The organism is Burkholderia sp. AU6039 (genome assembly GCF_002223365.1).
Classification (GTDB): Bacteria; Pseudomonadota; Gammaproteobacteria; order Burkholderiales; family Burkholderiaceae; genus Burkholderia.
Map to the genome: position 1 here is coordinate 394,500 of NZ_NKFK01000007.1, position 113,376 is coordinate 507,875.

The window sequence follows — 113,376 nt, forward strand, 5'->3', positions numbered from 1 at the left end:
GCGATCACGTCGAGGTCATGCTCGATCACGACGACGCTGTGCCCCGCATCGACGAGCCGGTGCAGCACGCGAATCAGCTTCGCGACGTCGGCCATGTGCAGGCCGACCGTCGGTTCGTCGAGCACGTACAGCGTGTGCGGCGCCTTCTGGCCGCGCCGCGTGATGTCGTCGCGCACCTTCGTCAGCTCGGTGACGAGCTTGATGCGCTGCGCCTCGCCGCCCGACAGCGTCGGCGACGGCTGGCCGAGCGTCAGGTACCCGAGCCCGACATCCTTCATCAGCTGCAGCGGATGCGCGATGTTCGAGATCGGCGCGAAGAATTCCACCGCCTCGTCGATCTCCATCGTCAGCACGTCGCCGATGTTCCGGCCGCGCCACGTGACGGCGAGCGTCTCCGGGTTGAAGCGCTGCCCGTGGCACACGTCGCACGGCACCTTCACGTCGGGCAGGAAGCTCATCCCGATCGTGCGCACGCCTTGCCCTTCGCATGCGGGGCAACGCCCGTCGCCGGTATTGAACGAGAAGCGCGATGCCGTGTAGCCGCGCGCCCGCGCTTCGAGCGTATCGGCGAACAGCTTGCGGATCGTGTCCCACACGCCGATATAGGTGGCCGGGCACGAGCGCGGCGTCTTGCCGATCGGCGTCTGATCGACTTCCAGCACGCGGTCGATCTGCTCCCAGCCGCTCAGCGACTCGCAGCCCTGCCACGCATGCGTGACGTTCAGCGACGGCCGCGGCGCGCTGCGCGCGAGCACGCTCGAACGGCGGTTGGTGGCCGGCGCATCCTGCTGCGCGGCCTTGCGTGCGCGGCGCGTGGCCGGCGACGACAGCACCGAGCGGCCGACCGCGTCGAGCAGGTTCGTCATCAGCACGTCGCGCGCGAGCGTCGACTTGCCCGAGCCGCTCACGCCCGTCACCGCGACGAGCCGCGCGAGCGGAATGCCGACCGTGACGTCACGCAGGTTGTGCAGCCGTGCGCCGTGCACGGTCAGCCAGGCCGCCGGCACCGCGGCGCCGCCCTGCTTGCCCGGCAGGCTCACGCTGCGGCGCGGCTGCAGCGGGTGCGTCATCGGCTGCGCGAGCAACCGGCCCGTGACCGAATCGGACTGCGCGGCCAGATCGGCGACCGCGCCCTGCGCGACCAGCGTGCCGCCGCGCTTGCCGGCGCCCGGGCCGACGTCGATGATGTGATCGGCGCGGCGGATCGTGTCCTCGTCATGCTCGACGACGACGAGCGTATTGCCCTTGTCGCCGAGCTTGCGCAGCGCGTCCAGCAGGATCTGGTTGTCGCGCGGATGCAGGCCGATCGTCGGTTCGTCGAGCACGTAGCAGACGCCCTGCAGGTTGCTGCCGAGCTGCGCCGCGAGCCGGATGCGCTGCGCTTCGCCGCCCGACAGGCTCGGCGCCGCGCGATCGAGGCTCAGGTAACCAAGCCCGACTTCCTCGAGAAACGCGAGGCGGCTGCCGATCTCGCTGACGATGTCGCGTGCGATCTGCGCGTCGCGCCCCGTCAGTTCCAGCCCGTCGATCCAGCGCCGCGTGTCGGACACCGTCCATTGCGCGACCTCGACGATCGGATGCGCGTCGAACGTGACCGCGCGCGCGGACGGGTTCAGCCGCGTGCCGTGGCAATCCGGGCACGGCTCGTTGCCCACGCCTTCCGGCTCCTGCTCGTCGGACGGCAGCGTCTGCTCGCGGCCACGATCATCGCCGGCGAGCACCGTGTCGTCATACGCGGCGCGCTGTTCGCGCGTGAGCGTGACGCCGGTGCCGACGCAGGTCGTGCACCAGCCATGCTTGCTGTTGTACGAGAACATCCGCGGGTCCAGCTCCGGGTAGCTCGTGCCGCACACCGGGCACGCGCGCTTGACCGACAGCACCTTGACCGTGCCGACCCGCGCGGTCGAATGATCGTTCTGCATCGCGTGGTGCAGCCCGTCGAGCGGTGCGAGCAGATGCATCACGCCCTTGCCGAGCTCGAGCGTCTCGTCGAGCACGCGCCGCAGTTCGGCCTCGTTGTCCGGCGACACGACGATATCGGCCACCGGCAACTCGATCGTGTGCTCGCGGAAACGGTCGAGCTTCGGCCACGGATCGACCGGCACGAACTCGCCATCGACGCGCAGATGCGTGCTGCCGCGCGCCTTCGCCCACTTCGCGAGATCCGTATACACGCCCTTGCGGTTGACGACGAGCGGCGCGAGCAGCCCGACGTGCTCGCCGCGATGATCGCGCAGCAACTGCGCGGCGATCGATTCGACGGACTGCGACGTGACGGGCGTGCCGTCGTGGATGCAATGCTGCAGGCCGAGCTTCACGTACAGCAGCCGCAGGAAGTGCCAGACCTCGGACGTGGTCGCGACCGTGCTCTTGCGCCCGCCGCGCGACAGCCGCTGCTCGATCGCGACGGTCGGCGGAATGCCGTACACCGCATCGACTTCGGGGCGGCCGGCCGGCTGCACGATCGAGCGTGCATACGCATTCAGCGACTCGAGGTAGCGGCGCTGGCCTTCGTGGAACAGGATGTCGAACGCGAGCGTCGACTTGCCGGAACCCGATACCCCGGTGATCACGTTGAACTTGCCGTGCGGGATGTCGACGTCGAGCGCCTTCAGGTTGTGTTCGCGCGCATTGACGATCCGCACGACGTCTTCGCCCTCGATCGCACGCCGCTCGCGCGCCGCGTTCAGCACGGCCTGCAGCGGCTTGCCTTCGTCGGCGAGCGCCAGCTCGGCATCCATTGCGCGGTCGTACTGCAGCAGCGCCACGCCGGTATGCGATTCGGCGCAGGCCTTCACGTCGTCGGGCGTACCCGCGCACAGCACGAGGCCACCGCCGTCACCGCCTTCCGGGCCGAGATCGATCAGCCAGTCGGCCGCGCGGATCACGTCGAGGTTGTGCTCGATCACGATCAGCGAATGGCCGGCCGCGAGCAGCTTGCCGAACGCCTGCATCAGCTTCGCGATGTCGTCGAAGTGCAGCCCGGTGGTCGGCTCGTCGAACATGAACAGCTTCGCCCGCGCGATGCGCGCTTCTTCCGTGACGACCCGGCGCCCATTGACGGCCGCCGCCGATTCGGCGAGGAAGCCGGCCAGCTTCAGCCGCTGCGCTTCGCCGCCCGACAGCGTCGGCACCGGCTGGCCGAGCTTCACGTATTCGAGGCCGACGTCGACGATCGGCTGCAGCACGCGCAGCACCTCGGCGTCGGTCGCGAAGAACGCGGCCGCTTCGCTGACGGTAAGGTCGAGCACGTCGGCGATGCTCAGCGCGCGGCCGTCGCGCTCGATGCGCACTTCGAGAATCTCGGCACGGTAGCGGCTGCCGTCGCAATCCGGGCAGCGCAGGTAGACGTCGCTCAGGAACTGCATCTCGATATGCTCGAAGCCCGAGCCACCGCAGGTCGGGCACCGGCCGTCGCCCGAGTTGAAGCTGAACGTGCCGGCGCCGTAGCCGCGTTGCAGCGCGAGCGGCGCCTTCGCGAACAGCTTGCGGATCTCGTCGAACGCGCCGACGTAGCTCGCCGGGTTCGACCGCGTGGTCTTGCCGATCGGCGACTGGTCGACGAACACGACGTCGCCGACCTGGTCGGCGCCCGTGAGGCTGCGGTACGCGCCCGGCGACTCGGTCGCCTTGCCGTGGTGCCGCGCCATCGCCGGATAGAGCACGTCCTGCAGCAACGTGGATTTGCCGGACCCCGACACGCCCGTCACGCAGACGAGCCGCTGCAGCGGAATCTCGACCGTCACGTCGCGCAGGTTGTGTTCGCTCGCGCCTTCGAGCACGATGCGCGGCGTGTTCGCGTCGACCACCCGGCGCGCCCAGTTCGACGCATGCGCGACATGCTTGCGGCCGCCAAGGTACTCGCCCGTCAGCGTATGCGCGGAGCGGATGTCGGCAGGCGTACCGTCATAGACGATCGTGCCGCCGCGCTCGCCCGGGCCGGGCCCCATGTCGATCAGCCGGTCGGCCGCGAGCATCACCGACGGATCGTGTTCGACGACGACCAGCGTATTGCCCGCATCGCGCAGCCGCTGCATCGCCTCGACGATCCGCGTGAGGTCGCGCGGATGCAGCCCGATGCTCGGTTCGTCGAGCACGAACAGGGTTTTCGTGAGCGACGTGCCGAGCGCCGTCGTCAGGTTGATCCGCTGCACCTCGCCGCCCGACAGCGTGCGGCTCTGCCGGTCGAGCGTCAGGTAGCCGAGCCCCACGTCGCACAGGTATTTCAGGCGCGTGCGCACCTCGGCGAGCAGCAGCTTCAGCGCATCGTCAAGCAGCGCGCTCGGCAAGGTGATGTCGTCGAAGAAACGGCGAATGCGCTCGATCGGCAGCAGCATCAGGTCGTGCACGGTCAGGCCCGGCAGCGCTTCGAGCTGCGCGCGGCTCCAGTCGACGCCGCGCGGCATGAAGCGGCCGGCCGGCGCGAGCACGCCGTCGGCGTTTTCCTTCGAGCCGAGCCGCCATTGCAGCGATTCCGTCTTCAGGCGCGCGCCGCCGCACACGTCGCACGGCGTGTAGCTGCGGTATTTCGACAGCAGCACGCGGATATGCATCTTGTACGCTTTCGACTCGAGATAGCCGAAGAAGCGCTTCACGCCGTACCACTGGCTCTGCCACTTGCCGTTCCAGTCCGGCGACCCGTTGACGACCCAGTCGCGCTCGGCGTCCGACAGCTCGGACCACGGCGTGTCGCGCGGGATGCCGGCTTTCGCCGCGTAGCGCATCAGGTCGTCCTGGCACTCCTTCCAGGCGGGGGTCTGCATCGGCTTGATCGCGCCGCCGCGCAGCGTCTTGCGCGCGTCGGGGATCACGAGGCCGAGATCGACGCCGATCACGCGGCCGAAGCCGCGGCAGGTTTCGCACGCGCCGTATGCCGAATTGAACGAGAACAGCGCCGCCTGCGGCTCCGCGTAGCGCAGGTCGCTGTCGGGATCGTGGAGCCCGGTGGAGAAGCGCCATACCTGCGGCTCGGCAACCGCGTTCCCGGCGTCGGCCGGCAGCACATAGACGTTCACGCGCCCGCCGCCGCGCTTCAGCGACGCCTCGATCGCCTCGACGACGCGCACCTTGTCGGTGTTCTGCACGCGGAAGCGGTCGGCCACCACGTCGAGCACCTTGCGCGGCCCGGTGGGCGACGCGACCTCGCGCTGCGCCTGCACGCGCGTATAGCCGCTCGCCGACAGCCACTGCGCGATTTCTTCATCGGACACCGCTTCCGGCAGTTCGACCGGGAACGTAACGACGACGCGCGGATCGTCCGCCTGCGTGCGCGCGACGAGCTCCGCGTAGATCGTCTCCGGCGTGTCGTGCCGCACCTGCCGCGCGGTCTTGCGGTCGAACAGCTCGGCCGCGCGCGCGTACAGCAGCTTCAGGTGATCGTTCAGCTCGGTCATCGTGCCGACGGTCGAGCGCGAGCTGCGCACCGGGTTGGTCTGGTCGATCGCGATGGCCGGCGGCACGCCGTCGACACGCTCGACCTGCGGGCGGTCCATCCGGTCGAGGAACTGCCGCGCGTACGCGCTGAACGTCTCGACGTAGCGCCGCTGGCCTTCCGCGTACAGCGTGTCGAACACGAGGCTGGACTTGCCGGAGCCCGACGGGCCGGTGACGACCGTCATCTCGCCGGTACGCAGGTCGAGATCGAGATTCTTGAGGTTGTGCTGACGTGCTCCGCGAATGCGGATCAGATTGCTGGATGACAATTTGCCTGCCCGTCTGAATGAGTTAGCCAGAGTGCTCGGTGCCGGAACGCTGCGGCGGATGCCCGCAGGCGCGGCGCACGGGCCGCAACGGTTACACGTGTGCGGCTCGATTGCGACGGACACTATACTGTATATTCATACAGTTTTCCATGACGACCCTGGCGCCGTCATGGGCAGGCGGCTGGCGAGGGGACGAGACGCCTGCCGGAGCGGCATGGCGCGATGACGGGCACCCTGAAATCACGGATCGCCCGGATTCCGCCGTCGGTCGCCGCTGTCCGTCCAATGCAGGCGGACCCCAGGAATAAACGCCTCGCAGCGCACGTTTACCGCACGTACCGCCCCACGAAAGCGTTCATGCCGTCGCACTGGCAGGGGTGTCTGCGTGCGCGGCATATCGCATACGGCCATCGCCGGACGCTTGGCGGGTGCGGTGTTTCGTTGCACCGGGAGCCATCATGAACGCCACTTGCCGAATCGCCATCCTCGCCAGCGTGACTGCGCTCGGCATGACCTCGCCTGCCAGCCGGGCAGAGCAAACCGTCAACGCGACGTTGCTGTCGAACGCGATCCAGCTCGAGACACACAGCGTGAAAGCGGGTCGCGTCACGCTTGATGTCAGGAATGCCGCGGACAACAACATGGAACACGAGCTCGTCCTGCTCAAGACCGATCTCGCGGATGACGCACTCCCTGTCCGCAAAGGCCTGGTGCTGGAGCACAAGTTGAAAAAGATCGGCGAAGTCGAAGACATCGCACCGGGCAAGCGCAAACGCGCGTCATTCACGCTCGTGCCCGGACGCTACGCGCTGATCTGCAACAAGCCGGGACACTATGCGGCCGGCATGCATACCGTGCTTGTCGTCACGCCGTGAATCGCCTGGCCGAACCGAACGCGCCGGGTACCGGCGCCCTGCGACCGGTATAGAAGACTTCGCCACGTCGCGCGGCGTGTGCGTCGTCGACCCGGACACTGCTTCACGCCATCCATCGGCGCGTCCGCTGCGTCACGCCGATCGATACCCCAGTCCTGATTGCCCCTTCCCCACGTCTCGCTTGCGCGACAGAGACTGCCGAGCAGGCGACCCGTTGCCTGCCGGTTCGCTGCGGTAATGGGCGTGCCGTGCCGACCATCCGAATCCCGCCGATGACGGTTGCCGGTCGCCGGCTGATGACTGGCGCAGCCCCCTGCTTGTACCGTTCGAAAAGTTAACTTGTAGAGTCAATGACGAGTTAGTAGCATTGTCTACATGAACACTTTATCGATCTGGTCACTCCTCGTTCTGACCCTTCCGACAGAAAACGCGACGGCCCGCATGCGGTTCTGGCGTGCACTGAAGGCGAAGGGTTGCGCGGTGCTGCGCGACGGCATCTACCTGCTGCCGTACACCGGAGAGCATGAAGCGACCCTGCGCGAGCTCGCGGACGCGATCGCCGAAAGCGGCGGCACGGCCTACCTGCTGCGCGCGCCCAGTCTCGACGCGTCACAGGAACAGGAATTCCGCGCGCTGTTCGATCGCGACGACGACTACGCGGCCTTCACGCGAACCCTCATCGACGCGCGCAAGACACTGGCCGGACAGTCCCCCACCGAACTCACCCGCCTGCTGCGTCGCCTGCGCAAGGATTTCGACGCCATCCGGGTGATCGACTATTTCCCGGGCGATTCGGCCACCCGCGCCGAAGTCGCGCTGCAGGATTTCGTCGCGCTGGTCGACACCGTGCTGTCACCGGGCGAGCCGCACGCCGCGGACCGCGCCATTCGCCCGCTGGCGATTGGCGAGTACCAAGGTCGCACGTGGGCGACGCGGCAGCGGATGTGGGTCGATCGCGTCGCGAGTGCATGGTTGATCCACCGATTCATCGACACGCGCGCCCGCTTCATCTGGCTTGCAGCGCCGGCGGATTGCCCGGTCGACGCGCTCGGTTTCGATTTCGACGGTGCAACGTTCACGCACGTCGGCGAGCGCGTGACATTCGAGGTGCTACTCGCCAGTTTCGGGCTCGAAAACGACGCCGCGCTGATGCGGCTCGGCGAGATCGTGCACGCGCTCGACGTAGGCGGCCCCGCCGCGCCCGAAGCGGTGGGCTTCGAGGCCGTGATGGCCGGCATGCGCCAGCGCACGGAAAACGACGATCAGTTGCTCGAACAGATGAGCGCCGTGCTCGACGCCCTGTATGCGCACTTCACGTCGAATGGCAAAAACCAGACCACGGCCAGATCATGACCACTACCGTCGCCACCACCGAACCGACCTACTCGCTGGGCGAGCTGGTCGCCTACATGCTGCGTCTCGGCACCTTGGGTTTCGGCGGGCCGGTCGCGCTCGCGGGCTACATGCGTCGCGACCTGGTCGAGCGTCGCGGCTGGATCACGGAGGCCGACTACAAGGAAGGCCTTACGCTGGCCCAGCTCGCACCGGGGCCGATGGCGGCCCAGTTGGCGATCTATCTCGGCTTCGTCCACTACCGCCTCCTCGGCGCGACGCTGGTCGGTTTCGCGTTCGTGCTGCCGTCGTTCCTGATGGTGGTCGCGCTCGGGTTCGCGTACGCGCATTTCGGCGGGCTGTCGTGGATGCAGGCCGTCTTCTACGGCGTCGGCGCCGCGGTGGTCGGCATCATCGCGATGAGCGCGTACAAGCTCACGACCAAGACCGTCGGCAACGACAAGCTCCTTTGGGCGATCTTCCTGACGCTGGCTGCGGTGACCTTCATCACGGAATCGGAAATCGCGTGGCTGTTCGTCGCCGCCGGCCTGATCGGCTGGCTGTGGCATGCACCACCGAAGTGGCTGCACAAGGGCGGCCTGAATGCCGTTGCCGCTGCCCATCTTCCCGCGGCCAGCGGGTTGCTGAGCGGCATCGATTTACCGCAGCTCGTTCAGATCGGCGCTTTCTTCATGAAGGCGGGTGCGTTCGTGTTCGGCTCCGGACTCGCGATCGTGCCGTTCCTCTATGGCGGCGTCGTCACCGAACATCACTGGCTGAACGACAAGCAGTTCGTGGATGCCGTCGCGGTCGCGATGATCACGCCCGGCCCGGTCGTGATCACCGTCGGCTTCATCGGGTATCTGGTCGCGGGATTCCCGGGCGCACTCGTCGCTTCTCTCGGCACGTTCCTGCCTTGCTATCTGTTCACGGTCATTCCCGCGCCTTACGTAAAGAAATACGGGCACCGGCCCGGCGTCAAGGCGTTCGTGAACGGCATCACCGCCGCAGCCGTCGGCGCGATCACGGGCTCCGTTCTCGTTATCGCGAAGCGATCGATCGTCGATATCCCGACCGCGCTGCTCGCCGTCGCAACCGTGTTGCTGCTGTGGCGCTTCAAGAAATTGCAGGAACCGGTGATCGTGACCGCTGCCGCCGTCATTGGACTCGTGGCGTTCCCGCTGCTTCATCATTGACTCGAGTTTCCGGGAAACAGACGTGACGTGCCCGTTGAAAGCGTTGGCATGCGATCGTCATTCACCTATCGGAGAAAGCCGTTCGAGCGACTCGACAAGGCGCGCGTAATGTGACGGTTTGCGGGGTTACGCATTTCATCACGGTACTTGCCCCGACCATTGTCCTGCCCGCTAGCAACAAGCGCGAGCCCGGTCAGGGTGCCGGCGAGACCAGGATTCTTCAGGTTGTTCCCACGTGCTCCGCGAATGCCGGGGAACGCGCCAGATCACCCCAGCTTCGCCTTGGCGGGACTGGTCTTGCGTCCGCGCCCCGGCAGCTTGACCGGCACGGTGCGCCCATACTCGTTCCACCACGCCGTCAGCGCCTCTATCGTCGGCCCGAGGCCGCGCGCCTTTTCGGTGATGTCGTATTCGACGCGCGGCGGCACTTCCGCGAACACCGTGCGGGTAATCAAGCCGTCCGCTTCCAGCTCGCGCAACTGCGCAGTCAGCATGTGCTGCGTGATGCCGGGAATCGATTTTCATAGTTTACCGAATCGATAAACGCGCTGGTTGAGCAGCCACATGATCTCCAGCTTCCACTTTCCGGAAAGCAGCGAGAATGCGCGCCGCATTTCGTCGTGCATGTTCACTTCGTCGGCGTCATTAGTCATCTTTTCCATACCTGCAGACAGAAAATCATCCTACTTGCGGGCTTTCATCTTAGACGACATTCTTGTGCCAAGTCGACATCGATGAAACTCAGGAACCCGCAACAAATGGCTGAAAATTTCGCATACTGGACCAGCACCGCTTTGCTGTCGCTGCTCTATCTCACGTCCGCGACGCTCTATATCGTCAAGCGCGATCGCGTCCGAAAAATCCTCGTCGGATTCGGCTATCCCGCGTATCTCGTGCCGCTCCTGACCGTCGCCAAGATCGGCGCCGTCGCGGCCATCCTGGCCCGTGTCAGCGTGCCGCTCAGCGATCTCGCGTACGCGGGCGTCTTCTATCACTTGCTGCTTTCCGGACTGGCGCACGTCGGTGTTCGCAAGCCGCGCGGCGCGCTGCCGGCAGCGGTCGCCCTCATCTGTCTCGTCGTTTCATTCACCACGCAGAACGAAGCACGCGACATCCCGTCACCGGATGGCGTCGCCGCGACAACGGGTCACGCGATCATCACCTAAAGGAGAACACCATGGCCCGACTCAGCGGGAAAATCGCCATCGTCACGGGCGCCGGCCGGGGAATCGGACGCGCCACCGCGAAACGGTTCGCTGCCGAAGGCGCAACGGTAGCAGTCGTGTCGCTCACGCCGGCCAACGTCGATTCGGTCGTGGCCGACATCGAGGCCGCTGGCGGCCGTGCGCTCGGCATCCCTTGCGATCTCGGCAGTGCCGACCAGATCAACGCGGCCGTCGACAAAGTTGCCACGACCTGCGGCGGCATCGACATCCTCGTGAACAATGCGTTCGATCCATCCGCGCCGTTTTCGTCGATCACCGATTTGTCGGTGGAGAAACTGCAACGCAATTTCGATCTCGGACCCATCGCGTACCTCCGGACGATGCAAGCGGCCTACCCGCATCTGAAAGCGAGCGGCGCCGGCCGCGTGATCAACTTCGGATCGATGGCCGGCGTCATGGGCCTCGCGGGGTACGGTCCGTACAACATGGCGAAGGAAGCGGTGCGCGCACTGACGAGAACCGCCGCACGCGAATGGGCCGCCGACCGGATCACGGTCAATAACGTGCTGCCGTTGGCGCAAACGTGGGGCGAGCGTGCCGACGTACCGCCGCCGACCAACCCGCTGGGGCGTTTCGGCACACCCGACGATGACATCGCGCCGGTTGTCCTGTTCCTCGCCAGCGAGGACGCGCAGTTCCTGACGGGCTACAGCCTCACGCCGGACGGCGGCTCGATCATCGACAGCGCACGCTGAACGCCGCTCGGCATATACGTTGCTACGGCATACGGCTCACGCATCCCGGCCGTATGCCGCACACGCATCACGCGATGCCGACACGGCATCGCGCGTGTCACGTCATCCCTTATGATCGGCGTCCGCACATCCTGTCGCGCCGCGTCGCAATCGACGCTTCCCCGTCGATCCATCCGCTCGACACCCGATCAGCCCTATCCCTCAAGGCTCACATTTCCATGCAGGTTATTTGGCATACGACCCGACGATTCCGCTCCCTCCGCTTACCCCTGTTGCTGGCTTGCATCACCGCATGTTCGACGGCGCTTGCCGAAGCCGCGCCCGCGCCCGCGCCCGTACCACCGACCATTCAAGCCGCATCGTGGCTCGTCGTCGACGGCGAATCCGGACAGATCCTGGCCGAGCACGATGCGGACGCGGAGCGTCAGCCCGCGTCGCTCACCAAGCTCATGACCGCGTATATCGTCCTGCGTGCATTGCGCGACGGAACCCTGGACCAGGACGAGAAAGTGACGGTCGGTGTGTCCGATGTGGCGGAAGTCGGCAGCGACGAAGCCCGTATGTATCTGGTCCCAGGACAGCGCGTCACCGTCAGGAACCTGGTGCAGGGCCTGATCGTCGCGTCGGCGAACGACGCGGCGCTGGTGCTGGCGAAACGAGTCGGCGGCTCGCTTGCCGCCTTCGAGCAGTTGATGAACGATACGGCACGACAAATCGGCATGCAGCACACGCGTTTCACCACGCCATCCGGCATCACGACGCCGGGCAACCATTCGACCGCTCGCGATCTGTCCACGCTGGCACGCCGTCTCACGGTGGACTTCCCGGAATACTACGGCTACTCGTCGAAGCAACACTTCGCGTACGGAAAATTCGAAAAGCGCAACAAGAACTGGCTGCTGGGCAGGGATCCGTCTGTGGACGGCCTGAAGACGGGGCACACCGCGGCCGCCGGGTATTGCATCGTCGCGACCGCGAGCCGGCCGCAACAAGCGCCGGCGATGACGCGCCGCGTGTTCGCGGTAGTCCTCGGCGCGCCCACTGCGGCCGCAAGAATATCGGGTGCGGAGCAGTTGCTGAACTACGCCTTTTCGTCGTTCAAGGATTACGCCTCGGCGCCCGCCTCGGGACACCCGTTCATCACGCGCGCGGCCGGGCCGAGTGCCGTCGACGCTGGCAGAACATGACTTCGCGCCGAGGTGCACAAACAACGCCTCGGCCACGTCATCGACGCCCGATCCGGACAGAAGCCGAATCAGCCCCCTCCCGCTGTCGCATGGGCTATACACGCGCGCGCCAGCACGTCGGTCGGGTCGACCAGCGTCGCCCGCCCACCGTTGCGCGCGACGTATTCGCCCCCCGGCAGCAGGATCGGCAGCTCGGTACATCCGAGCACGATCACGTTCACGCCGTCGGCAATCAACGCGTCGACGGCAGCGTCGATATCTTCCTTGCACTGTCCGGCCGTGAAGCCCGCCTTGACACCCGCCTTTCCGTAGATCGCTTCCATCACGCGCGCCTGCAACGCCGGTGCGGGCGCGACTTGCCGGAGTCCTTGCTGCGCCAGCGCCTTTTCATACACACCGCTTTCGATCGTGCCGGACGTCGCCAGTACACCGACCTCGCGTAGCGCCGGGTAGGTGTCGCGCAAGTGAGCGACCGTGACGGTCAGCATGTTGACGATCGGAATGTCGAGATACGGCTGAATCCGCTCGACGAATGCATGCGCGGTATTGCACGGAATCGCGATGACGTCCGCATCGCCGTCCTCGAGCTTCTTGCAGGTCGCGTACAAGGCGATCGTCGGGTCCACGCCGGCACCCACGAGATTCTCGGTTCGATCGGGGATTTGCGGATTCTGTTCAACCAGCAGCTTGATATGGTCCTGGTCGCGCGCCGCCGGCGTGTTGCGCACGATCTTGTCCAGGAAATCGACCGTCGCGGCCGGACCCACGCCGCCGACCACGCCGATCTTGAACGTCGATGCACGGGAGCCGAGCGGCGCCGATACCGCGTACTGCGCGTAGGCGAGATTCGAATCGATCAACGGCACCGGCAACGGACCGATTTCATCCGCGACCAGCGCAATCTCGGTCAGCCCCGGGACGATGACTTGCACACCCTGATCAACCAAGTCCTCGCAAGCGCGGCGCAACAGCTCGACCGGACGGCCCCCGAGATTGCCTCGCTTGATGCCGTCGACACCGTAGACGGCTTCCGTCACGAGATCGACGCCATCGTACGAACGCGGATAGACGATGTCGAATGGCGGCGACGGGAAATACGCATCGAAGAGCCGTTTTTCCCGCACATAGTCGGAAGCCAGCACGCCAATGCGTGTCGCGTCGGGATACTTGCGTTGCACATGGCTGCGAACGGCTTCGACGATATCCACGATTGGCAACCTCGTATTCGCCTTCAACTCGTCGATGAACGTGTGGCTCAGGAAACACGGGAGCACGACCGTCGTCACGCCACGCGCCTCGAACGCCCGGATCATGTCGAACACGTACAGCTTGCGTTCGATGGTCGCGGCACTGCCCGACCCCGCGCCATTGAACGGGTATTGCTCGAAAATCGCTTCGACATGCTCATCGTCGGAAGACGCCGGCGTCGCCTTCACCATCTTGAAGAACACGTCGGCGCTGCCCAGCGGCCCGAGGCCGCCGACCACGCCGAATTTTCTTCGAGTGTTCACGCTGTCCGTGCCCATCATGCATTCAGCTCCGGCTCGTCGAATACGGCGCCGCTCGACTTCACGGCTCGCCGGCCCTCCCACTTCGCGATCACGGCCGTCGCCACGCTGTTGCCGATCACGTTCGTCATCGTGCGCCCCATGTCGAGGATCTGGTCGATCGCGAGGACCATCGCGACGCCGGCCACCGGCAGATGGAACATCGGCGCGACCGCCGCGACCACGACCACCGAGCCGCGCGGCACGCTCGCCATGCCCTTGCTGCTCAACATCAGCACCAGCAGCATGAACACCTGCTCCGACAGCGGCATGTGCACGCCGAACGCCTGGGCGATGAAGAGGGCGGCAAATGCCTGATACATCATCGAGCCGTCGAGATTGAATGCGTAACCCAGCGGCAACGTGAAGCCCACCACCTTCTTGTCGACGCCGAACTTCTCGAGCTGCTCGGTCAGCCGCGGATAGGCGGCCTCGCTGCTCGCGGTCGAGAAGGCGATCAGCGCGGGTTCGCGCACGGCCTTCAGCAGGCTCACGACGCGTCGCCCGAGAAACGCATGGCCGACGCCGATCAGGATCATCCAGAGGACGAGCAAGCCGAGATAGAACGCGCCGATCAGCTTTCCATACGTGTAGATCACGTCGAGCCCGCGCAGCGTGACCGACGACGCGATCGCACCGAATACGCCGAGCGGCGCCGCGCGCATCACGTAGTTCGTCAGGCGCAGCATCACCGGCACCATCCCGTCGATCGACTGGATCACGACGCCGACGCGCTTGTCGTGCTTCAGCGCACTCAGCGCGACGCCGAGAAAGACCGAGAACACCAGGATCTGCAGGATGTCGTTGCGCGCCATCGCGTCGAGCAGGCTGGTCGGGAACGCATGCGTGATCACGTCCCGGGCGTTCAGCGCGGCCGTATTCAAGCCGGTATTGACCTCGCCGGCGGTTGCCGTGAGGTTCAGGCCGGCGCCCGGCTGCAGCGCATTGGCCATAACGAGGCCCAGACTCAGCGAAATCAGCGACGCGCAGATGAACCACCCGATCGAGCGCAGGCCGATGCGCCCGACGTCCTCGCCGCTGTCCATGCCGGCCAGGCCGGACACGAGCGTCACGAACACCAGCGGCGCGATGATCATCTTGATCAGGCGCAGGAAGATGTCGGTGACGATCGAGAAATAGCCGGCGATCGTCTTGAGCGCGCCCGGGTCCGCGATGTGGGTGTGGCAGAGATAGCCGGCGACGACACCGAGAATCATGCCGACTGCGATGCTGAAGGTAAGGCGATTTTTCATGTCCATCCGTCCGTGGTGGCACCCGGCCGCCGGAAGGCAGGCCGCCGCTGCGATGCAGGCAGCGCGACGCGGGTCACGCATCACATCTGCCGTTGGAACGAATGGTAGGGACCGTCGATAAAACCGTGATGCCGGTGCGACATGGCGGTATGCGAGCGCCGCATAAGGCGGGAAAACCCTGACTCAGCCGAGCTGGGAAGGCGCCGCGCGCAGGTGCTGCCAGAGCGTGTCCAGGAATTCACTCCGATTGGACACGTCGCGATATACGCGCAGTTCGACGTCGAGGTTCCACGCCGCCGGCCCGGCCGGCACGAGTTCGCCGGCGGCCAGTTCCGCCGCGATCGCGCTCCGGGGCAGCCACGCGACACCCTCGCCTTCCATCACGAGTTTCTTCAGCACCTCGGCCATGTCGGATTCGTAGTGCAGTTGCAAGGCCGGCGCATCCGGTGCGCGACCGAGCAGCAGCGCGAGGCATCGCCCGAAGTAGCTGGTTTCCGTATAGGAAATCAGCGGCAGCGGATGCTGCTTCGTCCCGGGAAGACGAAAGGCCGGCGCCGATCGACGGTTGGGCCTGCATGCCGGCATCAACGTATCGAGGCCCACGGTCAGGTGCTCATACTTCGCCGGGTCGAGATGGAGCGGCAGTTCCGGATGGTGATACGCAAACATGAGCTCGCAATTGCCGTTGACGAGCATCAGGATCGAATCATGGACATTGGTCGGAATCACGCGCGCCCGCACTTCGCCGAAATGCGGCGCGAGCGCCTTGAGCCAGACCGGCAGGAAACTCAGCGCGATCGTGTGGCCCGCGGCGATCTGCAGGCTCTTGCCGGCGATCCGCTGCTCGGTGCGGATGATGGCGCGCGTGTCGAACAGGCGGCTGAGCACATCCTCGGCCGTCTCGCGGAACAGGCGGCCCGCCGGCGTCAGCACCGGCGGAAAGCTGCTGCGATCGATCAGTTCGGCCCCGATCCACTGTTCGAGCGACTGGATGCGGCGGCTGAAACCCGACTGCGTGACGTTGCGGAACTCCGCTGCCCGGGAAAAGCTTTGATACTGAGCGAGGGCGAGGAAATCCTCGATCCATTTGATTTCCATGGTGGCCTTGGAGGATCGCGGTGGGATCGGCCTGCGCGTCACCGAAGTCAGGGTGACGCGCAGGCCGGCGGACGCTCACATTGTATGTGCTCGATCCGGCGCATCGCGTCGGCGTTCGCCATGGCGCCCGTGGCCGATCCGGACGTCGTCGTTCTGCATGCTCGCTGACGGGACGATATTCGCGGGCGACAACCCCGGCGACAACGGCGTTTCGGTTGCACGGCCGCCAGCCCATCCCTGCCTGGCTACGCCTTCTTCGTATAACTGTTGCACCAGCCTTTCGCATTGACCTGCTTGCCGCCGAAAATCGCGCACGCCCCCGTCGTGGCGCCGGCCTTGCCCTGGAAGAACTGGCAATTCGCACAGGCGTCACCCGCGTGGAATTTCGGGTACTTCGCATGATCGACGCGGCCGGCATCCGCCTTGTAGCCGAGCGCCTGGGCATTGGCATCGGTTTCCTGCACAACACCGGCACCGGCATCCGCCGCCGTCGCGCGGCGTCCAACGGCGAGCGCCGAGGCCAGCACGGTGCTGACTGCAATGAAACGCCGACGTGAAAATTTCATGGAATCCTCCCTTCAGGTTTGCGTGAACGGATGTCCGGAATGCGCCGTTCCCGGATGACGCGACGCCGTCCGCTCCGAAACAGCGCCCGTCGATCGCGTGCGCATCGCGCCCATCACGCCGACGCACGCTCGACGACGGAATCAGCGAAAGAACAGCTCACGCATCCCGAACGTGTGATGCGCTTCCGCCGCCATCAGCACCATGAGCACGAGCAGGCACAGCGGCGGGATCAGGATCGCGTACACGAGCGCCAGCCGCTCCCACATCATGTGCATGAAGATCGACACGATCAGCCCGGCCTTCGCGATCATCAGCACGACGATCAGCACCCAGCGCATCAGGCCCTGCACGTTGAAGTAGTCGACCAGGTACGACAACGTGCTCAGCACGAACAGCAGGCCCCAGATCTTCAGGTAGAGGCCGATCGGATGCTGCTGGCCGTGCGCGGCGTCGGGTCGATCGGCGGGATCGGTGTGCTCCATGGCTGCCTCACCACAAATAGAACAGCGCGAAGATGAACACCCACACCAGATCGACGAAGTGCCAGTACAGCCCGGCGATCTCGACGATCTGGAAGTTGCCGTGTTCGGCGAATCCCGGCTGCAGGATCTTGCGCGCGATCAGCAGCAGGTAGATCACGCCGCAGGTCACGTGAAAGCCGTGGAACCCGGTGATCGTGAAGAAGCACGCGCCGAACTGCGCCGCGCCGAGCGGATTGCCCCACGGGCGGATGCCTTCACGAAAGATCAGGTTGCTCCATTCGAACGCCTGCAGCGACACGAAGATCGCGCCCAGCAGCGCGGTCGTCAGCAACAACGCGGCAGCCGGCCGTGCGTTGCGCCGGTAGCCGAAGTTGACGGCCATCGCCATCGTGCCGCTGCTGCTGATCAGCGTGAACGTCATGATCGCAATCAGCAGCAACGGCACTTCCACGCCGCCCACGCTGAGCCCGAACACTTTCGCGGTGTCGGGCCACGGTGCGGTGGTCGACATGCGCACCGTCATGTAGCCGATCAGGAAGCTGCTGAAGACGAAGGTGTCCGACAGCAGGAAGATCCACATCATCGCCTTGCCCCACGGCACCCTGAAGGCTTCGCGGTCGGACGACCAGTCGGTGACGATGCCGCGCCAGCCGTCGGGCCGCGCGTCGGCGGGCGGCATCGCGGACGATTCGGCAGCGGATTCGCTGTGGGCCGTCGGCGCGGTCATGGCGCGGCTCCGTATAGCGGCCCGCAGACGGCGGCGACGATCCCGGGGGTCAGCCACTGCATTGCCGCCAGCAGCACGAGCCAGACCGCGAGCAGGAAATGCCAGTAGCGCGCGCATAGCGCGACGGCCCGTTGGGCCCGGAACGGGTCCGCGCGCCGGAGTTGCGCGATCGTCACGCCCCACGCCGCCAGCCCGCCCAGCACATGCAATCCGTGCAGGCCGGTGAGCAGGTAGAGGAAGCTGTTGGACGGATTGACGGTGACGGTCTCCCCGGCTGCCGACAGCATCTGCCACGCAACCAGTTGCCCGATCACGAACACGGCCGCCAGCACGCCGCCGGCTACCAGCCACATCGTGCGGTACGGGCCTATCCGCCGGGCGCGTTGCATCGCGATGCTGGCCAGCGCCAGCGCGCCGGTATTCCACCACAGCAGCGCTGGATGCGGGATCGGCTGCCAGTCGGGTTCGCGCATGCGCATCGCATAGGCGAACAGCAGCAGTGAGAACAGCGTCGTCGCCACCGCCATGAACACGGTCAGGCCGGTGCGGCCCGCATTCGGCAGGCCGGGTGGCGCATCGGGAACGAAGGGGCGCGGCAGCGTGGTCATTCGTGTGCCTCGCCCGGGTGCAGCGTCGGATGGGCCGCCTTGGGTTCAGACGCCGTCGCCGGCGGCTGATTCTGCGGCACGAAGTCTTCCTCCTGCCCCGGCGGACTGTATTCGTATGCCCAGCGGTAGACGACGGGAAGCGTCGGCCCCCAGTTGCCGTGCACGGGCGGCGTTTGCGGCGTCTGCCATTCGAGCGTGGTGGCCCGCCACGGGTTGCCGTCCGCACGCCGGCCGTGGCGGAGGCTCCACGCGAGGTTGAACAGGAACAGCAGCTGCGCCGCCGCGACGATCAGCGCGACGATCGTGATGAACGTGTTGAGCGTCTGCGCCGAATGCGGAATGAAGCTGTAGCCCTGATACGCGTAATACCGCCGCGGCATCCCCAGGATGCCGAGATAGTGCATCGGGAAATAGATCGCATAGGTGCCGACGAAGGTGATCCAGAAGTGCGCGCGTCCGAGCGTGTCGTCGAGCAGGCGGCCCGTCACCTTCGGGTACCAGTGATACAGGCCGCCGAACACCACGAGGATCGGCGACACGGCCATCACCATATGGAAGTGCGCGACCACGAAGTACGTGTTCGACAGCGGGATGTCCACGCTCACGTTGCCGAGGTACAGCCCGGTCAGCCCGCCCAGCACGAAGGTGCTGACGAAGGCGATCGCGAACAGCATCGGCACGGTCAGGTGGATATCGCCGCGCCACAGCGTCAGCACCCAGTTGTAGACCTTGAGGGCGGTCGGGACGGCGATGATGAGCGTCGTGGTGGCGAAGAAGAAGCCGAAGTACGGATTCATGCCGGCGATGAACATGTGGTGCGCCCAGACCACGAAGCTCAGCGCGCCGATGATCACGATCGCCCACACCATCATCCGGTAGCCGAAGATGCTCTTGCGCGCGTGCGTGCTGATGAGATCCGACGCGATGCCGAAGGCCGGCAGCGCGACGATGTAGACCTCCGGGTGCCCGAAGAACCAGAACAGGTGCTGGAACAGCAGCGGGCTGCCGCCGGCGTGCTTGAGCGTCTGCCCCATCGACACCACGGCCGGGATGAAGAAACTGGTGCCGAGCGTCCGGTCGAACAGCATCATCACCGCCGACACGAACAGCGCCGGAAACGCCAGCAGCGCCATGATGGTCGCGATGAAGATGCCCCACACCGTGAGCGGCATGCGCATCAGCGTCATGCCGCGCGTGCGTGCCTGCAGCGTGGTGGTCACGTAGTTCAGGCCACCCATCGTGGCCGCGACGATGAAGATCGCCAGCGACACGAGCATCAGCACGATGCCCCATTCCACGCCCGGCGTGCCTGGCAGGATCGCCTGCGGCGGATACAGCGTCCAGCCCGCGCCGGTCGGCCCGCCCGGCACGAAGAAGCTCGCCACCAGCACCAGCACGGCCAGCAGGTAGACCCAGTAGCTCAGCATGTTGAGAAACGGGAACACCATGTCGCGCGCGCCGAGCATCAGCGGGATCAGGTAGTTGCCGAAGCCGCCCAGGAAGAGCGCCGTCAGCAGGTAGATCACCATGATCATCCCGTGCATCGTGACGAACTGGTAGTAGTGGTTCGCGTCGATGAACGCGAACTTGCCCGGATAGCCGAGCTGCAGCCGCATCAGGTCCGACAGGACGAGGCCGACCAGGCCGATCGCGATGGCCGTCAGCGCGTACTGCACGGCGATGACCTTGTGGTCCTGGCTCCACACATAGCGGGTCCAGAAGCTGTGCGGGACGTGGTCGGTGTGCGCGTAGGTCATGGCGTGTGCTCCGTCTGCTTCGTCCGTTCCGCTAGGGCTGGGCCGCGGTGCTGGCGGCCGTCCCGCCTTGCGCCTTGATGTAGGCCACCAGCGCGCTCAGTTCCTGCTCGCTCAGGTCGAAGTGCGGCATGATCGGCGAGAAGCCCTTCACGACGCGGGCCGTCGGGTTGCGGATGAACGCGCGCAGATAGGCTTCGTCCACCTTCGCGGTGCTGCCGTCGGCCATCGTTTCGGTCTTGCCGTACAGGCCCTTCCAGGTCGGGCCCACGAGCGGGCTGCCGTCCACGGTATGGCAGGCGACGCAGCCCTTGGCCGCCGCGAGCGTCTTGCCCAGGTTGGCCAGCGCCTGCGCGCTGCCGCCCGCGGTGGCGGGTGCGGCCTGCACGTGGGCCATCTGCTGCTGCGCGAACGTGGTCTGCTGCGCCAGCCAGCGCGAGAACGCGGCTTCGTCTTCCACCACCACCACGCCGCGCATGCCGGAATGCCCGATTCCGCAGAGCTGCGCGCACAGGATGTCGTAGCGCCCTGCCTGGGTCGGCGTGAACCAGAAGGTGGTCACCATGCCCGGCACCATGTTCATGCGTGCCCGGAACGGCGGAACGTAGAAGTCGTGCAGCACGTCGCGCGACCGGGTCAGGACCTGGACCGGCCGGTTGAGCGGCAAGTGCACCTCGGGACTGTCGATCAGGTAGTTGTCACGGCCGTTCGGGTCGGCGGGGTTCAGGCCGAACGGGTTGTCGTTGCTGATGTAGCGCACGTCGGTCGTGCCCAGCTTGCCGCCGGGCCCGGCGAAGCGGAAACGCCATTGCCATTGCTGGCCGAGCACCTCCATCTGCAGCGCGTTGCGCGGCGGCCGGATGTAGTCCGCGTAGACGAACAGGCCCGGCGCCAGCAGCGCCGCCACGCCGACGATGGTCAGGCCGATCAGCCACCATTCCAGTTTCCGGTTGTGCGGTTCGTAGGCCGCACGGTGCCCGCTACGGTGGCGATAGCGCACCAGGGCGACCACGATGAACAGGTTGATGGCGATGAAGAATGCGCCGGTGATGACGAGCGTGATCGTCAGCATGTCGTCCATGCGCACCCAGTTCGACGCGATCGGCGTGATCCACCACGGACTGGCAAAGTGAAACCCCACCGCCAACAGGATGATCAGGACCAGGGCAATCGCAAGGGCCATAGGCCGCCTCGCTGCATCTCACTCACCGGCACCGCCGACACCGGGTTCCGTGTCTCCCGCGGGCGCCGCGTGTTCAAGCGCGGCGCGGCGGGAAACGCGATGGGTCAGTCGTCCACGTTCTGCTTGCGCAATCGCTCCAGCCTGCCGTAGGTGATGGCCGCCACCACGCCGAACAACAGGTTGGCCAGCAAGGGCCCGGAACCGCGCTCGGAGACGAACCACGGGAACACGGCCGTCATCACGTAGAAGTTCCACCCATACGCGACGATCCCGAACGCCAGCCCGATCGCGGCTTCCATGCCCACGCTCGAATCGAGGCGGAAAGGCGCCATGATCGCGGCGAGCATCATCCCCATGATCGCGCCGAGCACGTAGTGCAGCAGCAGCGCCATCGCCACGATTTCGAGGTTGAATTGCGTCATCTGGCCGAGCGCGCTGCGGCCCATCACCATCGCCGCGATCTTGTGGGTCGGTTGCCACGGGCTCGAGCCGAGCACCAGGGTCGACCAGACGAATTCCAGCGCGATCACCAGCGCGCCGCCCGCGAGACCGGCCACGGCAGCGGCGACCCAGTCGGGCGTACGCCGCTCCCAATGGTGCGATTGAATGTGCAGTTCCATACGACCTCCTTGCCGACCGTTCGACGTCGGCACTTCGGTTCCGAAGGCGTCACGCGCGTCGGACCCGCGTCTCCTGCGCGATTCGGGATGGCGGACAGGGGTGCCTGCGCAACGTGCGAACGACCCGCTCCACGCGCGGCCCGCGGTCGCGGTCGTGCACTCGACGCAACGCGTCGATGCCCCCGGATGTCGGGCAGGCCGGCTTGCTGTCGCGCGTCAGGGGAAGATCGGTGACGTCGGTTCGGCGCCTTCCAGGTCCGCCTTTGGAAAATGCTGGGCGACCATTTCTTCGATTTCCTGCTCTCGCAATGCCGGCACGTCGGCCATGATCAGGATCTGGCCTGCCTGGATCGCCTCGCGAAATCGCTGGAGTCGCGCGTTCGGCTCGGCGATGCCGATCATCGCGGCGGTCCACGCCCCGAATCCCGCGCCGGCCAGCGTCAAGCCGACGACGGCGCCGCCCGCGATCACGAGCTCCGCCGGAGGAAAGACGAGCGCGACGAGGCCGATCAGCGCACCGGCCGCGCCGCCGAGCGCGACGCCGCGCTCGAGCGCATGCACGACATCGCTGCTTTGCAGCAACGATGCTTCGGGCAACTGATCGAGTGTGACGCTGTGGTCGGCGAGAACGTGGATATGGCGCCAGACGATGCGTGCGCGCAATAGATCGTCGACGATGGCCTTCGCCATCTGGGTATCGGGTACGAGGAAATAAAGGCGTCTCATGTTGGCACCCCTTTTCTTGCCATCAACGCGTCCACAAGGGACTGTTTTCTATTCTATGTCAGCATCGGCGACACGCCAGGTGCATGCGGGCCACGGACGGGGTCGCATGCGAGCATTCGCCCCGCGTGGCAGGTGGGGTTGAAACACGGTGGTAGTTGTCGATCACGGACGACCGATGCGGGGGCCCGGGACATTCGCCCCCGATTGGCGCTATCCGCGTTTGCGCAACGGCGCCAGCAAGTCCCGCAGGCCGTTGTGGTCGATCTCGTGCATCAGCGCGAGCTGTCGCCCGATTTCTCCACGCGGAAACCCTTCGCGCGCCAGCCAATTGAGGTAAGGCCCGGGCAGGTCGGCAATCAGCCGGCCCTTGTATTTCCCGAAGGGCATGGTGACGGTGACGAGGTGTTCGAGGTCTGGATTTTGCATGCGGGTATTGTGCCCGGCTTTTCGGTCCTTTCGCAGATCTCGCGAAAAGGACTCAGCGAACCACCTGCACCCCTTTTCTCGCCTGCTAGACTGGAATTCCCCCTGCACACGATGGAGGGAATCATGTTGTCCGTCTACGTCGTGAAGACCGGCGAGCAGTTCCTCTGCACCGCCGAGGATGGCGATATCGGCATGGCACCGGCGGTTGAGGATGCCACGTCGTTTGGTTCGTATGAGGAAGCAGAAAAGGCCGCGCACGTGCATGCCGACCCCGGATACGAAATCGTGGCCGTCTGTGTGATCAGACACTGACTAGGCGCCCGCTGTCGGGCGCCGCGCGACGAGATGCGGCTCGCCATTCCGCCGGCACCATGCGACATGGGGTGGCGCGCTGGGCCGTGCCCGGAATTGCCTGGCAACGGATGGATGGCGTGTCGGGGGTCTCACGCTGGGATCGCCGCGCGCGTCCGCAACTCCACCGTGTACGCTCCGACGCAGCGCGCGTTTCCTGAAACGCCCGGCATCCGGCGCACACTCCTCGTATACGGCGCTGCGGGAATTCGGAGCGTCGCTGCTCCGCTGTTATCGTCTGGGCCCTTTCATGCCCTCCGACTCCATGGCCGCATGCCACTCCTCATTCGCCTCGATGGGGTCCATCTCGTCGTCGACGGAGGCCGTCGCGCGCTCGGCGGCCGCTCTGGCCTCGTCTGCCGGGGACGCAAAATCACCGTCGCCATCACGATCGCCATCGCCGTCACCGTCGCCCGGGGGCTGCAGCATGTCCTTGAGCATCGCGCTCAGCTCCGGCGTGTCCCATGGCAGCCCACGCCGAGTCCGATCCTTGATGTAGTGCCTCACCTCCGCGTCCTGCTCCACGGTCAGCGGCAGCCCTCGGAAGGTGCTTTGGGGGCCAGCGTCGATCATCGCATTCTCCTGCTTCTAGGGCATTTTCAGTGTACTCGCCATTGCGAGCCCGTGAGCAATGATTACGGCGCGCTTGCGGCGGATCAAACGTGTGGGGGCGACGGGCGCGCGGCCGCCCATTTCAGGCACCCGCCTGCAATGGGTCGATACCGATGAAAGTTTCGCGAGATTTCGCGACCCGCTTATCCGGTAGTTCAGGGGGAAGAAGTGACAACCTCCACTGCCACAAGCAGCGTATTCGCTGCTATCCGCCGAACGCAACGACGATCTCTTCGATCGTCACGCGGATGCGCGCCGTATGCCGCAGATCCTGATGCGTGACGAGCCAAACCTCATACGACGCGTCGTTTGTACGGTCCGGCCAGATCCGCACAAGGCCGTCTCGTTCGCCCATCGGCACGGGTATCTCGCTGATGCCGAGCCCTGCCTTGAGTGCCGCGCGCAACGTCAGGTTCGTGTTCAGCCGTGCGACGATGCGGCCGTCCGTCAGCGGTTCCCCGACGAACGCCGGCACCCGCGCCTTGGCGAAATACGGCTGGTAGACGACGAGATCATGCCCGGCGAACCGCTCGCCCGGCACCGGTTCGCCATGGCGCCGCACATAGTCGGGCGACGCGAACAATCCCACTTCCCAGCGCGCCAGACGGCGGGCGAGCAGATCCGGATTTCGGGGCTTGACGGTCCGGATCGCGATGTCGGCTTCGCGCTTCGCGAGATTGAGGAGCAGGCTCGTCGTGTCGAGCATCACCGATACGTCCGGATGCTTCGCATGCAGGCGCTCGAGGGCCGGCATCACGAACTCGTGGGCCAGCGCATCCGTCGTCGATAGCTTCACCTCGCCGGCGAGCCGCTTGTCCACGCCTTGCGTGTGGCGCACGAGATCGTGTGCGGATTGCTCCATCGCCTCGGCTGCACGGATCGCGATCCTGCCGACCGGCGTGAGGTCATAGCCGTTCGACGTACGCAGGAACAGCGTCGCGCCGAGCGCGTGCTCGAGCGCCGCAAGCCTGCGGCCCACCGTGGCCTGATCGATGTCGAGCGCGCGGGCGGCGGCCCGCAAGGTCCTTTCCCGATGGAGCGCGACGAAGATGCGCGCGTCGTCCCAGTTCATGTCGCCCCCGGCGTGATGCAAATTTGCATCATACGTCCAGCAATTCTCTGCACGTCAAACACAGGCCGCGCGATTACACTTTTTTCAACCGATGCGGCGGGTCGCTCGAATCCGCGGCGCATCCGGCATTTTAAAAGGATGAAGTCGTGTCACACGAAACGAAAGGCATTCCCGCGGCGATGACCGCGATCGACATTACGCGGCCGGGCGGCCCGGATGTGCTGGCACCCGTGCAGCGTCCTGTTCCCGCACCGGCCGACGACGAAGTGCTGATCCGCATTCATGCGGCCGGCGTGAACGGTCCTGACGTGCTGCAGCGCAAAGGGTTGTACGATCCGCCACCGGGCGCGTCGGACATTCCCGGGCCCGAAGTCGCGGGCAAAATCGTGTCGGTCGGGCGCGACGTGACCCGGTTCGCGGTCGGCGATCTCGTCTGCGCGCTGGTGCCGGGGGGCGGCTATGCGGAGTACGCCGTCGCGCACGAGAGCAACACGCTCGCGGTTCCCGATGGTCTCACGATGGTCGAGGCGGCCGCGATCCCCGAAACCTTTCTGACGGTATGGCTGAACCTGTTCCAGCGCGGCAAGTTCAAGGCTGGCGAAAGCGTGCTGATCCATGGCGGCGCATCGGGGATCGGCACCACGGCGACGATGCTCGCGAAGGCGTTCGGCGCCTCGAAGATCATCACGACGGTCGGCTCCGACGCGCACCGCACCGCAAGCATCGCGCTCGGTGCCGATGTCGCGGTTGACTACCGCAACGAGGATTTCGTCGAGGAAGTCATGCGCGCGACGGATGGGCGCGGCGTCGACGTGGTCGTCGATATCGTCGCCGGTGATTACGTCGCGCGGAATTACGCGGCGGCCGCGATGAACGGCCGCATCGTGCAGATCGGCGTGATCAAGGGGCCCGCGCCAGCACTCGACCTGTTCCCGATGCTGGCGAAGCGCCTCATGCACATCGGCTCGACGCTGCGCTCGCGCACGCACGAGGAAAAGGCGGAGCTGATCGAGGATCTCAAGCGATCGGTGTGGCCGCACATCCGGCGTGGCGCGGTGAAGCCCGTGATCCATCGGACCTTCGATCTCGACGATGCGCGCGGCGCGCATACTCTGATGGACTCGGGCACGCATATCGGCAAGATCGTGCTGACGACCCGGGCGGCAGGCATAGACTGACGCGCAGCTCCGGCCACCTGACATGACTCACTCTCCGATCAAAACCATGACTGATGCACGCTACCACTACTACGAACCGTCACAAGGCCATGGATTGCCGCACGATCCATTTAATTCGATTGTCGGTCCAAGGCCCGTCGGATGGATTTCCACGCGCGGCAGCAACGGCATGCTGAATCTCGCGCCATACAGCTTTTTCAACGCCTTCAACTATCATCCGCCGATCATCGGCTTCTCGAGCATCGACGCGAAGGACAGTCTACGCAACGTGCAAGAAACGGGGGAATTCGTGTGGAACCTCACCACACGCGATCTCGCCGAAAAGATGAATGCAACGTGCGCAATGGTGCCTTACGAAGTTGACGAGTTTGAAGTGGCCGGGCTGACCCCCGCTCCGTCTCGGCAAGTCGCCGTTCCACGCGTGGCAGAGAGCGGTGTCAACTTCGAATGCAAGCTCACCGATGTGATCCAGCTGCGCGATCACAAAGGCACGCCTGTCACCACATGGCTCGTGCTGGGAGAAGTCGTGGCGGTTCACATTCGCCAGGACTTGCTTAAAGACGGCACCTTCGACACCTTCGGCGCAGGCATCATTCTTCGGGCAGGCGGCCCATCGGCCTATGCGCTCGTCGCACCCGAGAGTCGATTCGATATTGGGCGCCCGCCCGGGGCGAATCCCCCCGTCGCACGATGACGGAGGGTGGCGCAGTCGGCTCGTGAAAGGCCGTTGGACCGCGGAAGCGGCCGCTGACTTGTTCCCGGGCAAAGCGGCTATCGACGGTCGAAAGTGCTTGTTCGCCGAGCCTGACAGCAGACGTTCGGTGCAGATCCTCAGCCGAACGTCCGCAAGGCAGCGTCAAGTCGACCGGCCGCGACCAACACGTGAACGCCCGCAAAGGCCGAGCACATGCCGCTCGGCGCAGGCACGGGGCCACCGATATCCGGTTGAACAGCCGTTGAGGCTGCGCGGGCTCCAACGGCGGCAGTGGATCGATTGATCGCCATGTCGTCCACGAAACAATCGACAACTTGGAACTATACTGGGCAACCAGGAGGCTTCCATGACCGATCACGACAGACTGCATCCACTCCGTCCGCTCCTGAAAAACTGGGTTTGGGAGCATGGTCGAATCGGGACTCGCTATCTCGACTGCGTAGATGGCGAAATCAGGTTTGACGAGGGCAAGAAGTCGCATTTCGCGGCCGAGAAATATATCTATGTGCCCCTTGGCAAGGGCGCTGAAGACGATGCATCCGCGGAGGGGCCTGCGATCCACGAGGCTGGACTTGCCCGGTTTTTGCGGGCCGCGCAGCTGGGTACGCCGGAGGACGCCGGTTCTGTGGCGGATGTCCAGCGCGCAGTACAGGACTGCGTGGAGATTGGCCTGTTCAGCGCATATCAATGGGAGGCACGAGAGGCGTTTGCCCGATACGCGCAGGAACCCATGTTCGATGACGAGATCCGCGCGGCGGTTGTCGACGACATCCGGCGTGTTTACGCCGGCATGCGGGAGCAACTGGCACTGTACGATTTCAGTGTGCTCCACGGCTTGCCCACGCCGCTGCTTATCGGCGACACGCCCTTCATCGACTGGCGCGTGCGTGCCAGTCCGGCACTACCGTTTGTATCGCTCCCGCTGGGTCCTTACTGCCTGCTGGTAGGCGCGCCGTCAGGCAGGAAAAGCCGAATCGCCCCGGTCGTCTGGAAGGCCGCTGCCGCGATGGGCCCGTTGAAGGATCACAACCGCCAAATCGAGGAGCAGGCACGTCTGTGGCTGGTGGCGACCACGGACGACCAACTCGTCGCTGCGCAAAGTCGCATTGCCGCGGCCGTCGGCTCCAGGCAAGGGAATGTGAAGCCCTGACCGACGTTCACCTTAAGCAGATCGTCGGCGGTGGCTAAGTGAAAGACCGGCACGTGAAGCCGACCGGTTCGCCATCGACGTGTGACGCAATCACCGTGATACCGGATGCATAGTGGCCGAGCGCTTCGCGAAAGCGCACAGGCTCGATGGCCGTGCTGGAAAGTGACATGGTAGATACCTAACACTGGGTGCGGCTCGGAAAGGTCAAGGCGGTGCATTCCGACAGATTCAGGGAGCCGTTTCAATGCACTCCCTGACATCCACACGGCCTTCAATTCCCGCTCACTACGTCCGACGTCAGTTCGGACCTAGTTCGAGAGTTCCTTGCGGACGATTTCCGCACCCGCGCTCAACGCACTCAGCTTGCCTCTCGCGACTGCACGCGACAACGGCGCCATGCCGCAGTTGGTGCAGGGATAGAGCTTGTCGGCATCCACGAACTGAAGTGCTTTTCGCAACGTACCGGCGACTTCCTCGGGGGTTTCAATGGTATTGGTCGCCACATCGATGGCCCCCACCATCACCTTCTTGCCCCGAATGAGTTCGATCAGATCCATGGGAACGCGCGAGTTGTGACATTCCAGCGAGACCATGTCGATACTGGATTTTTGCAGCTTGGGGAAGGCTTCCTCGTACTGCCGCCACTCCGACCCCAGCGTCTTCTTCCAGTCCGTGTTGGCCTTGATGCCATAGCCATAGCAAATATGCACGGCGGTTTCACACTTGAGACCTTCGATCGCTCTTTCCAGGGTCGCGACGCCCCAATCATTCACCTCGTCGAAGAAGACATTGAATGCGGGCTCATCGAATTGAATGATATCGACGCCGGCAGCCTCCAGTTCCCTGGCTTCCTCGTTCAGGATCTTTGCGAACTCCCAGGCCAGTTTTTCGCGACTCTTGTAATGATCGTCGTACAGCGTATCGATCATCGTCATCGGCCCCGGCAATGCCCATTTGATGGGTTGGCTCGTTTGCCGGCGCAGGAACTTGGCATCGTCAACGAAAACCGGCTTCTGTCTCGCCACCGCATCGACGACCGTCGGCACGCTGGCGTCATAGCGATCGCGAATTCGAACGGTCTTGCGGTTCTCGAAATCAACGCCGCTGAGGTGCTCGATGAACGTGGTCACGAAATGCTGGCGCGTTTGCTCGCCGTCGCTGACGATATCGATGCCCGCGTGTTGCTGCTCTTGCAACGACAGGCGCAAAGCATCCTGTTTGCCCTCGATCAACCCGTCGTCCTGCAATTTCCACGGTGACCAAAGTGTCTCGGGTTGTGCGAGCCACGAAGGTTTAGGCAAACTGCCGGCGGTTGAAGTGGGTAGAAATTTTTTCACGGTAGACGACCTTGTGTTTTTGTTGGTCAAAGCGCGTAGTCCGCAGACCACTGCTCAAGAATGGCCTGGTATGGCTTGATAAATTTCTCTTCGACAAACCTGCCCTGTTCGATAGCCAGCCGACTACGCTCTTCCCGATCGTAAACAATCCGGGTGAGCGAAAAATCCTGATGCTTCAGACTCGGTTGGTAGGATTTTCCTGCCGGAGAATTCGCATTGTAAATTTCGGGCCGGTAAATTTTCTGGAAGGTATCCATCGTGCTGATGGTGCTGATGAGTTCCAGATTGGTGTAATCGCCCAGCAAATCACCGGTAAAATAAAAAGCCAGCGGTGCGACACTATTCGGCGGCATGAAATAGCGCACCTTCATTCCCATTTTTTCGAAATACTCGTCAGTCAAGGAATACTCGTCCTGCCGGTATTCGATACCCAACACGGGATGCCGATTTGCCGTCTGATGATAGGTCTTGCTACTCGAAACGCTCAGGCATATAACGGGCGGTTTCGCGAAATTATCCTTGTAGGCGCTCGACTTCACGAAGGACTTGAACAGATTCCCGTGCAAGTCGCCAAAGTTATCCGGCGTACTGAAGCCGGGCCGATTCTTGTTGTGCTCCAGCAAGACCACACTGAAATCGTAATCCCGCACATAAGAGGAAAAATTATTTCCCGCAATGCCGTCAATGTGTTTGTTGTTTTTCCGATCGAAAATATTCGTCTTCAGTATTTCGATCAAGGGCAGCGCGGCACTGCCCCGCTCTCCGCCGATATTCATTTCGACTGAAATGATTTCAAGCTTGACGGCATAACGATCGCCTTTGGGATTGTCCCAATGCGCCATCGCATTGAAGCGATTGTCAATCATCCTGAAGGTATTGCGCAAATTCTCCTGACGACTCTTTCCTCTGGCGAGGTTCGCAAAATTGGTCGTGATGCGCGTATGGTCGGAAGGCTGATAGTCCTCATCGAAACAGACGCTTTTAATAGCAAATGTAAACTCTTGACTCGTCATGATCTTGCGCCCCGATTTCCGAAATGAAAACTGCATCTGCTCCATGCCTTTCGATGCGGCTCGCTTTTCTTTTCCGACGGACGAATGTGACGTTGGGCCATGGCCGACTGGATATGAATCGATTTCAACCAACCATGAGCGATGCTCACGGTGCGGTGTGTCTGGTTCACATCGGAAGAAAAGTAACTGGCAGCGATGATATAGTTTCCATTGCATGAATAAAAATGGATTTATTTCATGCAAACATTAAATTTGTTCATGGAGTGGTCGATGCTGGATCGCAATCATCTGATGGTCGTGCGGGAAGTGGAGCGGCAGGGCTCGCTCACGGCCGCGGCCGATACGCTCAACCTCACGCAGTCGGCGCTCAGCCATGCGGTGAAGAAGCTGGAGCAGCAGCTCGGTACGCCCGTGTGGACGCGTGAAGGACGTACCATGCGGCTCACGCAGGCCGGACAGTACCTGCTGAGCCTCGCGAACCGGTTGCTGCCGCAATTCGAACTCGCCGAGGAGCGCATGAGGCAGTACGCGCAGGGCGAGCGCGGCACGTTGCGGATCGGCATGGAATGCGCGCCGTGCTATCAATGGCTGCTGAAGGTGGTGTCGCCGTATCTCGCACACTGGCCGGATGTCGATGTCGACGTGAAGCAGCGCTTCCAGTTCGGCGGCATCGGTGCGTTGATCGGCTATGAAATCGACGTGCTCGTCACGCCCGACCCGCTCAAGAAGCCCGAACTGCATTTTGAGCCGGTGTTCGATTACGAGCAGGTGCTGGTGGTTGCCGATGATCACCCGCTGGCCGGAGAAGCGTATGTCACGCCGGAACAGCTGACGCACGAGGTGCTGATCACGTATCCCGTCGAAACGGACCGGCTCGATATCTACACGCAGTTCCTCACGCCCGCGAACAGGGTGCCGAAGCGCCACAAGGTGATCGAGACGACCGACATCATGCTGCAGATGGTGGCGAGCGGCCGTGGCGTGGCGGCGTTGCCTCGCTGGCTCGCGGAAGAATACGCGGGCTGGATGCCGCTTACACCCGTGCAACTTGGAAAGAAGGGGATTGCGAAGCAGATTTTCCTCGGCACGCGCAAGACGGATGACGACGTCGATTATCTTGCGGCGTTTGTAAAGGCTGCGCGGGAGTGGAAATGGGCGGACGCGAAGATGCGAGACTAGTTTTGCAATCGGGACATGAACAAAACTGATTGCTCCCGCAACGGGTCGCTTTCCGCGCCTTCGTGCTTGTCGACCCGCGCTGCAGTCGAACCCGTTTCAGCCGCGCGACCATTGCCGCTCCGCACCTCGGCCGAAGTCTCTCTCATCCCTTTTCACGCAGCGGCACCGGGCATCGCTTGCGCCCCGCGCAGCAACACGTTGGCCGGCGCCGATGAACCCGCGACATCGGCACCGGCAACCGGCCCGCGGGCCGTCGTGCCGCGTCGTCGTCCGCGCGATGGCGGCATCGCGCACGCCCATCGCGACGCGTTGCCTGACTCGACCGCCAGCGTCTCCGAACGGCGCCACAGCCGCAAGCGAGAGCCGTCCGTTCGCGACGGCCACGCCTGCGGCAACCCAGTGGCGACGCCCTACTTCCGCAGCGAGATTTCCACCCGGCGATTGCGCGCCCGCCCTTCGGCGGTCTCGTTCGATGCGGCCGGGTTGGTTTCTCCATGCCCCGTCGCCGCGACCGAATCCGCCTTCAGCCCGTGTTCGCGCAGATACCCCGCGACGGCATCGGCGCGGCGCTTCGACAGGGCCTGGTTGTGTGCATCCGAGCCGGTCGCGTCGGTATAACCGTCCACTTCCACACGCGAGAAGTGCCTGTCGCCCTGCTGGCTCAGCAAACTGTCGAGCGCGGCGGTGGCGGCGGACGTCAGCACGGCGGAGTCGGTCGCGAAGTACGCATCGCCGGTCAGGCTCACCTTCTCGACCGCGGCGGGCGCCGGCGTAGCCGCCGCGGCGACCGGCGCGGGCGCCGCACCGCACTGGAACACCATCGAGTGCGGATCGGCGCCGTCGCGGTACGGCGTCGTGGAATCGACCGTGCGCACGGCCTCGTTGCCGCACATGCGCGTCGCGACCTTCATGCAGGTATGGGCGCTCGACAGGATGCCGTGACAGTCGACACGGAACGTCCGGATGCCGTCGCGGGGCTGAAGTTCGTATGCGTTGTACGTCGGTCCCGATGCGCTCGAACAGGCCGCGAGGGAAACGACGGACGCCAGCAGTGCAAGATGAATGTTTTTCACGTGAGGACTCCGAAAATGCGAGGGGCGCAGCGCGATGGCGCAGCCGCACCCGCGTGCGTTTGCGTTCGACGCGGTCCGCCCCGGCAGTGCGTGCCGGCGCGAACCGCGGCGCGCGATTACTTCCACTGATACAGCATGCCCGCGCCGACGACGCGCTGGCTGCCGGCGAAGCCGCCGTTCAGCGTCGCCTTCAGGTTTTCCGTGACGCGCGCCTGCACGCCGACCGCCATCGCCTTCTGCCCCTGGAACGTCGCCGTACCGACCCCCATCGCGAAGTTCGAGTCGCGGTCCATGTGCGGGATCGACGCCATCGCGGCGGTGGCCGCGATCCCCTCGCGTGCCATCGAATCGGTCTGCTGGATCTGCTGCTGCATCTGCGTGAGCTGGTTGTTGACCGTGTTCAGCGACTGCGTGAACTGGTTCGACACCGCGTTCAGCTGGTTCACGTTCACCGCATCCGTGCCCTGCGTACCGGCCGCGACGTTGACCACCTGGCGCGCCGATTCCGCCGACCCGACCGCGACGACGTTCGAGCGGCCACCGTCGTTGCTGCCCGTGCCGATCGCGGTCGAATTGCTGCCCGACGCCGTCGAGCCCACGCCGAAGGCGGTGGAACCGTTGCCCGATGCGAGCGCATTGTTACCGACCGCCGTGCTGTTCGAGCCCGATGCCACCGCCCCCGACCCACCCGCCGACGAATTCGGGCCGGTCGAGCCCGGCGGCACGTTCGCGCCGTTCGGGTTCGTCGTGTACTGGCCGCCGAGGTTGGTCGTGCGCTGGTCGATCAACGTCGTCAGCTGGTTCGCGACCGAGTCGAGCTGCGATACGTTCACCGCGTCCGTGCCGTTCTTGCCGGCCGCGAGGCCCGTGATCTGCCGGTTGCCGATGTTCACTTCGCCGGCCGACGATTGCGGGCTGCTCAGGCCGTACGCGACGTAGTTCGTCAGCGCGCCGACCGTCGTCAGCGAACCGGCGCCCAATGCGACGCTGTTCGCGAACGTCGCGGACGCACCGGCGCCCAGCGCGAGCGCATCGGTTGCGTTGCCGAGCGCGCCGGAGCCCAGCGCGACGCTGCCCACGCTGACCGCCTTCGCATTCGCGCCTTGCGCGACCGACTGCGCGCCCAGTGCCGTCGCGCCGCTGCCGAGCGCGAGCGCGTCGGCCTGCGCGGCACTCGCCGCCTGCCCGATCGCGACGCCGCCAGGCGCAGTCTGGTCGACGATCGCGCCGTTGCCGATGCCCACGCCGTGGTCGCCGTTGACGACCGTCGTCGGCCCCACCGCGACCGATTCCGCGCCGACGGCGAGCGAGTCGACCGCCGTCGAATTCGCGTGGAAATACTTCTGGCCCGTGACCGCGAACGACTGCAACGCACCGGCCAGCTGCCGCACGGTCACCGCATCCTGCTGCCCGGTGCCGTCCGCGACGTTGGTGATCTGGCGATACGTCTTGCTGGTCGCGTCGCCGACCGATACCGCGCCGAGCAACGTCTGGTCCGTCGTGTTGAACGGGATCGATGCGGTGCCGTTGCGGAGGATGCCCGACGCCGGCGTCGTCGCGCGGTCGGATACCGACCCCGCGCCGAGCGCGATGCTGCCGTCCACCTTCGAGATCGCATTCGGGCCGATCGCGACACTGTCGAGCCCGATCGCCTGGCTGTCCGGCGCGGTCGAGTTCGCGTGGAAATACTTGATGCCGTGCGCGTTGATGTTGTCGATCGCCGAGCCGACGTTGTTGTTGATCGTCGTCGAACCGTCGCTGTTGTACGTCACGTACGACGGGGCCGAAATCGTGCCGGTCGTCGGATCGTAGGTGGCCCCGCCGCCGATCGCGCCCGCCGTGCTGTTGCCGAGGTTGGTGTTGTTGTTGGCGATCGAGCTGAGGCCGGTGGACAGCGAGCCGAGGCCCGTCGACGTCGCGGTGGACAGCGACGTCAGGTTGCTGTTCGTGCTCGACAGCCCGGTGGACAGCGAGCCGACGGTCGTCGAGGTCGACGTCGACAGCGACGCGATCGAGCTCGTCGTCGAGCTGAGGCCGGTGGACAGCGAACCGATGCTCGTCGAGGTCGCGGTCGACAGCGACGTGACGGTGCTGTTCGTCGTGCTCAGGCCGGTGGACAGTGAACCGATGCCCGTCGACGTCGAAGTCGACAGCGACGTGACCGAACTGTTCGTGCTCGACAGGCCGGTGGACAACGAGCTGATGCCCGTCGAGGTCGACGTGGACAGCGACGTCACCGTGCTGTTCGTCGAACTCAGGCCGGTAGACAGCGAGCTGATGCCCGTCGACGTCGAAGTCGACAACGATGTCACCGTGCTGTTCGTCGAACTCAAGCCGGTGGACAGCGAGCTGATGCCCGTCGACGTGGACGTCGACAGCGACGTCACCGAGCTGTTCATCGAACTCAGGCCGGTGGACAGCGAACTGATGCCCGTCGACGTCGAAGTCGACAGCGACGTCACCGTGCTATTGGTCGAACTCAGGCCGGTCGAAGTCGACGTGGACAGTGACGTAATCGCGCTATTGGCCGACGACAACCCGGTCGACGTGGACGTCGACAACGACGTCACGGTGCTGTTGGTCGAACTCAGGCCCGTGGACAGCGACGTGATGCCCGTCGACGTCGACGTGGACAGCGACGTGATCGCGCTATTGGCCGACGACAATCCGGTCGACGTGGAAGTCGACAACGACGTCACCGAGCTGTTGGTCGAACTCAGGCCCGTCGACAGCGAGTTGATGCCAGTCGAGGTCGAAGTCGACAACGAAGTGATCGCGCTATTGGCCGACGACAATCCGGTCGACGTGGAAGTCGACAACGACGTCACCGAGCTGTTGGTCGAACTCAACCCCGTCGACAGCGAGCTGATGCCCGTCGAAGTCGACGTGGAAAGCGACGTGATCGCGCTATTGGCCGACGACAGACCGGTCGACGTGGAGGTCGACAGCGACGTCACCGAGCTGTTGGTCGAACTCAACCCCGTCGAGAGCGAGCCGATGCCCGTCGAAGTCGATGTGGAAAGCGACGTGATCGCGCTATTGGCCGACGACAGGCCGGTCGACGTGGAGGTCGACAGCGACGTCACTGCGCTGTCGGTCGAACTCAAACCTGTGGAAAGCGAGCTGATGCCCGTCGAAGCCGACGTCGAAAGCGACGTGATCGAGCTGTTGGCCGACGACAACCCGGTCGACAGCGACGACACCCCCGTCGACAACGAACTGACGCTCGACGCCGTCGACGTCGACAGCGAATTCACCGCCTGATTCGTCGCATCGAGCTGCGACCCGTTGATCGCATCCGTGCTCGCCGAACTGATGCGCCCGGCCGCGACGTTGGTGATCTGGCGCTCGGTACCCGCTGCACCGACACTGACGACGCTGGTCGGATTCGTGCCCTTGAACGTGTATGTCACACCGCCGATCGTCGCGCTTGCGGTCGGGTTCGGCGCGGCCGTCGTCGAGCCCGACCCGAGCGCGACGTCGCCTGCATTGTTCGCCACGGCCGACGCACCGAACGCCAGCGCACCGGCGGCCGCGGCCGTCGACGTGTTGCCGAGCGCGAGCGAGCCGGTGCCCTGCGCGATGTTCGAATTGCCGATGGCGACCGCACCGTCGCCGTTCGCCGTGTTGTTCGACCCGGCCGTGACCGCACCGGTGCCGATCGCGGTGCTCGGGTCGCCGATCGCCACCGCACCGTTGCCGCTGACCGTCTGGCTCGCGCCGAGCGCCACGGCGCCGGTACCGCCCAGCACCTTCGAGTTGAAGCCGCCGGCGATCGAGCCCAGCCCGGCCGCGGCCGCGACCGAGTTCGAATCGCCGATCGCCACGGTCGACCCCGCCGCCGCGACGCTGTTGATGCCGATGGCCGTCGCATTCGTGGCCGATGCCGTCGCACCGGGCCCCAGGGCGGTCGCCGAGATGCCGGTCGCCAGCGCGCTATTACCGAGCGCGGTCGCGAACTGCTGCGTCGCGCTCGACTGGACGCCCATCGCGATCGAACTGACGCCCGTCGCCTTCGCGCTCGTGCCGAGCGCCATCGAGGTATCGGCGCCGGCCGTCGTGGCCGAACCCAGCGCGATCGAACTGGTGCCGAGCGACTGCGTGCCCGAGCCCGGTACGCCGGCCGTCCCGCCCCAGCCGATCGCGATCGACGACGTGCCCTTCGCACCGCTGTTCACCCCCATCGCCACGCCCGAATTGCCGGAAGCCAGCGCGCCGCTGCCCACGGCAACGGCGGCTGCGCCCGAGCTGGTCGATTGGTTGCCGAGGGACACCGAGCCCGTCAGGTCCGCATGCGATGCATAGCCCAGCGCGACGCTTTGCGCGCCGGCGGCGCTCGCCCCGAGGCCGAGCGCCGCCGCGTACTGGCCGGAAGCCAGCGCATTGTTGCCGAGCCCGATGGCCGACACGCCGGTCGCGGCCGCCCCGCTGCCCATCGCCACCGACCCGCTTTGCGTCGCGCTCGACAGATTGCCGATGGCAACCGAGTAGTCACCCGAACCGATCGCCTGCACGCCCATCGACGCGCTGTTGACGCCGGTCGCCTGTGCATTGATGCCGACGGCCGTCGAACCGTCGGCCATCGCATGTGCGCCGGGGCCAAGCGCCGTGGCCGATACGCCCTGCGCCGTCGACAGGTTGCCCAACGCGGTGGAGTTCGTCTGCGCGGCGCTCGAGCCGACGCCGATCGCGATCGACGAGACGCCGCCGGTGGCCGTGCCGCCATCCGGGTTGTACTGCGCATGCGCACCGGCATGGAACAGCGCGAGATACGCGGACGCCATCAACATGGCGAGCCGCCTGAGCGACGGGGCCGAGGTCGCGCCTGCGCGAACCGCGGCCGCTCCTGCGACGTCACGCTCCGGCGTGCCACGCGACGACGCGACGCGCTTGCCGCGCGCCCGATCAAGCTCCGAAGCCGCAACCCAGGCTCCCAATGCTTCGTTCCAGATCGACTTGAACGTCTTGTTCATCTTGTCTTCCCTCGGTTCTCATGTGCTGGATGACGCAACGGCGAACACGGCGACCAGCGAGAACGTCTTCTACACATTCCCGTCCGTCTCGCGACGCCCCGCCACTCACTTTGGATCACTAACTAAACAGCCGGGTAACGCTGCACGCCACGCGCGATGGGTATCGCGATCACGCAATCGCGCGCCGCGCGTGCCGGTCGGCACGAGGCGACGCGACGATCGCCGGTTATCGAATCATGGAAGCCGACACGGCAAGCCCGGCGGCCCGACGCCGGGCGTGCAGACCAGCCGCGCACGCGCGCGCCATCGCGCCGAACCCGCGACGACCTCGAATCTCATGGGAAAGCGTCATTCAGACGCCGGATGGGCGGAAGCCGGCCCGCACCCGTGGGCGGCCCGCCCTGTTTCATTCAGGAGGAGGATGACGCCGTGCGATCCCCGGGGCTGAAGCATGCGCCACCGGTTCGTGCGAACCGGTGCGTTGGCCTGTCATGCCTGTTGTGCTCATCGTTTTCGTACCCGCCTGATTCGAAAGCGCGCCGCGCGCGACCGTCCCCCGATGGATCGAACCCTCGGACGGCCCACGCGCAGCCACGCACCCCTTCCGTCCGGCCTTCAAACGCATTTCCGGAATCCCGGAACAGCATCGACGACTTGCCGGACGACCCCTGCACCGAATTAATCGATCGAATTTCCTTGATGATTTCGTCTCGACCGGTGCGTCAGGCCCAACCGCATTCCAGAACTCACCGATTTCTCTTATATAGCAACGTATTCGGTGAATAATGAAACCTGCATTACCCTCGTGCCAGTTATTCATTTGCCGACGCGATCCCATATCATGGGATATAACATCGATCAATGTCTCATTGGTATCGCATGCATCGGAATAGAACTTCGGCATGCGATCCACGCGATCCCGACCGTTTGAAAGAACCGATTCCAGCCGCGCCGGGGCTAGTTTGCTGGCATCCGCCGGAACGAACCTTTTCCCGAGCGGAAAAACCCTTTTCCCGAGCAGACGGCATTTACATTCATACATTCCGACGCAAAACATGCTTTCTCGACTAACACGATTCCGACCAAACATCAGAAAAAAATTAATCGCGCAACCCACAATTTCTTCATTCTTTTCACATAGAAGGCATCGACTTCGGAACGCATGTCAAACTGATTCACCCGCGCCATCCCATTCCAATTATTCCAAATTTACCCGGCAATAAAGACCGATTATTAAAAGCCGATTCGGCATGTTTTTCCACTTCCGTTTCTTCCGGCCGGACGCGGTGGCGGCAAACACGCAACACCCGCCGCACAAGCCCCCACGGACCACACGGAATCCTCACAATGTGACCTGTTGTCGGCATATAATTTTTCGCAACAATCGCGCAGAACGCGATGCACTTCATCTGACCGGCCACCCTTCCACCGCCTCCGCAACCATGTCATCCCGCTCGTCCAGTTCGGCGTCGCCTCGTCCCACGCCGGATCTTGCTGACGCACATATTCTTGTCGTCGACGATCGCCCGAACGACCTGCGGCTCCTGACCGAGATCCTGCGTGCCGCACGGTGCCGGATCAGCGTCGCGTTCGACGGGCTGCAGGCGTATCACCGTGCCCAGGCGATCGCGCCCGACCTGATCCTGATGGATGTCCGCATGCCGCGCATGGACGGCTTCGCCGCGTGCCGGCTGCTGGCGTCGACGCCGTCGACGCAATCGATCCCGGTCATCATCCTGACGGCCGCGGGCGATCTCGAGGATCGCATCGCGGGGCTCGAAACCGGCGCGATCGACTACATCATCAAGCCGTTCGAGCCGACCGAAGTGCTGGCCCGGATCCGCAATCACCTGAAACGCGCGCGGCGCAGCCAGCCGTTCGCGCATCTGCCCGAGCTGCCCGACAACCCGGATGCCGCCCTCGTGCGCGCGGCGTCCGAGGTCCTGCTGCGCGACCTGCGTCATCCGCCGGCGCTCGAGGATCTCGCCAGACAGGTCGGCACGCACGAGAAGCGTTTGTCCCGCGTGTTCCGCGACCATCTCGGCCAGACCGTGTTCGAATATCTGCGCGACACGCGCCTGCGCGCCGCGATGCACTTTCTCGCGGAGACGTCGATGGGGATCGGCGACATCGCCGAGGAAATCGGCTTTTCCACGCCCGGCAACTTCGCCACCGCCTTCCGCGAACGCTTCGGCATCACGCCGTCCGACTGGCGGCGCCAGCGCCATGCGGTCAATGCCCCGCCCGCCGCACCCGGGGCGCACCATCACGATGGGTAGGCGCCACGCGGCATGGGCCGCCGGCTGTCGCGCGGTGCTGCTGCTCCTGCTCGCGATGGCCGTCACCTGCGCGACGGCGCGCGCCGCGTCGACGCCGAACCCCGCGCAACTGGACGCCGTGTCGGTCTTCGAGGACGCGAGCACGACGATGTCCGCCGCTCAGGTCGCCGCACGGCTCGCCGATCCGGCGCATGGCACGCCGGTGGCCGGCGCGTCGTCGTTCAACGTCGAGTTCTCGCGATCGGCGTGGTGGATCCGCGCCACGCTGACCAACCGCGACAGCGCCGCGCGCCCGCTGGTGCTGGTGATTCGCGACGCCCGCGTCGACCAGGCGGACTTCTATCTCGGCCGGAACGGCGGGTGGATGCTCGACAACCGCTTCCCGGCCGCCGGCGCCGGTAGTGACGCCCGACCGTCATCGCGCTACCCGGCACTCGACGTCACGTTGCGCGCCGGCGAAAGCGTCCCCGTCCTGATCCGCGTCACGTCGCGCAAGGAAATGCGGCTCGCGCCGGCCGCGTTCACGCGCGCGGCGTGGGATGCGCTGGAACGGCGCGCGACGATGTGGGACTTCGGCTTCTTCGGCGGGTTGCTCGCGCTGATGTGGTGCGCGCTGCTGATCGGGTTCTTTTCGCGCAGCGGCGTGTTTCACGTGCTGGCCGCGGTGGCGCTGGGCACGACACTGTTCGAAGCGGCTTACCGCGGCTATCTGGCGCTGGCGTTGCCGCCTGCGCTGCGTGAATGGTCGGCGCGCGGCGAAGTGATCTTCGCGTACCTGGCGGTGTCGTGCTTCGTCGTCTTCATCCTGATGGTCGCCCGGCGCGAGCAGGCGAAGCTGCCGATGCGCGCGATCTACATGGCCTTCCTCGCGCTCGAAGGGGTCGGCATGATCGGCGCCGCGTGCGGCGACCTGCTGACGTTCACGTGGTTCTGCCTGCGGCTGAACGCGGTGCTCGGCATCGTCAACATCAGCCTCGCGCTGCTGCTCGCGATCCGCCGGACGCCGACCGGCCGCGTGATGCTGATCGCCATCGCGATCGCCACCTTCAACATGCTGATCCGCGTGCTCGACGGCATGAACACGCTGCCGCCGGCGCTCGCCTGGCTGAAATCCGACATCTTCCCGAACCCCGTCATCGCGGTCATCGGGCTCGCCACGCACCTGCTGGTGCTGGCCGCATGGATCCACCACGTCGGCCGCCAGCGTACCGAGGCGAGGAAGCGGCTCGAACACTGGCAGCTCACCGAACAGGATCGGCTGCGCGACGAAGTCGCACGCCGCACGCTCGCGCTCAACGACGCGCTGCAACAGGTGACGACCCACATGCAGCAGAAGATCGAGACGCTCGGCTACGTCAGCCACGACCTGCGCGCACCGCTGTCCACGATCAACGGCTATGCGAAGCTGCTGCTGCAAGGCGCGACGCGCGGCCAGGCGCGGCTGATCCGGTCGATCGACCGCAGCATCCGCTACCAGCTCACGCTGATCGACGAGCTGCTCGCGTTCACGAAGGCCGAGCTGCAGCCGCTCGGCGTGACGCCGGATGCGACCGACCTGCCCGGCCTGCTCGACGACATCGGCCACTATGCGCTCGCGCTGTGCGCGCAGCAGGACAACCGGTTCGTCTACCGGCCGGCCACGCCGCTGCCGCGCACGGTGTCGATCGACGGCATGCGGCTGCAGCAGGTGCTGCTCAACCTGCTGTCCAACGCATCGAAGTTCACGCGCGACGGCACGGTCACGCTGTCGATTCATGCCGCGCGCGAAGGCGACGCATGGCGCCTGCTGTTCGAAGTGGCCGACACGGGCATCGGGATCGACATCAGCGGCAACCGCGACATCTTCCGCGCGTACCAGCAGGTGCAGGCCGTGAACGGCGGCACCGGGCTCGGCCTGTTCATCGCGCAGCGCATCGTCGGCGCGATGGCGGGCGAGCTGGCCGTCGCCAGCCAGCCGGGCGTCGGCACGGCATTCTCGTTCGCGATCGTCGCGCCGGCCGTCGGGCACGCGCTCGTGCCGGTGTCGGAGCTCGTCCGGCGGTTTCATCCGGACGGCGAGGCCGAGCCGGAGGTCGCCACGCCCACGATGCCGTGCCCGCCCGACGATGCGCTCGACCAGCTGATCCTGCTGGCCGACAACGGGCAGCTGACCGATATCGAGGCATGGCTCGGCCCGTATGCGGACGAGCCGGATTACGCGGCCTTCGTGCGGGACGTGCGCGAACACCTCGATGCACTGGATCTGGACGCGATCGGGAAACTCGCCGGCTCGCTGAAACAGGCGCGCCGCGCCGCGACGGCGTTCGACGCCGAAGCCGACGCGGCCGGGCCGGCCTGACGGCACGGGCCACCGCGTCGCGCACGCGCCGATCGGGCACCGGCCGGCCGCCGGATGCGACCGCCCGCGAATCGACACCGGCCACCGTCGCGCCAGGTTGCTTCGTGCCGCTGCCGCCCCCCGCCGGCCGATGCGTGAGCTACAGCCGCCGCATCGTCGAAACCAGCGCGGCATCCTCGTCGGGCGATGCTGGCCGCGCCGGTGCGGGGCTGCGTTTCGGCCTCGGCGCACCAAGCCCCGTGCCGCCCGTGCGCCGCCGCGCGGCGTGCCGCTCGATCACCCGTTGCAGCACGCAGAACACGCACAGCAGCGCGCCGATCACGATCCGCGTCCACCACGAACTCAACGTGCCGTCGAACGTGATCAGCACCTGGATCGTGCCGAGGATGCCGACGCCGAACACCGAGCCGATCACATAGCCCACGCCGCCGGTGAGCAGCGTGCCGCCGATCACGGTCGCGGCGATCGCGTCGAGTTCCATGCCCTGGGCCTGCAACCCGTAGCCCGACAGCACGTACAGCGTGAACACGACGCCGCCGAGCGCCGAACAGAAGCCGCTCAGCGCGTACACGCCGACCTTCGTGCGCGCGACCGGCAGCCCCATCAGCAGCGCCGAACGCTCGTTGCCGCCGATCGCGTAGACGTTGCGGCCGAAGCGCGTGAAATGCGCGACGTAGATCGCGCCGGCCAGCGTCGCGAGCGCGATCAACGCGCCCGCGCTCAGCGTGCCGCCGCCCACCGGCACGCTGAAGCCCGCGATCGCATGAAACACCGGCTCGTTGATCGTGATCGACTGCGTCGTGATCAGGAAGCACGCGCCGCGCGCGAGAAACATCCCGGCCAGCGTGACGATGAACGGCTGCAGCCGGAAATAATGGATCAGCGCCCCCATCGCCGCGCCGTACAGCGCGCCGAACGCGAGCACCAGCGGCACGATCACCCACACGGGCCAGTGCAGCCGCTCGGCGCCGACCGCGCAGAAGATCGTCGTCAGCGCGACGACCGAGCCGACCGACAGGTCGATCCCGCCCGACACGATCACGAACGTCATCCCGATCGCGACGATCAACAGGAACGCGTTGTCGACGAGCAGCCCGGTCAGCACCTGCATCGAGAAGAAGCCCGTGTAGGTCACGGACCCGAAGCCGAACAGCGCGGCGAACAGCACGATCGTCACGACGATCGGCAGCGTGCGCGGGTCGGCGAGCCGGCCAAGGAATCGGTTCATCGCGGCGTCGCTCCGGAAGTGGCGCGCGAACGCGCGGAAGACAGCAGCCGCGACGCGTGCCGGACGACCCACGCACGTGCGGCCTCCGACTGGATCAGCGTCACGACGATCACGACGACCGCCTTGACGACGAGCGTCGCCTCCGGCGGCACGCCAATCGAATAGGTCGTGTAGGTGAGCGTCTGGATGATCAGCGCGCCGAGCACCGAGCCGGCGAGGCTGAAACGGCCGCCGAGCAGCGACGTGCCGCCGAGCGTCACCGCGAGGATCGCGTCGAGTTCGAGCAGCAGCCCCGCGTTGTTGCCGTCGGCGCTGCGCACGTTCGAGCTGGCCAGGATGCCCGCGAGCGCCGACATCACGCCTGAAAACAGATACACGCCGAACACGATCGCGCCCGAGCGCAGCCCGACGAGCCGTGTCGCGACCGGGTTCACGCCGATCGCGCGGATGAACAGCCCGAGCGCGGTGCGGTTCACCAGCAGCGCGGTCGCGGCGATCGTCGCCAGCGCGATCCACACCGCGCACGGCACGGCAGCGACATAGCCGCCGCCGAGCGCGAGGTAGCCGGGCGCGCCGATCGGGATGATCTGGCCGCCCGTCAGCAGTTGCGCGACGCCGCGGCCGGCCACCATCAGGATCAGCGTCGCGATGATCGGCTGCATCCCGACGAACGCCACCAGCAGCCCGTTCCATGCGCCGGCCAGCAGCCCGACGCCGAGCGCGGCGGCCAGCGCCACGCCGATTCGCGACGGGTCCGCTTCGAGCACGATCGCCGCGGCCGCCCCGGCGATCGCGACGATCGCGCCGACCGAGATGTCGATCCCGCGGGTCGCGATCACGAGCGTCATCCCGAGCGACACGATCACGAGCGGCGCCGCGCGGTTCAGGATGTCGACCGGCGCGCCGAACAGGTGAGCGTCGAGCAGCGTGATCGACAGGAAGCCCGGGCGATACGCGACGTCGAGCGCGAACAGCAGCGCGAGCGTCAGCACCGGCCAAACGAGCGAATGACGGAACAACGTGCGCAGCCGCGTCATGACTGGCCTCCCGCGATCAGCCGGTACACCTGCTCCTCGGACGCGTCGGCGCCGGTGAGTTCGGCGACCTTGCGCCGGTCGCGCAGCACCGCGATCCGGTGGCTCACGCGCACGACTTCGCTGATCTCCGACGAAATGAACAGGATCGCGAGCCCTTGCGCGCACAGCGCGAGCACGCGCTCCATGATGTCGAATTTCGCGGCGACGTCGATGCCGCGCGTCGGCTCGTCGAGAATCAGCAGCTTCGGTTCCGTCGCGAGCCAGCGCGCGAGCAGCACCTTCTGCTGGTTGCCGCCCGACAGCAACCCGATCGGCTGCTCCGCGTCGCGCGCCTTGATGCCGAGCCGCGCGATGTACGTATCGGCGAGCTCGCGCTGGCGCGCGCGCCCGATCAGCCGCCACCAGCCGCGCCGCGCCTGCAGCGCGAGAATGATGTTCTCGCGGATCGACAGCGCGGCGACGATGCCCTCCTTCTTGCGATCCTCCGGGCAATACGCGATGCCGTTGCGGACCGCGTCGTGCGGCGACGCGAGCCGCGTGCGCGCGCCGTCGATCTCGATCGCGCCGGTGTCGGCGCGCTCCGCGGCGAACGCCAGCTGCGCGGTTTCGGTGCGCCCCGAGCCGAGCAGCCCGGCCAGTCCGACGATCTCGCCGGGCCGCACGTCGAGGTCGAGCGGGCTCATCATCCCGCGCCGGCCGACCTGCTGCATCGACAGGAACGGGTCGGCCTCGCCGGCGGTGCGTTCGACCGCCGCCGCACCCGCCTGCAGCGTGTCGGACATCCGCTCGCGGCCGGTCATCTTCGCGACCAGCACGTCGACCGGCAGGTCGCGCGCGAGATACTCGCCTTCGCGCTCGCCGTTGCGCATCACGGTGATCCGGTCGGACACCGCATAGGTCTGCTCGAGAAAGTGCGTGACGAACAGGATCGCGATGCCCGATGCCTTCAGCCGGCGCAGCACGTCGAACAGCCGCGCGACCTCGCCGTCGTCGAGGCTCGACGTCGGCTCGTCGAGAATCAGCACGCGCGCGTCGACCGACACCGCCCGTGCGATCGCGACCATCTGCTGCACGGCGATCGGATACGCGTCGAGCGAGCGCGTGACGTCGAGCGCCAGGTCGAGTTCGGCCAGCGCCGCGCGCGAGCGTGCATGAATCGTGTTCCAGTCGATCGCGCCGCGCCGCATCGGCTGCCGGCCCGCGAAGATGTTCTCCGCGACCGACAGGTTCGCGCACAGGTTCACTTCCTGGTAGAGCGTCTGGATGCCGGCCGCCTCGGCTTCGCGCGGCGCGGCGAAATTCACCGGCGCGCCGCCGACGCGAATCTCGCCCGCGTCGTGCGCATGCACGCCGGTGAGCACGTTGATCAGCGTCGACTTGCCCGCGCCGTTCTGGCCCATCAGCGCGTGGATTTCACCCGGAAACAACCGGAAGTTCACGCGCTGCAGCGCGTTCACGCCCGGAAACGACTTGTCGATGCCGATCATCTCGACCACCGGCGGACTCTCCATGCATCCTCCCTCGAAACGGTTGGCGCCCGGGCGGCCGCGACACCGCCGCCCGCGCCGGATCGTCGGTACGTGGCTCAGTACTTGCGGGTCGGCAGCACCTGGGCCGCGACGTTCATCGGGAACACGGTCTCGTTCGTCACGATGCGCTTGGGCAGTTGCTTGCCGGCGACGACGTCCTTCACCGCGCTCATCAACTGCGGGCCGAGCAGCGGGCTGCATTCGACGTCGACGTTGATCTTGCCGGCCACCATCGCCTGGAAGCCGCCCTTGGTCGCGTCGAACGACACGACGCTCACGTCCTTGCCGGGCTTGATCCCCGCCTCTTCCATCGCCTGGATCGCGCCGAGCGCCATGTCGTCGTTGTGCGCGTAGACGACGTTGATCTGCTTGCCGTAGGTCTTCGCGAACGCCTCCATCACCTGCTTGCCGCCGGCGAGCGTGAAGTCACCGCTCTGCGATGCGATCACCTTGAACTTAGGATTGCTCTTGATCACTTCGAGCAGGCCGGCCCGCCGGTCGTTGGCCGGTGCCGAGCCGACCGTGCCCTGCAACTCGACGATGTTGATCGGACCCGGGTCGTTCTTGTAGCGCTCTTCCATCCAGTGGCCGGCGCGCCGCCCTTCCTCGAGGAAGTCCGAGCCGATCATCGTCACGTACAGCGACGGGTCCTTCACGTCGACCCCGCGGTCGGTCAGGATCACCGGGATATGCGCGGCCTTCGCTTCGGTCAGCACGGGCTCCCAGCCCGATTCGACGACCGGCGAGAACGCGATCACGTCGACCTTCTGCGCGATGAACGAGCGGATCGCGCGAATCTGGTTCTCCTGCTTCTGCTGCGCGTCGGAGAATTTCAGGTTGATGCCGGCGTCCTTCGCCGCGCCCTTCACCGACACGGTGTTCGCGGTGCGCCACGCGCTTTCCGCGCCGACCTGCGAGAAACCGAGCGTGATCGGCTTCTGCTGCGCGTGCGCGCCGCCGGCCAGCACCGTCGCCGCGGCAACGATCGCGCCGGCCGCCAGCTTCCTGATGAATGTCATGGTTCGTCTCCGATGATGTCGTTGTCTGCCGTTGCGCTGTTCTGTTTCTGCGTGGCGCAGGCACGGGTCGGGGCTGTGCGCCGGCCGGGGGCGTCGCGCCGGCCCGGTCTGCATGCCCCGCATCAGTCTAGAAACAAGTCCGATAACCTTCTAATGAAATATTGGATTGGGACGATATCGGATTCGGCATACGTATAAACACCTAAACGAACGACCCGGCCCGTTCCAGGCGGCCTTTGCCCGAGCCAGCGCACCACCGGCGCGTTGCCTCGCGGCATCGTAAAACGCTCGCTCCAGCCGACATCGACGATCTCCGCGGCAGCTTCGATGTTCGTTGAACGCGACACGGCGTCGACGCAATCCGCTCGATGCCGACATCGGGCCGCAGTCAGCTTGCCCGGGCGAAGCCGTTGCGTTGTTTCGTCGATGCAGCGGTAACAAACACCCGGACGCCCGTCCGGCGCGCGCTTGCGCTGGGCCTTCTCGCGCATGCCGGGAGTGGCGCACGGTTCTTGCTGCGCAGCGCCGGAACGTACGCATAAACAGGAGAAAACCGTGCGCGCAGGATGTCCGCCCGGAACGCAGCCCGACGATACGCGGATCGGCTCTGCCGTCGATCGACGCGCTGCAGCATGAAGAAGCGCGCCCCGTTGCAGCCGAATGCACGCATGCCCGCCGGGCCGCTGCGTCATGTCGACGACCGTCGCCCCGGCTATACGCGCCGGCCGCTCCGCAACGGCTTCGCGTATTACGGGCCGGACGGTGTGCGTGTGCGCGATGCCGACGAAATTGCCCGTATCAACGCGCTCGCGATTCCACCCGCGTACACCGACGTGTGGATCTGCATGGACCCGCGCGGTCATCTTCAGGCAACCGGCCGCGATGCACGCGGGCGCAAGCAGTATCGCTATCACCCGCTGTGGCGCGAGACGCGAGACGCGAACAAGTACGCGCGGATGACCGCGTTCGCGCGTGCGCTGCCGCGCATTCGCGCGCGCGTCACGCGCGATCTGGCGTTGCCGGGCATGCCGCGCGACAAGGTCGTGGCGACGATCGTCCGCTTGCTCGACACGACGCTCGCGAGGATCGGCAACGCGGAATACGCACGCGAAAACGGCTCGTTCGGGCTGACGACGTTGCGCAAGCGTCATTTGAAAATTCAGCCCGGCCAGGTGCGGCTGCGCTTCGCCGGCAAGAGCGGGATCGAACACGACGTGACGGTTGACGACGCGCGGGTCGCGCGCATCGTGCGGCGCTGCGCCGAACTGCCCGGGCACGAGCTGTTCCAGTATGTGGACGACGACGGCGTACGCCATCCGGTCGGGTCGTCCGACGTGAACGACTACCTGCGCGAGGCCGGCGGCGCGGATTTCACCGCGAAGGACTACCGGACCTGGGCCGGCAGCGTGCACGCGCTAGGGTTGTTGCGGCGCACCGAGCATCGCGGCGTCACGCACGCGCGCAAGCAGATCGTCGAGACCGTGCGCGCGGTGGCCGAGCTACTGCGCAACACACCGGCCGTGTGCCGGCGCTGCTACATCCATCCGGCCGTGCTCGACGCGTTCGAGGCGGGCACGCTCGCCGCGCTCGCGGTCCGGCGTACGCCGCGCGGCTTGCGCGTGGACGAAGCGGCGTTCGTGGCGTTGCTCGGCGGCGCACGCCGGCGCATGGGGACATGACTGCGCACATCGCCCGGACACCCGCTTCGACGCAGCCGGCCCCACACGAACCCGATGTCGTTTACCACCGGGTTCCGGGCGCATGACCGATAGCCGCCCGCGCCCGTTTCCCTAAACTGGTTCGCACAACACACCTGCCCGGTGTCGTCCGCTACGCGCGTCACGCCACCGGCATCGACGCATCCCCGAGACATCCGCCTTCGCTGTCCGTCGGCCCGCACGCCCCCGCTGCATTCCCGCCGGCCGCGCCGCCGAGGCATTCCAGGAGAGATCATTGAACCCGTCGCACGCGCGCCCCGCGAAAACCCGATCTTCGCGCCAGTCCGTCAAGCTGGATGACATCACGATCGTCGACCCCGCCGTCCTCAAGCGCGCGGTCGGCGCCATGGCGTTCGGCAACGCGATGGAATGGTTCGACTTCGGCGTCTACAGCTATATCGCCGTCACGCTCGGCAAGGTGTTCTTTCCGTCCAGCAGCCCGTCCGCGCAGCTGCTCGCGACCTTCGGCACGTTCGCCGCAGCATTCCTCGTGCGCCCGCTCGGCGGCATGGTGTTCGGCCCGCTCGGCGACCGCATCGGCCGCCAGCGCGTGCTCGCCGCCACGATGATCATGATGGCCGTCGGCACCTTCGCGATCGGCCTGATCCCCAGCTACGCGTCGATCGGCATCATGGCGCCCGTGCTGCTGCTCGTCGCCCGCCTCGTGCAGGGCTTCTCGACCGGCGGCGAGTACGGCGGCGCCGCCACCTTCATCGCCGAATTCTCGACCGACAGGCGCCGCGGCTTCATGGGCAGCTTCCTCGAGTTCGGCACGCTGATCGGCTATACGCTCGGCGCGGCGACGGTCGCGCTGCTCACCGCGTCGCTGTCGCAGGAAGCGCTGCTGTCGTGGGGCTGGCGCGTACCGTTCTTCATCGCGGGCCCGCTCGGCCTCGTGGGGCTCTATGTCCGGCTGAAACTCGAGGAGACGCCCGCGTTCAAGAAGGAGGCCGAAGCACGCGAAGCGGACGAACGCACGCGGCCGAAGCAGCGCTTCGCGACGCTGCTCGTCGAACAGTGGAGGCCGCTACTGCAATGCGTCGGCCTCGTGCTGATCTTCAACGTGACCGACTACATGGCGCTGTCGTACCTGCCGAGCTACCTGTCGGCGACGCTGCACTTCCGCGAATCGCACGGCCTGTTCCTGGTGCTGCTCGTGATGGTGCTGATGATGCCGATGACGCTCTACGCCGGGCACCTGTCGGACAAGGTCGGCCGCAAGCCGGTGATGATGGCCGGCTGCGTGGGCCTGCTCGTGCTGGCCGTGCCGGCGTTGATGCTGATCCGCACCGGCGGCATGCTGCCCGTGTTCGGCGGGATGCTGATCTATGGCGTGCTGCTGTCGTGCTTCACCGGCGTGATGCCGTCGGCGCTGCCCGCGCTGTTCCCCACGCGCATCCGCTACGGCGCGCTCGCGATCGGCTTCAACGTGTCGGTGTCGTTGTTCGGCGGCACGACGCCGCTCGTCACCGCGTGGCTCGTCGATCGCACCGGCGACCTGATGATGCCCGCGTACTACCTGATGGGCGCATCGTTCATCGGCATCGTGTCGGTGCTCGCGCTGCGCGAAACGGCACGCCAGCCGCTGCCCGGCTCCGCGCCGTGCGTCGCGAGCCGCGCGGAGGCGCTGAGCCTCGTTCGCGGCCCGGCCGACGAAGCGCGCGGGCGGAACAGGAAGCTCACGCCGGTCAGCGAACGCGCGTGATGCGGGTGCGGGTCGCGCGGGCGCTCATGACGTGACGCGACGCCGCGCGACATGCGGCGGCGTCGCGCGCAGCGGCATCAGCCTGCCGACAGCTGCTGCGCGTCGAACCATTCAAGCAGCATGCGCGTGACGAACGCGGGATTTTCCAGATTCGAGATGTGGCCGGCGTCCGGCACCAGCGCATGGGTGCAGCCGATCACGCTCGCCATCTTCACCGTTTCCGACGGCGGGCGCGCCATGTCGCCCGCGCCGCACATCAGCAGCGTGCGTTCGGCGTCCAGTTCGGCGAGTGCCGGCAGCGTGTCGGGCCGGCCGAAGATCAGCCGGCCGAGCGGGACGATCGATTGCCGCAACCGGTCGGCCGGCAGGTTCGCGAGCGCGTCGCGAAACGCGGACGGCACCGGGCCCGCCAGATTGACATCCGGCCGGAAGAACAGCGGCACGATCGCATCGAGCAGCGGCGGCGCGATACGGCCCGCGGCGGCGATGGCGTCAAGCATTCCGAAGTAGCGCAGCCGCGTCGCCTCGGGCTCGGCCTCGAGCGACGCATCCATCAGCACGAGCGAGCGCACGCGCTGCGGTTCGCGCAACGCGAGCCGCGCGCCCCACATGCCGCCGACACTGAGCCCGACGAGCGCGCACTGTTCGATCGCCAGCGCGTCGAGCAGCGCACTCGCCTGCGCCGCGAGATCGTCGAGCGTCTGCGTGCCTTCCGGCAGTGCACCCGATGCGCCGTGCCCCCACAGATCCGGCACGATGACACGATACTGACGCGACAGCGCGTCGATCTGCGGCGCCCACATCGCTGAATCCCACAGATAGCTGTGCCCGAGCAGCACCGGGAACCCGGTGCCGTGATCCTGGTAATGCAGGGTGCTGCCATGAATGTTCACTGCGGGCATGTCGTCTCCGGTGTGGGCGCGATCGGCAGCGGCCCGGAACCGGGCGCCGCGCTCGGCGGCGTGCTGCAACGAAGGCGAAGCGGCGCATCATCGCACAGGTTGCAGGCGCGGCGCATGACGGTTCGCACCTGAGTGCGCGTCGAACCTGCCGCATGCCCCTTCGACACGCACGCGCGACGGCATGACGGCGTGACGCGACCGTCCTATCCGACGCGATACATCGGCACCACGTTGCTGCCGGCCGTTTCCTGGTCCGACGCGAGCGGATGACTCGCCTGCTCGAGCAGCCAGTTGGTCAGCACCGCGATATCGAACTCGTTGCATGCATCCGGGTTCTGCACCAGCACGTAGCTGCCCGATGCGACCGTGCAGTGCGGGAACAGCTCGACGAGCCGGCCCTGCTTCAGCAGCCCGTCGACCAGCGGCCGCCGCCCGATCGCGATGCCGTGCCCGTCGACCGCGGCCTGCACCAGCTGGTCGTACTGGCTGAAATGCAGCGCGCCGGCGGGCCGCAGGCGCGGCACGCCGAGCTCCTTCAGCAGATGGCTCCATCCGTGCCACGGCCACTCGCCGCGCGGATCGTCGAGATGCAGCAGCACGTGCTTGTCGAGATCCTCCGGCTTCATCGACGCGACGTCGCCCGGTGCCGGCATCAGGCTCGGGCTGCAGACCGCCACGACATGCTCGCGAAACAGCACGTCCGTCTCGTCCGTCGACGTATACGGCCCGGCATATCGCACGGCCAGGTGCAAACGTTTGCGTTTAAGATCTTCAATTTCGCTCGTGGCGGATACGCGTACGTCGATGTCGGGGTAGCTGGCGCGGAACGAACCGAGGCGCGGAATCAGCCACAGCGCCGCGAACGAAACGGTGGTCGACAACGAGATCGCGCGCTGGCCCACGCTCGACGACAGCTTGCCGATCACCGATTCCAGGTCGGACAACGCGAACGAGATCGCGTCGTACAGCTCGCGCCCCTTGTCGGTCAGCGTCAGGGAACGTATGTGCCGGTGAAAGAGCTCGATCCGGAGCTGCTCCTCGAGCGCCTTGACCTGCCGACTCACGGCGGATTGCGTGACGTTCAGTTCCTGCCCGGCACGCGTAAAGCTCAAATGACGCGCCGCGCATTCGAAGCCTCTCAGGAAATCCAGCGAAGGCATACTTCTCAATCGCTTTGCCAATCTCACATTAGCCATACCGCCGCCTCAAAGTTGCACCCACCGACAGGCAAGTCGCCGTTCGTCTCCCTGACTCGTTTCTCCTTTTTGGATTCGGAAACGATTTTATATTGAAGCATGGATGCGGATCATTCTTATTTTCAATCGTGACACTCGTATTTATCTATCGATTTTCATCGGCCAGATATTCTTACATTACCATTATCAAGTAGTGATTTTGTAAATCAATAAGCGGCCAGAATGACGCGAAGAACGACCGACGAAATCGCGTAAAAACAGCATATTACAGGCGCAAATCGACATCATGACGGCGATACAGATGCCACAGCAGACGCACGTCCGCGCACCTACAATTCAATTTCAATCACCAAACGATTTTATTCATTTACCGTATTACGAAAAGAAACCACACCTCAACCTACACGCGGAATACCATTTAAATCCGTTATTTCATGTTTATAAAAACATACTAAACGCATGAAATTGAATTGCACCATTCAATTGCCGTAAATTGATGAACCTATTATGTCCGGCAATGAATATTCCGCCGCCCGGAAACGGCAACCCGCGTGCATGACGCCACCTATTCGTCCGGAATCGGTTCCGCCCTTTACCGGACGGGATGCGCGCCGCTATACCGCGTCCACCACGCCGTCCGTCACACGGGGCGTTCGCGCAGTCACTTCGCGGCGATAGCGGTTCAGCTCCTGCGCGGTCGCGAACGGGCGCTCGAACAGGATCGACAGGTTGTGCAGGATCCGCTCGACCACCTTCTTTTCCCATTCGCCATCGAAGCGGATCTGCTCGTCGAGCCAGCGCTCGAGCCATTCCGGATCGGGCAGGCGCGACTGCACGGTGTCGCGCGGGAACAGCGCCTGGTTCACGTGCAGGTTGGTCGGGTGCAGCGGCTTTTCAGTGCGGCGCGCCGACGCCATCAGCACGCCGATCTTCGCGAACGCGGCACGCGCGACGTCCCCACAGTCGTTCAGCGCCTTCTTCATATAGCGCAGGTACGCGCCGCCGTGGCGTGCTTCATCGCGCGAGATCGTTTCGTAGATCTGCTTGATGACCGGCTCGGTGTGCCAGTCGGCCGCGCAGCGGTACCAGTGGTTCAGGCGGATCTCGCCGCAGAAGTGCAGCATCAGCGTCTCGAGCGGCGGCGCCGGGTCGAATTCGAAGCGCACCGCGTGCAGTTCCGCTTCGGTCGGCACCCTTTCCGGCTTGAAGCGGCGCAGGTATTCCATCAGCACGAGCGAATGCTTCTGCTCTTCGAAGAACCACACGCTCATGAACGCGGAAAAGTCGCTGTCGTGCCGGTTGTCGCGCAGGAACATTTCCGTCGCGGGCAGCGCCGACCATTCGGTGATCGCGTTCATCCTGATCGTCTCGGCCTGCTCGTCGGTGAGCAGCGCCGCGTCGAAGCGGTCCCACGGAATGTCCGTCTCCATGTCCCAGCGCACCGCTTCCAGCGACCTGAAAAGTTCCGGATAGAGCATCGTCGTCACCGTCGTTGAAAGGCATTCGGGCCCGGCACCGGCCCGGTCATGCCGATTGCGTGGACGCCGGCGCCGCCGCTTCGGCGTCGGGTGCGCGGTCGTCCGCGTCGTCGTCCACCGTGCGCGGCGACAGCCTGCCGCGCAGCAGCGCGTAATAAAACTGCCGGTAGGTGCGGTGGTAATAGCGGATGCGCGGCCCGATCGCGCCATGCAGATCGTGCAGCCGCTCGATCGGCAGGTTCGGCATCATGTGGTGCTCGACGTGATAGTTGTTGCCGTTCGTGAACCACGTCATGAATGCATTGCTCTCGATCGTCCGCGTGTTGCGGAACGGATCGGTGCTCGTCAGGTCGCAGCGGTAATGCTCGGGCATCTCGACCAGCGCATGCACGGGCGCGGCCACGAACACGAGCGGCACGACCCACACCCACACGACGAACCACGTGTGCAGCGCGATCGACACGCCGGCCAGCAGCGCGATCGTCGCGACCATCAGCAGGTGATCGCGGCGGATCGCGCGCGACACGAGCGGGTTGTCGCCGAAGCGTGCGCCCGGCACGACGAGCTTCGCGACGTTCTTCGCGAACTGGATATAGTGCGCGGCCATCGACAGCCGCCACGCCCACAGGCCGAGATTCACGACGGGGCGCGCGCCATACTGGTCGCCGTAGTCGAAGAACTCCTTGTTCTCGGGCGTGCCGAGCAGCCGGTGATGGCGCAGGTGGCTGTCCTGGTACGCATGAAACGACACGAGCATCGGCATGCCGAGCAGCACGCCGAACACCATGTTGAGCCGCTTGCTCCTGAATCCCTGGTAATGCAGCGCCTGGTGCTGCAGCTCGACCCCGTGCGCGTACATCGCGCCGATCAGCAGGATGCCGACGATCTTCAGGACCACGACCGTCGACAGCGCGAACAGCATGCCATGCGCGATGAGTGCGACGTAGACCGCGAGCTTCAGCGAGAAGACGACGCCGCTCGGGCGGCTCTTCATGTCTGCAACCGGTTTCTGACGGGCGAGAAGCGATGAGGTGACGGACAAAATGCTCTCCTTGGCCGGACCCTGCCCGGCACGATGACGCGGCGACACTGGCGCGCTGCCGGGTTGCAATTCTTCTGTGAGTCGATGCTTCGGACAAGCGAATTTTCCGAACGCATTGCATGACGCCCGCGCATGAGCGCACCACATCGTGAACTAGACGACCGGTCGAATGCGTACCGACCATTCACCTCGCACGGGCTCGCGCGTATACACATGGCAGCGCCGAGTGGATGCGTGCTGCTCATGCATAGCCTGCAAATATTCCGTTTGTCGCGTCATGTCGATCCGGCAAGAATCCCCCTCACTCGACGAACGGCGCCGCCGGCACCGTGGCGCGAGCGGCCGTGTTCCTCAAGGGGAGAATCCTCGTGACGAAGTGCGCATCCACCATTCATCGCCTCATCGAATCGCTCGAGGACGTCGCGGGCGCCATGCATCGCATGACGTTCGTCGACGACGCCGGCAACGAGGCGAGCATCACGTACCGGCGCTTCGCGGAAGAAGTGTTTCGCCAGGCCGGCGCGCTGCGCGAACTCGACGTGCGCGAGAACGACATGGTGATGCTGGCCTTGCCCGCGTCGGTCGAGCACGCGGTCGCGATGATGGCCTGCGTGATGACGGGCGCACTGCCCTGCACCGTGCCTGTTCCCGCGCGCCGCGCCACCACCGGGCGGCAGGTGATCGACGTGGCATGCGAGCTGTACCGGCCGCGCCTCGTCATCGCTGCCGATGCGCAGTCGTCCGCCTGGCGCGACGACGCATTTCCCGCTTCGTCCACGCGCGTCGTCGATCTCGACACGCTGTCGATCGTCGCCGATGCCGGCGCCCGCGCGCTGATCAGCGCGAAGCACGGCCGCGATCCGCATCATGTCCAGCTCACGTCCGGCTCGACGTCGCACCCGAAGGCCGCGGTGCTCAGCCACGAGAACGTGATCGCGAACGTGCTCGGCATCGGCGGGTCGGTGCGTTTCGACATTGCGGCCGGCGACGGCACCGCGTCGTGGCTGCCGCTCTATCACGACATGGGGCTGCTCACGCTGCTGTCGAACCTGCATTACCGTGCGCCGCTGCTGATGATGCAGCCGAACAGCTTCATTCGTAATCCGCTCGGCTGGTTGAAGCGCATCGCGTCGGTGCGCGCGACGACGACGTCGGTGCCGACCTTCGCGCTGCGCTACTGCGTGCGCCGTTTCAATGCCGCCGCGATGGAAGGCGTGGATCTTTCCGCGTGCCGCAACATCTTCATCGGCGGCGAACGCGTGGACGACGCGACGCTGCGCGACTTCGCCGCGACGTTCGCGCCGTACGGTCTAGCGGCATCGGCGCTGCAGCCGTGCTACGGGATGGCCGAGTCGACGCTCGCGGTATCGATGCATCGTGCGTGGCACGACGGCACCGTTGACGGCGCGCCGTACGTGATCGCCGACACGCTCGACCGTCGCGCGCTGATCGAGCGCCGCGACGCGCAACCGGCCGCCGCGAACGACGGCGCCGATACCGACACCGAAACCGTGCTCGCGATGGGCACGCCGATCGAGGGCATGGCGTTCCGGATCCTCGACGACGGCGACCACGCGCTGGCGAATCGCGCGGTCGGCGAAGTCGCGATCCGCGGCACGTCGGTGATGCTCGGCTACCTGAATCCCGACGACGGTTCGATCGCCGCGCCGCTGACGGCCGACGGCTGGTTCCGCACCGGCGACATCGGCTATATCGCCGACGGCCAGCTGCATATCCTCGGGCGCAAGAAGGAAGTCATCATCATTCGCGGCAGCAACTACTTCCCGCATGAAATCGAGGAAGCGCTGGCCTCTCATCGCACGCTGCGCAAGAGCACCTGCATCGCGTTCGGGTTGCCCGATCCCGAGACGGGCACCGAGCGGCTGGTCGTCGCGATCGAGGCGCGGCCCGTCGATGCGACGCCGCAGACGCGCGCCGAGTGCCAGCAACTGCTCGCGTCACGGATCGGCTTCGCCGCGCAGGATCTGTGCTTCGTCGAACCCGGCTCGCTGCCGCGCACGACCAGCGGCAAGCTGCAGCGCCTGAAGTGCCGCGACCTCTATGCGAGCGGCGCGCTGTCCGTGATCCACGCGACGGCCGCCGCCGAAGCCGGCCAGGGAGCGTACGCATGACGACCGCCACGCTCACGCCGGTGCTCGAACTGCGCGACGTCTCGCGCGTGTACGAGGGCGCGGGCCGCGTCGTCGCGGTGCGCGGCGCGACGATCTCGATCGGCCGGCGCGACGTCGTCGCGCTCGTCGGCCCGTCGGGCAGCGGCAAGAGCACGCTGCTCAACCTGGCCGGCTTTCTCGACGTGCCGAGCACCGGCGAACGCTGGCTCGAAGGCCGCCGGATCGACGATGCGCCGGACACGCTCGAACGGATTCGCCGCGAGCGCATCGGCTTCGTGTTCCAGCAGTTCAACCTGATTCCGGTGATGTCCGCGCTCGAGAACGTCGAGCTCGGCTGCTTCGCATGGGGCACGCCGCGCACGCGGCGCGAGCGCGCCCGCGCGATGCTCGACGCGGTGGGGCTCGCCGCGCGCGAACGCCATCGCCCGGGCGAGCTGTCCGGCGGCGAGCAGCAGCGGGTCGCGCTGGCCCGCGCGCTCGCCAAGGAGCCGGCGATCGTGATCGCGGACGAGCCGACCGCCAGCCTCGACAGCACCAACGCACGGGCGGTGGCCGAGCTGATCCTCGACACCAACCGCACGCTGGGCACCGCCTTTCTGATTGCGTCGCATGACGATCGTCTGTGCGCGCACCTGCCGCGCCGCATCGAGATGCGCGACGGCGTACCGGGAGTGAATCGTGAACTGGTCGACGTTTGCGTGGCGTAACCTCTGGCGCAACAAGCGCCGCACCGTGCTGACGATGGCGATGATCGGCGTCGCCGCGTTCGCGTCGAGCCTCGCGCTCGGCTACGTGATCGCGACTTTCGACGCGGTGCGCGAAGGGTCGATCGACAGCGGCGTCGGCCACGTGCAGGTGCTGCACCACGGCTATCTCGACCTGATCGGCGAGCGGCCGCTGCAGTACGGGCTCACCGCCGACGAGCAGGCCACCGCGACGCACGCGATCGCGGCACTGCCCGGCGTCGCGACCACCGCGCGCGGCATCGACTTCGACGGGCTGATCTCGAACGGCGATCTCAGTTACGGCTTCGTCGGCGAAGGCCTCGAGCCGAACCGCGAGCCGCCCGGCTTCTTCGACTATCACACGGTGATGTCGGGCCGCTACCTGTCGCCGACGAATGCCGGCACCGAAGTCGTCGTCGGCGCGGAACTCGCGCGCAAGCTCGGCGTGCACGTCGGCTCGGTCGTGCAGTTGATGGCGTCGACCGCGCACGGCGGCATCAACGCGACCGACGCGCAGATCGTCGGCGTGATGAGCACCGGCAACAAGGACGTCGACGAGCGGATCGTCAACGTGACGTTCACGGCCGCCCAGGCGCTGCTGCGCACCGACCGCGCGTCGCGCCTCGCGGTGTTCCTGTCGGACACCGCGCACACACCGGCCGCCGCCGCGACGCTGCGCGCCGCGCTGCCGACGCTCGACGTGAAGACCTGGGACCAGCTCGTGTCGCTCTATCACCAGGTCGTCGCGCTGTACAAGAACCAGTTCTCGGTGTTCGGCGCGATTCTCTGCCTGACCATCCTGCTGTCGATGAGCAACTGGATCCTGATGAGCATCGTCGAGCGCCGTCGCGAGATCTCGACGCTGCGCGCGCTCGGCGTGCCGGCCGCGACGGTGCGCGGCGTGCTGATCCAGGAAACCGCCTTCCTCGGCCTGCTCGGCGCGGCCGCCGGCATCGCGGTGGCGCTGCTGACGATGGTCGCGCTCAATCACGCGCAGATCCACCTGCCGCCGCCGCCGGGCCGCGTGAAGTCGATCCTGCTCGCATTCACGGTCTCGCCGGCCGCCGTGGCCGCCGTCGAAGGCGCGTTCGTCGTGCTCGGGGTGGCCGCCGCGCTGCTCGCGACGCTCGGCCTCGCCAAACGCAACATCCTCGAAGGACTCGCCCCATGATTCGCATTCGCCACCTGGCCGCCGCGCTCGTCGCGTGCGCGCCGCTCGTGCATGCCGCCGACGCCCCGACGGCCCAGACCATGCTCGCCCGTGCCGACGCATACCGCAGCACAGCCGCCGATACGCAGACGAACATCCAGATCACGAACGAAGTCGGCGGGCAGTCCGGCGACGCGACGCGCTACCTCGTCTATACGCGCGGCAACGGCGACACGCTCGCGCTGACGCGCAGCGGCGAGAACGACGGCCAGAAATACCTCGCGACGACGCGCGGCCACTGGTTCTACGTGCCGAACACGCGCAGCGCGGTGCGCATCAACGGGATGCAGCGGCTGCAGGGCGAGGTCGTGATCAGCGACATCACGCGCACGCACTGGGCGGACAGCTATCGCGCATCGGCCGCGCCGGGCGCGACGACGATCGCCGGCAAGCCGGCCACCGAGCTCGACCTGACCGCGACCGATCCCGACAACGTCTACCCGACGATCAAGCTGTGGGTCACGCCCGATACCGACGTGCCGGTGCGCGCGCAGTTCTTCCTCGCGAGCGGCCTGCTGTTCCGCAGCGCCGATTTCTCCGCGCCGGTCGATGCGAACGGGCGCAAGGTGATCCGCAAGATCACGTATCGCAACGAGATCGAAAAGCAGCGCGCGAGCGTCGTCGACATCCTCGACGGCCAGCCGCGCAAGATTCCGTCGGGCTGGTTCAACCCCGACACGCTTGCCGATGGTCAGTGACCACGCCGCCCATGTCGACGCTCATCGTGACCGCCTCCGTCCATCATCCGGCCGACTCTGGCCCGCCGCCGCGCTCGCCGTCCCGCTTGCGCTCGGCTGCACGCTCGCGCACGGAGAATCGCTGATGGAACAGTTGAGCACGCTGAACGGCATCGCTTACGCACGCACCGTCGACAGCATGGACGGGCACGCGCTGCTAGGCAACCTGATCGGCGACCAGCCGCGCAACCTGCAGGAAGCGGGCCTGCTCGCGCGCATCGACGGCGAGAACCTGTTCATGAACGCCCGTGCCGTGGCCAGCAACCACTCGCTCGGCGCGCAGGCCACCCGCTTCAACGAGGCCGGCGTGCGCTACGCGTTCGACAACGGCATCACGCTCACGGCCGGCAAGCGGATCGACCCGCTCGATACGTCGCAAGCGTTCTTCCCGCTCGGCTTCTTCCAGAAGCGGGCCGCGACGGCCGACATCTACGACCGCTACGGCGATGTCGAAGGCACGCCGCTCGTCGAAGCGAAATGGGCCGGCGAACAGACCACGCTGCAGTTCATCGCCGGCGAGAACCACACGCTGCGCAGCGACGTCGACAACCGCGACGTGCAGGGCGCGACGCAGCTCGTGCGCGGCGCGTACAACTGGTCGGGCGGCTCGGCCGCGTTGCTCGCGGGCCGGCATGCGGGCCACGGCGGCGCGGGCGCGACGCTGTCGTTCGACGTCGCGCGCTCGAACACCGTCTATGCGAGCGCGTGGCTCGAACGCGGCACGACACGGCCATTGCCGGCCTTCATCGCGAACGGCACGCCGCTCGATTCCGCGGCCGCGTACGACGCGGTCGATCGCCGCAACGATCGCCAGATCATGTGGCGCAGCGCGGTCGGCATGCAGAGCGCACTGCCCGGCAACTTCTCGCTGATCGTCGAGTGGTCGCACGACGAGGCGCGCTACGACGCGAACCAGTGGCGCCAGATGGTCAGCGCGGTCCGCGTGAACAACGCGCTGCTGCCCGTCGCGCCCGGCGCGGCGCTGGGCGGCCTCGGCGGCACGGCCGATTTCGTGAGCGTCGACGGCAACCTGCGCGACTACCTGTTCGCGCGGCTCGGCAAGAAAATCGGCCGCGTCGAATATTCGCTGCGCGGCGTCTATTCGCCGCAGGACAAGGGCCTGCTCGCGATCGCGCAGGTCGTCGCCGATGTGAACAAGCGCGTGAGCGTCGACGTCGCGGTCACCCGCGCGTTCTCCGACAGCAATTCCGAGTACCGGATGGTCGGTCTCGGCACCCGTATCGACGCCGCCGTGCGCGTGCGCTTCTGACAGGAACCCTGCCCCATGTCCACGCTTTCCGCTCCCGCTTCGTCCGCCGACCCGCTCGCGCCCGCGCCGCTGCTGCTGCGCGTGGCCGACCAGGCCGCGTATCCGGTGCTGCGCCACTTCGATATGATCGCGTCGCTCGGCACGCCGCCGCGCGCGGCGGCCCGGCTCGTCGAAGCCGCTGCCGTGCGGCTGCTCGACAGCGAGATGGTGATCGCGCTGCAGGCCGCCACGCCGGACGTGCTGCCCGATTCGTCCGCGTCGACGCCGCTGCGGCACGACGAAGCGCCGCTCACCGAAGCGCTGCTCGAACAGATCAGCCGCGAAGGATTCCATCACCTGTTCAAGCCGTTCATGCGCGCGTTCATCCGCATCATGTTCGGGCTGTTCTTCTCCGACGACCAGAACCGTCGCGCATGCGACTGCATCGACAGCGGCCACAACTTTGCATTCCTGATGAGCGACGGCGGCGGCCCGACGCTCGCCGCGTGGCGCACGGTCGTGCGCAGCGACGACAACGGCCTCGCGCTCACCGTCGACAAGGTGTGGGGCATCGAGGCGCATCGCGACTGCATGGCGGTAGTCGCCGCGCGGTTGCCGGGCGTGATGTTCCCGGCCGCCTACCTCGTGTGGCCCGACGAGTACCGCAAGCTGAAGCGCACGACCTGCGGCGCGCCGTTCCTCGCCGGCAACCTGCAGCTCGCGAACGTCAGCGGCCAGGTGCGCGCCCATGCCGAGGATCGCCTGCGCATCGGCGGCCCGACCGTGTTCAACAAGTACCTGACCGTCGTGCGCCCCTACTTCGTCCGCGCGCTGATGGCGCACGTCGGCTGGCTCGCGCAAACGGGCCGCATCGAACTCGACGCCGACGCGCGCGCCGTCCACCAGTTCATCGCCCACGCCGCACGCAGCCAGACCGACGACGCGCACTACAGCTTCGGCAAGGTGCAGCGCGTGCTCGCGATCAAGCTGCTGTCGAACGAATTCCTGACCGCGCTCGTGCGCGACGGCAGGGTGGCGACTTTCGACGACCAGCGCGACCTGCTGGCGTTTTCGAAGATGGAAGGCAGTTCGTACCGTTGTTATCACGAGCTTCGCAAGAGCCTGCGCTGCGAAGCCGGCAGTTGACCCACGCGACAGGCCGATCGATCCCGATCAACCCACTTCATTATCAGGAGCTCCTCTCATGACGACCCAGAACGTTCCGGCCGACGCGCTCGACATCCTGTCCCGCGAAGTCGCGAAGATCCTCAACGTCGAGACCGTCGACACCGACGCCGGCATCGGCGAACTCGGCATCGATTCGCTGAACATCGTCGAGCTGATCGTGTTCTGCGAACAGCTCTACGGTTCGATCGACCCGGAAGCGCTGAACATCACGCAGTACACGACGCTGCAGCAGCTCGACGCGCAACTGCGCCGCCAGCAGCACGCCGCCTGACACGACGATGCTCGCGCCCCTTGCGACCGCGGCGGCCCCCGCCGCCCAGCCGGCCCCGGCGACCGCGCTGACCGTGCAGGCGCTCGCGTACCGGCGCGTCGCGCCGTCGCGCGACGGCGCGGCCGGGCCGCTCGACGACACGGCCCGCGCGATCGGCACGCTCGCGTGCGCCGAACGCGAGCGGCTGTGCGGCGCGGTCGGCGCGGACGACTACGTGGTCAGCTCGACGATCCTGTCGATGCTGCTGATGAACGATTCGCCGCAGCATCGCGTGTTCGCGCAGGCACTGGCCGGCGCGAACGACTACACGCCGGACTGGATGACCTGCTCGTACGAATGCGCGGGCTGGGGCTACGTATTGCGCCGCTCGCTCGCCACCGCGGCCGAGACCGGGCCGCGCACGCTGCTGCTGCAGATCGTCGACATCGACGTGCACGGCTACACGTACTGGCACGGCAACCCCGCCTGGGGCCGCTCGGGCTTCGGCGTGTGCACGCTGCTCGTCGACGTCGGCCGCGAAGCGTCGCCGTCCATGACGTCGGTGCTGGCCGAGGCCGCGCCGCCGGCCAGCGCGGTCGTGCGGCTGGGCCGCGACATCCGCACCTTCTGCGCGGCCCGCCCCGGCTTGCACGCGGCGCTGCCGTTCTTTCCGGCGACGTCGCGCCGTGCGCTGCTCGCGTCGGTCGGCAAGACGCCGCTGCTGCCGGACGGTCACGGGCAGTTCGGTCATGCGTTCGGCAGCGATCCGTGGCTATCGGTGCTGCTCGCGCATCGCGACGGCGACACGCCGCGCCGCGCGGCCGTCTGCTCGCTCGCGCTGAACGGCTATTACGCGGTCGCCGACGTCGCGTTCGCGCCGGACGCGACGTTCTCGCTCGACGACGAGGCGTGACATGGTGCGACCCGTTCACTTCACCTACCGGATCGAGCGCGACGCGCGGCAGCCGGTCGCGGTTGCCGCGAGCGCGTACCGGATGCCGCTCGACACGCCCGCCGACTATGCGCGCGCCGCGCTCGCGGAAAGCGCCGGCGACGTGTACGACGCCGGCGCCGTGCATACGGGCGATGCACTCGGCGGCGAGCGCCGCGTGTTGCTCGACCACGTCCAGTACTTCGCATTCCTCGCCGAAATCACGGCACGCATCCGCGACGCCGTGCATCCGGACGCACGCGTATTCATCGAAGTCTGCGCGCCGTACTTCGGCGCGCTGCCGGCCGAACTGCTCGCACCGCACGTGCTGCTCGGCGTGCACCTGTACGACGAAGCGTTGCGCGATGCCGCGCGCGGCGCACCCGTCGTGTGGATCGGCGACCGGATCCTGCGCGACGCGGAGTTCGCCGGCGACAACCGCGTGTGCTGCGCGATCTGGCCGGCGCGGCTCGCCGACGCCTTCGACGCGCAATTGCGCGGCGCATGGCCGGCGTATGCGATCCGCCTCGACCCGCACCCGGCCGCGCCGCGCGCCGCCGCCACGACGCTTACCGATTCCGCCCATCATTCCGGCGCCGCCGCGCGGCCGGGGAGACCTTGAAATGACTGACACGCTCACCGTAATGCAGGACACGGCCGACATCCGCTGGTCGATGCCCGTCGACGCCCTGATGTCGAACGACTACGCCCTGCGCGAAGAGGCGCTGAACCGCTTGTACGAAAAGGCGAAGGCCGCGCAGTGGGACGTCGCGACCGATGTCGACTGGAGCCACGATCTCGATCCGGCGAACCCGCTCGGCATGCCCGACCCGACGCTGCTGATCTACGGCACCGAGCTGTGGGGCAAGCTCTCGGACACCGACAAGCGCGAGGTGCGCCATCACGCGCAGGGCTGGCTGCTGTCGCAGATCCTGCACGGCGAGCAGGCCGCGCTGATCTGCGCATCGAAGCTCGCGTCGGCCGAGAACGGCCTGAGCGCGCGGCTGTGCGCGGCCGCGCAGATGATGGACGAAGCGCGCCACGTCGAAGCCTACGCGAAGCTCGTGAACGAGAAGCTCGACGTCAGCTACCCGATGAGCCGCTCGCTGAAGGGGCTGCTGCACGACACGATCACGAGCAGCGCGCTCGACATGACGAACCTCGGGATGCAGGTGCTCGTCGAGGGCATCGCGCTGTCGATCTTCCAGAGCGTCGTCGCGTACAGCACCGATCCGTTCATCAAGGACTTGTTCGTGCGGATCCAGCGCGATGAATCGCGTCACTTCGCGGTCGGCCGGATCACGCTGTGCCGCGTGTATGCGGAGATGAGCGCGGTCGAGCTGCGCGAGCGCGAGGAGTTCGTCTGCGAAGGCGCGGCCGTGCTGTACGAGCACCTGTGCGCGGACGACATCTGGGAACCGATGGGCCTGTCGAAGCGCGAATGCAGCGCGATGGTGCGCGAGTCGCCGGTCTCCAGCTCGATCCGTCGCTCGATCTTCCGGCGCCTGGTGCCGACGATCCGCGAGATGGGCCTGCTCACGCCGACCGTGCAGGCGACCTTCGAAAAACTCGACGTCCTCGACTACGCGGCGATGCCGCTCAACTGAACCATGACGACGACCTCCTCCCAAGCGTCACGCGATTTCTGGATCGGCATCGACGCGGTGGCCTACGAGCTGCCGGGTCTGCCCGTCGATATCGAGGCCTGGGCCGCCGAGCGCGACTACCCGGCGCAGCGGGCCGCGGCGATCGCGCACTCGGGCAGCCGCTATTTCCACATGGCGCTCGACACGAGCGAGACCGATCTCGCGATCGCGGCGGCCGGCCGCCTGCTCGACACCGCGCGCGTGCATCCGTCCGACATCGGCGCGATCGTGCACGTGCACACGCAGCAGTTCAGCGTGCCGCCCGCGCCGCGCAGCCTGCCGCACGAGCTGGCCGCGCAGCTCGGCATCGAACCGTTGTGGCTCGGCTCGGTCGCCCAGCTGAACTGCGTGTCGGTCGCGGCCGGCATCGAGACGGTGCGCGCGCTGATGCGCCGCTATCCGCAGCTCGACGCGGCGCTCGTCGTGTCGTCCGACCGCGTGTACGGCGAGGATTACCGGATGCGGCAGATGACGGGCGTGCAGTGCGACGGCGCGGCCGCGATGCTGATCGCGCGCAACAGCACGAAGAACCGGCTCGGCGGCATCGCGATCGAGACGCATGCGAAATGGCATCGCGGCTCGGACACCGTCGCCGCGAACGAGGCCGACCTGATCATGATGGAGTGGCCGTACACCCGCAAGGCGATCGACGCGGCGGTCGCGCTCGAGCCGTACGCGCTCGACGCGTACGAACTCGTGCTGCCGCACAACGCCGACCTGCCCGGCTGGAACGCGCTGTGCCGCGCGATGCGCGTGCCGGCCGAGCGGCTCTATGCGGAAAACATCCATGCGCGCGGCCATGCGTGCTGCTCGGACTTCCCGATCAACCTGGCCGACGTCGGGCTCGACGCGGTCGCGCGCGGCCAGCGCGTGCTCGGCGTGATGCAGTCGAACTGCGGCGCGTACGCGGCCGCCACGCTCCATCCGGTGGGCCGCCATGACGCTTGAGCGCCCGCTTCCGCCCGCCGGCGACCACGCGTGGATCGCCGACCTGCGCACGCCCTGCTACGTGTACGAGCCGGAGGTCGCGATCGCGCGCTACCGGTCGCTGAAGGCGCGGCTCGGCACGCGGCTGATCGTGTCGTTGAAGGCGAACCCGAACCAGGACATGCTCGCCCGCTGCGCGCATGCGTACGAGGACGGCGTCGAACTCGCGAGCCGCGGCGAACTCGACGCGGTGATCGGCCGGATCAAGACGCCGCGCTACCTGAACAACCCGTCGATGGACGAGATGTTCATGCGCGCCGGGCTCGCGTCGCGCTGCCATTTCGTGCTCGACAACCCGGACGCGGTCGCGCGCTTCGTGCCGCTGGCGCGCGAGGCGGCGGCCGGCGGCAGCACGCCGGGCGCCGTGCTGCTGCGCGTGAATGCCGGCGCGCTGGCCGGCGATGATGCGCGCGCGCTGTGGCACGACCACTTCGGGATGACGCCGAACGAGGCGCACGACGCGGTGCGCACGCTCGTCGCCGCCGGTTTGCCGGTGGCCGGGCTGCACGTGTTCTCCGGCCCGCATTCGTTCATCCGCCAGGACGCGACGCAGCCCGACACGCTCGTGCTGCCCGAGCGGCTCGCGGCGCTCGCCCGCGATCTCGCGCCCGCCAACGGCGCGCCGCTCGCGTCGCTGAGCCTCGGCGGCGGTTTTGCCGACGATCATCCGGGCGATGCCGCGTTCGAGCGCTATGCAACTGCGCTCGCGCCGCTCGCCGGCCAGTACTCGCTCGCACATGAATCGGGCCGCGCGATCTTCGCCGATGCGGGCGTGTTCGCGACGCGCGTCGTCGCGGTCAAGACGTGGCAGGACCGCACGATCGCCGTCTGCGACGGCGGGCTGTCGCATGCGTTCCTGCTGGCGCAGACCGAATCGGTGATGCGCCGGCTGGCCGCGCCGTCGCTCGTGCGCCACAAGCCCGCCCCGCCGGAGCGCGGCGTGCCGACGATCTATGTCGGCAGCACCTGCAGCCGCGCGGACGTGATCGGCCGCGACGACACGGGCGCGCCGCCGCAGGTCGGCGACATCGCCGTATTCGCGCGCTGCGGCGCGTATCACCGCACGTACTCGATGGCGCATTTCCTGTCCCACGAAGCCGCGCACGTCTACGTGCGGCCTGCCTAGACCCACCTGAGAGAGAAGCCGATCATGAACGCCCTGATCAGCGTCGCCGACCTGCTCGAACACGGCGCCGCACGCTGGCCGCAGCATCCCGCGTATGCCGACGGCGGCGGCACGATGACCTACGAACAGCTCGCACGCGCGGTCCGCCGCGCGGCCGCCGCGCTCGCGTCGCGCGGTGTGCAGCCCGGCGAGCGCGTCGCCATCTACGCGCCGAAGCGCATCGAAACCGTGGTCGCGATGCTCGCGGCCAACGCGCTCGGCGCGATCTTCGTGCCGGTCAATCCGCAGTTGAAGGAAGCGCAGATCGAACACATCGTCGCCGACAGCGGCGCGGCGCTGTTCATGACCGGCGCGCAGCGGTTGAAACGCCTGCCGGCGCTCGCCGCGCTCGTCGGCGAACGCGCGATGCTGATCGAGGAACTGGCCGACGCGATCCACGCGCCCGGCACCGACACACCGGCTCCGCTTCCCGCCGGCCGGCCGGTGGACGACGATCCGGCCGCGCTGCTCTACACGTCCGGCTCGACCGGCAAGCCGAAAGGCGTGGTCGTGTCGCATCGCAACCTCGTGTCGGGCGCATTCAGCGTCGCCGCGTACCAGGGGCTGGCCGACGACGACGTCGTGCTCGGCGTGCTGCCGCTCAGCTTCGACGCGGGCCTGAGCCAGCTCACGACCGCGCTGGCCGCCGGCGCGTGCTACGCACCGCTCGACTTCCTGCAGCCGGCCGAAGTGCCGCGCCATTGCGACGCGTTCGGCGTGACGTCGATCACCGGCGTGCCGCCGTTGTGGATGCAGCTCGCGTCCGCCGGCTGGAGCGACACGGCGCGCACGCGGATCCGCCGCTTCGCGAACACCGGCGGCCATCTCGCGACGCCGCTGCTGCACCGCCTGCAGGCGGTGTTCACGAACGCCGCGCCGTACCTGATGTACGGGCTGACCGAAGCATTCCGCTCGACCTACCTGCCCCCGGCCGACGCGGCACTGCGCCCGACGTCGATCGGCAAGGCGGTGCCGAACGCCGAGATCCTCGTGCTGCGCGCGGACGGCAGCGAATGCGCGGCCGACGAACCCGGCGAACTCGTGCATCGCGGCGCGTTCGTCACGCTCGGCTACTGGAACCGGCCCGAGCTGACCGCGCAGCGCTTTCGCCCGCTGCCGCGCCGGCACGGCGAGATCCCGCGCGCCGACGTCGCCGTGTGGTCCGGCGACATCGTGCGGCGCGATGTGGACGGCTACCTGTATTTCGTCGCGCGCGGCGACGACATGATCAAGACGTCCGGCTATCGCGTGAGCCCGACCGAAGTCGAGGACGTGCTGTTCGCGCTGCCCCACATCCGCGAGGCGGCGGTATTCGGCGTGCCGCACGCATCGCTCGGCGAGGCGATCGCCGCGTGTGTCGTGTCGACGCTCGACGCCGAAGCATGCCGCGCCGACATCGCACGCGCCTGCCGCGACGCGTTGCCGACCTACATGAGCCCGCTCGTCGTCGAGCCGCTGCCGGCGTTGCCGCGCAACCCGAACGGCAAGATCGACCGCCCCGCGCTGAAAAACCAGTATCGCGACGCGTTCGCGCCCACGAACGAGGAGACCGCCGCATGACCCTGTCGACGCTCGATGAAACCTGCCTCGGCGCGCGCCGCATCGCCGAGCCCGGCACGCTGGCCCTGTCGGGAGGCGTCGTGGTGCTGCCGCCCTCTGTCGTATTCAGCGCGATCCAGGCGCAGGAACGCCATCCCGGCTACCGGCACCTGCTGCTGCCGCAGGCGCGCTTTGCCCGGCCGCGCGGAATGGGCGCGTTGACGCCCGACGAAGGCACGCGCCTCGCGCCGGGCGGCCGGCCCACGCTGCGGGTTGCGCCGCCCGGGCGCAGCCTCGCCGATCTCGCCGCCGACGCGGCCCTCGACCTGCGCGACCAGCTCGGCTCCGGGCAGCTGGCCCGCACGACCCACGTGATCGTCGCGAGCTGCGCGCTCAACGAAGGGATCGGCGACTCGGTCGTCGGCCGCATGCAGTACGAGCTGGGCCTGCAACGCGTGACGCCGTTCGCGCTCGGCCAGAACGGCACGCTCGGCTGGTATTCGGCGCTGATGCTGCTCGACGGGCTGCTTGACGAAGGCGACCAGGCGCTCGTGATCCTCAGCGACAAGTGGCTCTACCCGTTCTTCCGCCAGTTCGGCGACCTGGTCGGCTACGGCGACGCGGCCGCCGCGCTGCTCGTGTCGCGCGCGGGCCCGGCGCCCGAGCCGGCCGACTGGGGCGGCGTGCGGTCCGTCGCGATGGAATTCGGGCCGTCGATCGCCGATCCGTGGGCCGACGCGCCCGGCACGTTGCGCGACACGCTCGCGCCGGTCGCCGCGCGTGCGATCCGCCGCGCGCTCGACCTGGCCGGGCTGCGCGCCAGTGAGATCGACTGGTGCGTGCCGCCCGGCTTCGATCCCGGCTTCGCGGCGCGCGTGGCCGACGCCGCGTCGATCCCGGTCGCCGCCCGCATCCAGCATGAAGCCGCCGGCCACCTGTCGTCGGCCGAATCGGCGGCCGCGCTGATCCGGCTCGCCGGCGCGCTCGACGAAGGCGAACGCCGCACGGTGCTCGTGTGGGATGCGGCACTGCATGGCGCGGCGGCGGCGGCCGTCGTCGACCTCGCCGGCGGCCTCGATGCCGCGCTCGATATCGAAGGAGACGCGTGATGAGCGCCTACAAGGTGAGCCTGCGCGAACTGCGCTTCTTTCTGTGGGAACTGTTCGAAGCCGACAAGCGGTTTCTGGCGGAACACGGCCTGTACGGCACGCATGACCGCGCATCGATCGACGCGCTGCTCGAACGCGCGCGCGATTTCGCGCTCGATCTCGGGCGCAGCTACCAGCAGGCGGACGTCGAGGGCTGCACGCTGCTCGACGACGGTCAGGTGCGCATTCCGTCGCATTTCCACGCGCTGTGGGCGCGCTTTCGCGACGAATGGTCGAACACGCTGTTCGGCACCGCGCACGGGCTGCCGCCGATCGTCACGCAGATGATCTACGAGATGTTCATGGGCGCGAACCCGTCGTTCATGACGTACGGCGGCTTCACGCGCCCCGCGATCAAGCTGCTGCAGATGCACGGCACGCCGCACCAGAAAGCGCTGATCGCACCGCTCGAGGCGTACCGCTGGGATGCCTGCTTCTGCGCGACCGAACCGCAGGCCGGCACCGACCTCACCGCGGTCGCGCTGCGCGCGACACCGCTCGAACGCGACATCTACGCGATCGACGGCGAGAAGGTCTACATCTCGGCCGGCATGCACGAGCTGACCGAGAACACGCTGTATTTCGTGCTCGGCCGCATCGACACCGCGTCGCCGGACTCGTTCTCGCTGTCGTGCCTCGTCGTGCCGCGCTTCTGGCCGGACGAGGAAACGGGCGAGCTGCAGTCGAACCATGTCGACTGCATCGGCCTGCCGCGCAAGATGGGGCTCAAGGGCTGCGCGAACACGCATCTGGTGTTCGGTTCGAACGGCACGACCAAAGGCTGGCTGCTCGGCGGCCGGCGCAACATCGGCCTGCTGCAGCTGATGCCGCTGATGAACCAGGCGCGGATGAGCACCGGGATGTTCGGCGTCGGCGTCGCGTCGAGCGCGTACCTGCATGCGGTCGAGTATGCGGGCCGCCGGCTGCAGGGCCGGCCGATCGAACGCGCGTCGAACACCAATGCCGCCCGCGTCGCGATCGTCGAGCACGCGGACGTGCAGCGCATGCTGGTCGACATGAAGAGCCGCGTCGACGGCTGCCGCGGCCTGCTCGGCAAGCTCGCCGCGACCGCCACGCGCGCGGCGATGCTCGAAGCGACGCCCGACGCCGACCCGGCCGAGATCGAGCGCCACCGCAAGCTGCAGTTGCTGCTGACGCCGATCTGCAAGGCGTTCATCTCCGACCAGGCATGGCGGATCTGCGAAACCGCGATCCAGGTGCACGGCGGGCTCGGCTATACCGATGCAAGCCCCGTCGAGCAGAACGCGCGCGACGTGAAGATCCTGTCGATCTGGGAAGGCACGAACTACATCCAGGCGCAGGACCTCGTGCGCGACAAGCTCGGCTTCGGCCGCCATTCGCGGCTGATCCAGTACTACCGCGACGAACTCGACGTGTTCCTCGCGCGCCAGCATCACACCGGCACGCATGCGGAGCTGCGCCCGCTGTTCGATGCGCTGCGCACCGGCGCCGACCGGATCGCCACCGCGCTCGACGACATCGCGCGCGACGTGCAGGACGGTCACACGCACCGCAGCAGCCAGTTCTACACGCGCTTTCTCGAGATGTTCGGCGTCGTCACGTCGGCGTGGGTGCTGCTCGAATCGGCGACGATCGCCGCGCGCCGGCTCGACGCGCCGGACACCGCCGATACGCCGGCCGAACTCGCGTTCTATCGCGGCAAGCTGAAAAGCGCGCGCTACTACTTCGCGAACGTGCTGCCCGTGGTCGACCAGCACGCGGCCGTGATCGCCGCGATGGCGCATGCGGCGATCAGCGTCAGCAGCGACGAACTCGCGCAGGTGGAATGACATGGAGACGACGCTCGATTCCGGTACGTCCACCACGACGGCCCCGCCCGCGTCAGCCGGCGACGCGCCGCGCAACCTGCTCGGCCGCCCGGCGACGCGCCATCGCGGCACCGACATCGACGGCGCGACGCTCGAACCCGAAGCGCTGCGCGTGCGCGATCTCGACCTGAACGCGCTGATTGGCTCAACGACGTTCGAAGGCGCGCTCGCGCACCTGTGGTTCGACGTCGCGCCCGGCAGCGCCGCGCATCGCGCACACGAAGCGGCCATCGGCGCGCGGCTCGCGGCGTTCGCCGATGCACTGGCACCCGGGAGTGCCGCGCAATCCGTCGCCGCGGATCTCGGCGCGGCCGGTGTCGCGCCGGTGTTCGCGGCAGCGTCCGGCCTGCTGCGCGGCTTCGACGACGTGACGGCCCGCACGCATGGCGAAGCACCGGGCGACGCCGATCTCGACACGATGCTGCTGTGCGCGGCCGCGGCACCGTTCCTGCTGCACGCGGCGATCGAAGGCCGCCCGTTCGCCGCACGCCACGACTCGATCGGCGCCTCGCTCGCCGGCACGTCGAACCAGGCGCAACGCATGCTCGTGCTGACCGGCGCGACGCGCAACGACGCAGCGGCCCAAGCCGCGATGGACATGCTGCTCGTCGCGTGGCACGCCGGCTTCGGCTACATCACGCCGACCGTGCTCGCACCGCGGGTCGCCATCGGCACCGGTGTCACGCTCACGCAGGCGATCGCGTCCGGTTTCCTCGCGAGCGGGCCGTCGCACGTCGGTGCGGCGCTCGAAGCGATGCAGTGGCTCGCCGCGCTCGCGCAGTCGGTGCCGGGCGGCACCGGCGCACCGCCTGCCGCGCTCGACGCAGCCGGGCGCGCGGCGATCGACGCCACGCTCGATGCGAAACGCACGCTGTACGGCTTCGGCCATCCGCTGTTCGTCGCCGACCCGCGTCCGCCGCACATGCGCGCGCGGTTCGCGGCGCAAGGCTTCGACGGCGCGTACGTGACGCTGTTCGACGCGTGCTGCGCGCAAGCCGACGCCCGTCGCGCGTTGCGCCCGAACATCGATTTCCTGACGGCCGCGACGCTGCTCGAACTCGGTGTCGCCGCGCCGTCGTGGGGCGTCGGCGTCGGGCTCGGCGCACGCATCGCGGCGATGGCCGCGCATGCGGTCGAGCGGCGCCGCCGCCCGGCTTTCGGCGTCAACAGCGCGACCGCGCGACGGCTGCTGGCCGCCGTGCCGGTCGGCTGGCTGTGAACCCTCATCTCTCCGCACTCCGCAAAAGGACCGTCATGCTGCTCAAGAACCTGCGCCCGGCGAACGACTACGATCGCTTCGCCACCGAAACGCTCGAACCGTGGGACCTGCTGTTCATCAGCCGCATCCGCCAGCTCGCACGCGGGATGACGCCCGGCGTGATCGCCGACATCGGCACGGCCACCGGCGTCGTGCCGGTGCGGCTCGCGACCGACCCGGCGATGCGCGGCTGGCGCTACGTCGGCATCGACCTCGATCCGGCGATGCTCGACGAAGGCCGCCCGCGCATCCACGCACTCGACCTCGACGACACGATCGAGATGCGCGTCGGCGATGCGCTCGCGCTGCCGTTCGACGACGGCACGCTGACGATGGCCGTCGGCCGCGCGACGCTGCACCACCTGCCGGACAAGGCATTGAGCCTCACCGAGATGTATCGCGTGCTGGAGCCGGGCGGCATCGCGCTCGTGCACGACATGCGCCGCGACGCGCCGCAGCACCTGCTCGACCGCTTCACCGAGATGCGCGCCGCCGCCGACTATCCGCCGACCCACGTCGAGGAGAAGATCACGCTCGACGAAGCGCATGCACTCGTCGCCGAAGCCGGTCTCGCGGAAGTCGCGTCGATCTACAGCCCGAGCGCCGGGCTCGGCGCGCTCGGCTTCGAGATCCTGCTGAAGAAACCGGCGCTGGCCTGAGTGATGACCGACCTCGCCTTCCTTGCCGCGCACGCCGCCGCGCGGCTCGGCGCCGACGACGTGCACTGCGCGGCGGTCGCGCCCGGCGCGACGCTGCCGCTGTGCGTGACGCCGCGCAGCGCCGAACTCGCGACCTCGCCGGAGATGTTCGTCGCGTGGTACCGCTCGCGGCTCGACACGATCGACACGCTGCTCGACGCATGCGGCGCGCTACTGTGGCGCGGCTTCGCGGTGCCCGACACCGCCGCGTTCGGCCAGCTCGGCGCGCTGTATCCGCCGCACGCGAACGGCTATACGGCCGGCGCCGCGCCGCGCAAGCAGATCGACGGCCAGGTGTACGAGTCGACCCGCATGCCGCCGCCGTTCAAGATCGGGCTGCACCAGGAGATGGCCTACATGCCCGCGTTCCCGCGCCTCGTCGCGTTCTATTGCCGGCAGCCGGCCGACGCGGGCGGCGAGACGCCGATCTGCGACATGCGGCGCGTGACGGCGCGCGTGCCGGCCGCGCTGCGCGAACGGTTCGCCGAACGCGGCGTGATGTACCTGCGCAATTTCGCGGCGCCCGGCGCGCGCGCGGACGGCCTCGCCGCCCATCCGGGCATGCCGTTCGCCGAATACCACCGGCCGTGGGACGACGCGTTCGGCACGACCGAGCGCGACGAGGTCGAGCGGCTGTGCGCGGAGCGCGGCGTCGGCTGCCGCTGGCTCGACGACGGCAGCGTGACGGTGTCGCACGTCGGCAGCGCGCTGCGCACGCATCCGCGCACCGGCGAAACCGTGTGGTTCAACCAGGCGAGCGCGCAGCACCCGAATCCGCGTTCGATGGGCGAGCTCAGCTACCGCTACCTGCAGCGCATGTACGCCGGGCGCGCGGCGTTCCCGTACGAGATCCGCTATGGCGACGGGTCGCCGATGCCGTTCGACGATCTCGTCGCGATCTACGACGCGTTCGACGACGAGGAGCGCGCGTTCCCGTGGCAGGCCGGCGACGTGCTCGTCGTCGACAACATGCTGGTCGCGCACGGCCGCAACCCGTACCGGGGCGCGCGCGACACGCAGGTCATGCTGTTCGACTGACAGGAAGCCGACGATGAGCGATTCGTTCCTCGCCTCCGTGCGCGCGCTGTTCGGCCCGCACACCGCGTTCGACCGGCCGCTGCGCACGGCCACGCAGCCGCTGCCCGATGCGCACTCGCCCGGTGCTGCGCTCGGCGCGCGCGCGATCGACGTCGCGGCCGGCGATTTCCGTTTTTCCGCGCGGCACGTGCGATTCCGGCTCGGTGCAATCACCGCGATCGTCGGGCCGAACGGCTCCGGCAAGACCACGCTGCTCGAAACGCTGCTCGGCTTCCGGCGCGGCGGCACCGATGTGCGCGTGCTCGACGTGCCGGCCGCGCGCTTCATGCGCGATACGCCGTCGTTGCGGCGCATCGGCGCGCAGTTGCAGAAGGTCGAGTATCCCGACCATCTCCGCGTGTCGGAGATCGTCGCGCTGCACCGCGCGATGTATGTACGTGCTGACGCCGCGGTCACGGATGCGCTCGGCATCGCCGAACTGCTCGACAAGCCTTGCCGCGCGCTGTCGAAGGGGCAGCGCCAGCGCATCGATCTCTACGTGGCGCTCGCGCACCGGCCGGAACTCGCCGTGCTCGACGAACCGTTCACCGGCCTCGACCGTCGTTACGCGGGCGTCGTGATCGACCTGCTGCGCGACCGTGCACGCGGCACGAGCGTCGCGATGATCTGCCACGCCGAGGAAGAGCTGGCCGTCGTCGACGATCTCGTGTGGGTGCGCGACGGCGGCGTGCGCTATCAAGGCGACAAGGACGCGCTGCGCGCCGAGCTCGTCGGCGAAGCGCGCGCGGTCCTGCATTGCCGCGACGAAGCCGATGCGCGCGCGCTGCGCAAGCGGCTCGCGGCGCTGCCCGGCGTGACCGGCGTGCGCGTATCGGCCGCGCATGTCGTCGAGGTGTTCGGCGACGCGACGCTGCATCCGAACGTGCACCGCATCGTCGGCGAACAGGGCATCCAGCACCTCGCGCTCGCGCCGAGCACGCCGGGCGACCTGCTGCGCCTCTGTACCGAGGGCCCCACCCATGACTAAGGTGTTCCTGATTCTCGTGCGCAACGAGCTGCTCGGCTATCTGCGCAGCCGCTCGTCGCTGTTCTGGACGCTGGTGTTCCCGGTGTTCCTGCTGAGCGTGATGCTGTTCGCGTTCGGCGGATCGGGTTCGCTCGGCACCGCGGACATCGCGTTCGTCGTCCCCGGCGGCGCGACCCCGTTCAGCCGCGCCTGCGAAGCGCAGATCGTCGACAGCCTCACGCACAGCGACACGGTGAAGGCGACCTTCGACGGCCGCGGCGCGGCGGCCGACCGCGTGACCGTCGTGCTCGGCCACGACGAGCGCACGCCGGCGACGATCCGCTACGACTTCAACGGCTCGCTCGCGGTCAAGGCCGCGTCGCGCGTCGTCGAGATCGCGCTCGCACGCTGCGCCGCGCAGCGGCTCGGGCTGCCCGCCGCGCAGGCGCGCTTCGAGAACGCCGCACCCGCGCGCCGCCCGTTCGACTACGGCGCGTTCTTCGCGACCGGCATTCTCGTGATGGCGTTCATGGCGATCGGCCTCAACTCGACGACGACCGCGATCGCGTCGCTGCGCGAGCGCAATACGTTCAAGCTGTACGTGTGCTTCCCGGTCTCGCGCGGCGTGTTCCTCGCCGCGCTGATCGTCGCGCGGATGATCATGATGGCGCTGTCGGCGCTCGTGCTGCTGACCGTCGCGCGCGTCGCGTTCGGCATCGCGCTGCCGATCGCCACGCCCGACGGGCTGCGCGCATTGCCGATCGTGCTGCTCGGCGCGGCGATGGTGCTCAGCATCGGCGTGCTGCTCGCGAGCCGCGCCAAATCGCTCGCCGCCGCCGAACTCGCGTGCAACGTCACCTACTACCCGCTGCTGTTCTTCAGCGACCTGACGATCCCGATGCACGACGCGCCGGCCTGGCTGAAGGCGGTGCTCGCGTTCCTGCCGACCAACCAGTTCGCGGTCGCGCTGCGCGGCGCGCTGGTCGACGGCGCCCCGTATGCGCAACTCGCGCCGCAACTGCTCGGCATGACCGCGAGCACCGCGCTGTTCCTGTTCGCCGCCGCGCGGCTGTTCCGCTGGCACGACGCTTGATGCGTCGCCCGCTGTTTCACTGTTTCGATGTTTCGATGTTTCGACGAAGGAGAATCCCCCGATGAAATCGAGCAATCCCATCACCGACTACCTGCTGCACGCGAGCAACTTCCTGCCGGCGATCGTGTTCCTGTTCTACGGCCGGCTCGGCCCCGAGCAGCCGGACGTGCGCTGGACGCACGCGTTCCTGATCGGCGGCGTGCTCGCGCTCGTGCACGGTGCGTGGCTGATCCGCCGCGCGGACCGCAACAGCATCGCGATCGGCGTCGACCTGTTTCTCGTGATCGGCGCGGTGCTGGCGCTCGTGTCGCCGACAGGTAGCCGTTTGTGGGGCGAGGAACTCGGGCCGGCCGCGATGCTCGTCTGCGTGCTGGTGGTCGGCATCGTGCATACCGCGTGGTCGGACGGCGGCTTCGTCGACGGCACGTTCGTCGACCACGCGCGCGCACGTTCGCTGTCGATCGTGCTGCTCGCCGTCACCGTCGTCGCGCTCGCGGTGTCGATCGCGATGCGCCACAGCCCGCTGTGGGGCGGCGTCGTGCCGCTGATCGCGCTGGTCGTCGTGCGCGGCCGGCTGCGCAAGCAGCTCGTGCGGGCCGGCTGACGATGAGCGCGCTGCCCGACCGCGCCGCGCAGCGGCACGCGCTCGCCGCGACGCTCGGTGACGGCTGGCACGACGGGGCATCTTCCGACGAGTGTTCATCGTATGTAACGGATGTGACGCTCCACGGCGGCATCGCGCTCGGCGTCGCACGGCCACGCTCGACCGCCGACACGAGCGCGCTCGCCCGAGTCGCCGTCGCGCACCGCATCGCGTTAGTCGCGCAGGGTGCGCGCACCGGGCTCGTCGGCGCCGCCGTGCCCGATCGCAGCGGTACGCAATGCGTGGTGTCGTTCGACCGGATGCGCGCGGTGCGTGCGTTCGACGCCGCGAATCGCAGCATCACGGTCGAGGCCGGCGTGCGGCTGTCCGACATCAACCGCGTGGCGGCCGAAGCCGGACTCTGCCTGCCGATCGACCTCGGCAGCGATCCCACGGCCGGCGGCCTCGTCGGCGCGAACGCGGGCGGCAGCCGCCTGATCAAGTACGGCGACGTGCGCCGCAACGTGCTCGGCGTCGAAGTCGTGCTCGCCGACGCGGCGGGCACCGTGATCGACGCGCTCGCGCCGCTGCGCAAGCGCAACGCGGGCTTCGACGTCACGCAGTGCTTCATCGGCGCGAACGGTGCCAACGGGCTCGTGACGGCCGTGTCGTTCGCGCTCGCGCCTGTAGAACGATCGTCGTGCGCCGCGTTCGTCGCGTTCGCGTCGTACGACGCGGCGCTCGCCGCCCTGCTCGCGTTCGAGCGCGCGTTCGGCGAGATGCTGTCGGCATTCGAATTCATGTCGGCTGCCGCCGTCGGCTGTGTCGCGAACGCGTATCCGGCGTCGCGTATTCCTTTCGAAGCCGACGCTGCCGCGTGCTATGCACTCGTCGAGATCGCGACCGGCATGCCGGGGCTCGATGCGCTGCTCGAGGAGCGCACGATCGCGACACTCGACGCGCTCGCGGGCGAACACGTGGTGCTCGACGCGGCCTGCGCGCCGGCCGAACGGTTCTGGCGAATCCGCGATGCGCTGCCGGCCGCGGTGGCGCAGGACGGCATGCCGCTGTCGTTCGACGTGTCGTTTCCGCGCGGCGCGCTGGCCGCGTTCGTCGCCGACGCCGAGCAGTGGATCGCGGCCGCGCATCCGTCGCTGCGCTGTCACACGTTCGGGCATTTCGGCGACGGCGGCTGCCATCTCGTCGTGTCGATCCCGCACGCCTGTGCGGACCGCTACGGGCCGCTGCAGCAGATGACGCTGCGCGGCGCGCTGTACGAGCGCGTCGTGCGGGCCGGCGGCTGCTTCAGCGCCGAGCATGGCGTCGGGCCGGTCAACGTCGCGTACTACCGCAAGCATGTGCCGGCCGCACAACGGCAGGTCGCCGCCGCCATCCAGCACGCCGTCGACCCGCTGGGTCTGATCGGGCGTGTCCGCTATTGATGCGCCGTCAAGCGGCGCCACGGAGAATTCGCATGATCCTTCGACACCCACCCGGCCTGGGTACCGTTTCCGAACCGGATGACGAACCGACGTTCGCCGGCATTCCGGCCACGCTGCCCGACTCGGGGGTCGTGGTCAACGTGCGAGGCGTGGCGTACGTCATCCAGCTGCCGCCGCGCGATCATGCGCGCCCGGCGCTGTGGCGCGAGCTTGAGGATTGGCGTGACGACCGGTCGGCAGGCGGCAACGGCGAGCTGGATGCTCGGCAGGATTGAGCGTCGATGTGGGCTCCGGTGCCTTGAAAGGCCGTCGCAAAAACGACCACGGCGCCGGACAACCTCGGTCGTCCGGCGCCGCGTCGAGAGCAGCACGCGTTTGGAGAATCAGAACACCGCGTGCCCGCTGATCAGGCTCGGCAGCCACGTCGAGAAGAACGGCAGGTACGTGACGATGTTGATCGCACTGAAGATCGCGAGGTAATACGGCCACGCCATCTTCGTGGTCTCGCCGATCGACACGTTGCCGATCGCGCAGCCGACGAACTGCACCGAGCCGATCGGCGGATGCACGAGGCCGAGCGAGCAGTTCAGCAGCAGCATGATCCCGAACTGCACCGGCCCGACGCCGCACGCCATCGCGATCGGCAGGAACAGCGGCGTCGTGATCAGGATGTGCGCGGCCATGTCGACGAACGTGCCGAGGAACACCTGGATGATGTTGATGTACAGCAGCATCAGCCACGGCGCGGCGGTCGACTGCTTCAGCAGCCCTTCGATCGCATCCGGGATCTCCAGGTACGACATCTGGAAGCGCAGCATGTTCGACACCGCGATCAGCAGCAGCACGACGCCCGTCGTGCGCGCCGCATGCGACAGCGCACGGCGCAGCTTCTCGGCCGTCAGCGTCCGGTAGACCACCGCGGTCAGCACGAGCGAGTACACGACGGCGATCGCGGCCGCTTCGGTCGCGGTCGCAATCCCCTTCGCGACGCACACGAGGATGATCGCGATCACCATCAGCCCGGGCACCGCGCCGACGAAGCTGCGCAGCACCGCATACCAGCCGGGGAACGCGGGCAGCGCGGACGAGCCGTCTTCACGGCGCGGATAGCCGTGACGCACGGCCTGCCAGTACGCGGCGGCCAGCACGAAGCCCATCACCCACAACACCGGCAGCAGCCCCGAGAACAGCAGGTCGCCGATCGACACGCCGCTCACCGGCTGGCCGTGCAGCATCCCGGTGATGCCCTGCGCGGCGAACGCGTAGATGATCATGTTGGTCGACGTCGGCATCAGCGCGCCGGCGAGCGACGCATGCGTCGTCACGTTGACCGCGTACGCGGCGCTGTAGCCTTCGCGCTTCATCAGCGGAATCACCACGCCGCCCATCGCCGACGTATCGGCGGTCGGCGAGCCCGACACGCCGCCGAACAGCGTACAGGCGACGACGTTCGCCATCCCGAGGCCGCCGCGGAAGTGGCCGACGGTCGCCTGCGCGAAGCGCAGGATCCGGTCCGCGATGCCGCCGTGCAGCATCAGTTCGCCGGAGAAGATGAAGAACGGCACCGCGAGAAACGAGAATGCATTCATTCCCGAGATCATCGCCTGCATCGCGGTCGCGATCGGCAAGCCTTCGACCAGATAGGTCAGCACGCAGGCGATGCCGAGCGCGAACGACACGGGCACGCCCAGCACGAGGAAAATCAGAAAACTGACGGACAGGATCGCGAGTTCCATGGCGTTATTGTCCCGGCGAAGAACGACGAAGCGCGAGCAGGTGCTCGAGCGAGAAGAGGATGATGGCGATCGCCGCGGGCATCGCGATCAGGTAGCGCACGCCTTCGGGCAACCCGATGATCGGGATGCGGTCGCCCATCGTCTCGGCGGCCATGCTGCCGCAGCCGATCATGATCATGATCGCGAACGCGATCAGGCTCAGGTGCTGGATCGCGATGACGACCGTGCGCGCCTTCGGCGACAGCCGGCGCACGAGCGAATCGAGGCCGATATGGCCGCCGTCGCGCACCTTCATCGCCGCCCCGAACATCGCGATCACGATCACGAGCAGCAGCGCGATCGGCTCCACGAAATCCGGCGCGTTCTCGAACACGTAGCGCATCACGACCGCATAGAACACCAGCACCGTCAGCACCGCGAGGCACGCCGACGCGATCACGGCCAGCACGCGGAACAGCACGTCGTTCACGCAGCGCAACAGCGGCGCGGCATGCGGGCGTGGCGCTGTTGCGCCGTCCGGGGCGGCGGCCCCGCCGCCCGCGGTGGTTGCGCCGTTCAGGGAAGTGCGACGTGTCACTTGGTGGCCTCGATCTCGTCGACGATCTGCTTCATCTGCGGCGTCTTCTCATACTTCGTCCACAGCGGCTGCATCGCCTTCACGAACGCCGCGCGGTCGATCTGCGCGGCCGGCAGGATCTTCGCGCCGCCCTTCGTCACCAGCTGCTGCGCGGACGCTTCGCGTGCCGTCCAAAGCTTCTGGTAGTACGGCACCGAATCGGCCGCCGCCTTCCTGATCGCCGCCTGCTCCTGCGGCGACAGCGTGTCCCAGACCTTCTTCGAGAACACCAGCACTTCCGGCGTCATCGCGTGCTGCGTCTCCGAGTAGTCGGGCGCCACTTCGTAGTGCTTGGTTTCCTCGTACGACGGCAGGTTGTTTTCGGCTGCATCGACGAGGCCCGTCTTCAGGCCCGTGTAGACCTCGGCGAACGGCATCGGCGTCGGCGTGCCGCCCATCGCCTTGATCTCGTCGACCATCAGGTCCGACGGTTGCACGCGCACCTTCAGCCCCTTCATGTCCGCCGGCGAGCGCACCGGGCGCTTCGCGTAGATCGAGCGCGCGCCGCTCTCGTAGAACGTCAGCGCGATCATCCCCTTCGCGGTGAACGCATCGAGGATCTTCTGGCCGGCCGGGCCGTACATCGCCTTGCGGAAATGATCGACGTCGCGGAACAGGAACGGGAACGACGGAATCAGCGATTCCGGCACGATCTCGTTGAACGACGCGCCGTTCACGCGTGCCATGTCGATCGCGCCGATCCGCACCTGGTCGACCGTGTCCTTCTCCGAGCCGAGCGCGCTGTTGCCGAACACCTTGATCGAATCCTTGCCGCCCGTCTGCTTCGACAGCTCGTCGCCCATGAACTTCACGGCCATGTTGGTCGGGAAGTTGTCGCCGTGCACGTCCGCCGAGCGGAACACGCGCGCCTGGGCGGACATCGCGAAGCCGGCCATCAGCGCGACGGCCAGGGCGATATGGGCGCGGTTGAATCGGTGCTTCATCGTCAGTCTCCTTGATGGTTGTGCTCTTTGTGGCGCGGCGATCCGCCGGCATGCGCATTCTTTGGCGCCGTGCTCGCTGACCGCTGAGTCATACGTCGTATGACGTGTTGACGCGAATGTACGTCGGTTAATCGTTTAACTCACTTGGTGCATACCCGTAGAGCGGCTGTCATGGCGGGTTTTGGGTATGTTTCAGGGAATCGTTTTCTCTGTTTAGATGAGTTTGGGCGAAACGTTTTCTGGGAAGGGGGGCGTGTTCGATCTGGGTGGTCGGCTGGCCGTTTCCACCGGCACTGGAAACCAAACTTTCGCTTCGTTTTCAGTTGTTATAGGATGACTGATCACAAAATTGGCAGGTCGACGCGATGTGAGGAGCGCACGCCGGCCATGCACCGCCGCGAGCGGCACGACCGGAAGAAACGAAAGGGAATCCGGGCAGCGGCGTGCGCCCTCGTCTACCCCGCCGTAGGGCGCCGGAGTACGCGTGACTTGCGCCACGGGTTCGCGACTCTGCGTGCCCAAGTTACTGCGACTGCCCTACGCATTGCCGACAACACCTCGCGATGTCGACGTCCCGAGTCGTACCTAATAGGTAGCATGTTCGCGTAGGGCGCACGGCCGGGAAGCGACATTCACTGCGCGATCCAGAATGGCCGTTAGTCGGCGCTGAGGAGCCGATCGCACTCCGCTGAAAGCGATAACGAAATTGCACCGCAAGGAGAGAACGGACAACCCAGTGTGCGCTCCGATCTCACACTTGACTGCAACGGCCCAGTTGACAACTGCATTACCGAAATCCAATACTTCCCTTTCCTCAGACGTTGTCGACGCGATATTGCCGGGTAATCAATGTGCAGCAGGCGTACGCGAGTCGTCTTCGCAGCGAGCGTCCGCGTCGAGCGATCTCCAATCACCAATACAGCGCGAGGAATTGCCATGCGCCGCCTCATTTGCGTCGTTCTGACCTGTCTCGCAGCAGCATCGACGCTCCTTGTCGATCCGGCCGAATCGCTAGCCTGCACACGCGTCGTCTATCTCGGCAACAACGACGACGTCATCACCGCTCGATCGATGGACTGGAAACTCGACGTCGCCACCAATCTTTACATCCTGCCGCGTGGCATCGCTCGCACCGGTGAATCCGGTCCTAACTCCATTAAATGGACCGCCAAATACGGTAGCGTCGTGGCGACGGGTTATGACGTCTCCACCACCGATGGCATGAACGAAAAGGGGCTAGCCGCTGAACTGCTCTGGCTCGTCGAGTCGCAATATCCCCCCTTCGACAAAAACTCGAAACCGGGACTCACCATCGCCGCATGGGCGCAGTACGTGCTGGACAATTTTGCGACCGTCGCGGAAGCCGTCGCTGCGCTCGAGAAAGAGCCGTTCACAATCGTGACCGACAACGTCCCCGGAGAACAGCGCCTCACCACATTGCATCTCGCCATGTCGGACGCGACGGGCGACAGCGCCATCGTCGAGTACATCGGCGGAAAACAGATCATCCATCATGGTCGTCAGTATCAGGTCATGACCAACTCGCCGACCTTCGACGAGCAGCTTGCACTGAACGAATATTGGAAGCGGATAGGCGGCACCGTCTGGCTGCCCGGCACCAATCGCTCTGCCGACCGGTTCGCGCGCGCCTCGTTCTACGTCAACGCTATCCCCAAGAGTGAAGACCCCGCCATTGCACTTGCCAGCGTTTTCAGCGTGATCCGTAACGTGTCGGTGCCGTTCGGGATCACCACCCCGGGCGAGCCGAATATATCGTCCACACGCTGGCGCACTGTTGCCGATCACAAGCGCATGCTTTACTTCTTCGAATCGGCCGTCACGCCGAGTACTTTCTGGGTTGATCTCAACAAGGTCGACTTCTCCGCCGGCGCACCCGTCAAACGTCTCGACCTCGGCAAGGATCAGCGCAATTCATTCGGCGGCGAAGTCTCGAAGGATTTTCAACGCGCACCCGCGTTCCCCTTCCTCGGCCCCGGCGCGAGCAAGTCCCTCTGAGGTGGGGCGTCACGGCTTCATCGTGAACGCATTCTGTAGGCGCGATGACTCGCTCCGGCCGGATGCCTGCCCCGGCACGTTACATCTCGCGGAGATATCGCCGGCGTTGAGTCGGCGACTTGGCCCTGTGGCGCCCTTTGGGTTCCGTTGGCGGGTTGCCTCTGGAAACGGACATCGAGAGTGGAGGCAACCAACGGCTGCTCTGGGTCGACTGCTGTCGACCCATACTGGGGAAGTGGCAATTCATGCACAATGTCGAACCATCGCCCTTTTGGTGGGAGTCGGCGTTCAAACCGCGTGAGGTTCCGCAGACCATGTCTGTTCGTTCATACTTTCGCACGAACGGACTGCCCCAATTGAGCTGCGACCCAGCGATAGTGCCACCACTTTTGCTACACGCGCCTCACGTGCGCGGGAACCGCGTACAAGCCCTTCAACTCATGCGAACGTTCTTGTCATGCCAGAAGATTTCGAAGTTCACGGCCCGCACGATCATGCAGTAGAGCACCCTGCGGCGCATGAAGAAAGCCACGGAGCGGCGCGCATCGCCGTGATGACTGCTGTCCTCGCCTGCATCGGCGCGATTTCCGCATATCAGAGCGGGGCGGAAGAGAATTTAGCGTTGCTGCACAAGAACGAGGCCGCGATCCAGAAAACCGAGGCAGCTAACCTGTGGGGCTATTACCAGGCAAAGGGCGAGAAGCAGAATCTAGCCGAGCTCGGAGCGGCGTTGAGCCAGGAAGGATCGCCGCAAAGAAAGCGTTTCGAAGCAGACGCGGCGCGGTATCGCGAAGAGAAGGAGCCGATCCGCAAGCGCGCCGAAGCGCTCGAGCAAGAAGTCGTGAAGAGCAACGCTGCAAGCGAGGAACGGCTACACCGGCATCATCGTTGGGCGCAGGCCACTACCATCATCCAGATCTCGATCGCGCTTGCTGCGATTACGATTCTCACGCGGCGGAAATGGATGCAACACCTGTCGATGGGTGCTGCCGCGATCGGCGTCGTACTGACAGGGCTGGCGCTCTTTGGTGTGTAGCGGCACGACGAATGGGCGCTTGTCGGCCAGCATCGGACCTTCGATATCATGGTCAGAATGGGCGACAATCGCCTGCCACCAACGAATGGGAACTATGCATTTTCGCTCGCTATTTCGATCGACCGGCTCGAAACAAGCTGCGCAGCAGCGGATCGATTCTATTCATAGAACCGTCGATTGCAAGCGGTTTGCCCATCCGGAATTTGAGATTCGGGTCACCAACGGTGCAATCCCCGATCAGGACATCAGTTGGCTGCTACGCTTCCTTGAGCAGCGTGTCGCCGACGGCGAGCGATTCCGCGCGTGCGAGACCCTGCAGATCGGTTGGATGCTAACGATGCTCGATGGAGGGGCGACAGACACACTTCGCATCACCGAACCCGATATGAAGGAGATTCCGATCAGGTTCATCGATTCCGTCAACAGCACGCTGATGCACCTGCGCAATCAGAAGGACGTGGTCGGAAGCGTCGCCATGGATCTGCAACCTGACTTTCCTTCGCTACGGCAAAGTGCAGTTGTGCACGCCGAATACAAGAGCGCATATCGTGTACTGCTGACTCGTGATTTCGCTCATGAAACAGACTCTGGTTGGTCGCTCACAGACTTGAATGATGAATTTGGTTTGCAGAATCCCGGGCAATTCATCAGAATTTCGCTCTATCAATTGGGCGTAGATAGACCCGATTTGATCAAATTCTTTGCCTTGCCGCCGGGGCTGCAAGTTGCCGTCAATGATCCGCAGATTCGTGTGATAGGACCTGAAGGCGAGATGCAACCAATACCCGGCTCATTTCTTGAGGCGTTGAATAGTCGCCGCCTACAACGTCACAGTGAGTGACTGCTTCGGGGAAAGTGTGCTGTCCGCTTCGGGTCGATTTATGCCAAACGCATCGGACAGACCCCGGCCGACCGGAATCGCTTTGTGCGGGCTTTCACCAGCATGATCGTCCTGATCGTTCGTTCGCCCGTCAGTCATACTCTGCGGCGGCAGGAATGACCGTCGCCAGTTCATCCTCAACGTCTAGACCGTGCTTGGTGGCGAGCACCGCAATGTGGACGCCGAAAACACCGCGTAGCTCGCCAACCGCGCCGTTAAATATCCAACTGGCGTAGTGGCCACGTTGCGCGCCGTAGATGATGGGCGCGCGATCGTTGGCATCAACTGTCGTTAGGAACTTCCGGCAAGCGGCGCGCATCGCCCGGAGACTAGCTGCAATGTCTGAGGCGGCGTCGAGCTTTCCCAGTTCGGAAGTCAGAAACTCTCGAATACGTAGCACCGATTCCACACAGTGCGGCGGCACTTCCATTTGCGACGGCGAGTACAGCACGCGCCGATCTTCCAGGAATGTCAGGACGCGGCGAGCTACTGCTCGCTCGGCCTCGCTGGGATTCCACTGGATGCCGAACACCGGCACGCTGAACCCAGTAACGCGCGAAATGATTTCCATGAACCGCATGGTCGTCCCCAAAGTCGTCGCCTACCGCGTTATTTGCAAATCGTACGTACTTCCGTCGTCGGTTAGGCACACGCCCGTACCCTGTTGTGTCCACCCGCTGAAGTTGAATACGCATCGTAGATTATGCTGGCCGTCAGTGGACTGCGCGAGGACGTTGCCGTTACCAACAGCGCTCACGCCGATGGCGCTACCGGTCGCCACTTGTCCGCCACCAAAGGCCGTCCCGAGGGAAAATCCGCCGCCCCGCACATAGACATAGTGGCCGAAATAGGTTGCGCCGTCCAAGGTAACGGAAACTGACTTGTCTATCTGCTTAGCCGTGCCATGTGCCATCGGTCCCGCTCCGCGCGGCATCAACGAAAGGTCGTAGGTGGCACACCCCTGCAAGGCCAGCACTGCCGCGCAACATACAACTCGCTTTCTCATGTTGGTCTCCATGCTCTTTCTTGATAGTCGACAACACTGTAGAGCGTCGAGACCCATACGGCGACATAGGCCGAGTTGTTACGCGCGAATGGCTGTGGCGAGCGACAGTTCAACTCCGATACCAGCCGATGCACCCGTGGCGATTCAATCGGAATTAACGGGTCGGCTACAGTCACCCGGGTACAACAAAATTCGACTACGTTGACGCCGCAGCAAACCAATCGCACAAACTCCGACACACCACCCGAGCATCGGTGGCACGACTAGCCGCAAGTTACTTATTTTCTGCGTACGCAGTTGCCGATACCCTGCCCCCTACGACCCCGCCCCCTCACGTCTGCATAACCAGCGACGTCAACTGCGCCGCCCGCCCCACCGCCGTCTTCGCATAGATCGACTTGATCTGCGTGCGGATCGTGCCGATCGACACGCCGCGCAACCCGGCGCATTCCTGCGGCGACAGCCCGTCGCAACACAGCAGCACGGCAAGATCAGCCTCGGCCGACGACAGCCCGTAGAACACGCGCAACCGCTGCGCGCGGGCCGACGGCGAACGCAGGTCGGCGGCCGTCATCAGCGTCGCGACGCCCGGCCGCTCGCGCACCAGGCGCGACTGCTCGGGCACCGGCATCAGCGCCAGCGGCAACGGTTCGCCCGTTGTGCGCCGTAACAACAGCCCGCCGCGCGCGTGCGCTTTCCGCCATTGCGCATCGTCGACACAGCCTTCCGGCGCGAATCGTCCGTTCACGACCCGCAGCGCCGGTTCCGCCGCGATCAGTTGATCGGCCGCGCGATTCGTGTAGCGCAGCTCACGCTGCGCGCCGAGCAGGAAGACGGGCACCGGAAGCGCATCGAGCGCCGATTCGGCGGCGGCCACGCGCGCCTCGAGCTCGCCGATCCGCGCCTGGATCTGCAGCGCACGGCTGATGTGCATCCCCATGTTTTCGATCGCGTGGCGCTGATCGTCGGACAGCCCCTGCGATTCGAGGCCGCCCTGGACGCTGAGGAATGCGCCCGAGCCCTCGCTGCGATGGATGTACAGGCCCGAAATGCTGCCGAGCCCGAAAGGGTGAAGGAATTCCTGATAGAACGCGCTGTGCGCGCGCTGGTGCGCGGACAGGTGCTTGACGTCCTCGAACCAGCGGCCCGCCGGCCAGTCGGCGGCGACCGGCACGACCGGGTCGTACCGATAGAACTCGGTGTTGTAGGTGTGATAACACGCGGCGACCCATGACGCGTCGTCGCCCGCCGCCTGCTCGATCGCCGGCACCCGCGCCGCGTCGTCGAAAGACAGCAGCGTGACCATGCGCACGCCGACGCACGATCGCAGCCCGTCCAGCACCGTTTCCCATCGCTGATCGCCCAGCGCCGCAGCGTAGACGTCATCGATCCATGCGGATGGAATCAACCCGTTCATTTGCATCTGGCCACCCCGCGCCGTGCGTTTTTGTCGAACGTCTTCTGCGCATCTTAGTCAATCGGCGCCCACGTTTAAATCACTCGTTCGCGTTTGATCGAAATACCACGTTTGTTACCGCTTATCGTCTGACGTAATGTCCGTTATTCCGGCCCGCACGGTGTCGCCGCCTTTTCATCCGGATCACGGTATGCCATGATGCAGCGCATGACGATTCGAAACACCACGCTCTCGCTGCACCATCACCACGGACGCCCGCTGTTGCGCCGTGGCTCGTTTCGCATCTAGCAATTGCATCGGGTGAATGCCCGATCAAGACGACAACCAAGGCGCCTCCGGCGCCTTTTTTGTTTTTTACGGCCTTGAAAGCGGACTGCGCCGATCAATCGAACCCGTATGGAGTGTTTTCAATGCAACAGCCCTGGAAAGACATCGCCTTGTCGGATTTACCGCTCCGCGAGGATCTCAAGTTGCGGCACGCGTACGGGGCGCCGCAACTCGATGTGCCGGTTTGCCTGAACGTCAACGAGAACCCCTATCCGCCGTCGCCCGCGCTCGTCGAGCGCATCGCGACCGCGGTGGCCGACGCCGCGCGCGCGGCGAACCGCTATCCCGACCGCGACTTTGCCGAGCTGCGCGCGCATCTGGCGGCGTATCTGATGCACGACACCGGCGTGGCGGTCGACGCATCGAGCGTCTGGGCGGCCAACGGCTCGAATGAAGTGATCCAGCAGATCCTGCAGGCATTCGGCGGCCCCGGGCGATCGGCGCTGGCCTTTACGCCCGCGTATCCCATGTATGACGAATACTGCCGCACGACTTTCACGCGCCTGCACACATTGCCGCGCACCCGGGATTTCGCGCTGGATCTGGACCAGGCCCTCGACAGCATCCGCGAGCACCAGCCGAGCGTCGTCCTGCTGACGTCGCCGAACAACCCGACCGGCACCGCGCTGCCAGTCGACGATATCCGCGCGATACTCGACGTCGCGCCGGGCGTGGTGGTCGTCGACGAAGCCTATGCGGAATTCCGGCGTCACGGCGTCCCCAGCGCGGTGACGCTGCTGCCGGAGCATCCCCGGCTCATCGTCACCCGCACGCTGAGCAAGGCGTTCAAGTTCGCGGGCGGCCGCGTCGGGTATTGCGCGTGTGCGCCTGCGATCGTCGAAGGGCTGAAGCGGGTTCGATTGCCCTACCACCTGTCCGCGTTCACCCAGGCGGCGGCCTGTGCGGCGCTGGTCGCGCGTGACGAGATGCTGTCGCAAGTCGAGGCGATCAAGGCCGAGCGCGATTCGACCGTCGACTGGCTGCGTGGCCTGGGCCTCACGGTCGCCGATTCCGATGCCAACTTCGTGATGTTCGGCGAGTTTGCTGATCGGCACCGGATCTGGAGCGGCCTCCTGCGTCACGGGGTCCTGATTCGGGAGTCCGGCCCGCCGGCGTATCTTCGCGTGTCGATCGGCACCGGCGCGGAGATGGCCGCGTTTCGTGCGGCGCTGCTTGACGTGATGTCGCCCGAATAAGCGACCGGCCATCCGGTCGACAACGCGATGAGGCGCATGCGTGGGCCGTATCCGACGATGTACTTACTTCATCGTCGCGAACCGCATTTCCATCGTGTGGATCTTCGCGAGCACCGCTTCGCTGAGCTTTCTGACGTGGCGCGGCACATCGGGCGCCGACAGCAGCTCCTCGATTCGCCCGCGCCAGTAGCTTGGATGCCGCACGCGCCCCGCACCCGACATCGACACATCGTCAGCGTTCGTCTCGCTGTCCAGGAGAGCCACCATTCGCTGAATGTGTGAGAGCTCTCGTTCTGCAAAGTCTCGTGCCAGCATATTGATTGAAATTCCCCGAAATACGACAGCAGGCCTTCCGTCATCAACGCGCCATCGTGTTGCGGTGTAAGGCATTCACCGCACACGTCAGTCGCCATCGTACGCAGAAGCTGTGTCAGTAAACCGCGTGGGCATTTGCTGATTTCGATACGGAATGGGGAGCCTGTCCGATTGTTCCGACGACTTCCGGCCCCGATGCCCTGGGGTCAATCGTAGGCTGACTGTCGGGCGATGGCATCTCCCAAAGTGGGGATGCGGGGCGATATTGGCGGGGCGGTGTTTCCGGAATTTTCAGGTCGTCGGGCGGTGCGCGGAAGGCATGCGGTTGTCGGCCGAAGACAAAACCGCGATCAGTTGACTATCTCGACGACGCGCGTCGGGCGGATGGCTGACCGGCAGGCACGAGGCGAGCATGTGCAGTGTGCATGCGGGTAGTGCACAGGCACGCACAGCGTGCGGACGCGAACATGCAGCGCTGCGCCGTGGACTGCGGGCGACCTGCGCGCCCTGCTCAACAAATCGGCGCGCGAGATTGCCTGGACACGGGGCGAGCGACAACACAGCCCATTCGCCCAATTCGCCGCGCACCTTCAAATCGCAGATATCGAACGCCGCCTGAAGCTTCGCAAGATCCTCATCGGCGAGCAGGCTGTCGAAGTCCTTTGGCGGTAATTGCGTGCTTTGCTTTCCGTATTGCTGGCGCGTGCTTTCACCAGAAGGCGCGTCGTGCATCGGCTATAGGAATGTTTCGCGCAACTACACACTCGCAAGACAGGGTCCGCTGAAGTCAGATACCGACATCACCCTGCTTCAGCCCGAAAATGAAATCGACTTCCACCGACGCCCCTTTGGGCAATTGCAGCACGCCGACCGACGTGCGCGTATGAACGCCTGCATCGCCAAGCACCGCATGCAGCATGTCGGATGCGCCGTCAGCGACTTCGCTTTGCATCGTGAAGCCGGGTGCGCTTCGCACATACACGGTGATGCGCGGCACTGTCGCGATCGCGTCGAGCGTGCCGCGGTGCTTCCTGATCAGCGACAGCGCACGCAGCACCGATACGCCGGCGGCCCGGCGACCTTCGTCGAGCGAAACGGATTCCCCCACTACGCCCACGAAATGCACCACGTCGCCGATCCGCGGAATCTGGCCGGCGATGTAGGCCGTGTTCCCGTCCACCAGAATGGGCGTGTACTTTCCGCCGATCCTGATTTCCTCGTCCGGATTGAAGCCGAATTCGGCCGCGACCTGCGTCAGCTTATCGTCTCTGTTCATTAGTGAATCCCCCGATACTTCAGAAAAATGTAAAGAATAATTAAGTCTCGCGCGGATGTCTCGACGAAAAAATCCCGCCGCGACCGATCAAAGCGACGTGCCGCCGCCGTTAAAAGTTTCCGGGTAATCCTCTACGCTTTCTCATACATGACACACTTTTCAGGTGTTCGAAGCAGTCCTGCATTGCTTTATCGATGACAAATCTCGTAGTCGAAGAGAATTTCCTCAAAACTTTCCGCTGAAACCGCTATCATATGTGTACTCAACCTGAAGAGTGATACATGGCAACGTACAAGGAACTGAAAGCCCAAATGGAAGCTTTGGCCGAGAAAGCCGAAGCTGCACGTGCCGCGGAATTCCAGGCGATCGTCGACGACATCCGCACCAAAGTTGCGGAATTCGGCATTACCGAGAAAGACATTTTCGGTACGCGTCGTGGTCGACCGGCCAAGCAAGCGGCCGCCCCCGTGCAGGCAAAGTATCGCGACCCGAAGACCGGGGCAACCTGGTCGGGCCGCGGTCGCGCGCCCGCATGGATCAAGGACGCGAAGAATCGCAATCGATTCCTGATCCAGGAATAAGATTCTCGACGCGCACCGGCGCGCGCTAGCGCGCCGCCCTGCTATTTGGGCATCGATACCGGCGGTATTTAAAGGCCGCTCCGGTGTGGTGACGATTTGCGCCATCCGGCGCGTGGTTGCATGCTACGCGCCGGATTTCATGCTGCCCAATATTTCCTGATTCAACGTTCGTAATAAATCGCAAGCCAGACGGATTGCGTTGCTTCGTGCGTCCACGCGACGCGATGACGGCAATGCGGCTCGATCAGCACGTAGTCGCCGGGATGCATTTCATGGCGCGTCGGGCCTTCTTCGAATTCGAGTACGGCGGCGCCCGAAAGCAGCACGACCCATTCAGCGCGCGAGTCGTCATACCAAAAGCCATCGGGGCTCGTGTGCCCCATCGACACGATTCGCTCTACGTCCAGACGCTGCCCGGTGACGAGGCGGTCGATTTGTTCATCTTTACCGCGCTGGTCATCGGCGGTGAAAAGATTGCCGGTTTGAAGTTGCATGGGGTGGCCTCGTCGATGATCGTCGGGGGAAAGAATCGCGCGTCGAGTGACGCGGACTTTCACCGCAGTCTAACGATCGCCATTGACGCTGACTCGTTTCATCGGAAACAGCATCATAGCGTTCCACATGCCTGAAATCGGCCGCGGATTCAACCCGTCGACACATCGAATTGATGAACGCGCTCAGCGGATGTATCGAAGTCCCGTATCGCTCGCGGACGTTCACACTCGATCCAGCGGAACGGTAAGCAGGTCGATCACCGCTTGCGTCTCGGGGCGCACGCCGCGCCACCACGCAAAGGCTTCCGCCGCCTGCTCCACCAGCATGCCGACACCATCCGCTACACCGGCTACCCCTGCATTGCGCGCCAGTCGCAAGAACGGCGTGAGGTGCTTGCCATAGGCCAGTTCATAGGCTGTGCCATGCGGGCTGAACACGCCGGGCGGCACGGGCGGCAAATCGCCTGTCAGACTCGCGGACGTCGCGTTGACCACCAGATCGAAGCGCCCCATGCGCTCGAGTTCCCCGTAAGCGCATGCCGTTATCGGGCCATACGAAGCCAATTGCGCTGCCAGCGCTTGCGCTTTCTCGACGTGACGATTCGCCACCACCAGATGTGCGGGACGCGCGCCCAGGAAGGGAAGCAACGCGCCGCGGGCCGCGCCGCCGGCACCCAGCAGCAACACACGCTTGCCCGCGAACGGCGTGTGAAGATTCACCTCGATATCACGCAGCAGGCCGATGCCGTCGAAGTTGTCTGCGAGAATCCGGCCGCCGTCGAACTTGAACGCGTTCGCCGCGCCTGCGAGCGTCGCGCGCTCGCTGCGCTCATCGGCCATGTCGAATGCCGCAAGCTTGAACGGCGCCGTGATGTTCATGCCCTTGCCGCCGGCCGCGATAAATTTCCGCACCGTTGCCGCGAACGCGTCATCCGGTTCGCACGGCCCCTCGATGGTCGTGTAGTGCATCGCCTGTTGCGTCGCTTCGGCGAAAAGCCCATGAATCAGCGGGGATTTCGTATGGCCGATCGGATTGCCGATCACCGCATAGGTATCGCTCATCGTCGCCTCACTTGTCGAACAGCACGCCATCGGTTTGCATCGCATCGATCTCGGCGGGCGTGAAACCCAGCGATTGCGCGACTTCGGCATTGTGCTGCCCCAGATCGGGGGCAACCTCGCGGATCGTGGTATCGCACTCGGAAAACCGGAACGGCAGATTCGGCAGGCGCAGCGTGCCGTAACGCGGATGCTCCTGTTCGACGATCATGCCGCGTGCCTGAATTTGCGGATCGGCGATCACTTCGTCGATACGTTGCACCTTCGCGCAAGGCACATCGATGCCGTCGAGCAGTTCGAGAATCTGCGTCACCGTGCGCGCGGCGACCCACGGCTCGACCACGCCGAGAATGTCCAGCCGATGCGTATTGCGACCCACGCTATGGTGAAACCGCTCGTCGGTGCCAAAGCCGCGCGGGCCGCCGCTCGCTTCGATCAGCGACGCGAAGCGCTTCCACGCATCGTCCACCTGCGCGGCGATCACCAGATCGCCATCGATCGCGCGAAACACACCATAAAGCGTCGAGCCGGGCATGTCGTGCCCGGTCTGTTCGGGCAGCACATCTGCAAGCGTGTAGCACTGGACCGCATATTCGTGCATCGAGACGAGCGTGTCGTAAAGCGCCATGTCGATGTGCTGCCCTCGCCCGCTTTTCACGCGGCCGAGCAGTGCCGCATTGATGGCCGCGACCGCATGAATGCCCGTGTACATGTCCCCGAGCGAAATACGCAGCAGCGGCGGGCGGTCGCCGGGCGTGCCGACCATCTGCATGATGCCGCTCTTGGCCTCGGCGATCAGTCCGAAACCCGCGCGATGGGCGTCCGGCCCCGTGTGGCCATACGCGGAAATGGAACAGTAGACCAGCCCCGGGTTGCGCGCGGAAAGCGCTTCGTAGCCGAGCCCAAGCTTGTCGAGCGCGCCGGGCCGATAATTCTCCACGAATACGTCCGCCGAATCGCAGAGCCGTTCCATGAAAGCCTTTCCGCGCGGATCCTTCATGTTCACGCTGACGCCGCGCTTGCCCATATTGAGCTGCAGAAAATAGCCGCTCGAGCGATCGTCAAGCACGGTCGCATGCTGGCGTCCCGCGTCGCCGCCGCCGGGTCGCTCGACCTTGATCACTTCCGCACCCAGCGCCGCGAGGCAGCGCCCCACGTACGGACCCGCGAGAAAGTGGCTGTAGTCGACGACACGAATCCCTTCGAGTGGACGCGCCTGTTTCATCGTTCAGCTCCCGGCCGGCGCGGCACCATCAGGCGATGCTCACCTCGCTGCACGACTTCGCCGTGCTGATTGATCAGCTCTGAAGGAAGCGTCACGATGCCCCAATCCGGGCGGCTCTTGCTCGGGCGCATCGCGCCGATGCGAAACTTCACATGCAGCACGTCATCGACCTTGATCGGCAGAACGAAGTCCCAGCTCCAGCCCAGCGACATGCCCGGCACAAAGCGATAATCGCTGCGAGTCTTCAGGCCATCGGCAATCGAAAGACCAAACAATCCATGCGCAACGAGGCAGCCAAAGTGGCTCGCGTTCGCATACGCTTCATCGACGTGCACAGGGGTGTGATCGCCGGTGAGATCGGCGTACGCGAGAATGCGTTCCTTCGTGACGGTGTAGCTCGGGCTCACGCATTCGTCGCCTTCGCGTGCGTCGTCCCAGTATTTTTCGACGATGGTCATGTCATGCCTCCGCGCGCGGATTGATGGCGAGCGCCTGGCCCACGCAGCGCGCGGGTTTCGCCTGAATGAATTCGATGGCGAGACCATCGGGCAAACGCAGCCAGTTCGCACCTTGCGGCATGGGCTGCACGTCGTAGCGGCGGGCGGCGGCGAGCGAGGCTTCCACGTCCTCGCACATGATGCCGAGGTGGCCAAGCCTTCCTTCGGGGCCCGAAAAATCCGGCTGGTGGATGAACTGCATGCCGCCGAGCGTCCAGTACTGGCGCGGCGCTTCGGTCGTGCCGTCGACCTCGCGCATCGTCATGCCGAACACGTCCTCGAAAAAGCGGATGTGCCAGTGGATGTCGCGCACGAAGACGGCGACGTGTTCGAGATAGGCTTTCGGTTGGCTCATGCTTGCGCCTCCGCTTTCCGGCGGTCGACCATCGCGCGCTCGATGCCCTTGATGCACGCAACCAGCGTGGCGTTGACGGGCGTCGGTACACCGTAACGCGCGCCCCAACGCACGACCGAGCCGTTGATGAAGTCGATTTCGGTCATGGAACCTTTTTCGAGGCTTTGCAGCATCGACGTCTTGAACGCAGCGGGCAAGCCCTCGGCGGCAAGCGACCACGCCTGCTCCGGATCGTTCATCGACAGTGTGACGCCTGCCGCCTTCGCGGCCGCGATCGCTTCCGCGACGGCCGCCAGCGAAGTGGCCTTGAGCAGCGGCTCGTCATAAAGCTGGCCGTAAGTCAGCGACGTGATGCCGGTCAGCGCGCCCGTCGCGACGTTCACGAGCAGCTTGTCCCACATGGTGCCGACGATGTTGTCGCTCACCTGCGTGTGGAGGCCCGCGTGGCTGAATGCGTCGGCAATACGTCGAACGCGATCCGTCACGTGTCCGTCCAATTCGCCGATGATGGTGTGCTTGCCCACGACGCCCGACTCGATGTGCCCCATGCCGCGCAGTACGCCCCCCACATAGGTCTTGCCCGCGAGCACGCGTTCGCGGCCCACGGCGTCGGCAAGAATGTCTTCGTGACCGAGGCCGTTTTGCAGTGACAGCACCAGCGTTTCAGGCCCCACCAGCGCTTGCGCGCCGCGAATCGCCGCATCGGTGTGAAACGATTTGACGAGCACGATCACGACTTCGGCCACCCCCGCTTCGTCCGGCCGGGTGGTCGCGCGGACTTGCACCTGGCGCGTGCCGCTTGCGTCGTCGACGCGCAGGCCGTGGGCGCGCATCGCATTGACATGATCGGGCGAGCGGTCGATCAGCCAGGTCTCATGACCGCCTTCAGTGAGCGTCGCGCCAATCGCGCAGCCCAGCGCGCCGGCACCCAGAATGGCAATTTTCAAGAGCGTCTCCTTAACGTGTGACGTCACGATAGGAGCCGCCGCATCATGTCGCAATACAATGGATACAATGACATCATTGCCACACGCAATATAATTGACCTGCGATGATTCCGACCGATCTGCCCGACCTCAAGCTGCTGCAATTGTTCGACCTGCTCTACGACACGCGCAGCGTTACGCGCGTGGCCGAACAACTCGGCCAGAGCCAGCCGACCGTCAGCATCTGGCTCGCGCGGTTGCGCGAGCATTTGCACGATCCCCTTTTTATCCGGACGCCCGGCGGCATGGCGCCCACACCGCAAGCGGATGCGCTGATCGGCCCATGTCGGGAGATTCTCGAATCGTTGCGGCGCTTCTCGGCGTGGGAAATCGCCTTCGATCCAGCGACCGCGCAGAGACGCTTTCGCATCTGCATGACCGATGCGAGTCACGTGACGCTGCTGCCGCGTCTGCTCGCCTACGTGCGCGCGCAAGCGCCTCGCGTGCGCCTGGAAGCTGCGCGGATCGACGGCAACACGGAACGCGCGCTCGAATCGGGCGAGGCCGATCTTGCGATCGGATACGTGCCGTGGCTGAGCGGCGGCATCTATCAGCAACAGCTATACGAGCAGGATTGGGTGTGCCTGGCGAATCGCCATCATCCGCGTATTCACAAGCGGCTCGGCGTCAAGGCGTATCGCACCGAAGGCCATGTGGCGATCACGGCAGGAACGGGCACGGCGCTGCTCGAGCAGGCGCTCGTGCGGGAGCGCATTGAACGGCAGGTGGTGCTTGAATTGCCCGGTTTTCTGGGGCTCGGCGCCATTGTGCAGACCACCGATCTGATCACGACCTTGCCGCGCCATATCGGCGAGACGCTGGCTCAGGCCAGCGATCTTTCGGTACATCCCTGCCCCATTCCCGTCGAGGGCTTCGCCGTTCGGCAACACTGGCACGCGCGCTACCACCAGGAGGCCGGCAATCGCTGGCTGCGTTCGGTCGTTGCCCGGCTGTTCGGCATGTCTGGAGCGGACGTTACCGGCTGACGATTTGCCGTTACGGCATCGATGTCTGCGGGTCCGTCGCAACGATCGCGCACACGCTCGCGGCAGGATGGGCGCCGTGACGGAAAGCGACCGTTGGCATGCCGTCGAACATCAGCGATGGTCGCGCCGGCACAAGCCGCACCTCAGACGTCGCAAGTATTGCGGCCGGTGCAATGCCGCCAAGGGCACTCGATTCCTTTCAACACATATCGATTGCCTTCCACATGAAAGGAATGGCGACCGATCCGTGCCGCGGGAATAAAACCATGCCGGCTCCGGTATATCGGGGCGTCAGGCCGCTCACCACGCCGAGCGAGCCGGTGCACGACGCCCAACCGAACCGGAGAGACCGCAATGTCACACCCCAACCACGTCGCCTACACACGCTTCGCGATCGCCATGCACTGGTCGATCGCCATCTTGATCCTGTTGAACCTGATGATCGGGATCTACATGGATACCTTTCCGCACAACTCGTCTCAGTTCAACGGCATCCTGTTCTATCACGCGTCGATCGGCAGCCTGATCTTCATGCTGACCGTGCCACGCCTCGCGTGGCGTGCGACACATACGCCGCCGCCGCTGCCGGCCAGTGTTCCGGCATGGCAGGCGCGGATCGCCGGTGCACTGCACGGCGTGCTGTACCTGCTGCTGTGTCTCGTGCCGCTGACCGGCTACGTGCACCGCCTCGCTGGCGCCCATCCGGTCAGTTTCTTCGGCATCACGGAATTGCCGGTGCTGGTTGGTCGCGACGAACCGCTGCGACTCCTGACCGATTCGCTGCATCGCGCGCTGGTGCTGACGCTGGGCTTGCTGCTGGTCATGCACGTCGCGGCCGGACTGAAACACAAGTTCGTCGATCGGGACGGTGTCGCGGAGCGGATGGGAATCTGAGCGCGACCTGGCGGTTGATGTTCACCCGACACGGCCGCTCGAACATCGGGATCCCCAGCAGCCGACATTCGTCGCTGTACGCAATGTGGATGCGGGATGATCGTCTCGCCATGCAGCAACTTCGTCACTGTCTGCAAAACGAACGATCGATGAGGGGAATTTTCAGCTCACGACACCCGCTCGGGGTGGGGTACTGACAGAAGAGTGCTGCTTTGCCGGAGTAGTGCAGCCACTACTCCGGACTTCCACGCCGGCGATCAGAAGCCGTGGTACATGCCGATGTTGACTTGAACCTGGTTGCCGCCCGATGCGGTGTTGCCAAAGTCCGCAACGGATGCCTGAGCGCCCTTGGCATGAACGTACCCGCCCATCGCGTACAGCGCGGTGCTCTTCGACAGCGAGTACGTCGCACCCAGCGACACCTGGTTGATCGACGCCATCGTGCGGCCCTCGGCAGCCAGCGCGGGCGTGGCCGCGGAGCCGTAGACATATGTGTACCCGGTCGCCAGCGACAGCGCCGGCGTTACCTGGTACTGCAGGAGCGCACCCAGCACGTTGAAGTGAATCGACGGCTGGCCAGCGTTGCCCTGGTACTGCGCGTTCGAGTAGCGCAAGCCGGCCGTGTACGGACCAATCTGATATTGCGTGGCGACTTGCGCGATGCCCGCGCTCTTGAATGCATTGCCGCCGTTGTAACCCGAACTCGGATAGCCCAGCGCACCACCGAAACTCGGCTGCGCCGTTGCGTTCATCCACCCGTTCTCACCCTGGTTTGCCGCATGGAAATAGCCGCCGGCGACCGTCAGACCGCCCTGAGCGTAGTTCGCCGCCACCGACCACGATTGGCCCGAACCCATCGAACCGGCCACGCCGCCGAACGAGTACGCGCCTTCGGCCTGGAAGCCGTGGATGAGCGGCGAAATGTACTTCACGGCGCTGTTCTGGTTCGTCGTGTTGTCGTTGTTGTCCACGTCGCCCGGGGTCGAGAACGTCGACGCCGAAATGGCGTCGCCCGTCAGGACCTGAACCATTTCCGTCACGGCGTCGAGCTGGCGCCCCAGACGCACGGTACCGTACTGATCGGAAGCGAGCGATACGTATGCCTGGCGGTTGAACAACGAGCGCGTGGAACCGATGGGCCCCTGGCCGCCTATGCCGCCCGTCCCAATGTTGAAGCCGTTTTCGATCTTGAAGATCGCCTTGAGGCCGCCGCCGAGATCCTCCGTCCCCCTGAGGCCCCACTTGTTCGAACCTGCGGCACCACCATCGAGGCCGAACCGCTTGTGGCCATTGATGTTCGACGTGTAGCCGATACCTGCATCGAGCATGCCGTACAGGGTGATCGACGACTGTGCCATTGCTGCCGACGATGCTGCGAAGGCGGCAACAGCGATAACGCTGACCTTGATTTTCTTGTTTTTCATCTGTATTTCACTGTCAGGAGTGGTTGCGGGATTGTTTGAAACGGGTTTTGTTGTATTCGAATGCAGATGACGGCGCATGGGCTGCACGTCGTCTCAGGTTGCAGCAGCCGGCTTCATGTTCGCCAGATCGGCATATTCGACTCGATCATTTCGTCATCCTCAAAATTTCATGCAGGAAGGCGCCTCGCATCTCGACCTGTCCGGCATTCCCTCGATTGGAACCATCGCGGCGTCCCGCCTGGACGAAAGCCGCTGCGTTGCTTTTGTGGTCGCTCGAGCCATGCGGCACCGTGGATGGGTCATGTGCCGATTCCACGAAACCGAAAAACTCGAGCAGATCACCGCGCTAAGCCGAACGTTTCTCCGATGGCATTTCGAAGAAGTACTCCATTGTCATGGTCCAAGCCCACGCACTACCCGCGACGACAAACGGCCTGGGCATACCCGCCTCGACCGCCAGTCGATCGATCGGCCGGTCAGCCGCTGGCGACGGGCACGAACCGTTTCGCCGAGCGACACCGCAGCCGGGGCGCGCTTTGCAGGTGCGAAAAACCATATCAGGAACATAAATCGTCGTCAAAATTAGTTTGATATAAGTTAATCGCGTCTGATAACCCTTAGCTTTATCAGGATTTCCCTAATAGAAAGCGGCGCCAAGGCAAGGCGCTAGCGAGATTGCCGCGCGCGTGCCGGCCGACCGCCGCCGGCCGGCAGATTCTCGAGTTCGCCGGGAAAATGGAGGAGCACGCGTTTGCGATCGAGCGCCTCGCGCTCACGGAACATCTGCCGATGCACGGCACCGTGACGATCAGCGTGCCGCCCGTGCTCGCCAACAATTTCTACGCGAATCATCTGTATGCGTTCGCGCAAATGCATCCGGGCATTCGGCTGTCGATGGCCAGCCAGGCGCAAAGCGTATCGCTCGCCCGTCGTGAAGCGGATATCGCCGTGCGCCTGTTCCGCCCCGACGAGCCGCAAAACGCGACGCGCAAGCTGGGCGAGATGGCTTTCGGGCTCTATGCGAGTCGCGACTACGCGCACGCGTCGACGCCTGACGATTGGGCGTTCATCTGCTACGACGCGCAATTCGCGGAAATGCCGCATCAGAAGTGGCTCGAATCGATCGCTCGAGGTCGCCGCATCGCGTGCGAAGTCAGCGATATCACGACGCAGCAGGTCGCGGCCCGTACCGGAATCGGCGTCGCGGGCCTGCCCGTGTTCATGGGCGATGACGATCCGGGGTTGCAGCGCTTGCCGTTCGACGGGGAACCGTACGCCCGCGACATCTGGCTGGTCGTGCATGCCGATCTCAGGCATTCCCCGTCGATTCGCGCGGCGATCGATTTCATCGCCGACGTGACGGGAAAGACCTTCGCGCCGGATTCGAGGCAGTAGCGACGTCCATCACCGCGGCGTGCGATACCGGGCGCCGGGATCGATCGCGATGCCTGCGCCGAGCTTCACCACGCCCCTTCTTGCGGGCGCGTGGCGTCAACACCCATCTGCACACACACGCGCCCCATCAAACCACCGCCCTCAACCACCCCAGCACATCCCCCTGCGCACTCCCCGCCACCACCGGCTCCGGCGTCAACAAGCAGTAATCCGAACCATCCTCGACGAACCCCATCGGCGCGACGAGCACACCGCTTTCGATGTCATCGCGAACGAGATGCCACGGGCCGATCGCGACACCGAGCCCCGCAACCGCCGCCTGCAGACTGAAATAGAAATGGTCGAACGTCTGCCCGCGCCCGCCCGCGGCGGGCTGGTTCGCCACCACCGCCCATTCCTTCCACGCGTGCGGCCGTGTCCGCGTGTGCAGTCGCGCAACATCCGCCTTCAACGAGCGACTGCCACGACGCGCGGAAAACCACGCATCGACCTTATCCGGCCGGCAGACCGGCCCCACCTTCTCCGCGAACAGCCGCTCCGCGTGATAACCCGCCGGCCACGCAAAGTCATTGCGTCGAATCGCCATGTCGATGCCGCTGTCGAATGAGAACGGACCGCCTGCAGCAGCCAGATGAATGTCGACGCCCGCGTGCCGCGCCTGAAAATCCGGCCAGCGCGGAATCAGCCAGCGCATCAGAAGCGTCGGTTCGCACGACAGCACCCAGCGCCGCGCCCGGGCAGCCTCGGTACGCAATTCCTGCGCGGCGTGGCGCATCAGCCCCAGTCCGTCATGGACGGCCTGCGCCAGCTTGCGGCCCGCATCGGTCAGGAACACGCGACGGCTGCGCCGCTGGAACAGCGCGACGCCCAGGTCGTCCTCGAGCAATCGCACCGCGCGGCTGACCGCGCCATGGGTCAGGCACAGCTCGTCGGCCGCACGGCTGAAATTCTCGTGACGCGCCGCCGCCTCGAAGCAACGCAGCGCCATCAGCGATGGCAGGTTCGTGCGAACGGACTGTGAGTCAATCTCACCATTCTGGTCAGAAATCATCGCTTTTTCCGATGGAACATGATCCATAAGATTGCGCCATCAAGCCATCAATCGCAAGGACAAGACGATGACCGAACTGATAGTTGTAGTCACCATCACGCTGCTGGCCGTGATCAGCCCGGGGCCGGACTTCGCGATGGTCACACGCAACAGCCTGATGCTGTCGCGCCGCTCGGGCGTGCTCACCGCGCTGGGGATCGGGCTCGGCGTGACGGTTCACGTGAGCTACACGCTGCTGGGCGTCGGCCTGCTGATCCGCCAGTCGCTGTGGCTCTTCAATGCCGTCAAGCTGGTCGGCGCGATCTACCTGATCTACCTCGGCGTGAAGATGCTCATGACGAAGGCCGGCAACGGGCAGGCGGATGCACCGGCCGCACCGCTGTCCGACCTGGCCGCGCTGCGCACCGGCTTCCTGACCAATGCGCTGAACCCCAAGACCACGGTGTTCATCGTCAGCCTGTTCATGCAGGCCGTGCGGCCCGACACGCCGTTGATCGTGCAGATCGGCTACGGCGCGTTCATCGCCGTCGCGCATGCCGGCTGGTTCAGCCTGGTGGCCCTGTGCTTCTCCGCGACGGCCGTCCGCGATCGCCTGCTGGCGCTACGGCACTGGATCGACCGCACCTTCGGCTGCCTGCTCGTGGGCTTCGGCGTCGCGCTTGCCATCGCGCGCGGCGGGCGCTGATTCGAAACGGCGCGCCACCCGTCGATGCAACCGACCGGCGCGCTTCGCCGGCGCGCCGGGTGCGCCGGATGCGCCACGCGGTCGCTTTAGAACGTACGCGCGATCGTGCGGGCTTCGTCGATCGCGCGACTGCGATCGACCGCTCCGTCGGGACCAAACAAGGTGCGCTCGACGACGATCCCGGTGACGTCCTTCACGCCCACGAACTTGAGCCAGGTCTCCATGTACGGGCGCTGCAGATCGAATTCGGCCGCCGGGGTAAATGAGCCCGGCGACTGATAACCGAGCCCGCGCGCGTAGACCACCGCCGCCTTTTTCCCGGCCAGCTTGCCGGCGAAACCTGTGCCGTCGAACGTGAACAGCACGTCCTTCTGCGAGATCACGTCGATCAGGTGCTTGAGTTTGTACGGAATACTGAAATTCCACAGCGGCACGCCGAACAGGAGCTTGTCCGCTTCGTGGAACGGCGCCGCGAGCTGCTCGATCCGTTGCCATGCCGCCGCCTGAGCCGGCGTCAACACCTTGCCGCTCAGTCCCGCATATTTCGCGGCCAGCGCGGCTTCGTCGAATTCGGGTATCGCCAGATTCCAGATGTCGAGCGTCTGTATTTCGTGATCGGGATGCGTGTGTCGGTACGCATCGAGAAAGGCATTGCACACGTCGATGGACGCCGAATAGTCCTTGTTGGGTGAGCCTTCGATATAGAGCACGCGTGTCATGAAACCGGTCCTTGCCGAAAGTGACGGCGACGCGCGGGATGCGCGATCGCCCACTGCGCTTCGCAGCCTATCGGATCGACCTATAATCCGGAAACGATATGAATTGATCGAATTAACCCGAATTGGTGATCAATGAACACGCCGCTCGACACCTCACTGCTTCATACGTTCGTCGCCATCGCCGACGTGCGGAGCTTTACCGGCGCAGGTCGCAGGCTGCATCTCAGCCAGTCCGCGGTCAGCGCGCAGATCGCTCGTCTCGAGGAGCAGGTCGGCCGGGCGCTGCTCGCCCGCAATACGCGCAGCGTCACGCTCACCGAGCATGGCCGGATGCTGCTCGGCTACGCGCGCGCGATGCTCAACCTCAGCGAGGAAGCGAAGACGAAATTGGGCAGCGGCAACGCAGTCGATGTCACGCTGCGCATCGGCGCATCGGAGGATGTGGCGGGGGGCTGGCTGCCCGACGTGATGCGCCGCCACGGCGCCGCGCGGCGCGGCTTGCGGCTGAATCTGACGGTCGACATCGGCGACAGCCTGTTTCAACGGCACGCCGACGGCGAATTCGATCTCGTGATCGGCAGCCGGTGCGCGCACACGCGCCAGGGCGCGACGTTGTGGCGAGAGCCGCTCGTCTGGGCGTTCGCGCGCCACGAGCCGCTGCCGGAAGGCGATGTGCCGCTCGCGTGCTTCCCCGATCCGTGCCCTTACCGGGGCGCTGCCATCAAGGCGCTCGCGCTGGCAGGCATGCCCTATTTCATCGCATGCGAAAGCCCGAGCGTCACGGGCATCCGCACGTTCGCGCGCGCCGGCATCGCGATTGCACCGGTGCCGCGCGGCGCGATCGACGACACGCTCCGCGAGCTGGGCGTATCAGAAGGCTTGCCGGCGCTGCCGGACATGGAATTCGTGATGATGCATGACGCGGGAATGCCGGCCGCCGTCGAATTCGCCGCGACGCTTGTCGATGAAACCGCCATTCGCAACGGGGCCGGCCTGCGCAACCGGCCCTAGCGTGCCGTTCGGTCACGGCCGAGGTTCGATCACATGCACTTACCGACGCATGCGCGCTCGACCACTATGGCGCGCCGCATGCGAAGCAGCCGCGCGCCGGTCGCGGTGTGGCGGCGGTCTCAGCGCTTCGCGCTCAATCCCGCCCGCACGCCCGCCGGTTCCCGGCTGCGCCCGAGCAGCGCCGCCAGCGACAGATCCGCGAGCTTGCCGAACGGCGCACGCAGCAGGCTCGGCAGGTTCCAGCGCCCCAGCACGAACACGCCCTTCGCATGGCTCATCGCGCGGAATCCCTCGATGCCGTGATATGCACCCATTCCGCTCGGGCCAACGCCGCCGAACGGCAAGTCTTCCTGCGCGACATGCAGGAGCGTGTTGTTGATGCCGACATTGCCCGACGTGGTGCGCTTGAGCAACGACTCGCAGTCGCTGTCCTGCGCGCCGAAGTAGTACAGCGCGAGCGGCCGCGGACGCGCATTCACGTAGTCGACGACTTCGTCGATCGTGCGATACGTGCGCACCGGCAGGATCGGCCCGAAGATCTCTTCCTGCATGACGGTCGTATCGTCACCGGCCCCGACGATCAGCGTGGGCGCGAGCGTCCGCTTGCGGGTGGCCGCCTGCTGCGGATTCACGCCCGCCTCGATCACGCGCGCGCCCTTGCTGCGCGCTTCGTCGATGAGACCTTTCAGGCGATCGAAATGCCGGTCGCTGACGATCGACGTGTAGTCGGCACTGGTCGGCCCGCCCGGATAGAAGCGCGCGACGGCCGCATCGTATTGCGCGACGAACGCGTCGAGATCGTCTTCATGCACCAGCGCATAGTCGGGCGCGACGCAGGTCTGCCCGCCATTCGACAGCTTGCCGAACACGATGCTGGACATCGTCCGGCCGTCGACATGCCCTCTCGCGACGATCGCCGGGCTCTTGCCGCCGAGTTCGAGCGTCACCGGCACCAGGTTGTCGCTGGCGGCCTTCATGACCTTGCGGCCCACCTGCGTGCTGCCGGTGAACAGCAGATGATCGAACGGCAAGCCGCTGAAGGCGGCGCCGACTTCCGGGCCGCCGAGCACGACCGCGACTTCCTCGCTCGGGAAGGTTTCCGCGAGCATCCGGCGCATCACCTCGCTGGTGCGCGGCGTCAGTTCCGACGGCTTGAGCATCGCGCGGTTGCCCGCGGCCAGCGCGGTGGCCAGCGGAATGAACGTGAGCGCGAACGGGTAATTCCACGGCGCCATCACGCCGATGACACCCAGCGGCTGGTACTCCACGCGCGCGTGCCCGGCCCGGTAAAAGATCCCGACGTGCCGGCGCTGCGGCTTCGTGAAGCGACGCAGGTTGCGCGTCAGGTAGTCGATCGCCTGGATCACGCCGACCAGTTCCATGATCGCGGTCTCGTGCCGCGAGCGATGCCCGAAATCGGCGCTGACCGCCTCCTCCACTTCGCTGCGATACGCGAGCACCACGGCACGCAGCCGCGCGAGCCGCGCCTTGCGCTGCTGCACGCTCGGCGGCCCCTCGCTGACGAACGCGTTGCGCTGGCGGGCCAGCAACGCCGCCGGGTCGAAGCTCGAGCTGGATTCTGCGGAAATGGCCATGGTGCACCTCACGAGGTTGCGTCGATGTAGACACTGTCAACTTGCATGCGGCGGATCATAGGCTCACAATGTGTTCCCTGTCAACATAGGAGCAACGCGATGTCGTCGGATGAGGCTGCGGACGCCGGGCAAAAGGCTTATCACCACGGGGATCTGCGGCGCGCGATCATCGACACGGCGCTCGACACGCTGCAGGAGCAACAGGGCTGGCAGTTCACGCTGCGCGAAATCGCGCGGCGCGCGAACGTCAGCCACTCGGCGCCGTACCGGCATTTCCCGGACAAGGCCGCGTTGCTGCACGAGCTCGCGCTGATCGGCTTCGATCGGCTGAACGAAGACCTCGCCGCGTCCGTCGATCCCGCGGCGGATGCACCTGACGTGCTGCGCGCGCTCGCTTACGCCCATCTCGCGTTCGGGCAGCGCAACCCGGATCTCTATCGACTGATGTTTGCCGCGGATGCCGGCGAGCCCACGGACATCCATCTCGATCCGCGCGTGCAGGCGCCGCTCCTGCTGGTCGTCGACATCCTGGAACACGGCCAGCGCGCCGGCACGATCCGTCCGCGCCCGGCGCTCGGCCAGGCGACCGCCTGCTGGGCGCATCTGCATGGGCTGACGATGCTGGCGATCGACGGGCGGCTGGTGCGCGAGAAGGTTGGCGATCACGCGATCGAAGATGCGCTGACCACCTTGCTGGACGGTCTCGTGCTGCCCGTCAGCCCCGCGCGGCCAGCGAAGACGAAAAGGCCTTGACCTTCAACTTTGCTTGAAGGTTATGGTTTGCCTCGGCAGCGTATCGAGGCCATGGGTATGGGTACTGCCATCCGACGATCCGGCGGCGCGTCGACGACGTCCGCCCGTGGCCGATGAAAGGGAACCGCATCATGAGCAAGCGCATCCTTCACGTGGTCAGCAATGTCGCGCACTACGCCGATCCGTCGCAACCGACCGGCCTGTGGCTGTCCGAGCTGACCCATGCCCATCACATCTTTGCGGCGAAAGGCTATGAGCAGCGGCTGGTGAGCCCCAAGGGCGGCGTGTCGCCGCTCGAGCCGCGCTCGCTCAAATGGCCGCACGCCGACGCCGCCGCGAAAGCGTGGCGCGCCGACAAGGCCAATGAAGCGCTGCTGGCCACCACCGCGCGCCCCGACGAGATCGATCCGGCCGATTTCGATGCGATCTACTTCACCGGCGGCCATGCGGTGATGTGGGACTACCCGGACGATGCGGGGCTGCAGCGGCTCACGCGCGAGATCTACGAGCGCGGCGGTGTCGTATCGTCGGTCTGTCACGGCTACTGCGGGTTGCTGAATACCAAGCTGTCGGACGGCTCGCTGCTGGTTGCCGGACGCCGGATCACCGGCTACTCGTGGGTCGAGGAAATCCTGGCCGGCGTCGCCAAGAAGGTGCCGTACAACGTCGAGGAGCAGATGCAGCAGCGTGGCGCGCGCTACGAGAAGGCGCTGCTGCCGTTCACGTCGTACGTCGTCGTCGACGGCCGGCTCGTGACCGGCCAGAATCCGCAATCGGCGAAGGCGACCGCGGAACAGGTCGTCGCGCTGCTGTGACGTGATGCGCCGGCGCGCTGCCGCTAGGCGCGGGGCGACCGGCGGCGCACAACCGCTTCATCGCGATCGGCGGCGGCAGTCGTAGCCTCACCGCCGCTGCCCTCCGCCGCATGCCCCGGCGGGATGCGCGACAGCAATCGCTTCGCATGGGTTGCGCAATCGACCGACTCCGGTTTCGCGGCGATGTCGGCAATCAGCGCCACGATCTGCGCCTTGCTTTGCGCGAGCCGCGCCTCCAGCGCCTCGATGTCCCGCACCTTGCCGCACAGCGCATCCAGCAACGAAGCGCAGGGCCACTGCGCGAGGTCGGCCGGCATCAGCGTGCGAATCTCGTCGAGACTGAAATCCGCCTTCTGCGCGGCCGTGATCAGGTCGAGCACCGTCACCGCTTCCTGCGGATAGGTGCGATAGCCGTTCGCTTCGCGCTCGACGAGCGTCAACAGACCGATGCGTTCGTAAAAGCGGATGCGCGAAGAGGTCAGGCCGGTGCGTTCCGCCAGTTCCCCGATCTTCATGTTCCGATACTCCCCGGCCGGATCGCGTCCGGCCATCTGCCCCGTCGTGACTGTCTTTTGTCTCCCGATGTTGTTTCGCAATCCGATCTTTATCGGCTTCCTGTCGAATGGCGACCTGACGGCGCGCGCTCAAATCACTTCAAAACGCAGCCCCGCATGGCAAACCAGGCGCTCGATGTAGCGCGCGTCGAACATCGTCGCGGGCGTCCAGAAGCCGCCGCCGCGTCCGGTCTTGACGCCGTCGTCGACGCAATCCAGCGCGAGACTGATCGCGGCCTGGCCGAGCATCTTGCCGGTGGAGCCGTAGCCGGGATCGCGATCGCCGGTGACTTTCACGCGCAAGGTCTTCCCGTCGTCGGTGCGGCCGAAGAAGCGCAGATCGTAGCGGCCGGCCAGCTGCGCCGCGGCGCTCGGCCCCTCGCCGGGTTTCGGCAGCAGGAAGCGCTCCATCAGGCCGCGCACCGGCTTGATGACGACACCCACCATGAACGCGCCGAGACCGGCCACCATCGTCACCGCGGTCAGCCGGCCCTTGAGGCCCGTGCCCGTCATCACCGCTTCGTCATACGTGAAGCGGCTGCCGTACGCATTGCCGGCAAGCGCATTGGAGCGATGCACGACACGCTCGTTGATCGCCGCCATCACGAACGGCGCGATCCACGCGTCGAAGTCGCGATCGAATGCGGCGGATCGCACCGCATGCTGGCGCATCGTGAAGCCATGCCCCTGCGGGCACAGCGAATACGGATCGAGCAGTTCCCGGCGCAACGCAGGATCGGCCGCCGCTTCCCGGACGACGTTGATCACGCTCGCCACCGTGCCGCCCGACGCGCCGCCCTTCAGCGTTTTCACCCGCATCTTCACCTGCGCGGCCGGCACGCCCCACTGCTGCCGCGCCTGCTGCTGCAGGAAGAACACGCCCATGTCCGACGGCACCGAATCGAAGCCGCAGCAATGGACGATGCGCGCGCCGGACTGACGCGCAGCAGGCTCGTACCTGTCGATCATCCGCTTGATCCATTGCGTCTCGCCCGTGAGGTCGCAGTAGTCGGTGCCGGTTTCCGCACAGACCCTGACCAGCGGCTCCCCGTAAAGCGCATAAGGGCCAACGGTGGACACGACCACCCGCGTCTGTGCGCAGAGCGCGCGAAGCTGCGCTTCGTCGGCCGCGTCGGCGACGATGATCTGCACCGACTGCCCGGCCGCGCCCAGCGTATCCCTGACCTGCCTGAGCTTCGCTTCGGAACGGCCGGCGATGGCCCAGCGCAGCGTCTCGCCGCTGCCTGACAGGTACTCGGACAGGTAGCGGGCGAGGATCTGCCCGACGAAACTGGTGGCGCCAAATACGACGAGATCGTGGGTCGGACGGGTCATGGGCGATTCCTTCGGCGCGGGCGTGCCGCGAAGTGGCGTGGCGTCAGCGTGGCTTTCCGGGTTCATCGAAGGCCTTCAACGGGGTCGGCAGGTTCAGCACCAGCTGCGCGTCCTTCACCACGTCGAGACGCAGGATGGTGGATGCGCCCAGCCCGTCGAGCAGCTGGCTCAGCGGGCCGCCGTGCCGCACGAGCTCGACGTTGCGCGGCAGCAGGCGCTGGGCGAACGATAGCGCATTCGTCTGCACGAATGTCTGGTGCCATTCGCCGTCGATGCGGTTGATCATCGTCGACGTGCCCATGTGCGACTGCGACGCGACGTTCGTCAGCTCGGGCATCGGCACGCTCAGGCTCAGGTCCGGCCGGCCGCCGGGGCCGGCAATGCGGGCGCTGGCGGTGGCGTCGAGTTTCACGTCGATATCGGCGAGCCACTTGGGCAGCTGATAGCCGTGCACGCCGCGCACCCGCGCGATTTCCGTGGTGACCGGCAGCGCGAGCACGTGCGCGAAGAAGCTCCGGCGCCGCATCGAATCGAGCAGCTCGAGCGCGTGCGATCCGGTCGAGCCGGGCCGCCGGATCACCACCGCGACCGACACTTCGTCATACGGATCGTTGTCGCACACCGAATACGAGAAGAAGGTCAGCGCGACCAGCCCGTACCCGGGGAGCGCGCGCAACGGCTCGAGCGGCACCGGCAGCGTGGTCCGCAGGCGTTCGAGCGGCGCAAGGAACAGCAGCTGAATGCTGCTGGAACGGTAGTAGAAATTCGGCGCCCAAGTCGGGCCGACCCGCGACGCAACCTGACGCTTCGGAATCCGACGGAAAAAATCGATGTTCCCCGCCGCGGGATCGCGCGCCACTTCGTCGAGGTCAGGATTCATCCGGAACCGGTCGTAGTACCCGCCTTCGGGCACGTCGACCTTGTGTGGGCCGAATTCGACCTGTGTAAACCGCCTGTCCATGTTCGTCGCCTCTCGTCGATGATCGACCGTGGCAGGCAACACCCGATGCCCGCTGACTCACCGCCGTCAGCAAGCACTCTAAGATTTAAGTCAACTTTAAGGTCAAGGCCCCGAGTAGAGGGGCACGTCGGATTGCGTCCGGGCGACCGGCAGGCGCTCAGCATGCCGGCGCCGGATCATTTGGCGGTCGTGCGACGACCCTTGCCGGGTGTCGACACCTCGCCCGGATTGCGCAACCGGTCCATCACCCAGCGCGTACGCTCCGAGCAGGTCAGTTCGGCCGGCCGGTTCTTGATGCTGTCGATCGCAACGCGCAGTTGCGCCTTGTTCTCCTCGAGGTGCTTCTGCATCGCGTCGATCTCGGCGACTTTCCGTTCGAGCGCCTCCACCAGCCCGTCATGCTGCCAGTTGCCGGCTTTCAACGGCAGCAGATGGCGGATCTGCTCCAGCGAGAATCCGGCGCTCTGTGCGCCGGCGATGATCTCGAGCATCCACACCGCGTCGTCGCCGTATTCGCGATAACCATTCGTGCCGCGCTCCACGGCCGTGAGCAGCCCCTCAGCCTCGTAGAAACGGATCCGCGAGGCCGTCAGGCCACTGAGCTTCGCGAGCTCGCCGATTCTCATCCCTGCCTCTCCAGCGTGTTGACATTAAACCTAACTTTAAACCTAGAGTGAACGCATCGCCAAGGCAGGCGGGCAGCGGATGCCACCGCATGCGCAGCGCCGGCCTGGCGACCCTCGCGAACGGCAGGACCGTCACGAATCGATATCGCCCACCGAACAGGAGCAGACATGGGATACGTCACAACGCAGGATGGCGTCGACATCTTCTACAAGGACTGGGGGCCGCGCGACGCGCAGGTCATCTTCTTTCATCATGGCTGGCCGCTCAGCGCCGACGACTGGGATGCGCAAATGCTCTTCTTCCTGGCACAGGGCTATCGCGTGATCGCGCACGACCGTCGCGGCCATGGGCGCTCCAGCCAGGTCTGGGACGGTCATGACATGGATCACTACGCGGACGACGTCGCCGCGGTCGTGAATCACCTCGGCGTGCAAGGCGCCGTTCATGTCGGCCATTCGACCGGCGGCGGCGAGGTGATCCACTACGTCGCCCGTCACGGCGAAGACCGCGTCGCCAAGGCCGTGCTGATCAGCGCCGTTCCGCCGCTGATGGTCAAGACGGACAGCAATCCGGGCGGCCTGCCGAAAGACGTGTTCGACAACCTCCAGGCGCAACTCGCGGCGAACCGTGCGCAGTTCTACTACGACGTGCCCGCCGGCCCGTTCTACGGCTATAACCGCGACGGCGCGAAGCCGTCGCAAGGCGTCATCTGGAACTGGTGGCGGCAGGGCATGATGGGCAGCGCGAAGGCGCACTACGACGGCATCGTCGCGTTCTCGCAGACCGACTTCACCGAAGACCTGAAAAGCACCACGATCCCCGTTCTCGTGATGCATGGCGACGACGACCAGATCGTCCCATATGCGGATTCCGGGCTCCTGTCGGCGAAGCTGGCGAGGAACAGCACGCTGAAGACGTATGCGGGCTTCCCGCATGGCATGCCCACGTCCAACGCCGAAACGATCAACGCCGATCTGCTCGCGTTCATCCGCGGCTGAAAATTGACGAGGCCACTGCGGCCTTCAGTTGCCCTTGCGGCTGAAGGCCGTCTCCTGCCCGCTCTCGAACGCAGCTAGACGAGCCCGCGAAGAAAATCGGGAACCGCTTCTCCGATCGAGGCAAGATAGCCGGCCATCGCGCCGGCGACCTTGCGCACGGCGGGGCGCGCCGTCATCCGTTCACGCCACGCGAGCAGGCGGGGCGTTTCGTCCGTCATCGGTGCGCCCTTGCGCGCGCCGAACAACTGCGCCATGTAGAACGCGATGTCGGCATAGGAATACGTTCCGGCCAGAAACGCGCGATCCGCCAGCACGTGCTCCATGCGCCGATAGTATTGCGCCGCCGCAGCGCGTGCAGCCTGTGCGGCCGGATCGTCCGGTGTCTCCTCCAGCCCCATCAGCCTGACG

At 66.0% G+C, this 113,376-nt stretch carries 106 protein-coding genes and 1 pseudogene (2 of these 107 running past the window's edge); 53 read left to right on the forward strand and 54 right to left on the reverse strand.

Translation table 11 applies throughout. The annotated features are described in order from the left end of the window. A protein-coding gene (gene uvrA, locus CFB39_RS33985) for an excinuclease ABC subunit UvrA (RefSeq protein ID WP_089476257.1) crosses the window boundary here: on the reverse strand, nucleotides 1-5,702 show its 5' portion. It extends 193 nt beyond the left edge of the window; the window shows 5,702 of its 5,895 coding nt (coding positions 1-5,702); its start codon is at nucleotides 5,700-5,702; its stop codon lies beyond the left edge, outside the window. Nucleotides 5,703-5,906: 204 nt separating this feature from the next. On the opposite strand from uvrA, the pseudogene CFB39_RS41015 reads away from it, so the two are divergent. From CFB39_RS41015 to CFB39_RS34000, 4 genes and pseudogenes are all read left to right on the forward strand, one after another. Beyond that, a pseudogene (locus tag CFB39_RS41015) lies at nucleotides 5,907-5,993 on the forward strand (arsenical resistance protein ArsH); the annotation flags it as partial. Between the two features lie 167 nt (nucleotides 5,994-6,160). Continuing rightward, nucleotides 6,161-6,577, forward strand: coding sequence for a plastocyanin/azurin family copper-binding protein (locus CFB39_RS33990; RefSeq protein ID WP_089476258.1), 417 nt, complete (start codon nucleotides 6,161-6,163; stop codon nucleotides 6,575-6,577). Nucleotides 6,578-6,952: 375 nt separating this feature from the next. Next, the gene (locus CFB39_RS33995) at nucleotides 6,953-7,930 is read left to right on the forward strand and encodes a chromate resistance protein ChrB domain-containing protein (RefSeq protein WP_089476259.1); all 978 of its coding nucleotides are present in this window, start codon (nucleotides 6,953-6,955) and stop codon (nucleotides 7,928-7,930) included. Further along, complete coding sequence (locus CFB39_RS34000; protein WP_089476260.1) at nucleotides 7,927-9,105, forward strand: chromate transporter; 1,179 nt, start codon at nucleotides 7,927-7,929, stop codon at nucleotides 9,103-9,105. The genes CFB39_RS33995 and CFB39_RS34000 overlap by 4 nt, the downstream gene beginning before the upstream one ends. Nucleotides 9,106-9,371: 266 nt before the next feature. Here CFB39_RS34000 and CFB39_RS40410 read toward each other — a convergent pair whose 3' ends face one another. After that, nucleotides 9,372-9,620, reverse strand: a complete 249-nt coding sequence (locus tag CFB39_RS40410) for a helix-turn-helix domain-containing protein (RefSeq protein ID WP_306426946.1) — start codon at nucleotides 9,618-9,620, stop codon at nucleotides 9,372-9,374. A 6-nt stretch (nucleotides 9,621-9,626) separates the two neighbouring features. Next, nucleotides 9,627-9,758, reverse strand: a complete 132-nt coding sequence (locus tag CFB39_RS41020) for a hypothetical protein (protein ID WP_256991516.1) — start codon at nucleotides 9,756-9,758, stop codon at nucleotides 9,627-9,629. A gap of 81 nt (nucleotides 9,759-9,839) precedes the next feature. On the opposite strand from CFB39_RS41020, the gene CFB39_RS34010 reads away from it, so the two are divergent. From CFB39_RS34010 to CFB39_RS34020, 3 genes are read left to right on the forward strand one after another with little or no spacing between them, the layout of a single operon-like run. Next, complete coding sequence (locus CFB39_RS34010) at nucleotides 9,840-10,271, forward strand: DoxX family protein (protein ID WP_244115436.1); 432 nt, start codon at nucleotides 9,840-9,842, stop codon at nucleotides 10,269-10,271. Between the two features lie 11 nt (nucleotides 10,272-10,282). Further along, nucleotides 10,283-11,026 carry an SDR family NAD(P)-dependent oxidoreductase gene (locus tag CFB39_RS34015; RefSeq protein WP_089476261.1) on the forward strand — a complete coding sequence of 248 codons (744 nt, stop codon included), beginning with the start codon at nucleotides 10,283-10,285 and terminating at the stop codon, nucleotides 11,024-11,026. Between the two features lie 53 nt (nucleotides 11,027-11,079). Further along, nucleotides 11,080-12,213, forward strand: a complete 1,134-nt coding sequence (locus tag CFB39_RS34020; RefSeq protein ID WP_256991518.1) for a D-alanyl-D-alanine carboxypeptidase family protein — start codon at nucleotides 11,080-11,082, stop codon at nucleotides 12,211-12,213. Between the two features lie 68 nt (nucleotides 12,214-12,281). On the opposite strand, the gene CFB39_RS34025 is transcribed toward CFB39_RS34020, so the two are convergent. The 12 genes from CFB39_RS34025 to CFB39_RS34080 all read right to left on the reverse strand — a co-directional run bounded on the left by CFB39_RS34025 (nucleotide 12,282) and on the right by CFB39_RS34080 (nucleotide 23,204). Next, a complete protein-coding gene (locus tag CFB39_RS34025; RefSeq protein WP_089476263.1) occupies nucleotides 12,282-13,742 on the reverse strand; it encodes an amino acid racemase in 1,461 nt (486 codons plus the stop codon). Then, complete coding sequence (locus CFB39_RS34030; protein WP_089476524.1) at nucleotides 13,739-15,013, reverse strand: dicarboxylate/amino acid:cation symporter; 1,275 nt, start codon at nucleotides 15,011-15,013, stop codon at nucleotides 13,739-13,741. Before CFB39_RS34030 ends, CFB39_RS34025 begins: the two co-directional genes overlap by 4 nt. 183 nt (nucleotides 15,014-15,196) lie before the next feature. Beyond that, entirely contained in the window at nucleotides 15,197-16,111 is a 915-nt protein-coding gene (locus CFB39_RS34035; protein ID WP_089476264.1) for a LysR substrate-binding domain-containing protein, read from the reverse strand. 245 nt (nucleotides 16,112-16,356) lie between these two features. Beyond that, nucleotides 16,357-16,677 carry a high-potential iron-sulfur protein gene (locus CFB39_RS34040; RefSeq protein ID WP_089476265.1) on the reverse strand — a complete coding sequence of 107 codons (321 nt, stop codon included), beginning with the start codon at nucleotides 16,675-16,677 and terminating at the stop codon, nucleotides 16,357-16,359. Between the two features lie 141 nt (nucleotides 16,678-16,818). Continuing rightward, complete coding sequence (locus CFB39_RS34045) at nucleotides 16,819-17,160, reverse strand: cytochrome C oxidase subunit IV family protein (protein ID WP_089429792.1); 342 nt, start codon at nucleotides 17,158-17,160, stop codon at nucleotides 16,819-16,821. A 7-nt stretch (nucleotides 17,161-17,167) separates the two neighbouring features. Further along, nucleotides 17,168-17,887 carry a heme-copper oxidase subunit III family protein gene (locus CFB39_RS34050; protein WP_089476266.1) on the reverse strand — a complete coding sequence of 240 codons (720 nt, stop codon included), beginning with the start codon at nucleotides 17,885-17,887 and terminating at the stop codon, nucleotides 17,168-17,170. Further along, nucleotides 17,884-18,495: a cytochrome c oxidase subunit 3 gene (locus CFB39_RS34055; RefSeq protein ID WP_089476267.1), complete on the reverse strand. Its 612-nt coding sequence runs from the start codon at nucleotides 18,493-18,495 to the stop codon at nucleotides 17,884-17,886. Before CFB39_RS34055 ends, CFB39_RS34050 begins: the two co-directional genes overlap by 4 nt. Continuing rightward, entirely contained in the window at nucleotides 18,492-20,252 is a 1,761-nt protein-coding gene (gene ctaD / locus CFB39_RS34060) for a cytochrome c oxidase subunit I (protein WP_089476268.1), read from the reverse strand. The genes CFB39_RS34055 and ctaD overlap by 4 nt, the downstream gene beginning before the upstream one ends. Nucleotides 20,253-20,283: 31 nt before the next feature. After that, nucleotides 20,284-21,432, reverse strand: coding sequence for a c-type cytochrome (locus CFB39_RS34065; protein WP_089476269.1), 1,149 nt, complete (start codon nucleotides 21,430-21,432; stop codon nucleotides 20,284-20,286). A 104-nt stretch (nucleotides 21,433-21,536) separates the two neighbouring features. Continuing rightward, complete coding sequence (locus tag CFB39_RS34070) at nucleotides 21,537-22,052, reverse strand: hypothetical protein (RefSeq protein WP_089429797.1); 516 nt, start codon at nucleotides 22,050-22,052, stop codon at nucleotides 21,537-21,539. A gap of 216 nt (nucleotides 22,053-22,268) precedes the next feature. After that, nucleotides 22,269-22,778 carry a DUF1269 domain-containing protein gene (locus CFB39_RS34075; RefSeq protein ID WP_089429798.1) on the reverse strand — a complete coding sequence of 170 codons (510 nt, stop codon included), beginning with the start codon at nucleotides 22,776-22,778 and terminating at the stop codon, nucleotides 22,269-22,271. Nucleotides 22,779-22,988: 210 nt separating this feature from the next. Beyond that, complete coding sequence (locus CFB39_RS34080; RefSeq protein WP_011350052.1) at nucleotides 22,989-23,204, reverse strand: DUF3820 family protein; 216 nt, start codon at nucleotides 23,202-23,204, stop codon at nucleotides 22,989-22,991. Between the two features lie 123 nt (nucleotides 23,205-23,327). Between CFB39_RS34080 and CFB39_RS34085 the strand changes: the two genes are divergently transcribed. Next, entirely contained in the window at nucleotides 23,328-23,516 is a 189-nt protein-coding gene (locus CFB39_RS34085) for a hypothetical protein (protein ID WP_069250279.1), read from the forward strand. A gap of 270 nt (nucleotides 23,517-23,786) precedes the next feature. Here the strand turns inward: CFB39_RS34085 and CFB39_RS34090 are convergent, their stop codons facing one another. Next, nucleotides 23,787-24,128: a hypothetical protein gene (locus tag CFB39_RS34090; protein WP_089429799.1), complete on the reverse strand. Its 342-nt coding sequence runs from the start codon at nucleotides 24,126-24,128 to the stop codon at nucleotides 23,787-23,789. A 244-nt stretch (nucleotides 24,129-24,372) separates the two neighbouring features. Beyond that, entirely contained in the window at nucleotides 24,373-25,239 is an 867-nt protein-coding gene (locus CFB39_RS34095; RefSeq protein ID WP_089476270.1) for a LysR family transcriptional regulator, read from the reverse strand. A gap of 179 nt (nucleotides 25,240-25,418) precedes the next feature. On the opposite strand from CFB39_RS34095, the gene CFB39_RS34100 reads away from it, so the two are divergent. From CFB39_RS34100 to CFB39_RS34110, 3 genes are all read left to right on the forward strand, one after another. Then, complete coding sequence (locus CFB39_RS34100) at nucleotides 25,419-26,417, forward strand: NAD(P)H-quinone oxidoreductase (RefSeq protein ID WP_089476525.1); 999 nt, start codon at nucleotides 25,419-25,421, stop codon at nucleotides 26,415-26,417. A 46-nt stretch (nucleotides 26,418-26,463) separates the two neighbouring features. After that, nucleotides 26,464-27,111 carry a flavin reductase family protein gene (locus tag CFB39_RS34105; protein ID WP_069249689.1) on the forward strand — a complete coding sequence of 216 codons (648 nt, stop codon included), beginning with the start codon at nucleotides 26,464-26,466 and terminating at the stop codon, nucleotides 27,109-27,111. A gap of 367 nt (nucleotides 27,112-27,478) precedes the next feature. Then, nucleotides 27,479-28,282 (forward strand): hypothetical protein, encoded by an 804-nt coding sequence (locus CFB39_RS34110; protein WP_089476271.1) that lies wholly within the window; start codon nucleotides 27,479-27,481, stop codon nucleotides 28,280-28,282. Between the two features lie 308 nt (nucleotides 28,283-28,590). Here the strand turns inward: CFB39_RS34110 and CFB39_RS34120 are convergent, their stop codons facing one another. Both CFB39_RS34120 and CFB39_RS34125 read right to left on the reverse strand, forming a co-directional pair. Further along, nucleotides 28,591-29,619 (reverse strand): methionine synthase, encoded by a 1,029-nt coding sequence (locus tag CFB39_RS34120; RefSeq protein ID WP_089476526.1) that lies wholly within the window; start codon nucleotides 29,617-29,619, stop codon nucleotides 28,591-28,593. A gap of 26 nt (nucleotides 29,620-29,645) precedes the next feature. Beyond that, nucleotides 29,646-30,668, reverse strand: coding sequence for a DUF1852 domain-containing protein (locus tag CFB39_RS34125; RefSeq protein WP_373452762.1), 1,023 nt, complete (start codon nucleotides 30,666-30,668; stop codon nucleotides 29,646-29,648). Between the two features lie 234 nt (nucleotides 30,669-30,902). On the opposite strand from CFB39_RS34125, the gene CFB39_RS34130 reads away from it, so the two are divergent. Then, nucleotides 30,903-31,811, forward strand: coding sequence for a LysR family transcriptional regulator (locus CFB39_RS34130; protein ID WP_089476528.1), 909 nt, complete (start codon nucleotides 30,903-30,905; stop codon nucleotides 31,809-31,811). Nucleotides 31,812-32,221: 410 nt separating this feature from the next. Here CFB39_RS34130 and CFB39_RS34135 read toward each other — a convergent pair whose 3' ends face one another. After that, nucleotides 32,222-32,884 (reverse strand): OmpA family protein, encoded by a 663-nt coding sequence (locus CFB39_RS34135; RefSeq protein WP_089476272.1) that lies wholly within the window; start codon nucleotides 32,882-32,884, stop codon nucleotides 32,222-32,224. A gap of 116 nt (nucleotides 32,885-33,000) precedes the next feature. Further along, nucleotides 33,001-37,857, reverse strand: coding sequence for a YadA-like family protein (locus CFB39_RS39840; RefSeq protein ID WP_144030359.1), 4,857 nt, complete (start codon nucleotides 37,855-37,857; stop codon nucleotides 33,001-33,003). 1,442 nt (nucleotides 37,858-39,299) lie between these two features. Between CFB39_RS39840 and CFB39_RS34160 the strand changes: the two genes are divergently transcribed. Together CFB39_RS34160 and CFB39_RS34165 are read left to right on the forward strand one after the other, a co-directional pair. After that, nucleotides 39,300-40,136: a response regulator gene (locus CFB39_RS34160; RefSeq protein WP_089476273.1), complete on the forward strand. Its 837-nt coding sequence runs from the start codon at nucleotides 39,300-39,302 to the stop codon at nucleotides 40,134-40,136. Then, nucleotides 40,129-42,474, forward strand: a complete 2,346-nt coding sequence (locus CFB39_RS34165; RefSeq protein WP_089476530.1) for a sensor histidine kinase — start codon at nucleotides 40,129-40,131, stop codon at nucleotides 42,472-42,474. Before CFB39_RS34160 ends, CFB39_RS34165 begins: the two co-directional genes overlap by 8 nt. A gap of 139 nt (nucleotides 42,475-42,613) precedes the next feature. Here the strand turns inward: CFB39_RS34165 and yjfF are convergent, their stop codons facing one another. The 5 genes from yjfF to CFB39_RS40415 form a co-directional block, all read right to left on the reverse strand. After that, entirely contained in the window at nucleotides 42,614-43,702 is a 1,089-nt protein-coding gene (gene yjfF, locus CFB39_RS34170; protein ID WP_089476531.1) for a galactofuranose ABC transporter, permease protein YjfF, read from the reverse strand. Further along, nucleotides 43,699-44,739 (reverse strand): ABC transporter permease, encoded by a 1,041-nt coding sequence (locus tag CFB39_RS34175; RefSeq protein WP_089476274.1) that lies wholly within the window; start codon nucleotides 44,737-44,739, stop codon nucleotides 43,699-43,701. The genes yjfF and CFB39_RS34175 overlap by 4 nt, the downstream gene beginning before the upstream one ends. Then, nucleotides 44,736-46,250: a sugar ABC transporter ATP-binding protein gene (locus CFB39_RS34180; protein ID WP_089476275.1), complete on the reverse strand. Its 1,515-nt coding sequence runs from the start codon at nucleotides 46,248-46,250 to the stop codon at nucleotides 44,736-44,738. The genes CFB39_RS34175 and CFB39_RS34180 overlap by 4 nt, the downstream gene beginning before the upstream one ends. Before the next feature lie 74 nt (nucleotides 46,251-46,324). After that, a complete protein-coding gene (locus CFB39_RS34185) occupies nucleotides 46,325-47,287 on the reverse strand; it encodes an ABC transporter substrate-binding protein (protein ID WP_089476276.1) in 963 nt (320 codons plus the stop codon). A gap of 122 nt (nucleotides 47,288-47,409) precedes the next feature. After that, the gene (locus CFB39_RS40415) at nucleotides 47,410-47,778 is read right to left on the reverse strand and encodes a hypothetical protein (protein WP_179257778.1); all 369 of its coding nucleotides are present in this window, start codon (nucleotides 47,776-47,778) and stop codon (nucleotides 47,410-47,412) included. Between the two features lie 141 nt (nucleotides 47,779-47,919). Between CFB39_RS40415 and CFB39_RS34190 the strand changes: the two genes are divergently transcribed. Together CFB39_RS34190 and proP are read left to right on the forward strand one after the other, a co-directional pair. Beyond that, a complete protein-coding gene (locus CFB39_RS34190) occupies nucleotides 47,920-48,966 on the forward strand; it encodes a DNA topoisomerase IB (RefSeq protein ID WP_089476277.1) in 1,047 nt (348 codons plus the stop codon). Between the two features lie 274 nt (nucleotides 48,967-49,240). After that, nucleotides 49,241-50,710, forward strand: a complete 1,470-nt coding sequence (gene proP / locus CFB39_RS34195) for a glycine betaine/L-proline transporter ProP (RefSeq protein WP_089476278.1) — start codon at nucleotides 49,241-49,243, stop codon at nucleotides 50,708-50,710. A gap of 77 nt (nucleotides 50,711-50,787) precedes the next feature. Here the strand turns inward: proP and CFB39_RS34200 are convergent, their stop codons facing one another. From CFB39_RS34200 to CFB39_RS34215, 4 genes are all read right to left on the reverse strand, one after another. Continuing rightward, on the reverse strand, nucleotides 50,788-51,612 hold the full coding sequence (locus CFB39_RS34200; protein ID WP_089476279.1) for an alpha/beta fold hydrolase: 825 nt from the start codon (nucleotides 51,610-51,612) through the stop codon (nucleotides 50,788-50,790). A 203-nt stretch (nucleotides 51,613-51,815) separates the two neighbouring features. Next, on the reverse strand, nucleotides 51,816-52,808 hold the full coding sequence (locus CFB39_RS34205; protein WP_089476280.1) for a LysR substrate-binding domain-containing protein: 993 nt from the start codon (nucleotides 52,806-52,808) through the stop codon (nucleotides 51,816-51,818). Nucleotides 52,809-53,422: 614 nt separating this feature from the next. After that, nucleotides 53,423-54,295, reverse strand: a complete 873-nt coding sequence (locus CFB39_RS34210; protein ID WP_089476281.1) for a ferritin — start codon at nucleotides 54,293-54,295, stop codon at nucleotides 53,423-53,425. Nucleotides 54,296-54,332: 37 nt separating this feature from the next. Further along, on the reverse strand, nucleotides 54,333-55,280 hold the full coding sequence (locus tag CFB39_RS34215) for a fatty acid desaturase (RefSeq protein ID WP_089476282.1): 948 nt from the start codon (nucleotides 55,278-55,280) through the stop codon (nucleotides 54,333-54,335). A 416-nt stretch (nucleotides 55,281-55,696) separates the two neighbouring features. Here CFB39_RS34215 and CFB39_RS34225 point away from each other — a divergent pair, with 416 nt between their 5' ends. From CFB39_RS34225 to CFB39_RS34335, 23 genes are all read left to right on the forward strand, one after another. Next, on the forward strand, nucleotides 55,697-57,460 hold the full coding sequence (locus tag CFB39_RS34225; RefSeq protein ID WP_256991520.1) for a fatty acyl-AMP ligase: 1,764 nt from the start codon (nucleotides 55,697-55,699) through the stop codon (nucleotides 57,458-57,460). Continuing rightward, a complete protein-coding gene (locus tag CFB39_RS34230; protein WP_089476284.1) occupies nucleotides 57,457-58,167 on the forward strand; it encodes an ABC transporter ATP-binding protein in 711 nt (236 codons plus the stop codon). Before CFB39_RS34225 ends, CFB39_RS34230 begins: the two co-directional genes overlap by 4 nt. After that, entirely contained in the window at nucleotides 58,139-59,356 is a 1,218-nt protein-coding gene (locus CFB39_RS34235; protein WP_089476285.1) for an ABC transporter permease, read from the forward strand. Before CFB39_RS34230 ends, CFB39_RS34235 begins: the two co-directional genes overlap by 29 nt. Next, nucleotides 59,353-60,093: an outer membrane lipoprotein-sorting protein gene (locus CFB39_RS34240; RefSeq protein ID WP_089444416.1), complete on the forward strand. Its 741-nt coding sequence runs from the start codon at nucleotides 59,353-59,355 to the stop codon at nucleotides 60,091-60,093. Before CFB39_RS34235 ends, CFB39_RS34240 begins: the two co-directional genes overlap by 4 nt. Continuing rightward, nucleotides 60,083-61,402: a hypothetical protein gene (locus CFB39_RS34245; protein ID WP_089476286.1), complete on the forward strand. Its 1,320-nt coding sequence runs from the start codon at nucleotides 60,083-60,085 to the stop codon at nucleotides 61,400-61,402. The genes CFB39_RS34240 and CFB39_RS34245 overlap by 11 nt, the downstream gene beginning before the upstream one ends. 15 nt (nucleotides 61,403-61,417) lie before the next feature. Continuing rightward, nucleotides 61,418-62,527, forward strand: coding sequence for a hypothetical protein (locus tag CFB39_RS34250; RefSeq protein WP_089476287.1), 1,110 nt, complete (start codon nucleotides 61,418-61,420; stop codon nucleotides 62,525-62,527). A 58-nt stretch (nucleotides 62,528-62,585) separates the two neighbouring features. Next, entirely contained in the window at nucleotides 62,586-62,840 is a 255-nt protein-coding gene (locus CFB39_RS34255; RefSeq protein ID WP_011350104.1) for an acyl carrier protein, read from the forward strand. Between the two features lie 7 nt (nucleotides 62,841-62,847). Next, nucleotides 62,848-63,732, forward strand: a complete 885-nt coding sequence (locus CFB39_RS34260) for a hypothetical protein (protein ID WP_089476288.1) — start codon at nucleotides 62,848-62,850, stop codon at nucleotides 63,730-63,732. Nucleotide 63,733: 1 nt separating this feature from the next. Beyond that, on the forward strand, nucleotides 63,734-64,372 hold the full coding sequence (locus CFB39_RS34265; protein WP_089476289.1) for a hypothetical protein: 639 nt from the start codon (nucleotides 63,734-63,736) through the stop codon (nucleotides 64,370-64,372). A 1-nt stretch (nucleotide 64,373) separates the two neighbouring features. Continuing rightward, nucleotides 64,374-65,357 carry a ferritin-like domain-containing protein gene (locus tag CFB39_RS34270; RefSeq protein ID WP_046547055.1) on the forward strand — a complete coding sequence of 328 codons (984 nt, stop codon included), beginning with the start codon at nucleotides 64,374-64,376 and terminating at the stop codon, nucleotides 65,355-65,357. A gap of 3 nt (nucleotides 65,358-65,360) precedes the next feature. Beyond that, entirely contained in the window at nucleotides 65,361-66,344 is a 984-nt protein-coding gene (locus tag CFB39_RS34275) for a ketoacyl-ACP synthase III family protein (RefSeq protein WP_089433807.1), read from the forward strand. Beyond that, entirely contained in the window at nucleotides 66,334-67,509 is a 1,176-nt protein-coding gene (locus CFB39_RS34280; protein ID WP_089476290.1) for a PLP-dependent decarboxylase, read from the forward strand. The genes CFB39_RS34275 and CFB39_RS34280 overlap by 11 nt, the downstream gene beginning before the upstream one ends. Before the next feature lie 24 nt (nucleotides 67,510-67,533). Further along, nucleotides 67,534-69,108: an acyl-CoA ligase (AMP-forming), exosortase A system-associated gene (locus CFB39_RS34285; RefSeq protein WP_089476291.1), complete on the forward strand. Its 1,575-nt coding sequence runs from the start codon at nucleotides 67,534-67,536 to the stop codon at nucleotides 69,106-69,108. Further along, nucleotides 69,105-70,196 (forward strand): hypothetical protein, encoded by a 1,092-nt coding sequence (locus CFB39_RS34290; protein WP_089476292.1) that lies wholly within the window; start codon nucleotides 69,105-69,107, stop codon nucleotides 70,194-70,196. The genes CFB39_RS34285 and CFB39_RS34290 overlap by 4 nt, the downstream gene beginning before the upstream one ends. Continuing rightward, on the forward strand, nucleotides 70,196-72,046 hold the full coding sequence (locus CFB39_RS34295; protein ID WP_179257779.1) for an acyl-CoA dehydrogenase: 1,851 nt from the start codon (nucleotides 70,196-70,198) through the stop codon (nucleotides 72,044-72,046). The genes CFB39_RS34290 and CFB39_RS34295 overlap by 1 nt, the downstream gene beginning before the upstream one ends. Before the next feature lies 1 nt (nucleotide 72,047). Further along, entirely contained in the window at nucleotides 72,048-73,304 is a 1,257-nt protein-coding gene (locus CFB39_RS34300; protein ID WP_089476294.1) for a citrate/2-methylcitrate synthase, read from the forward strand. Nucleotides 73,305-73,339: 35 nt separating this feature from the next. Further along, on the forward strand, nucleotides 73,340-74,002 hold the full coding sequence (locus tag CFB39_RS34305) for a class I SAM-dependent methyltransferase (protein ID WP_089476295.1): 663 nt from the start codon (nucleotides 73,340-73,342) through the stop codon (nucleotides 74,000-74,002). 3 nt (nucleotides 74,003-74,005) lie between these two features. Then, entirely contained in the window at nucleotides 74,006-75,079 is a 1,074-nt protein-coding gene (locus CFB39_RS34310) for a TauD/TfdA family dioxygenase (RefSeq protein ID WP_089476296.1), read from the forward strand. Between the two features lie 13 nt (nucleotides 75,080-75,092). Further along, nucleotides 75,093-76,106: an ATP-binding cassette domain-containing protein gene (locus CFB39_RS34315; protein WP_089476297.1), complete on the forward strand. Its 1,014-nt coding sequence runs from the start codon at nucleotides 75,093-75,095 to the stop codon at nucleotides 76,104-76,106. After that, the gene (locus tag CFB39_RS34320) at nucleotides 76,099-77,178 is read left to right on the forward strand and encodes an ABC transporter permease (RefSeq protein WP_089476298.1); all 1,080 of its coding nucleotides are present in this window, start codon (nucleotides 76,099-76,101) and stop codon (nucleotides 77,176-77,178) included. The genes CFB39_RS34315 and CFB39_RS34320 overlap by 8 nt, the downstream gene beginning before the upstream one ends. Before the next feature lie 61 nt (nucleotides 77,179-77,239). After that, nucleotides 77,240-77,782 (forward strand): hypothetical protein, encoded by a 543-nt coding sequence (locus CFB39_RS34325; RefSeq protein WP_059590725.1) that lies wholly within the window; start codon nucleotides 77,240-77,242, stop codon nucleotides 77,780-77,782. Nucleotides 77,783-77,784: 2 nt separating this feature from the next. Further along, nucleotides 77,785-79,203 carry an FAD-binding oxidoreductase gene (locus CFB39_RS34330; RefSeq protein WP_089476299.1) on the forward strand — a complete coding sequence of 473 codons (1,419 nt, stop codon included), beginning with the start codon at nucleotides 77,785-77,787 and terminating at the stop codon, nucleotides 79,201-79,203. A 32-nt stretch (nucleotides 79,204-79,235) separates the two neighbouring features. Then, a complete protein-coding gene (locus CFB39_RS34335) occupies nucleotides 79,236-79,478 on the forward strand; it encodes a hypothetical protein (protein ID WP_089476300.1) in 243 nt (80 codons plus the stop codon). A 108-nt stretch (nucleotides 79,479-79,586) separates the two neighbouring features. Here CFB39_RS34335 and CFB39_RS34340 read toward each other — a convergent pair whose 3' ends face one another. The 3 genes from CFB39_RS34340 to CFB39_RS34350 are packed head-to-tail and all read right to left on the reverse strand — an operon-like array spanning nucleotide 79,587 to nucleotide 82,499. Then, entirely contained in the window at nucleotides 79,587-80,939 is a 1,353-nt protein-coding gene (locus CFB39_RS34340; protein ID WP_089429834.1) for a TRAP transporter large permease, read from the reverse strand. Between the two features lie 4 nt (nucleotides 80,940-80,943). Continuing rightward, nucleotides 80,944-81,516 carry a TRAP transporter small permease gene (locus CFB39_RS34345; protein ID WP_089476301.1) on the reverse strand — a complete coding sequence of 191 codons (573 nt, stop codon included), beginning with the start codon at nucleotides 81,514-81,516 and terminating at the stop codon, nucleotides 80,944-80,946. Next, nucleotides 81,513-82,499 (reverse strand): TRAP transporter substrate-binding protein, encoded by a 987-nt coding sequence (locus tag CFB39_RS34350; RefSeq protein ID WP_089476302.1) that lies wholly within the window; start codon nucleotides 82,497-82,499, stop codon nucleotides 81,513-81,515. The genes CFB39_RS34345 and CFB39_RS34350 overlap by 4 nt, the downstream gene beginning before the upstream one ends. Nucleotides 82,500-83,435: 936 nt before the next feature. Here CFB39_RS34350 and CFB39_RS34355 point away from each other — a divergent pair. From CFB39_RS34355 to CFB39_RS34365, 3 genes are all read left to right on the forward strand, one after another. Continuing rightward, nucleotides 83,436-84,515, forward strand: a complete 1,080-nt coding sequence (locus tag CFB39_RS34355) for a linear amide C-N hydrolase (protein ID WP_089459536.1) — start codon at nucleotides 83,436-83,438, stop codon at nucleotides 84,513-84,515. A 457-nt stretch (nucleotides 84,516-84,972) separates the two neighbouring features. After that, on the forward strand, nucleotides 84,973-85,551 hold the full coding sequence (locus CFB39_RS34360; protein ID WP_089476303.1) for a DUF4337 domain-containing protein: 579 nt from the start codon (nucleotides 84,973-84,975) through the stop codon (nucleotides 85,549-85,551). Nucleotides 85,552-85,645: 94 nt separating this feature from the next. After that, nucleotides 85,646-86,392, forward strand: a complete 747-nt coding sequence (locus CFB39_RS34365; RefSeq protein ID WP_089476304.1) for a hypothetical protein — start codon at nucleotides 85,646-85,648, stop codon at nucleotides 86,390-86,392. 130 nt (nucleotides 86,393-86,522) lie between these two features. On the opposite strand, the gene CFB39_RS34370 is transcribed toward CFB39_RS34365, so the two are convergent. The 3 genes from CFB39_RS34370 to CFB39_RS34380 all read right to left on the reverse strand — a co-directional run bounded on the left by CFB39_RS34370 (nucleotide 86,523) and on the right by CFB39_RS34380 (nucleotide 88,854). Continuing rightward, nucleotides 86,523-87,002 carry a DUF6650 family protein gene (locus CFB39_RS34370; RefSeq protein WP_144030360.1) on the reverse strand — a complete coding sequence of 160 codons (480 nt, stop codon included), beginning with the start codon at nucleotides 87,000-87,002 and terminating at the stop codon, nucleotides 86,523-86,525. 30 nt (nucleotides 87,003-87,032) lie between these two features. Continuing rightward, on the reverse strand, nucleotides 87,033-87,449 hold the full coding sequence (locus CFB39_RS34375) for a hypothetical protein (protein ID WP_256991521.1): 417 nt from the start codon (nucleotides 87,447-87,449) through the stop codon (nucleotides 87,033-87,035). 319 nt (nucleotides 87,450-87,768) lie between these two features. Continuing rightward, complete coding sequence (locus CFB39_RS34380; protein ID WP_256991522.1) at nucleotides 87,769-88,854, reverse strand: helix-turn-helix transcriptional regulator; 1,086 nt, start codon at nucleotides 88,852-88,854, stop codon at nucleotides 87,769-87,771. 410 nt (nucleotides 88,855-89,264) lie between these two features. On the opposite strand from CFB39_RS34380, the gene CFB39_RS34385 reads away from it, so the two are divergent. Beyond that, nucleotides 89,265-90,377 (forward strand): histidinol-phosphate transaminase, encoded by a 1,113-nt coding sequence (locus CFB39_RS34385; protein ID WP_089476307.1) that lies wholly within the window; start codon nucleotides 89,265-89,267, stop codon nucleotides 90,375-90,377. 63 nt (nucleotides 90,378-90,440) lie between these two features. On the opposite strand, the gene CFB39_RS34390 is transcribed toward CFB39_RS34385, so the two are convergent. The 3 genes from CFB39_RS34390 to CFB39_RS34395 form a co-directional block, all read right to left on the reverse strand. Beyond that, a complete protein-coding gene (locus tag CFB39_RS34390; RefSeq protein WP_089429842.1) occupies nucleotides 90,441-90,692 on the reverse strand; it encodes a hypothetical protein in 252 nt (83 codons plus the stop codon). A 291-nt stretch (nucleotides 90,693-90,983) separates the two neighbouring features. Beyond that, the gene (locus tag CFB39_RS39845) at nucleotides 90,984-91,424 is read right to left on the reverse strand and encodes a hypothetical protein (protein WP_144030361.1); all 441 of its coding nucleotides are present in this window, start codon (nucleotides 91,422-91,424) and stop codon (nucleotides 90,984-90,986) included. A 55-nt stretch (nucleotides 91,425-91,479) separates the two neighbouring features. Next, nucleotides 91,480-91,968 (reverse strand): RidA family protein, encoded by a 489-nt coding sequence (locus CFB39_RS34395; RefSeq protein WP_089476308.1) that lies wholly within the window; start codon nucleotides 91,966-91,968, stop codon nucleotides 91,480-91,482. A gap of 281 nt (nucleotides 91,969-92,249) precedes the next feature. Between CFB39_RS34395 and CFB39_RS34400 the strand changes: the two genes are divergently transcribed. Continuing rightward, nucleotides 92,250-92,549: an H-NS family nucleoid-associated regulatory protein gene (locus CFB39_RS34400; protein ID WP_011350136.1), complete on the forward strand. Its 300-nt coding sequence runs from the start codon at nucleotides 92,250-92,252 to the stop codon at nucleotides 92,547-92,549. Between the two features lie 161 nt (nucleotides 92,550-92,710). On the opposite strand, the gene CFB39_RS34405 is transcribed toward CFB39_RS34400, so the two are convergent. The 6 genes from CFB39_RS34405 to CFB39_RS34430 form a co-directional block, all read right to left on the reverse strand. After that, nucleotides 92,711-93,043, reverse strand: coding sequence for a cupin domain-containing protein (locus CFB39_RS34405; protein ID WP_089476309.1), 333 nt, complete (start codon nucleotides 93,041-93,043; stop codon nucleotides 92,711-92,713). A gap of 222 nt (nucleotides 93,044-93,265) precedes the next feature. Next, on the reverse strand, nucleotides 93,266-94,105 hold the full coding sequence (gene aroE, locus CFB39_RS34410) for a shikimate dehydrogenase (RefSeq protein WP_089476310.1): 840 nt from the start codon (nucleotides 94,103-94,105) through the stop codon (nucleotides 93,266-93,268). Nucleotides 94,106-94,112: 7 nt separating this feature from the next. After that, nucleotides 94,113-95,327 (reverse strand): CaiB/BaiF CoA-transferase family protein, encoded by a 1,215-nt coding sequence (locus CFB39_RS34415; RefSeq protein ID WP_089476311.1) that lies wholly within the window; start codon nucleotides 95,325-95,327, stop codon nucleotides 94,113-94,115. After that, nucleotides 95,324-95,785 (reverse strand): MaoC family dehydratase, encoded by a 462-nt coding sequence (locus CFB39_RS34420; protein ID WP_039347828.1) that lies wholly within the window; start codon nucleotides 95,783-95,785, stop codon nucleotides 95,324-95,326. Before CFB39_RS34420 ends, CFB39_RS34415 begins: the two co-directional genes overlap by 4 nt. Nucleotide 95,786: 1 nt before the next feature. Continuing rightward, a complete protein-coding gene (locus CFB39_RS34425) occupies nucleotides 95,787-96,179 on the reverse strand; it encodes a VOC family protein (protein WP_089476312.1) in 393 nt (130 codons plus the stop codon). Then, nucleotides 96,176-97,126: a ketopantoate reductase family protein gene (locus CFB39_RS34430; RefSeq protein ID WP_089476313.1), complete on the reverse strand. Its 951-nt coding sequence runs from the start codon at nucleotides 97,124-97,126 to the stop codon at nucleotides 96,176-96,178. The genes CFB39_RS34425 and CFB39_RS34430 overlap by 4 nt, the downstream gene beginning before the upstream one ends. A 104-nt stretch (nucleotides 97,127-97,230) precedes the next feature. On the opposite strand from CFB39_RS34430, the gene CFB39_RS34435 reads away from it, so the two are divergent. Together CFB39_RS34435 and CFB39_RS34440 are read left to right on the forward strand one after the other, a co-directional pair. After that, nucleotides 97,231-98,151 carry a LysR family transcriptional regulator gene (locus CFB39_RS34435; RefSeq protein WP_089476314.1) on the forward strand — a complete coding sequence of 307 codons (921 nt, stop codon included), beginning with the start codon at nucleotides 97,231-97,233 and terminating at the stop codon, nucleotides 98,149-98,151. Between the two features lie 354 nt (nucleotides 98,152-98,505). Further along, a complete protein-coding gene (locus tag CFB39_RS34440; RefSeq protein ID WP_089429851.1) occupies nucleotides 98,506-99,045 on the forward strand; it encodes a cytochrome b in 540 nt (179 codons plus the stop codon). A gap of 257 nt (nucleotides 99,046-99,302) precedes the next feature. On the opposite strand, the gene CFB39_RS34445 is transcribed toward CFB39_RS34440, so the two are convergent. Continuing rightward, nucleotides 99,303-100,469, reverse strand: a complete 1,167-nt coding sequence (locus tag CFB39_RS34445) for a porin (RefSeq protein WP_089429852.1) — start codon at nucleotides 100,467-100,469, stop codon at nucleotides 99,303-99,305. Nucleotides 100,470-100,584: 115 nt separating this feature from the next. Here CFB39_RS34445 and CFB39_RS39850 point away from each other — a divergent pair, with 115 nt between their 5' ends. Further along, nucleotides 100,585-101,055: a hypothetical protein gene (locus CFB39_RS39850; RefSeq protein ID WP_144030362.1), complete on the forward strand. Its 471-nt coding sequence runs from the start codon at nucleotides 100,585-100,587 to the stop codon at nucleotides 101,053-101,055. A 149-nt stretch (nucleotides 101,056-101,204) separates the two neighbouring features. Next, the gene (locus CFB39_RS34450) at nucleotides 101,205-101,864 is read left to right on the forward strand and encodes a substrate-binding domain-containing protein (RefSeq protein ID WP_256991523.1); all 660 of its coding nucleotides are present in this window, start codon (nucleotides 101,205-101,207) and stop codon (nucleotides 101,862-101,864) included. Nucleotides 101,865-101,991: 127 nt separating this feature from the next. Here the strand turns inward: CFB39_RS34450 and CFB39_RS34455 are convergent, their stop codons facing one another. Next, nucleotides 101,992-102,915, reverse strand: coding sequence for a LysR family transcriptional regulator (locus CFB39_RS34455; protein WP_089476315.1), 924 nt, complete (start codon nucleotides 102,913-102,915; stop codon nucleotides 101,992-101,994). A 67-nt stretch (nucleotides 102,916-102,982) separates the two neighbouring features. On the opposite strand from CFB39_RS34455, the gene CFB39_RS34460 reads away from it, so the two are divergent. Continuing rightward, nucleotides 102,983-103,600 carry a LysE family translocator gene (locus CFB39_RS34460; RefSeq protein WP_089476533.1) on the forward strand — a complete coding sequence of 206 codons (618 nt, stop codon included), beginning with the start codon at nucleotides 102,983-102,985 and terminating at the stop codon, nucleotides 103,598-103,600. Between the two features lie 86 nt (nucleotides 103,601-103,686). On the opposite strand, the gene CFB39_RS34465 is transcribed toward CFB39_RS34460, so the two are convergent. Next, the gene (locus tag CFB39_RS34465; RefSeq protein WP_089476316.1) at nucleotides 103,687-104,319 is read right to left on the reverse strand and encodes an FMN-dependent NADH-azoreductase; all 633 of its coding nucleotides are present in this window, start codon (nucleotides 104,317-104,319) and stop codon (nucleotides 103,687-103,689) included. Between the two features lie 132 nt (nucleotides 104,320-104,451). Between CFB39_RS34465 and CFB39_RS34470 the strand changes: the two genes are divergently transcribed. Beyond that, nucleotides 104,452-105,330 (forward strand): LysR substrate-binding domain-containing protein, encoded by an 879-nt coding sequence (locus tag CFB39_RS34470; RefSeq protein WP_089476317.1) that lies wholly within the window; start codon nucleotides 104,452-104,454, stop codon nucleotides 105,328-105,330. A gap of 119 nt (nucleotides 105,331-105,449) precedes the next feature. Here CFB39_RS34470 and CFB39_RS34475 read toward each other — a convergent pair whose 3' ends face one another. Beyond that, complete coding sequence (locus CFB39_RS34475) at nucleotides 105,450-106,925, reverse strand: coniferyl aldehyde dehydrogenase (RefSeq protein WP_089476318.1); 1,476 nt, start codon at nucleotides 106,923-106,925, stop codon at nucleotides 105,450-105,452. Nucleotides 106,926-107,024: 99 nt separating this feature from the next. Between CFB39_RS34475 and CFB39_RS34480 the strand changes: the two genes are divergently transcribed. After that, nucleotides 107,025-107,678, forward strand: coding sequence for a TetR/AcrR family transcriptional regulator (locus tag CFB39_RS34480; protein ID WP_089476319.1), 654 nt, complete (start codon nucleotides 107,025-107,027; stop codon nucleotides 107,676-107,678). Nucleotides 107,679-107,809: 131 nt separating this feature from the next. After that, entirely contained in the window at nucleotides 107,810-108,493 is a 684-nt protein-coding gene (locus tag CFB39_RS34485) for a type 1 glutamine amidotransferase domain-containing protein (protein WP_089476534.1), read from the forward strand. A gap of 23 nt (nucleotides 108,494-108,516) precedes the next feature. Here the strand turns inward: CFB39_RS34485 and CFB39_RS34490 are convergent, their stop codons facing one another. From CFB39_RS34490 to CFB39_RS34505, 4 genes are all read right to left on the reverse strand, one after another. Continuing rightward, the gene (locus CFB39_RS34490) at nucleotides 108,517-109,008 is read right to left on the reverse strand and encodes a MerR family transcriptional regulator (protein ID WP_179257786.1); all 492 of its coding nucleotides are present in this window, start codon (nucleotides 109,006-109,008) and stop codon (nucleotides 108,517-108,519) included. A gap of 129 nt (nucleotides 109,009-109,137) precedes the next feature. Further along, a complete protein-coding gene (locus tag CFB39_RS34495; RefSeq protein WP_089476321.1) occupies nucleotides 109,138-110,382 on the reverse strand; it encodes a trans-acting enoyl reductase family protein in 1,245 nt (414 codons plus the stop codon). Between the two features lie 43 nt (nucleotides 110,383-110,425). After that, a complete protein-coding gene (locus CFB39_RS34500; RefSeq protein ID WP_089476322.1) occupies nucleotides 110,426-111,343 on the reverse strand; it encodes an acetoacetate decarboxylase in 918 nt (305 codons plus the stop codon). A 176-nt stretch (nucleotides 111,344-111,519) separates the two neighbouring features. Next, nucleotides 111,520-111,969: a MerR family transcriptional regulator gene (locus tag CFB39_RS34505; RefSeq protein ID WP_089476323.1), complete on the reverse strand. Its 450-nt coding sequence runs from the start codon at nucleotides 111,967-111,969 to the stop codon at nucleotides 111,520-111,522. A 168-nt stretch (nucleotides 111,970-112,137) separates the two neighbouring features. On the opposite strand from CFB39_RS34505, the gene CFB39_RS34510 reads away from it, so the two are divergent. Further along, a complete protein-coding gene (locus tag CFB39_RS34510; protein WP_089464154.1) occupies nucleotides 112,138-112,968 on the forward strand; it encodes an alpha/beta fold hydrolase in 831 nt (276 codons plus the stop codon). Between the two features lie 74 nt (nucleotides 112,969-113,042). On the opposite strand, the gene CFB39_RS34515 is transcribed toward CFB39_RS34510, so the two are convergent. Further along, a protein-coding gene (locus CFB39_RS34515) for a glutathione S-transferase family protein (protein ID WP_089476324.1) crosses the window boundary here: on the reverse strand, nucleotides 113,043-113,376 show its 3' portion. The gene runs 329 nt beyond the window's last position; the window shows 334 of its 663 coding nt (coding positions 330-663); the start codon falls outside the window, past its right edge; the stop codon is at nucleotides 113,043-113,045.

Excerpts from the sequence above, each read along its gene's own strand:
- CFB39_RS39850 (WP_144030362.1), top strand. The coding sequence starts at position 100,585 with ATGTTCGCCAGATCGGCATATTCGACTCGATCATTTCGTCATCCTCAA.
- CFB39_RS39840 (WP_144030359.1), bottom strand. The coding sequence starts at position 37,857 with ATGAACAAGACGTTCAAGTCGATCTGGAACGAAGCATTGGGAGCCTGG.
- CFB39_RS34080 (WP_011350052.1), bottom strand. The coding sequence starts at position 23,204 with ATGCAAAATCCAGACCTCGAACACCTCGTCACCGTCACCATGCCCTTC.
- CFB39_RS40415 (WP_179257778.1), bottom strand. The coding sequence starts at position 47,778 with ATGCGCGAGAAGGCCCAGCGCAAGCGCGCGCCGGACGGGCGTCCGGGT.
- CFB39_RS34460 (WP_089476533.1), top strand. The coding sequence starts at position 102,983 with ATGACCGAACTGATAGTTGTAGTCACCATCACGCTGCTGGCCGTGATC.
- CFB39_RS34110 (WP_089476271.1), top strand. The coding sequence starts at position 27,479 with ATGACCGATCACGACAGACTGCATCCACTCCGTCCGCTCCTGAAAAAC.
- CFB39_RS34365 (WP_089476304.1), top strand. The coding sequence starts at position 85,646 with ATGCATTTTCGCTCGCTATTTCGATCGACCGGCTCGAAACAAGCTGCG.
- ctaD (WP_089476268.1), bottom strand. The coding sequence starts at position 20,252 with ATGACCTACGCGCACACCGACCACGTCCCGCACAGCTTCTGGACCCGC.
- CFB39_RS34275 (WP_089433807.1), top strand. The coding sequence starts at position 65,361 with ATGACGACGACCTCCTCCCAAGCGTCACGCGATTTCTGGATCGGCATC.
- CFB39_RS34375 (WP_256991521.1), bottom strand. The coding sequence starts at position 87,449 with ATGGAGACCAACATGAGAAAGCGAGTTGTATGTTGCGCGGCAGTGCTG.
- CFB39_RS34165 (WP_089476530.1), top strand. The coding sequence starts at position 40,129 with ATGGGTAGGCGCCACGCGGCATGGGCCGCCGGCTGTCGCGCGGTGCTG.
- CFB39_RS34035 (WP_089476264.1), bottom strand. The coding sequence starts at position 16,111 with ATGGAAATCAAATGGATCGAGGATTTCCTCGCCCTCGCTCAGTATCAA.
- CFB39_RS34455 (WP_089476315.1), bottom strand. The coding sequence starts at position 102,915 with ATGATTTCTGACCAGAATGGTGAGATTGACTCACAGTCCGTTCGCACG.
- CFB39_RS34470 (WP_089476317.1), top strand. The coding sequence starts at position 104,452 with ATGAACACGCCGCTCGACACCTCACTGCTTCATACGTTCGTCGCCATC.
- CFB39_RS34185 (WP_089476276.1), bottom strand. The coding sequence starts at position 47,287 with ATGACATTCATCAGGAAGCTGGCGGCCGGCGCGATCGTTGCCGCGGCG.
- CFB39_RS34395 (WP_089476308.1), bottom strand. The coding sequence starts at position 91,968 with ATGAACAGAGACGATAAGCTGACGCAGGTCGCGGCCGAATTCGGCTTC.
- CFB39_RS34320 (WP_089476298.1), top strand. The coding sequence starts at position 76,099 with ATGACTAAGGTGTTCCTGATTCTCGTGCGCAACGAGCTGCTCGGCTAT.
- CFB39_RS34045 (WP_089429792.1), bottom strand. The coding sequence starts at position 17,160 with ATGGAGCACACCGATCCCGCCGATCGACCCGACGCCGCGCACGGCCAG.
- CFB39_RS33990 (WP_089476258.1), top strand. The coding sequence starts at position 6,161 with ATGAACGCCACTTGCCGAATCGCCATCCTCGCCAGCGTGACTGCGCTC.
- CFB39_RS34020 (WP_256991518.1), top strand. The coding sequence starts at position 11,080 with ATGCCGCACACGCATCACGCGATGCCGACACGGCATCGCGCGTGTCAC.
- CFB39_RS34380 (WP_256991522.1), bottom strand. The coding sequence starts at position 88,854 with ATGAACGGGTTGATTCCATCCGCATGGATCGATGACGTCTACGCTGCG.
- CFB39_RS34305 (WP_089476295.1), top strand. The coding sequence starts at position 73,340 with ATGCTGCTCAAGAACCTGCGCCCGGCGAACGACTACGATCGCTTCGCC.
- CFB39_RS34175 (WP_089476274.1), bottom strand. The coding sequence starts at position 44,739 with ATGACGCGGCTGCGCACGTTGTTCCGTCATTCGCTCGTTTGGCCGGTG.
- CFB39_RS34265 (WP_089476289.1), top strand. The coding sequence starts at position 63,734 with ATGGTGCGACCCGTTCACTTCACCTACCGGATCGAGCGCGACGCGCGG.
- CFB39_RS41020 (WP_256991516.1), bottom strand. The coding sequence starts at position 9,758 with ATGACTAATGACGCCGACGAAGTGAACATGCACGACGAAATGCGGCGC.
- CFB39_RS39845 (WP_144030361.1), bottom strand. The coding sequence starts at position 91,424 with ATGCACGACGCGCCTTCTGGTGAAAGCACGCGCCAGCAATACGGAAAG.
- CFB39_RS34400 (WP_011350136.1), top strand. The coding sequence starts at position 92,250 with ATGGCAACGTACAAGGAACTGAAAGCCCAAATGGAAGCTTTGGCCGAG.
- CFB39_RS34065 (WP_089476269.1), bottom strand. The coding sequence starts at position 21,432 with ATGGCCCTTGCGATTGCCCTGGTCCTGATCATCCTGTTGGCGGTGGGG.
- CFB39_RS34270 (WP_046547055.1), top strand. The coding sequence starts at position 64,374 with ATGACTGACACGCTCACCGTAATGCAGGACACGGCCGACATCCGCTGG.
- CFB39_RS34040 (WP_089476265.1), bottom strand. The coding sequence starts at position 16,677 with ATGAAATTTTCACGTCGGCGTTTCATTGCAGTCAGCACCGTGCTGGCC.
- CFB39_RS34370 (WP_144030360.1), bottom strand. The coding sequence starts at position 87,002 with ATGGAAATCATTTCGCGCGTTACTGGGTTCAGCGTGCCGGTGTTCGGC.
- CFB39_RS34445 (WP_089429852.1), bottom strand. The coding sequence starts at position 100,469 with ATGAAAAACAAGAAAATCAAGGTCAGCGTTATCGCTGTTGCCGCCTTC.
- CFB39_RS34095 (WP_089476270.1), bottom strand. The coding sequence starts at position 25,239 with ATGAACTGGGACGACGCGCGCATCTTCGTCGCGCTCCATCGGGAAAGG.
- CFB39_RS34215 (WP_089476282.1), bottom strand. The coding sequence starts at position 55,280 with ATGAAGAGCCGCCCGAGCGGCGTCGTCTTCTCGCTGAAGCTCGCGGTC.
- CFB39_RS34420 (WP_039347828.1), bottom strand. The coding sequence starts at position 95,785 with ATGACCATCGTCGAAAAATACTGGGACGACGCACGCGAAGGCGACGAA.
- CFB39_RS34010 (WP_244115436.1), top strand. The coding sequence starts at position 9,840 with ATGAAACTCAGGAACCCGCAACAAATGGCTGAAAATTTCGCATACTGG.
- CFB39_RS34100 (WP_089476525.1), top strand. The coding sequence starts at position 25,419 with ATGACCGCGATCGACATTACGCGGCCGGGCGGCCCGGATGTGCTGGCA.
- CFB39_RS34335 (WP_089476300.1), top strand. The coding sequence starts at position 79,236 with ATGATCCTTCGACACCCACCCGGCCTGGGTACCGTTTCCGAACCGGAT.
- CFB39_RS34475 (WP_089476318.1), bottom strand. The coding sequence starts at position 106,925 with ATGGCCATTTCCGCAGAATCCAGCTCGAGCTTCGACCCGGCGGCGTTG.
- CFB39_RS34340 (WP_089429834.1), bottom strand. The coding sequence starts at position 80,939 with ATGGAACTCGCGATCCTGTCCGTCAGTTTTCTGATTTTCCTCGTGCTG.
- CFB39_RS34055 (WP_089476267.1), bottom strand. The coding sequence starts at position 18,495 with ATGACCACGCTGCCGCGCCCCTTCGTTCCCGATGCGCCACCCGGCCTG.
- CFB39_RS34480 (WP_089476319.1), top strand. The coding sequence starts at position 107,025 with ATGTCGTCGGATGAGGCTGCGGACGCCGGGCAAAAGGCTTATCACCAC.
- CFB39_RS34000 (WP_089476260.1), top strand. The coding sequence starts at position 7,927 with ATGACCACTACCGTCGCCACCACCGAACCGACCTACTCGCTGGGCGAG.
- aroE (WP_089476310.1), bottom strand. The coding sequence starts at position 94,105 with ATGAGCGATACCTATGCGGTGATCGGCAATCCGATCGGCCATACGAAA.
- CFB39_RS34500 (WP_089476322.1), bottom strand. The coding sequence starts at position 111,343 with ATGGACAGGCGGTTTACACAGGTCGAATTCGGCCCACACAAGGTCGAC.
- CFB39_RS33995 (WP_089476259.1), top strand. The coding sequence starts at position 6,953 with ATGAACACTTTATCGATCTGGTCACTCCTCGTTCTGACCCTTCCGACA.
- CFB39_RS34030 (WP_089476524.1), bottom strand. The coding sequence starts at position 15,013 with ATGAAAAATCGCCTTACCTTCAGCATCGCAGTCGGCATGATTCTCGGT.
- CFB39_RS34295 (WP_179257779.1), top strand. The coding sequence starts at position 70,196 with ATGAGCGCCTACAAGGTGAGCCTGCGCGAACTGCGCTTCTTTCTGTGG.
- CFB39_RS34180 (WP_089476275.1), bottom strand. The coding sequence starts at position 46,250 with ATGGAGAGTCCGCCGGTGGTCGAGATGATCGGCATCGACAAGTCGTTT.
- CFB39_RS34285 (WP_089476291.1), top strand. The coding sequence starts at position 67,534 with ATGAACGCCCTGATCAGCGTCGCCGACCTGCTCGAACACGGCGCCGCA.
- CFB39_RS34435 (WP_089476314.1), top strand. The coding sequence starts at position 97,231 with ATGATTCCGACCGATCTGCCCGACCTCAAGCTGCTGCAATTGTTCGAC.
- CFB39_RS34250 (WP_089476287.1), top strand. The coding sequence starts at position 61,418 with ATGTCCACGCTTTCCGCTCCCGCTTCGTCCGCCGACCCGCTCGCGCCC.
- CFB39_RS34255 (WP_011350104.1), top strand. The coding sequence starts at position 62,586 with ATGACGACCCAGAACGTTCCGGCCGACGCGCTCGACATCCTGTCCCGC.
- CFB39_RS34230 (WP_089476284.1), top strand. The coding sequence starts at position 57,457 with ATGACGACCGCCACGCTCACGCCGGTGCTCGAACTGCGCGACGTCTCG.
- CFB39_RS34070 (WP_089429797.1), bottom strand. The coding sequence starts at position 22,052 with ATGGAACTGCACATTCAATCGCACCATTGGGAGCGGCGTACGCCCGAC.
- CFB39_RS34425 (WP_089476312.1), bottom strand. The coding sequence starts at position 96,179 with ATGAGCCAACCGAAAGCCTATCTCGAACACGTCGCCGTCTTCGTGCGC.
- CFB39_RS34440 (WP_089429851.1), top strand. The coding sequence starts at position 98,506 with ATGTCACACCCCAACCACGTCGCCTACACACGCTTCGCGATCGCCATG.
- CFB39_RS34310 (WP_089476296.1), top strand. The coding sequence starts at position 74,006 with ATGACCGACCTCGCCTTCCTTGCCGCGCACGCCGCCGCGCGGCTCGGC.
- CFB39_RS34510 (WP_089464154.1), top strand. The coding sequence starts at position 112,138 with ATGGGATACGTCACAACGCAGGATGGCGTCGACATCTTCTACAAGGAC.
- CFB39_RS34200 (WP_089476279.1), bottom strand. The coding sequence starts at position 51,612 with ATGCCCGCAGTGAACATTCATGGCAGCACCCTGCATTACCAGGATCAC.
- CFB39_RS34160 (WP_089476273.1), top strand. The coding sequence starts at position 39,300 with ATGTCATCCCGCTCGTCCAGTTCGGCGTCGCCTCGTCCCACGCCGGAT.
- CFB39_RS34260 (WP_089476288.1), top strand. The coding sequence starts at position 62,848 with ATGCTCGCGCCCCTTGCGACCGCGGCGGCCCCCGCCGCCCAGCCGGCC.
- CFB39_RS34505 (WP_089476323.1), bottom strand. The coding sequence starts at position 111,969 with ATGAGAATCGGCGAGCTCGCGAAGCTCAGTGGCCTGACGGCCTCGCGG.
- CFB39_RS34490 (WP_179257786.1), bottom strand. The coding sequence starts at position 109,008 with ATGAAGATCGGGGAACTGGCGGAACGCACCGGCCTGACCTCTTCGCGC.
- CFB39_RS34090 (WP_089429799.1), bottom strand. The coding sequence starts at position 24,128 with ATGATCGACGCTGGCCCCCAAAGCACCTTCCGAGGGCTGCCGCTGACC.
- CFB39_RS34290 (WP_089476292.1), top strand. The coding sequence starts at position 69,105 with ATGACCCTGTCGACGCTCGATGAAACCTGCCTCGGCGCGCGCCGCATC.
- CFB39_RS34105 (WP_069249689.1), top strand. The coding sequence starts at position 26,464 with ATGACTGATGCACGCTACCACTACTACGAACCGTCACAAGGCCATGGA.
- CFB39_RS34280 (WP_089476290.1), top strand. The coding sequence starts at position 66,334 with ATGACGCTTGAGCGCCCGCTTCCGCCCGCCGGCGACCACGCGTGGATC.
- CFB39_RS34025 (WP_089476263.1), bottom strand. The coding sequence starts at position 13,742 with ATGATGGGCACGGACAGCGTGAACACTCGAAGAAAATTCGGCGTGGTC.
- CFB39_RS34330 (WP_089476299.1), top strand. The coding sequence starts at position 77,785 with ATGAGCGCGCTGCCCGACCGCGCCGCGCAGCGGCACGCGCTCGCCGCG.
- CFB39_RS34350 (WP_089476302.1), bottom strand. The coding sequence starts at position 82,499 with ATGAAGCACCGATTCAACCGCGCCCATATCGCCCTGGCCGTCGCGCTG.
- CFB39_RS34300 (WP_089476294.1), top strand. The coding sequence starts at position 72,048 with ATGGAGACGACGCTCGATTCCGGTACGTCCACCACGACGGCCCCGCCC.
- CFB39_RS34390 (WP_089429842.1), bottom strand. The coding sequence starts at position 90,692 with ATGCTGGCACGAGACTTTGCAGAACGAGAGCTCTCACACATTCAGCGA.
- CFB39_RS34075 (WP_089429798.1), bottom strand. The coding sequence starts at position 22,778 with ATGAGACGCCTTTATTTCCTCGTACCCGATACCCAGATGGCGAAGGCC.
- CFB39_RS34050 (WP_089476266.1), bottom strand. The coding sequence starts at position 17,887 with ATGACCGCGCCGACGGCCCACAGCGAATCCGCTGCCGAATCGTCCGCG.
- CFB39_RS34355 (WP_089459536.1), top strand. The coding sequence starts at position 83,436 with ATGCGCCGCCTCATTTGCGTCGTTCTGACCTGTCTCGCAGCAGCATCG.
- yjfF (WP_089476531.1), bottom strand. The coding sequence starts at position 43,702 with ATGAACCGATTCCTTGGCCGGCTCGCCGACCCGCGCACGCTGCCGATC.
- CFB39_RS34085 (WP_069250279.1), top strand. The coding sequence starts at position 23,328 with ATGTTGTCCGTCTACGTCGTGAAGACCGGCGAGCAGTTCCTCTGCACC.
- CFB39_RS34245 (WP_089476286.1), top strand. The coding sequence starts at position 60,083 with ATGGTCAGTGACCACGCCGCCCATGTCGACGCTCATCGTGACCGCCTC.
- CFB39_RS34495 (WP_089476321.1), bottom strand. The coding sequence starts at position 110,382 with ATGACCCGTCCGACCCACGATCTCGTCGTATTTGGCGCCACCAGTTTC.
- CFB39_RS34465 (WP_089476316.1), bottom strand. The coding sequence starts at position 104,319 with ATGACACGCGTGCTCTATATCGAAGGCTCACCCAACAAGGACTATTCG.
- CFB39_RS34125 (WP_373452762.1), bottom strand. The coding sequence starts at position 30,668 with ATGCAGTTTTCATTTCGGAAATCGGGGCGCAAGATCATGACGAGTCAA.
- CFB39_RS34485 (WP_089476534.1), top strand. The coding sequence starts at position 107,810 with ATGAGCAAGCGCATCCTTCACGTGGTCAGCAATGTCGCGCACTACGCC.
- CFB39_RS34240 (WP_089444416.1), top strand. The coding sequence starts at position 59,353 with ATGATTCGCATTCGCCACCTGGCCGCCGCGCTCGTCGCGTGCGCGCCG.
- CFB39_RS34405 (WP_089476309.1), bottom strand. The coding sequence starts at position 93,043 with ATGCAACTTCAAACCGGCAATCTTTTCACCGCCGATGACCAGCGCGGT.
- CFB39_RS34415 (WP_089476311.1), bottom strand. The coding sequence starts at position 95,327 with ATGAAACAGGCGCGTCCACTCGAAGGGATTCGTGTCGTCGACTACAGC.
- CFB39_RS34450 (WP_256991523.1), top strand. The coding sequence starts at position 101,205 with ATGGAGGAGCACGCGTTTGCGATCGAGCGCCTCGCGCTCACGGAACAT.
- CFB39_RS34315 (WP_089476297.1), top strand. The coding sequence starts at position 75,093 with ATGAGCGATTCGTTCCTCGCCTCCGTGCGCGCGCTGTTCGGCCCGCAC.
- CFB39_RS34325 (WP_059590725.1), top strand. The coding sequence starts at position 77,240 with ATGAAATCGAGCAATCCCATCACCGACTACCTGCTGCACGCGAGCAAC.
- CFB39_RS34190 (WP_089476277.1), top strand. The coding sequence starts at position 47,920 with ATGAAGAAGCGCGCCCCGTTGCAGCCGAATGCACGCATGCCCGCCGGG.
- CFB39_RS34360 (WP_089476303.1), top strand. The coding sequence starts at position 84,973 with ATGCCAGAAGATTTCGAAGTTCACGGCCCGCACGATCATGCAGTAGAG.
- CFB39_RS34205 (WP_089476280.1), bottom strand. The coding sequence starts at position 52,808 with ATGGCTAATGTGAGATTGGCAAAGCGATTGAGAAGTATGCCTTCGCTG.
- CFB39_RS34015 (WP_089476261.1), top strand. The coding sequence starts at position 10,283 with ATGGCCCGACTCAGCGGGAAAATCGCCATCGTCACGGGCGCCGGCCGG.
- CFB39_RS34385 (WP_089476307.1), top strand. The coding sequence starts at position 89,265 with ATGCAACAGCCCTGGAAAGACATCGCCTTGTCGGATTTACCGCTCCGC.
- CFB39_RS34130 (WP_089476528.1), top strand. The coding sequence starts at position 30,903 with ATGCTGGATCGCAATCATCTGATGGTCGTGCGGGAAGTGGAGCGGCAG.